We start from the raw sequence: 115,343 nt of genomic DNA on the forward strand, positions 1-115,343 counted from the left end.
GAAAGAGTTTTACAAGCCCTGCTTAATAAGCCTCGGCGCGTGTTCGCCATCACAGGTCTGCTGTTGATATTAGGGATCGCTTCGGTACCATTTTTAGGAGAAGAGTTTTTGCCCCATTTCAAAGAATACGATTTCCTGATGCACTGGGTCGAAAAGCCGGGCACCTCTTTAGAAGCATCAAAGCGTATTACAGTGCAGGTAAGTAAAGAATTGAGAGCGATTCCGGGCGTACGCAATTTTGGCGCTCACATCGGAAGAGCCGAAGTGGCCGATGAAGTAGTAGGCCCCAACTTTACGGAGAATTGGATTAGCATAAGCCAGGATGTACCGTACGATTCTACGATTGCACGCATCCAGCAAGTGGTTGATGGTTATCCGGGATTATACCGGGATGTGCTTACCTACCTGCGCGAAAGAGTAAAAGAAGTTTTGACGGGCACAAGCGCCAGCATCGTAGTGCGCATCTATGGATCAGACCTGGCAGTACTGGAAGCAAAAGCAAAAGAGGTCAATGCAGCGCTGGCTTCAGTGCCGGGCATTGCTGATTTGAAAGTACAGCCACAAACATTGGTGCCCCAACTCGCCGTAAAATACAATCCTCAAAAAGCTGCTCGGTTTGGCATCAATGCCACAGATATGCGCAGAACGATCAACGCACTGATCAACGGCTTGAAAGTAGGAGAGATTTATGAAGACCAAAAGATATTTGATGTGGTAGTGTGGGGAACAGCCCGCCAGCGAAATGATATAGAAGCAGTACCGCACCTGCTTGTTGACATTCCGACCGGCGGCAGAGCGCCATTGAAAGATCTGGCAGATGTATTCATATCACCAACTCCCAATGAGATCACACGCGAGTCGGCTTCCAGGAGAATAGATGTTACCTGCAATACCAAAGACGTTGCATTGGGCACTGTGGCAAAGGATATCGAAAACAGGCTAAAAAATATTTCATTCGCACCAGGTTACCACCCCGAGATATTGGGAGAATACGCCGAACGACAAGCTTCCCAGCGCGCCCTCAACACACTGGCCATTATTTCTGTGCTGGGCATATTCCTGTTGCTGTATGCAGATTTTAAATCCTACCGCACGGCTTTCCTCATCCTGCTGAGCCTGCCGGTTGCACTGTTGGGATGCATAGTGGCGGCCTGGATGTCAGGCGGCATCCTGTCGCTGGGATCGTTGGTAGGGTTCGTCACAGTACTGGGTATCGCAGCCCGCAATGCGATCATGCTTATCAGCCATTACCGTCACTTGGAAACAGAAGAAAATGAACCATACAGTTTGAAAATGGTAATGCAGGGAGCTGTCGAGCGCATGAGCCCTATCCTCATGACTGCGTTGGCCGCTGCACTGGCACTGGTGCCAATAGCAGTCACCGGTAATAAGCCCGGACAGGAGATCGAATATCCTATGGCCATTGTTATCCTCGGAGGGTTGACGACCTCGACAATGTTGAACCTGTTCGTGCTACCGGTCATTTACTGGCGCTTTGGGAAATCTAAAAAAGTTCATTGAATTACACACTAATAACATCTTATCGAAACCTCGCAGGAGTAACACCAAACTCTTTCTTGAAGGCATGTGTAAAATGAGAAACATAAGAATAGCCAAATTTGGAAGCCACTTCAGCGATGGACTGACCATCCTGTAGTGCTTCCAGAGCGGCCTGCATGTTTTTTTCCTGGAAGTACCGGAACATCGTCTTGCCATAGGTTGCTTTGAAAGCTTGCTTTAGCGTTGTTTCATTGGTGCCCAGTTGTTGCGCCAGCCCGATTACAGTAAACTCCTTCTTACCCTTATTACTGTCAATATATTTTTTTGCCAGAATAGCCAGCTTATTATGTTTCGCAGGCAAAGCAGGGGCAAGAACAGGCGCCTGTAATTGCGCTAAAAAGAGCGCCACCAGTTCCAGCGCCCTTGCTTCAAAAATAAGCTGCTGAAAAACAACAGGCTTTCGCGAAAAAAGAACAATACTGTTAAGCACCTGCACAAGTCCTGTTGACAGGCGCAAAGGTTTAGCAGCCGCCAGCAGGCCCTTACGTATACTGGTAAGATTGAAAAGGTCACCCCATTCCTTTGCCTCGGTGCCAGTCAGAGAAGTCAGATATTCTTTCCTGAGCCTGATTTCGATAAACTCCACCTCTGAAGCATCGTCCCAGGTAAGATGAGTGGGATTATTGGTGCGGTATAAAATATTGCCCCTGTTCCTGGTTAAAAAAGGATCGGAAAGAACACTGCCACCCATCGTAAGTGTGGCCCGGGAACCCATCGTGCAAAAAAATAAAGAAACGGGGAAGTCACCGTTCACGGTCCAGCTTGATGCTGAAGTCGCCTTAAAACGTACATAATACAACTCGAAATTAGGGTGGGAGGCCAGAGGGACGGCCGTAATTTTCATCGTGCGAATAAAAACAGCAATTCTAAATTCTTTCTGAAGAAATAGATGTAGGTAGCCTGACATACTTGTGTCAGCGTTGTTACTTGACCATTATCCACGCCGGCGAATGGTCACTGGCCTTCGGCCATTCGCGTACATGCTTGTCTACACCGCCACGCTGCAGGCGCCCGGCCACTTCGTACAGCAACAGTACGCTGTTAACCTATCAACTTTTGAACATATCAACAAAACGAAAAAGCCCCGCATAAAAATGCAGGGCGACACTAATCAAATTCGTTAACCATTAAACCTTATCCTTTCTATTATAACAGATAAAACGTCCTGCTGTACTATACAATTCGAAAATTTATTTTTAATGATCAACATAGATAAGCAAAGATGCCTGTCACAGTCCACAAATAACCTTCCGCCCAATCCTTATAATCCAATAATCCCGGTTCAGACGGCATAAAAAAGCCCGGATGCCAACCGGGCTAAATCACTGTTTGATCTGAATCTATATGGAAAACGCAATGTTGAAGCACATACTTATAGAGAATTGTTCATGCAAAGCACAACATTGTACCAACTGGCACAAATACAATTTTGCAACCAATAATGCTACTAAAATAAAACACGAAAAAATCAAATCAGAGCAGAATAAAAGAAGCTACTAACGCTGTATAACATTTGAAGTCATAGCTAAGATATAGTAAAAGAAATAACAAACAAAATTAATTTAACGCACCCCGGAAAGAAACGAAAAAGCCCGGATAGAAATCCGGGCTCGGTTTAACTTAAGAAACCTATGGCTAAAATAACGGAGCGACAAAAGAAGGTATTGACCTTTTCAACTTATTAACCTCTCAACTTATCAACTCTCCCAAAATCCTCCCGCACATGGCTACACATGCAGGAGGCGGTCTTTACAGGACATTGGTTACAGCATCCACTACACTTCCTGATTCGGTTCAGTCACGGCCTGGCTCACAGCTCCCGCCACACCAGCGGCAACTGCTAAATAACCTGCAACTTTTACAACGATCGCCGGCAAAGCGATCGGGGTGGTAAGCACTGCGCCGCTCACAGCTGCCAGTATCAGACTCCAGTTACGCAACTTCGCAAAGAAGGGTGGAGTAGGACTGCTCATTCTTTCCTGTATACTCATAAAAGATCAAAATTTTAAAGTTAGAAAATGGATTATACGCCAGGTCATCGGAAAAGCAGTAGGACAAACCCGGGTTTTATCCATCCCGCCTTTCCGCCTTCCCGGCAATCGTCCCGATGACTATCGGGGCCGAACTCTTACTTCTTACCGCTGATTACTAAACAACCGGCAACGGAGTTCCTGCTGAAACGAGGCCCCGGCAAAGCCTTCCACTAAGACAGCAGGAAGCGTCCTGAGTGGCTGGTGGCTGGCGTTCACCAAAACCCCTTGAGGTCAGGGAAGAACGTTTGCCGGGGTGAGAGCGAGGTAGCAGTGTACTGCCGTTGCCGGAGCTGCTGGTCATCGCGAAGAGAAGAGGGCCAGTTTTTTTTAACTGGCGCAAGTATGCAGCCTGGCCCTTAGTCTGGCGTACTTGTGCCCATATTGCCTAACTGCCTGCGGCCGCTACCGGCAATTGGCTCGTATGCACCACGCGCAGTGCAAGAGGGCCGCCGCCATACAGGAGAAGATATTGATCATTTACCTTCTTGTAAAACTCAACCCCCATCAATAAGATAATAGGCAAGTGCTGGTTCGGAGGAAGCTGCATGCGCAGCACCAGAGTTGCAGGCTTGCCCTGCATAAAGTATTCACTGGTTTGTATATCAGCATAATAACGTTCCACTTCAAAATCGAAGGCGCCACCGGCCACCACAAGCCGGCATTGACAGTCAGCCTGCGGCAGTCGTACAACGGTCTCCGGTAAAAAAGAAGGTAGCTTCAGGGTACATACACCGGTCACCCGGTTGATGTCCACTTCAAACGGAGCAAAGAACGTCTTGCCAAACTCTTTCTTTTTGTTGAACTCAAAGCCTTGTAGTATAGATAAACTGCCGGTATTGGCCGACTTCATGCCATACGGATGATGATCATCAGTTTGTATCACTTTCAGCATGGCAGAAGTGAGTCGGCCGGTTGCTTGTACATCGCCAATATTGAAAAGCAATCGGGCAAACGCAGTACGAATAAGTTTACCCGCTTTCGTGGCTTTGGAAAAATGAGCACGTGTACCATCAGCAATACTCATCTTTTTCTTTCCAGGTATTTTAGAAGAAGGCATAAAATAAAAGTTTAAGTGAATAAAAAATTAAGAGAGAGTTGGTCATGACTAACAGTGCAAAGCAAACGTACAACACACAAATAGGCGTTTCCAAATTTATTTAGCCGCGTTTGGGAATATTTGGAATTTTAGGAATTTTAGTTACTAAAATTCCTAAAATTCCCAAAAATCCAAATCTCAGAAAGAAAAATTTGGAAACCCCTTCCTCATTATACTACGTTTGATGCGTGCTGTTAAAAAAGTGACCGAATAGAAGAAGACAAGCAATTAGAACGAGGAAAAAGAAAAAGATGGTACGGGGATAGTCCATGGATGGTCCATAGATAGTCCATAGATCGACCATAGATAGTCCATACTAATAGCACAAAAGCCAAAAACAAGGTCTTTTGCAAAAAACGGCAGGGAAGCTGGCGCGCCTGCCACAAAGCAAAACGCCATGTATATATGTTGCACCGCGGGCAACACAGTTAACCACAATTCACAAACAAAAAAACAAAGTATGCCTAAACAGATAAGTCCCATAGTAAAATTAAAAGGTAAGATAGACGACCTGAGCTTTTACAAAAGTCAGGACGGCTTCATGGCCCGTGCAAAAGGAGGCGTCTCTGGCGATCGTATATTAACCGATCCTAAATTCGATCAAACGCGTCGTGCCATGAGCGAGTTCGCCATTGGTGGCAAAGCAGGCAAGCTGTACCGTCAGGCCTGGAACAATGAACTGGCCAAAGCATCCGACAACAGGGTGGCCAGCCGTGTAACCCAAAGGATGGTCAGTGTCCTCAAGACCGATACAGTCAGCGATTTTGGTTTCCGGCGCGTGGAGAATGGTAACCTTAAACTACTCGAAGGGTTCGAGTTCAACAACAAAGTGCCATTCTCAGCTACGGTCAAAGTCCCATTCGTAGCTACGATCACCAGGGCCACCGGCGCGGTTTCAATTGACCTGGTGTCGCACATTCCAAAGCGCGACATTGCTGCGCCTGAAAATGCAACACACTATGTATTCTTTGCAGCTGCAGCCGTTGTCAACTTTGCTACCGGCGAATCAACCGTAGTACGGCAGGTTGCACCCGAGATTCTTTGGGATACTACGGCCTCCGATCCCGCTGCTATAGCATTGTCGTTGCCGGCCAATAGTCCGCTGCCCATATTCGTATTGCTCGGAGTCGAGTTCGTCACCCTCATCAATGGTAAGCAATATCCTGTCAGTAAAGGACTCAGCAGCCTTTCCGTACTGAGAGTAGACCAGCCACCAGTTGAGGAAATTTAGCAAAAACCAGGAAACCGGGCCTTGCCCGGTTTCTTTTCTCATTTTAAAAGAAACCCAACCTTTTTTGTCATTTCGAACGGAGCCATTCGCAACTACAAAATGTAAGTTGTAACGGCGAAGTGAGAAATCTGCTATCGAAGCAAAAGGCTTACAGGTCAAAATTCATAACCAAAAAATAAAGTATCATGCTACACAAAACCAAAAAATCACGCTCCACCATTCCAGGTTACACACTCATTCCAGATGGCGATCATTATAAGATTCGGAAAATCGGCAACTCCGGCGAAAGGGTTAAAAGCGATCCGGCTTATCACCTCACGCGCTTGAACAACGAAGCGTTTAAAAAAGCAGCAGGTCTTGGCAAACTCATACGAGCTTCTTTGTTATTCGGCACGAAAATTAAAAGCAAGCCCGCAACTTTAACGGCAGCCTTGCTGAAAGTATTGGCGACCAGTAACACAGCTTTACACGCACGCACCTTTGGCACAGCCAATTTTGAGTCGATGAATAACTTCAACCTCAATGACGAAGCCAACTGGAAGGATTGCATGAACCTGAATCCTGAAATAATTTACGTTCCGTACTACAGAAGAGTAACGGTTTTCTTGCCCGGCTTTATACCCTCCGAAATAAGTAAGGTGCCGGAAGGGGTTACCCATGTCCGGATTACGACCAATGTAATTTTTGTGAATTCCGCCGGCTGTACAATGGAATCACACAATGAACAAACAACTATTTTACCGTTAAAAGGAATGGCTGTCAGACCGTCAACATTAATTGCTAAATGCGAATCATTGGAAAAAGATGTTTGGCTGGTAGCGATGAGCGTAACCTGGTATCAGCCACAAAAAAATGCAACACAACTAACCGTTAGTAAAACACATGGGCCCTTGATCTTAGTCAAAATGGGAAGCGTTTAAGAGAATTTTATGAATGAAAAGTTGTTTTAATGTAAATTCTTTATTAATTTAGGTTTCGTGTGATTCCCCTAAGCCTCCATCCTTTTTAGTTGCACTGTAAAATACGCTTGCGAATTCCTGCTTTTCCCTGCACATGAAATTTTCATAAGTGATTCTAAGCTATGCGAAGCCGTCTTTGCATTGCATTGTTATATACTTATACGAAACCATCAATAAAAGAAAAAATATGCAAAATCCTTCTTGTATGATAGGAGGGTGGCCGCATGCCCCACCTTTCCATAATTGATTTGCTGGCACTGTAAGGTTTGTATTCCCTGGAAAATATCTAAGAACTACAAATACAAATCATTTACCTATGCCATCAAAATACCATTTTTATAAAATCTCCAACAACCATGTGCAGAAAATTTTGGGGCTTAATGTTAAACAATCCTCCTATAAGCTCAACAAAATTCGTGCTGCATATGGCAAAACGCCGGAAGATGATGTCAGGCTTTTTGAATTTTGCGATTATGAAAAGCTCGACATGCAGGTTGTATGCCAAATGTTAGGTTGGAAGGAGGATTAGAGTACTTAGCAATTACACCCTCATTCAACAGCTACGATCATGAAAGGTCAAAACTTATTTATATAGGAAGTCAAAAACGCAATGATATTTCCTTTTATAAAGAAGTTACTGTTGAATGTGACAAAATTAAAAGGCCCGGGTGATCCCGGGCCTTTTGTTTATTAATACGTTTCAGATAATCTCACTACAGATTTCTGCAACACCTCACAACTTCGAAAAACTTACATACTGAACAAACCGCGGCAACTCAGAATGATTGGCACTCGCCGCATGCGGCAAAGTCTGCAACCAGCAAACGACATCACCTTTCTTTCCAGGCACAGGTGTACCGGTATAAGTATGTTGCACCATTTGCAGCGCATCGTGCGGATCAGGGTACGCTTGTAGCCATTCTTCGAATTGATGATGAAAACCCGGCACCACCGTCAAAGGCCCTCTGTTCTCGGGAACATCATCGAGGTAAACCAGCCCCTGGATATAGTAGCGGTCAGTTTTATTAAAGTCAATATCCCAGTGAAGGATATTATGCCTGAACTTCCAGGAGTCGGTTTCCGGCGGATTAAAACTCACCTTTTCTGTATTGGCAATAAGATGAGAAGTACCATATAACGCAGCAAACAGCTGTTGAATGCCAGGAAGCGATTTGATAGCATGGATACTTTCATGTTGATACAGCTGCAGCATGAGCCCATGCCAATCAGGATGACTGTTGTACCAGGTGGCCGGCACCTGTAGGTCGGCGCCTAATTGAGTACAGATAAGCCGGCAAACAGCATCACACAATCCTTCATCCACAAGACCACTCACCCGGACATACCCTTCCTGCTGCCAGAACAACCATTGCTCCTCACTGAGCATATTATCTTTTACGCTGACAGTTGTAACAACACCTGCCTTTTGTTTCGTCCACTCCTCAAAAGCGGAGGCCGCTGCCCGCACATGCTGCGTTCCTTTAAGCTCGATTATCCAATCCTTCAAATGAGAAATACTGGAGCATTGGCCATATAAGAATTGATACGTTTCAAACTTACCCAAACCATAAAACCCCATCCAGATGTCTTCCACAGCCACGAAATCGGTAAACGCCGCAGGAGCTTCACCAGCCTTAATACGCTGGTGATGTTCATAAAACACCGGCAGGAAGGAACAATGGATCATGGCAAGACAGTTTATTCAACCCAAATCCGCTTAAACACCTTCACCACCTTCTCCGCAATGATTTCACTCCCCTTATCCGATGGATGCAGCCCATCATAAGTAACATTGATCGCCGCAGGCGGATAAGGATATTCATCATTCTTCGGATCGAAGGGGATGTCGATGAATTTGGGATACTTGTAATTTACATATTCCCCAGTACTGGGATTCTTTAACCGCTTGAAGTTCACCATATGCTTCAGGCCAAGCCGCTTGTCGTGATAAAGATCGATGACCGGTATGTTTTCAAGCTTTCCGATAGCAACTACAGCCTCGGCAAATGCCTCCAGCGACTGCCCGTTTTTATCTTTATATGAACCGTATGCATTATTACTCGCATTCTGCAAATACACAAAATCACCACGCTGCATAGGCGCTATAAGTACAATCTTCGCTTCAGGATTTAGCCCACGGATCTTATTGACGATGATCCGGAAAGAACCAAATACAGAATTGGCACCCGTATTATTCTTGTAATCATCGATACTCCCGACAGGCCGGCCGCCCCACCAGTCGTTCGTGCCTAAAAACACGGAATACACATCCGCTTTTACCAGCCCGATACTTTCGATCTTGTTGGCAATATCGCTCGACTTCCACCCGTTATGCCCTTGGTTGATGTAACGTACATTAGGCAGCTCAGCCACCACGCGGCTCAAATAACCTTTGGCAACACGATTCCCCGTTTCATTCGGATGATCATTCAGATAAGTGATCGAATCACCAATAGCTACCCAAACCGTTTCCTTTTCCCTGAAAGAAGAAAACAGCAATATACCAATGACAACAAACAGGTACTTTTTCATATGATTCTTGTGCGTTACAAACGTTTTACTTCTTTACACCAAGATGCTGATCAAACCATTTCACAAACGCCTCCTCATCTTTCTCCATACCCTCCCAGCCATGACCCGCGCCGGACTTCACCGACAGCTCAACAGGCACCTTAGCAGCTTTCAGCTTTTCCTGTATCCATTGCGATTGCTGCAGAGGCACCTGCGGGTCCTTATCACCATGCATAATATAAGTAGGCGCATCATCAGCCGTCACCAACTGAGCAGGCGAAACAGCCTTCACGATTTCCAGTAGTTTAGTTTTGTCGGTAATGAGCGTGTACACCCTTTTATCTTTATCCCATTCCTTGAACTGAAAAGCACCCAATACCCGGGCCTGCTGCAACAAGGCAGCCTGGCCCGACAAATCGAACCCAACCTGCCCATAATTCAGGAAATCGGTGGGCGGACAAAACACGGCCACAGCCTGCACTTTGGAAGATACCCTTTCCATCGGGTCCTTTGCCTGCGGATCGCGGATATCATCAGCCATGCCCACCATCAATGCCAGATGACCACCCGAAGAGGTGCCGGTGACACCGATACGAAGCGAATCGATACCATACACAGAGGCTTTATGCCGCACAAACTGAACAGCCCTCTTGATATCGAGCACGGCATCATCGATGGCGTACTTGGGCGCTGCACCATGCATAACAATGAACACGGTATAGCCCTTATTAATAAATGGTAGCGCTCTGTCCACAAAGCTGGGCAGCCAGTTGGGCGAAGAACCCCAGGCCCCACTGTTAAGGCTGATGATCCCTTTGCCGTTGGCCTTGGCAGGCGTCAGCACGGTCATCATCAGCGCCATACCATCTTTACGGTCATAAACGATTTCCTGTTGAGAGTAGGTCTTGTCCTGGGCTATGGCCACAATGGACAGGAAGAAGGAAAAAAGTAAGGTTGTGCAGATTAACTTCATAATTACAATAAAGTAACTACAAAATATCGTCTTTACTACGGTACCTTGAAAAAAACACTAACTTGAGAGAAATCAACGGAAAACGATTCTATGAGAAAATTGATCTACGCCATCAACGTCACCATCGACGGTTGCTGCGACCACACCAAAGGAATAGCCAATGAAGAAATACACGATTTCTTTACAGACCTCATGCGGCAGTCTGGCACGCTCCTGTACGGGCGTAAAACCTACGACCTGATGGTGCCCTTTTGGCCCGATATGGCAAAGAACAAGTCCGGCACCACAAAAGCAATGAACGATTTTGCCCAGGCATTCGATGCCGTCGACAAGATCGTGGTCGTCTCGAGAACATTAGAAAAAGCCGAAGGAAAGAACACGGAGATCATTCGCACCAACCTCAAAGAAGAAGTACTCAAACTCAAACAACAGCCCGGCAAAGACATTTCAACCGGCGGCGTAGACCTGGCTGGCCAATTGATAGAACTTGATCTCGTAGATGAATTCATTATCGTTGTTCAGCCCGTCTTGGTAGGAGAGGGAAGGCGCCTGTTCGATCACACGATCCTGCCAGAAAAATTACACCTGAAATTGATTGACACAAAAATATTCAAGACAGGAGGCGTGGCCCTTCGTTACGCTAAGCAATAACGGAAAAGCTACCCGCTCATCTAACGCAGCTTCGAATTAAGCAACTCGAGCGTTAGCATACCCTGCTCATCCAGCGTGAAGCACGTAATAGAAGAGTTTTGCTGCACCAGCTGGCGGTAATTCTTCAAAGGCATGCCCAGCTTATGCGCCATATACAAACGGTTGATGCCATTATGTGCCACCACCATGATATTCCCGGAAGAATAAGCTTGTTGCAAAGAAGTAAAGAAGTCATCCACCCGTGCTACAATTTCAGCCCCCGTTTCTCCGGTGCCACCGGCACGGTGCGTAGCCGGATCATGCATCCAGTCATTCCACAGCGACGCATTCTCCGAAATAAACTCCTCCTTCGTTTTGGCTTCCCAGCCACCGAAGTCCACCTCGATCAATCGCTCATCTTTCACAGCCTCTTTTCCCGAAGCGAGGCACGCCGTGATAAACGCACGTTGCAACGGAGAAGAATACACCCCCGCAAACTCGATACCTTCCAGTTGACGCTTCACTTCCTCCGCCTGACTAACCCCTTTGTCGGTGAGCGGAATATCGGTACGCCCGCAATAGCGGTTATTATCAGCATTCCAAGGCGTTTGCCCATGTCGGAGTAAAAAAATAGTCAGCATGTTCAGTCTAATATTTTTCTTGCTTTCAATTCCTTAATAAAAAGCTGGTATTTCAGTTCATAAGCATTGACCAAAGGAGCAAATGGCTCCAGTACAAGCTCTGGCGTCGTCATGTCAGCCACAGCTTCAGACAAAGATGCATAAAAACAACGGGAGGCAGCCAGTATAGCCGCACCGGCTGCGCCTGACACATTTTGCAATCGGCATATAGGCACATTAAGCACACAACTCCTGATGCGCAGCCACGTATCACTATTACTGCCGCCACCGGCAGAAAACACCTGCGCTATCTTCTCACCACTCAATAAAGATATTCTTTCGTAAGCATAGCGCTCTATAAAAGCAACCCCTTCCATGCAAGCAGTAAATTGCTCTACAGCATCTCCGGTAGGCCAAAACCCAACAGCCTGCGGTGCCACAAAAGGAAAACGCTCCCCCTGTTGCAGCAACGGCCAGGCGAGAGCAATAGCGGGCAACCGGCCCGCAGCTTGTTCACTCAATGCTTGCAGGTCTTCGCCAGCAAACAGTTTGCTCACCCAATCGGCGCCGGTATTGCTGGCGCCGCCCGGCATCCAGTAACCAGCCGGATGACGGTGATTATAAACAGCACCCGAAGGATCAGTGATAGCCTGCGTGGTCACACCCTTGATCACCAGCGTAGTGCCAATAGTGGTATTCCACTGGCCCGGACTTACCGCACCCGATGCCACCTGTGAGGCACAGCCATCAGTCATGCCCGTTGTTACAATGATCCCCGCAGGCAGGCCCCATTGTGCAGCAAGGGCAGGTTGCAGCATACCCAAAGGCTCGCCCGATGGTTTCACTTCCTGCAACCACTCACGACGGATGCCGATCTGCTCAGTAATATAAGCAGGCCATTGATAATGATGAATATCATAACCCGACTTCATGGCGTTGGTGTAATCAGTCACACCATACTCACCACTCAACCGGCCCGTTATAAAATCGGAAGCATGAATAAATTTATACAGTTGCGCAGCCTTATCCGGATACTGATCGAGAAACCAGCGCATCTTCGGCAGGCCACTGGAAGCATTGAAAGCAGTATAACCTTCTTTGATACACTGCCCGGCCATTTGCTTGCAAAAGGCCGCCTGCTTGGCCGACCGTGGATCACTGTACATGATAGCAGGATGCATCGGATGAAAGTCTCGCCCCAGCGGAATGATGGTGCCGGAAGTAGAGGTAACAGCCACCGACTTGATAGCATCCAATGAGATCTTGCCCTTTACTTCCTGTACCAATGCCGGGATCAATCGGCTACAAGCTTCCCACCACAGCTCCGGCGACTGCTCTTCGCGTAACGTATCACTTAAAGGAAATACTTCTTCTTGTACGCCCACCTGCAAGCCAAAATTCGACAATAGCACCACCCTCGCACCCTGCGTACCAATATCGATCCCAATAAAAAATGCTTCACTCATTACTTAATATACTGATAGTAGGACAACCCCGTTCAGCTAACAGCCCTGAACTGCTCCCTGGTTGCCTTCCATTGTTCATAAAATGTTTTATACGTATTGGCGCCCTCGCTGGTGGCAACGGCACTTTCCAACACACCCGCTTCTCTTTCAACAGCAATCCCAAGCGCTTCATTACAAAGCATGGCGGCGCCAACAACGGAAGCCTGCTCAAACCCATGCCTAACCCGCACTTCATTACCCGTAACGGCAGCAATAAGTTGTCGCAACGTCTTGCTCTGCAAGCCGCCGCCACAAGCCCAGATATACCCGGCATCATGGCCCGACACCTCGGCCAGCACTTTATAATTCTCCGCAATAGAAAAAGCAATATCCATCAGCGTGGCCCAAACAAAACTGCTACGCCTGAGCTCATGAGAAACAGGCACAGGAAAAATAAAACCACCACGTATCACAGGTTTGGTTTCCCCGGCAACCAGAGATCCCAGAGAAGCCACACAATGATGATGCGCATTCTCCGCCAGCTCCCGCTCGATCACATCATAACCCTCATTGGGATAAAACACTTCTTTAAGCCGCTGATAGTTCAACCCGGTCACACCGGCATTCGCTTCAAATACAAACCGGCCCTCCGCAATATCCCGGCTTGTCCAGGTCCTTTCCTGTACATCAGTAATATAGTCGCCCTCCAGCTTCACCACAGGCGTGGTAGTGCCGGAAACGATCACCACATCACCAACCGAAGGACGGGTACTTTTAATAGCCATCTGCGTATCACCACCACCGGTAATAACCACGGCATCGGCGCTAATCCCCAATGACGCCGCAACAGCAGGCTGCACGGTTCCGGCTACGCTGCCCGACTGTGAAAGCGCCGGCAACAGCTTCGGCGAAATATCGAACAAAGCACAAAGCTCCGCACTCCAGTCACCCGCAGCCACATCATACAACAACGTTTCAGATGCCTGCGAATGTTCATACAGCGCAACACCACTCAGTTCCCACGCAGCCCAGTCACTGATGCTAAGAAAGAACGAAAGCCCATTCCACACATCATGTCGGCGTTCCCGTATACCCACCAGCTTATAAGCAGAAAACAAAGAAGTAGGGTAGCGGCCCGTCAGTTGATAGATCCTGCTTTTATCAGCATACTTGCCTTCCCACTCGCGGCCACGGTGATCGATATTCGGCAAACCAATAACAGCTTTACCCGATTCATCGATCAATACAATACCTTCCCGCTGGCTGGTAGTGGTGGCAGCTTTTATGTTTACAGCACCAGCCTGCTTCAACGCCTCGCCAGTCAGCTCCCGGAGCTGCGACCAAAGCTCATCCGGCTTGAAATAAATAGAATCGGGGTAAAGTTCATCACGATAATACCGGATATCAGCCCTTGCCACACCGAGTATAGTACCCGATGCATCTACAATAGCCGAACGAACATTTCCGGTACCAATATCGAGCACGAGATAAGCATCCTGTTGTTTCATGGGCAGCAATTTATCGTTGAATATTCGAAGACAATATTTCCTTATTCGCCAGCCGGTCTGCACTGTGATTACCATACACAAACCACTCCGTCAGCACCTCATTGAGAATACGCACATGATGATCCTCCACTTCATGCGTAGCCCCCGCAATATGCGGAGTAGGCAACACATTCGGCAGATCGATGATCTTATAATCCAGCTCATCCGGAGGCTCGTTGTCAAATACGTCGAGGATTGCCCCCTTAATGCTGTTCTGCGATAATACACTGTACAGATCATTTCTATTAACCACAACCGCCCTTGCCGTATTCACAAACAGCGCATCAGGTTTCATCAACCCAAACAAACGGCCATCGATCATCCCCTTCGTATCCGCCGTTACAGGCAAATGTACCGACACGATATCGCAGGTAGAAAAAAGTTCCTCCAGGCTCAATTGCTGATAAGCAGGGAAAGCAGCCGCCTCAACATACGGATCATAATAAGCAATATGGCAAGGGTAATTTTCCACCAGCCTGGCGATCAGCTGCCCAATAGCGCCAAAGCCTACCATACCGATTTTCTTTCCGGCCAGTTCATTCCCCTTAAACTCAAGGTATGAAGTATGTGCACCCACGTTCCAGTTGCGTCCCCGCAGCCAATCGATCGCAGGCAGCGTCTTACGCAGGAAAGTGATCACATTCGCAATGAACATCTCAGCCACCGCCTGCGCATTGCGAGCGGGCGTATAAAAAACAGGGATACCATGCTTGGAAGCAGTGGCCAGAGCCACGTTGGAAGGTGTGCCCCGGCAAACACCGATGAACTGCAGGTGAGCGTTGGCTTCGATCACTTTCTCTGTCACATGGTCGTGCTCTGTGATGAGCGCCTCCGCTTCCGTTTCATACAATAGAGCCATCAATTCATCTTCATTATAAGCACGCCCGTTTTCTTTCCACGGACGGTAAATGACTTCTCCGAGGTCTTGCTTCACATCAAACAAACCTTTTTCATGATAAGGAGCAGTTACTAATATGCGCATTTTTCTCATTGTAATAATTAACAGTTTTCTAAGCTAATCGAACTTAATGTTGTACTCGTTCCTGGCATCTTTTTTCCAGGCAAAAGGACGGGTAGTAGGAGATATGCCGAACAAAGGAGAGAAAGTTTTCACCTTCACCAATTTTCCATCCGCTGAAAACTCAAGGATACGCAGCCAGCCGTCACCACCATTACCATCACGGTGCCCGCCACCCATCGATTGCGAATCGAACAAGATCTGGTGAACAGTTTTACCCGCAACATTCTTATCCTTTCTGTAACCCTCACCAGAAATATGACCACACAGTACCATTTCGATATTGGAAGAAGGCTGTACCACCTTTTCCCATATCTGTTGACCATTATTAGCCTGCGGCAATTTGATCTTCGGCGATTTCTGGATCATATTATCCACATTGTAAGGCTCCCACAGCAGCCAGTCCACTTCACCGGTAATACGCGCATCTTTGGCATTCAGATAAGAGTGCGTAGACAGGATCACACGGTGGTTCTTGTACTGCGGCAACGCAGCCACGTTTTTAGCCCAGGCCAGCACGGTGTCCCTTGGGCCATACTCTACAGTGATAAACAGGTAATCCTTTCCATTCAACCCCTTCAGTTCATAAGCAGAATTCTCCAGCGTAGGTTGCCCTTGCTCATTCCGCGTATTTTGAACAAGGTATTTCTGGTTCAGGTGATTCCTTTCAGTAGTGAAGAACTGACTGTACTGAGAAGTACGGTTACCTTGCCGGTCGATACTGTAATCATGATTACCCGTGGCAGCCATATAAGGCACCTTGCCATCGAGTTTGCTGAAGGCCTTCGATACATAGTCCCACTGACTTTTCGAAGTTTGATCACCATCATAATCATTCGTGATCTTGCCATCATTTTCTACAAGATCACCAACACCCATCACCATCTTGATATTGAGCGTATCGATATTGTCCACGATCCACGCCATCATCAGGTCAACCAGCGGTTGGTTCCTTTGCCACTTCACGTAATTCTGAAGATCGGGCACCATGATCAGCGTCCAGCCACCCTTTTGCTCCAGAGCAGGCTTTTGATAATCCTTGTCCTGGGAAAAAACAACACCCGTTCCCAGCAACAACAATAAACAACCAAAAAATATCTTTTTCATTGATAATACATTTAGTCGATAACAAAATCAGTTTGTAGAAAGAAATGATCACTGGGATATTTCCCTTTGATAGCATCCTTGATAATAGAAGCATCAGTTGGTTTCGCTTTACCCCTGTACCAGATAAAATCGATCCTGCCTTTGGAACCCGCTTTATCATAATTGATCCCCTGGAATTCATGACCCGTATGCCCGGCTTCCTTTTCACCATGGATCGTTTCATAGCCATCTTTCCAGCCTCCTTTCCGCACAGACTCAAACACATTACTGTCATACCGGCTATTGAAATCTCCCGTAAGGATTTGTGTATAATCCGGTAGGTATTGCGCGCTTTCATCAATCACCATTTTTGCCTGTTGTACTTTTGCTTCGGCAGAAATATGGTCCAGGTGCAGGTTTACGATGCGTAATTCTTTACCGGTGCTTTTCTCTTTAAGGCGCACCCAGTTCGCATGCCTGGCCCGCGCCGTGTCCCACGATTTACTGCCCGCTACCAGCGGCGTTTCTGAAAGCCAGTACGTACCACCCGTCAGCAACTCATACCGGTCTTTCGAAAACAGTATCGGGTTCTTGGCAATACCATAATAACCCGTAGTATGCGGGTCCATCTCAGGACCATCAAAACCAAACAATTGATAAGAAGAGAAATATTTACGCAGATCATCAGCCTGCACTTTCAACACCTCCTGAAAACCAACGATATCAGGCTTCTTATCCTTAATGATCTTCAGACAAGTATCTTTCCGCGCACTCCAGCCCACCCCCTTAGCCTCATCCTCATCAAGTGCTACACGTATATTACAGCTGAGCACGCGATGCGAACCACTTTTATTAAATGTCGCATCTGTGTCCCTGCCAAAAGCTGGCAACACAGGCAGCAAAGCAGCCGCACCAATACTCTTTAAAAAATGTCTCCTGTTGGCACACATATGATCAGGTAGTTTAAAAATGATTTTATGATACGAGCGCTTCCCTGGCGATACGCAGGTAAGCACCCTTTTCAAGCAGCTCCCGTTGCAGCTCCTTCACATTGATATCCGCTGGTTGCACGCCTTGCCTTACAGCCATCTTCGCTGCACGTCCGGCCGCTTCACCCATGGCCATGCACGGAGCCATCACACGGATAGCAGACATAGCCTCGTGCGTAGTAGAGATACAACGACCTGCCACAATCAGATTCTTGATCTTTTGCGGGATCAACGACCGGTAGGGGATATCATAACAGTCACCACACCATTCCAGCGTACAACCGCCACCTTGAGGATGATGAATATCCAGCGGATAACTGGCCACGGCAATCGCATCATCAAAATGCTGGCAGGCCATGATGTCTTCGCGCGTCATGGTATAATGCCCTTGAATACGCCTCGTCTCCCTGATCCCAAGGAAAGGAGCAGTCTTTAAGAAATAAGCCTGCTCAAAACCCGGCACATAGTCGATGAGGTATTTTTGAATATCATGGATCTGGTGCCTGCCTTCAATCTCACCATGCGTAAGGCTGCCGGGATCGGTTCCGTTAACGCCATTGATCCGCGTCATGTTTACCCACACTTCACCCTTGCGCAAACCGGTAATAAGAATAGTACGTTCTGTGGTCAGCGTCAACCCGGCATCCTGTGCTTTCTTGATCAGGTTACGCATCCCCACCAATACGAACTGATTATTTTGACCAAAGTATTCGGCAGGAATAAAGTCAGTAAGATAAGTTCTCGGCTCTTCCGCCACGCTCGTACGCAACTTCTCTGTATCTACGCCGCCAAGGCAAAACATAAGCGTAGGAGGTTGAACACCGCCATCTTCATTACCATATTCACAAGGCACACCGGCACGCGCAGCCACATCGGCATCACCACTGCAGTCGATAACCGTTTTAGCCAGTATCACTTCACGCCCGGCTTTACTCTCGATGATCACACCCTTCAACGCATCATCCTCCACCACCACACCGGCACAAAAAGCGTAGAACAATACATTTACTTTACTTTCCACCAGCATTTCCAATGCTACTGTCTTCACGGCCTCCGGCTCCACCAACGTCAGGCTCATGTGCAAAGGACAGGGCCGGTGTTCACTCGAAGCCTGCACCGCTTTCAACCTGTCTATCAGCTTTTGCGGTAGCCCCTTGATGATCTGGTTTCCCTTTTGTCCCAGGAAACCAAGAATAGGAAGACCGATGGTCATATTGCCGCCTACAAAACTGCGGCTCTCTACCAGTGTCACCTTCAATCCATCTTCAGCTGCGGCCAGTGCAGCCATGATCCCCGAAGGACCTCCACCAATCACCAATACATCAGTTTCTTGTCTAACCGGGATCTCCCGGGCTGGCTCTGTGATCGTTTTCAGCATATTATTTTTCATTTACAGTTTACTATTCGATTCGATGGATGGCCTTTCCGGCTTCACCATCGTCCATAAGATCAACACCGCGAGCGGATGCAAGAACGCCATCGCGATGAATATTTTTTCCGCACCCAAAGTGCCGATAAACTGCCCAACAAAATAGTTGAACAGCACAGCACCCAATGCGCCAAAACCTCCGGCAATCCCCAGCACACTCGCCACATTCTTTACAGGAAAAGCCTCTGCCACTACCACACTGATCGTAAACAACCAGCTGAGACAGGCAATAGCCACAATGCTGAACACTGCCAGGGTGGCCCACGCGCCACCGAGATAAGGCGTCAGTGCACACAATGGCGCTAACAGCGCCACGCGCGTCAGCATCGTCTTTCTGGCTTTCAAAGGCGAATAACCTTGTCGCACCAGTTTGTCCGACCAGGCCGAAGTACCAATAGCGCCAAGGTCGGCAAACAAAAAAGGTATCCATCCAAACATGCCCACCTGCGCAAGCGTAAGCCCTGACTGTTCCTGCAAATAACCCGGCAGCCAGAACAGACAGAAGTACCACACAGGATCACTCACGAAGCGTATCAGCAATATGCCCCATAAGCTCCGCGTGCCCCACAATTGCCTCCACTCAAACGCAGTTGATTCACCAGTTGTTGAAGCAGTCGCCTCCTGCAGCACAGCCGCCGGAGGGTCTTTGTAAACGAGCTTCCACAACACAGCGATCAACAACCCGATGGCCCCCATGGTAATGAAAGCAGCCTGCCAGTTGTAGGTCAGCGTCAGCCATGCAATCACAGGAGGTGCAATGATGGCCCCGATAGAGCTGCCCGCCACACAAAGACTGTTTGCAGTAGCGCGCAGCTTACCGGGAAACCATACAGCTATAACTTTCAACTGAGCCGGGAAATTGGTAGGCTCCGCCGCACCCAGCAAGCCACGGAAGAAACCAAACTGACCGATGGTCCTGGATAAACCACCACCAATACAAGCCAGCGACCAGGTTATAATTCCGTAGAACATCACTTTGCGCGCACCAAACCTGTCCACCATCCATCCCGTCACAGGATACATCACGGCATAACAAACAGTAAAGATGTTCAGGATAGTTGCATAACCACCATCGTCCAGGCTGAACGATGCTTTGAGCACAGGCTTCAGTATCGACACGATCTGTCTGTCCACATAATTGAACACGATGGCCAGAAAAATAATGGCAACGATCCACCAGCGTCTGTTTGAAGGGCTAAGCAATACTTTCATTCCGTGAACTTAATGATCTTTACTACAACACAATTCCATTTTAATAACCAGGATTTTGCTCCAGCTTTTTGTTGGCATCCATCTCTGATTTCGGTACAGGCCAGTATTCATCCTTATTCACCTTATAAACCACCTCTTGCGTAGTGAAATACTTGATAGCCTCCGTACGATTATAGATCGGTGTATAACTCTCGTCAAATCCCGTCAGCACGTCCTTTGTCCACGCCTTCGCATCCCTGTTCAGGTAGATATAACCATTCATTACCTTGTTGGCAATGCCCCAGCGGCGCAGGTCATACCACCGTAAACCATCATTAGCCAGCTCCACTTTACGCTCATAGCGCAAAGCAGTCCTCAGTTGATCCTGCGTTAAGCCGGTAGGCAGGTTAGGCATCTGAGCACGCGTACGCACGCGGTTGATGGCATTATATACGGTATTGTCCAATTCATTCGCTTCTATCTTGGCCTCTGCATACAACAACAACAATTCAGCATAGCGGAAGATGCCTACATCGAGATCACTCACGCCACTTACAGAAGTAGAGTTGAAATCAACCAGGTCGATCGGTTTGCGCCAGAGATAACCACTGAAAGAACGGAAAGCATTCGTAGCATCGGCATTAGCGACAGAGGGAGCCGTAGTAGCCTGACCAGTGATCACAGGCCAGTAGTTTTTCACAGTCGTGAAACTGGTGGCTGGCTCAAACTGGTATCCTACGTACCGTGCATGTGGACGCGCGCAATACATATCGAGCCTTGGATCACGATTCTCAAAAGGCTTGGAAGCATCATATAGGGGAGAAGTAGTAATAGGCAAACCATCCTTGCACTGGAAAGTATTGATCAGGTCTTGCGTCGGTCCCCAGTAACAAACACCTTTACCCAAACGCGAAGCAGAATAATACTGCTGGTTGTGCGTATTGCCCGGCACCTGCATATTGTATTCAGCGATCCAGATCCATTCCTTACTCGTTTTAAAACCGGCATGGCCAAATATATTGCCCAGCTCAGGTTCTCCGGCAGTATGGTCCTTACCTACAAAACTGATGGTGCTGTTGAAAGGCGTAAGATCATGTTGACTGCCAGCCAGCGTAATAGCAGTATTGGCGGCAGTGGCAGCATCCTTATACTTTTTGGCATAAAGAGCAACCCTTGCTTTCAACATATAGGCAGCGATCCGTGATCCCCGCACATTCCCGAATTGCGCCTGCGACAGCGGCAGGTTGTCGGCAATAGCGGTCAGTTCATCGAGCAGGAATTGCTCGATCTCTGCCTTGGGCGTTCTGGGCACACTGGCATTGGCGAGGTCCACAGCATGCTTCAGCAAAGGAACAGCACCGTACAACTCGATCAGTTGAGAATAACAATAAGCACGGATGAAACGAAGCTCGGCATCCAGTTGCTTATAAGCAGCATCAGACATAGTGGGCTTCAGCTTTTCAAGATTGTCCAGCACGGTGTGACACTTGGCGATAGTCTGGTAATGTATCTGCCAGGGTTTATTCGTCAACGCATTATCAGTAGTGATAGCACTGGTGATCGGCGAGGTATAATTCGTACCCGGCCGGGCAAAACCAATGTCAGTGATATTATCCATTACATGCCAGATAGGAGTACTGGCAGCATCGACTTTGCTGATGTTCTGATAGGCGCCAAACAATCCCATTTCAGCCTCTTTGGCATTGGCAGGGAAAGCGCCTGTAGAAGGACCGTTCAGCGAAACAAGGTCTGGTTTGCACGAAGTCAAAGCCAGTATTGACCCAACTGCTATTGCAGCGATTGTATTGATAGAATGAATACGTTTCATGATTGTTAGAATTTAATATCGATACCAAAAGTGAATACCTTAACCTGAGGATAGTAATTACCGCCGCCCAATGACACACCATCAGCAGCACCGGCATCAAAGTTGATCTCAGGATCATACCCATCATAAAATTTGGTACGCGTGAAAAGATTCTGACCGTTCACATAGATAAATGCCTTTTGCAGGCCCACCTTCTTCAGGAAGATGGCAGGCACTTCATAACCCAATTGAATATTCTTCAACCGGAGATAAGAAGCACTTCTCATCCACAAAGTGGAGTTCTGTGTATTATTCGTAGAAGTAACAGATACCCGTGGCAACGCAGCATCCCTGTTATCAGGCGTCCAGTAATCCAGCTGCCAGGGCTTCACAGCGCTGGAGTTCGCAGCCGGGATCACATAATGCGCATTCAGGTAACCATCTACTTTACCTACTCCCTGCACAAAACCACTCAGGCGAAAACCCTTCCATCCCAGGTCCAGGTTACCTCCATAAGTATAGCGGGGAATAGTGCTGCCGATGATCACTTTGTCGGCATCGGTAATCTTTCCATCAGGAACTTGCTTACCATTTTCCTCCTTACCGGCAATGTCCTTGTAGCGAACGTCACCAGGCTTCAGCGTACCGATCTGCACCGGACCGGCATTGATCTCCTCCTGTGTTTGGTAAAGACCATCAGCGATGTAACCGTAAATAGAGTTGATAGAATAACCCTCCTGTTGACGCAACAGGTCACCGGAAGTCTGCCCCTTCATATCAACGATCCTGTTCTTCACATCAGACACATTGAAACCTACACCCAGCAGGAAATCACCCCACTTGTTATCATACCGCGCAGTCACTTCCCAACCCTTGTTGGTTACCACCGCAGCATTTTGATAAGGAGATGCCAAACCCGTAAGCTGTGAGGTATTCAACTTAAGCAGGATGCCATCCGTTCTCTTATCATAATAATCGAACGTTACAGAAAACTTGTTGAACAAATTCGCATCGAAGCCAATACCCTTCATCTCTGTTTCTTCCCAACGCAGGTTAGGATTGGAAAGCGTACTCTGCGTGATCGATTGGTAAACATTGCCACCCATCGAAACACTTCCCAGCGACAAAGCCTCAGCAAAAGGATAATAAGAAGAACCGATATTCTGGTTACCCAGCTTACCCCAGGAAGCACGCACCTTCAGCATATTCACCACAGGACTAAACTTGTCCCAGAAATCTTCTTTCGAAACAACCCAGCCGGCAGAGAAGGAGGGGAACGCCGCCCAGCGATTGTCGGCTATGAAACGGGAAGTACCATCATACCGCAGGTTGGCTTCAAACAGATACTTGCCTCGGAAATCATAATTGAACCTGCCGAAAGTAGACAACAATATCCACTGATTCTGCGTACCATTATTATCTTTAGTAGCATTGTCGGCACCGGCAGTCAGCTGCTCATAATTGGTATATACAAAATCCCTTCTGTAGCCAGACAACAACTTCTCATCATATGTTTCCCTGGAAGCGCCACCCATCAGACTGAAGTTGTGATCACCAAAGCTCTTTTGAGCAGTAGCCTGGAACTGATAAGTACCATAGAAATACCGCATCGCCGACTCGCTCAACTCAGTGAAGGTATTGGCCGCACCGGCTTCCGATCCATCCTTATAATAAGTCATCACGCTTTTCCGGAAAGTGTGCACATTGGCGGTCAGGTAGCGCGGAGCAAACATACCGGTCAGCGACAACCAGTCAACCGGCTTATAAGTCAGGTTAAGGTTGCCGTAAAACTCGAGGTTATTGACTTTACGGTTACCGCCATCCTGGATATAACCTACGGGGTTGATCTTTACCCAGCCGTCAGACCACTTATCGCCATAGCGGATAGGAATATTGGTAGGCATCCGTCCGAGGTAATTCCAGATAGTACCCTCATCAGCGATCTGCCGCCTGTCCCGGTTGGTCACAGCAACGTCGAACCGGATATTGATCTTTTTGCTGGGCGTGATGTCCAGGTTATTACGGAAGATATAACGCTTGAAGTTGGTATTCTTGATGATCCCTTCCTGGTCAGTAAAGCTCAAAGAAGGCGCTACACGAACGATACCGGTATTGGCAGCCAAAGAAATGAAATGATTTTGCTGCAGTCCGCTGCCAGTCAATATCGCATCCTGCCAATCGTAATTCTTCGGATTCGCTTCAAAGTCCTTCCTGAAATTCTCGATATCCTGGTCACTATAGATCTTGATACCATTATCATTCATGCTCGCATCGTTAAACACACGCATGTATGTTAACCCGTCTGTTACCTTAGGTATGGCAGTAGCTGATTGCTTGCCCACGAAACCTTTATAGTTCACAGACAATTTATCCTTTCCTCTTTTGGTAGTAACCAGTATCACACCGTTGGCCGCTCTTGAACCATAGATCGCAGAAGAAGCAGCGTCTTTCAATACAGAGATGGATTCTATGAGGTTTACATCCACGTCATCGATCGATCCGGCAACCCCATCGATGATCACCAGCGGGTTACTGCTGGACCCGCCGAACGAGTTGATACCCCTGATACGGATCAAACCGCCATCGCCACCGGGAGAACCCGTCTGCGAAGTAACCGTTACGCCCGCAGCAAGCCCTTGCAAAGCATTCGAAGTAGAAGTGTTGGGCCGTCTTTCAATTTGAGTGCTGTTGATCACGGAAACGGAACCCGTCAGGTTGCCCTTCTTTTGCGTACCATAACCTACCACCACCACTTCATTTAAACCAGCGGCATCCTTTTGAAGCGTTACATTGATAACAGTGTTGTCACCGATGGTCATTTCTTTTTCACCATAACCCACGATCGAAAAGATCAGCACATCGGTGGAGTTGGGCACAGTAAGCGCATAATCACCATCCGCATTACTGGTAGTACCCGATCCGGTTTTCCGCAAGCTCACACTCACCCCTTCAAGAGGCTTGTTGTTCTCGTCAGTTATTTTGCCGGTGATGCGCTTCGACTGCGCTGTGGCAGACACGGAGAAGAGAAATAGACATAACAGGCTGAGTAGCCAGCTACCGGTTAGTTGCCGGAAGTTCCTTTGCTGCCCGATGATGGCAAAGCAGGGAGTTTTTTTCATAACAGCTTAGTGTTTTTTGAATACATACTAATTTTTCCAAAGCCATTAACCCCTTTAATTTTGTTTCATTTTGTTAAAAAGAATTAATGTTTTGCAAAAGAATGATCTCTGGTTAAACAAAACATTACCCGTTTGTAAACAAATTATTATGAATTAAAAGCTTTGGAAAGAGCAATCGTAACCAAAATTGACCCAAAAAGCCGATCTTTACTTTCATTTGGGGCAAAATTGTAAACCAAATGTAACCAACTTAAACCAAATTAAAGTAAATTAAACAAAAAATAAGTCTTTGAAAGTTTTACTGAGGCGGGGAATACCCACAAATTTTACCAAATCGTAAACTCTTTGCAAGTCTTTGAAAATATTAGGAAATTAACGGCAACTTTGCGAAACCTAACTTTATTGTATGAATACGATCACCGACAGACACCAGTTTATCCTTAAAAAACTATCCGAAAAAGGCCAGGTTACCATCCCCCAGCTGATGGAAGAAATGAAAGTAAGCGGGGTAACCATCCGGAAAGACCTGAAACTCCTCGAAGAAAAGAAACTCCTGTTCCGCACCCGCGGAGGGGGCTCCATCAATAACCCATACGCCATTGAAAGACCAATAGATGAAAAGGAATTCATCAAGTCCGACGAGAAGAAAAGAATAGCAAAGGCCGCCCTCAGCCTCATTGGCCAGAATGATTCCATCATCATTGCATCCGGCACCACGGTATTTGAATTATCCCGCCAGCTGTACCCGGAGAAAAGAATAATAGTTATCACCCCCGCATTGAAAGTAGCCCTGGAGTTGATCAACCGCCCCAATGTAGAAATACTCCAGTTGGGCGGACTCGTCCATCAAAGCTCCTCATCCACTGCAGGCTCCTTTGCCGAGAAAATACTGGACGAATTGTCCTGCGGCGTGTTGTTCCTCGGTGTAGACGGCATCGACCTCGAACATGGCCTCACCATCACCAACATTGTAGAAGCCAGCCTCAACCAAAAGATGATCGGGCTTGCCCAAACAGTAGTAGTCCTGGCCGACAGCTCCAAATTCGATCGCCGCGGCTTAGGCAAGATCGCCAACCTTGATCAGATAGATTATATAATAACAGATGGTGAAGTAAGCAGAGAGACAGTAAATAAAATTGAAAAGTCCGGTGTCAAAGTAATAATAGCCGAATAAGATCACTCCAAAGTATTTCCACCCACAACATAAGCGTGATTCTACTCAATGCTTTGCATAGTTGCTGGTGACTGACAACTATTTGAAGTTTATTCCTATATTTATCCCCGTCAGGATTAAACCGATCCTCCATTGGTATTCCGCCCCCACTGAATGCGCTACGCCGTCCACCATTCTGTAAACACCGCTATTCATTTTTCAAAATACCAAAAACAGCTTATGAGTACGAGCCGGAAAGTTGGAATCCTTTTCCTCACCATGATCGCTATTTTCTACACGCCGTATTTCGGTCTTTTAATCAAAAAAAAAGGGAAAATACCACCAGATTTTTTCCACTTTCCTTCGATAGAAGCAGTCGATAAGCCCGGCTTACACTGGCTGGCCATCACGATTGCTTCGGCGCTGTTTCTCTTATTATTGTTGGTATTGGCTTTCCCCCGCTTGTTTGGATTTAAGAAAGACACCACGGCTGTTCCTCCCGTAAAAAAGGCAAAACTGCCACTTTGGTTCTGGATCGGATTGGTACTTTGGGTAGCCATCCTGATAGTCTTTGCGGCAAAATTAACCGGCCCTAAATGGGTCGTCGATTGGGCCCTGATCCCGCTGTGGTGGGGATTTATCCTCATGCTGGATGGAATCGTGTACGCCAGGAGCGGAGGAAAGTCGATGATGAAAAACGCAACAGCCGAACTGATTGCTATGGGTATATTATCGATTTCAGGTTGGCTGATCTTTGAATATTTTAACTTCTTCATAGAAACCAATTGGTACTATCCCGCCGCCAAAAAGATGAGCACCCCCGGCAACTTCCTGCTATATGCAGTAATAGGATCGTCGGCATTCATTCCAATGGCGTTTGAATGGTATCAGCTGCTGCGAACCTTCCCCGCCTTGAACAAACGCTTTACACTGGGCAAGAAGGTCAGTTACTCCAAAACAACAAGAATCATTCTGCTCATTATCGGATTTGTAATAATGTTCTTTCTCGGCTACCTGCCCAATGGTCTTTTCTACGGTATATGGCTTGGTCCTTTAACGATCATGATCACCGTCTTGACCTTTCTCGATATCTGGACGCCGTTTAAGTCTATCAGAGATAAGGGCGACTGGACACCATTTATGCTTATGACCATTGTATGGATACTACAGGGATTTTGCGTTGAATGGTGGAACCACTTGAGCTATAGACAACCACAGTTTATCGATACAGCCAATCCGGGGTACTGGGAGTATTGCATTCCTTATGTAGACTTTTGGTGTATTTTCAATATGCCCTTCCTCGGTTACCTGGGTTATGCACCCTTCAGCATGTATTGCTTTATCTATGTGATCATCATGTCAAATGTAATGAACATCAAAATGCCTTTCAGCCTTGGCAAAGAATCCCAATAATTCTCTTTAGCGATGCGGCTATTGTTTTGTTTACTTTCGTTATTCGTATGCATTGGTGCAGCAGGCCAGGGTGACAATAAACATCCATACAAAGCGTATTCCTTTGAGGACGTTACCGGCCAGTTAAGCATAGAGGAGGTATTATCCCCCAAAGTGCAGGCAGGTTTTGTTGCCACCCGGCGATCTGTGTTGAACTTCGGCTTCACCGAGAAGATCATCTGGCTGAAATTCGAGATCGATAAGCCGGTGAGCCGGCAACTCGTGTTGAACTTTGAGCAGGCATTCCTTCCCGATGTCCAATTGTACTACCAGGATTCCAGCCAGCGATGGCAGCAAATGCGCAGCGGATACAAAGTACCGATAAGTCAGAAACCCCTTTCCGACCATTTTCAGGCCTTTCCACTGCCAGCCAATACCGCCGTTTTTTATGTGCGGCTTACACCACTAATGCATGCCATACCGGTCAGACTGATGTCAGTGGAAGAATGGGAGACCACCGCAGCCCGGCAAAAAATGGGATATGGCATCTATGCCGGTATTCTGCTCTTTGCAGTTATTATCAATATCTTTTTGTTCCTGGCCTTGCGGAAACTGTATTTTCTTAATTACTCCATCCTTGTATTCTTTTACCTGCTCACATCTGCACTGGTGATGGAAGGCTACGCGATATACTTCTTTCCGGAAATAGACCTGATGTACTGGTATAAGGTAGTTCCGGTATTGGATATGCCCGCCTTTTTATTCTATTGCATTTCATTCTTCGGATTAAGAAAACAACATCCCAGGCTCTTCAGGTTCACACTGAGCTGTGCACTATTCTTCTGCTGTTACCTGTTTACATTGCCCTACATACCCCTGATGACAGTACTATTGATCAACCAGGCATTTGCCATGTATGTATTTTTACTGGGCACATTTATTGGAATTACAGTTGGCAGAAGCGGCAACAAACTGGGCTACCTGTTCGCGCTGTCATACCTGGTATGGTTTATATTGATCCTCGTTGAGGCCATTTATATTCAAACTGGCAAGCCAGAACATCTTTTCCCCATCAGCTATGTATCGACAGCCATCTTCATCGAAGCCTTCCTGCTGGCGTTTTTACAAGCCATGCGCTTCGGATCAGAAAGAAAAGCCGACACGCTCCGCCATTTTGAAATGAAAACACAGCTCAGCAAAATGCAACAAATCTTTCAACAGGAAATACTCAACGCAAAACTGGAAATACAAGAACAAACACTCAACTCTGTGAGTCAGGAAATCCACGACAATGTGGGTCAGGTACTTAGCCTTGCCAAAATACAGGTGAACCTCATGAGTGAGAAGCCCCATAAAGACAATGAAACACTCGCTTCAGTAAAAGAACACATTGGAAATGCCCTGACAGATCTCAGGAATATAGCCAAACACCTGAACAGCCAGTTTATTAGCCATAGCACGCTGGAAGAAACAATCTCGAATCAGGTAGAAAAAATAAATCAGCTGGAATTCATACAGGCCAGTTTCACTGTTACTGGCGAAGAACTAACCATCGACAATCAGAAAAAACTGATCATTTTCCGCATAATACAGGAAAGCATACAAAATATCATCAAGCATGCCAAAGCATCAAAAGTAGACATACACCTTGAATATGCTCAGCCACATTTCCACCTTACGATCACAGATGATGGCATCGGATTCGACAAAGAACAGCTTCCCCCCAAAAGCAGCGGGCTGGGACTCCAAAATATCATGAGCCGGGCCGAATTGATCGGAGGCAAAGCATCCATCGAAAGTAAAATAGACAAAGGAACCATTATCACAGTCAGCGCACCTTATGTGTAAGCGTCATCCACAAATGCGTCATGAACTTTTAACCCAACAACCTATTGATGTACGTCTTGTACATCTTGCCGATAGGTACAATGTGATCCCCCATTGAAATTTGATTACCCTTGATACTCTTGATGTGCTTGGGGGCTATTGCAAATGATCTGTGCACCTGCAAGAAATCCTCAGGAGGCAGAGAGTTTAAAACAACGACAAACGTATCCCTGACGAGGACGGATGCTGACGTTGTAACCACTTTCACAAAGTTGCCGGCCGCTTCCAGGAAAAGAATATCAGCAACACTCACCTGTATATGCTTATTATCCGATCGAAGGAAGATGGTAGCAGATGGATGAACTGGCTGAACATTTTTAGGGCCTGCGGCGGGTAGGGAAGTCCCCATCGCTTTATTCACAGCCTTTACAAACCGCTGGAAGCTGAATGGCTTCAACAAATAATCCACTACATTGAGCTCATATCCCTCCAGCGCAAACTCCTGGTAAGCCGTAGTAACGATCACTTTAGGGGGAGAAGGCAAAGTCTTAAGAAATTCAAATCCCTTCAGCTTGGGCATATTGAGGTCCAGGAAAATAAGATCAGCACTACGTTCTTGCAGGTATTCCAACGCCTCGATGGCATCATAACAACTCTGCTGGAATACCAGGTTGGGCAACATATCACAGTACCCCTTGATGATACTATGAGCAATATGCTCATCGTCTATTATCAGATACTTGATCATAAATTTTTCAGCTTTAGCGTTGCCAGGTATTCCCCATCATGTTGAGCCAGCTTCAGTTGATGATTGTTTTCGTAAGCCAACGCCAGCCTCCGCTTCAGATTCTGTAAGCCAATACCGGCCTCCTCCGGCGCCATCGAATCGTCAAAATTATTCTTTATTTCAAAATAGATTTCATTAGCTGCAGTCGTAAGCGTCACGTGAACAAAAGCTTTGTCACGAAGATTCTCCACACCATGCTTAAAAGCATTCTCCACCAATATGATAAACAGCAGTGGCATTACCCGGTAACCTTCCTGTATATCCACTTTAATATCTACAGCAATCTCTTTATGATAACGCATGCGATGCAACCCGATATAGTTATGCAGGTATTCAACCTCTTTCTCGAGCGCCACCACCTCCTGCTGTGTTTCATAAATACTATACCGCATCATATCCGATAATTTAAGCACCAGCGCCGACGCCTGCTCAGGGTCCGTTTTGATCAGACCATACAAGTTATTAAGCGTATTGAAAAAGAAATGCGGGTTTACCTGGCTTTTCAGGTGCAGCAGTTCCGTCTTCTTGCGCTCATGCCGCAACCTGACCACCAATATAATCTGCCATACCAACCAGGGCACAAATACGAACCCCGTAAAGAACAGCGCAGCAATCGTAAGGTGAAGCTCATACTCCTCCATAAGAGCAGCCATGACCAGGAAGGATAAATAAACAAAGGCGATTATTGGCAGACTGTACTTCTTGAGCAACGATAGCATAAACCAAAAATAGGCAGTTGAAGCCAATAATCAGATGAACCGCCCCATACCTGACCCATAAATAGGGCAAACGACCGCTGAGCCAGGTCCAACAGCCAGCAGACCGTGATGGAATTACTTCAACACGATCCAAACGCTGTATACCCCTCTGCCGGATGCTTTGGGCACACTCATTTGCAAAGCCTCTTACCCGGCTGTAGGTTTGAAATAAATCACAAGAACGACAATGGACATACTCACCATAACAGGATTATCAAAAACATACGGGAACGGCGTGCAGGCACTCAGCGAGGTTTCGTTAACCATCCCGGTAGGCATGTTTGGGCTTTTAGGCCCCAATGGCGCTGGCAAATCCACCCTGATGCGCACCATTGCCACCCTGCAGGACCCGGACAAAGGCACGATCATGCTGGGAGAAACGGACCTCCTGAAAAACAAATACCAGGTAAGAAGTAAGCTGGGGTACCTGCCACAGGAGTTTGGCCTATACCCCAGGGTATCAGCCGAAGTACTGCTGAACCACCTCGCAGTACTCAAAGGCATCACCAATAGAAAAGAACGAACAGATATAGTGAAAGCCCTGCTTCACAAAACAAACCTCTATGAGAAAAGAAAGAAGAACCTCGGCACCTTCTCAGGTGGCATGAAACAACGTTTTGGCATAGCACAGGCACTACTCTCTAATCCCAAACTACTCATCGTCGACGAACCAACAGCAGGCCTCGACCCCACAGAGAGAAACCGGTTCCATAACCTGCTCTGTGAAGTAGGCAATGAAACAATTGTGATCCTGTCCACCCACATTGTGGAAGACGTGAAAGAACTCTGTCCCCATATGGCCATCATCAGCAATGGGAAAGTACTGTTGACCGGAAACCCTCTACAAGCCATTGAAGACATAAGAGGCAAAGTCTTCAGCAAGACTATTCCCAAAGGCCAGCTCGACACATACAAAAAGAGCCATACAATAATCGCAGAACGGCTTTTCCAGGGCAATACCGTCATTCACATCTTCAGCAACAGTGATCCGGGCGATGGCTTCAGGCCCGTCGAAGCAGACCTGAGCGATGTATACTTCTCACAGATATTCGGTCAACCTGCACCCACTCAAAAGCAATAACAAATCAACTCCTAACACCATCACTATGCTGTTTGAAATAAGCAGGTTCGAGATCAATTACCGTCTCCGGCAATACAACACGTACATCTACTTCCTCATCCTGTTCCTGTTTTCCATCGTCGCAGTGGACTTCGTGTACGAAGGCCAACCCGGCCCCCTCAAGCGCAATGCGCCCATGATCATAGCAAGAACAATGGGCATTATGACAGCCCTGCTCCTGATGATTCCCTCCATGATCACAGGAGTGGCAGTATTGAGAGATGTTGATCACAGGATGGAATCACTGCTATTCGTCAATCCCATGAAGAAAAGAGACTACCTGCTTGGCAGATTCCTGGGCTCATGGGTGATCCTTGTATTTATCTTCACCGCTATACCATTGGGCATGATGGTGGGCGACCTGATGCCCTGGCACAATCCGGACAAATTGATACCAGTTGATGCCTGGCATTATTGGCAGCCCTTCCTGTTGTTGGTGATCCCCACCTTATTCTTCAGTGGCGCGCTCTTTTTTGTTACCGGGGCATTGAGCCGCAAACTACTCATCGTCTATATCCAGGGATTTTTCTTCCTGCTCGTTTATCTGCTGGCGATCAATCTGACAAATGGCCCGGACACATCTTTGCTCACAGGCCTGCTCGATCCCTTCACCTTTCAAACAGTCAACATAGCCACCTCATCCTGGAACACCGTTGAACGCACTACTTCAATGGTACCCCTAACAGGAATACTGCTGTACAACCGGCTGCTCTGGGTAGCATTTGGAATAGTCACCCTTGCAGTGGGACACCATTTCTTCAGCTTCACGGTAGTAAGAGATAAAGCAACCCAAAAGAAACGGCAAACTGCCAAAACAGAAAACAAAGAACAGGATGAACCGGTATCGGCGCCTGTACCGTGGCCTTCGCCACAGGAAGACACACAAACCGGTATCGTTCAGCTTTTCCATATCACACTATACAGTTGCAGATCGATCATCAGCACCATTTCCTTCAAGGCTATCGTAGCCTGCGGAATAGGCATCTTGCTCATCAACTCATTCAACCTCGGCACCACCTATGGTGTCGACAATGTACCAGCCACCTATATTATTACCAGCGAATTGGTGGAAATGACAGCGATCTTCTTTGCAGCCATTATTCTTTTCTATTCAGGCGAGCTCGTCTGGAAAGAGAGAGACAACAGGATCAACCAGCTTGTCGATACACTGCCCGTTTCGAACTTGATAATCCTGAGCGGTAAATTCCTCGGGCTAATGCTGGTACTGGTACTGCTCGTTTTTGCCATGATTGGTACAGGTATACTTTTCCAGTCACTCCACGGATATTACAACTACGAACTACCGCTTTACTTCGCCGCCTTTTTCATTGAGATCTTTCCTTTCCTGTTTTTACTAAGCATAGTATGCTTTACGTCGCAGGTGCTCGTAAACAACAAGTACCTCGCGCATCTCGCAGCAGGTATATTTATCGCAATAAGCACCCTCGGATGCAGGATGCTGGGGCTGGATCACGGCCTTATTACTTTTGGCGGCTCTTTGCTACCCCCTTACTCCGCCATGAATGGATATGGTCACTTGCTGAAGCCTTACGGGTGGATCAAACTATATTGGATATCCTTTGCCCTGCTGCTTTTTATGATAGCTGTTATTTTTTCCGTAAGAGGAATGGATACCGCGTGGAGGAAGCGCTGGCGGCAAAGCCGGCTGCAGTTTACGCCCCCGGTGAAGCGGATCATGGCAACAGCAATGATTGTCTTTATGATTGCTGGAAGCTATATCTTTTACAATACCAATATCGCCAACACCTGGGCATCCCGGGCCACCCAACAAGCGTATAGGGCAGAATACGAGCAGTTGCTAAAACCGTTCACGTCACTTGCTCAGCCCAGAATAGCTGCAGTATACCTGAACCTCGACCTGTACCCCCACAAAAGAGAATATACAGTAGAAGGCCAATACACCCTGTTCAATCCAGGAGAAAAAGCAATCCATGAGATCCACATCCAAAAGCTACCCGACGACGAGGTGGAGCTGGAATACCTTGCAGTAGAGGGAAGAACTACGCCGGATAGCACGCATAAACGATTTGGTTATTATATCTTAAAGCTGACACAACCACTCCAACCGGGAGATACTTTAAAACTGAAATTCAAACAACGCTTTACCCCCACAGGGTTTACAGAAAGTTCCCATACAGCTGTAGTATATAACGGCACCTTCCTCGACAACAATCATTTCCCAACCATTGGCTACAACCCGGATATTGAACTGGAAGAGGCAGCAATGCGTGCTGAATTCGGATTGCCTCCCCGGCCGGGAAGAGCTGCCATCAACGATGCCGTTGCCCTGCAGGAAGGCAAATCGAATGGCGATGGGGAAGAGGTCCGTTTCGAACTCATAGCCGGCACAGACGCCGACCAGACAGTCGTAGCTCCCGGCAATCTAAAAGCAACCTGGACCAAACAAGACCGGCGTTACTTTCATTTTTCGACAAACAAACCGATCTCCAATTTCTATGCAATACATTCAGCACGCTACGAGGCCATAAGAGAACGCTGGCATCCACAGAAAGAAGCCGTTGACCTTGAGATATATTATCACCCAGAGCATACGTTCAATCTGCTGAGAATGGTGAAGAGCATGAAACGTTCCCTCGACTATTACAGCCAGCACTTCAGCCCTTATCAGTATCAGCAGATACGGATAGCAGAAACACCGGTGTATAGCGGACGAGGCCAATCTTTCCCCGGGCTAATATCGATTGCGGAGAACGTGGGATTCATCATGAACATCGATGACACAACAGACATGGATATGCCTTTTTACATTGTTGCCCACGAAATGGCCCATCAATGGTGGGGTGATCAGATCAATCCTGCACATGTACAGGGCAAGACGATGCTTTCCGAATCCTTAGCCCAATACTCCGCCCTGATGGTATTCAAAAAAGAATACCCTGCCGAAAAGGTAAACCAATTGCTGAAATGGAACAGGAGTCAGTATTTAAAAGCCAGGACAGGGGGCGCCACATATGAACCACCATTGGCATTAGTAGGGTCCGGACAGGAATACATCCACTACAGAAAAGGAATGATCAACCTGCATGCATTTCAACACTACATCTCTGAAGACAGTGTAAATAAAGCACTACAGCGTTTTATCAGGGACTGGAACAGCTATACCGGTTTGAAGAAACAACACACTACCCGGTATCCCACCACAAACGACCTGTTGGGTTATTTCAGAGAAGTCACCCCCGACAGCCTGCAATACCTTATCCGGGACTTATTTACATCCGTTATCCTATACGACAACAAACTACTGCATGCAGACTATAAAAAAGTTACAGGAAACCAGTATGCAGTAACAGTGACACTGGACATGAAAAAAATACAAGTAGATAGCCTGGGTAATGAAAGAAATGCAACAATCAACGATTGGCTTGAATTAGGCATATATACAAAAGACGAACACGGGAATGACCACCTTACCCTGACAAAGAAGATCAGGGTCAATGCAGCACAAACAACACTGAAACTACTCATCCCACAAAAGCCATCAAAGATCATCCTGGACCCCAACTTACTCCTTATTGACAAAAACCTGACCGACAATGAAAAGCCTTTTGATGAGCGTTAGCGACGTCCTTTGCTTCTGAAATTCTTAAAAGAACCTTCAGCGCCCGATCGCTTTTCCTTTTTAGGATGGTCGTTTTTCTTTGCCGTATTCTTTTGGGGAGGAGAGCCCTTTCCCGGCCGGGCCTTGGCAGACTTCTGCGCAGCATTTTCACGCTTCCAGGGCTTCTCTGCCGTTTTACCTGTTTGGAATTTGCCTTCCTTGGTTGCGGGCTTTGTTGCTACATCTTTACGAACTGGCGTTTTGTCCTTGGAAGTATTGCCGGATTTTGGATGGGCCGGAGTTTGTGTGCGCCCTGCCCCCTTCTTCCTATGTGACGCTGGCTTGCTTTCGGTATTTTCCTTGTTTGAATCAGCTACAGTTTCCATCAGCAATGATATCTCTGCTTCACTGAGATAACGCCATTTGCCCAAAGGCAGTTTATCAAGCCGGACGTTCATGATGCGAACCCGTTGCAATCCCACTACAACATAACCGAGGTATTCGCACATCCGCCTGATCTGGCGGTTAAGACCTTGCGTAAGCGTGATACGGAAAGTTTGACGCCCCATCATTTGCACCTTACAAGGCAATGTGCGCGTGTCGAGAATGGGTACTCCCTGCGACATCTGTTGTACGAATGCATGATCGATGGGTTTGTTAACCCGTACGATGTATTCCTTTTCGTGGTTATTCGCGGCTCTCAGTATCTTATTGATGATATCACCATCATTGGTGAGGAAGATCAGCCCTTCAGAGTCTTTGTCGAGCCGGCCAATGGGAAATATCCTTTTAGGATAGTTCACAAAACTGATAATATTATCCTTGATGTGTAACTCAGTAGTCGTAGTGATGCCTGTCGGCTTGTTGAGCGCCAGGTATACACGTTTATCTTTTTTGGCGGCGGTCATAAGGCTGCCATCCACTTCAACTGTGTCTCCGGGTTTATACCGGTTGCCCGGAACAGCCGGCCGGTTGTTCAATAATACCCGTCCTGCAAGGATCAGGTTGTCTGCCTCCCGGCGTGAACAATAACCCGTATCACTGATAAACTTATTTAAGCTGATCGATTCGTCCAAGATGTATCTTTTTAGAGTAGTCGGCAAGTGCCTTCCGGATGCAAAAGTCGCTATTTCCGGCAACATACAAAATCAATCATCTGACGACAGCCTGGGCTTTACTGCTTATTAAAAGCCGGCAGTACGTATTTGGCAATCAGCTCATCGGAAGACGACTGGCTGTTATAACTGCCGGCAGTGATGATCGTCACCATATTTTGTTCGGGCCAAACGCTGATCCTTTGACCACCATTACCCTGTGCAGTCCTGTAATAATACCTCGTTCCGTTCACATTCAGGTATTTGATCCACCATAAGTACCCATAGCCATTGTTCTGCACAGTAGCGTGTTTGGCCAGCGACTGATCCACCCAACCCGCAGGCACTGTTTGCCTGCCATTCCATTTGCCGCCATCGAGGTACAACAACCCAAACTTGGCCATATCCCGCGGACGCAGGTACAACTGGCAGAAAGTTTCCGAACTGCTTTGATCTGGTTTAAAATGCCATTGGAAACGCGTAATACCCAGCGGTGCAAAGAGCGTCTGCACAGCAAAGTCGGGTAGGGGCATCTTAGTCGTTTTTTCAATGATGCGTCCCAACGTCACAGGATTGCCGGAACAATACATACCCTTACCACCGGGAGAGTCGATCATGGGCAGGTCCAGTGTAAACTTCACCCAATCCGGAGAATAACCCATCTTCGTTTCATTCCCTTCCGATTGACTATTGCTGATATCACAGTCCAGACCACTCTGGTTGGACAGCAGGTTTTCGACAGTGATCTTTTGCTTGCTTTCACTGAAGTTATTCAGCTTGTATTCCGGGAAATAGGAAAGTACTTTTTCATCTTTCGATTTGATATACCCCTTATCGATAGCTATCCCCGTAAGTGCAGAGATAAAACTTTTGGTAACGGAGCGGAGTTCGTGCAGGCTGTCTTTGTTATACTGGTAAAAATATTCTTCGAACACCAGCTTCCCGTCCTTAATGATCAATATGCTGTGCACATCCTTATAAGTGCCGTCGATGATCTTTTGCATCATCCCATTCAGTGCAGCCGCATCCAGCCCTGAAGTGGCAACATCCCCTGTTCGCAGGCCATCATGCAGATCAGTAGGTTGTCGATACTGGTAACCGTTTTTGCGTTCTTCTTCCGGCCTTGCGTACCAGATAGCATCCGGGAAAGAAACATTTTTGTCCAGCAGCCGGAAGGTATCATTGCGCACCGAATAACTTGTCACCATATTCTCTTTATTCCTGAAGAATTGAACTTTGTTCCTCGTTCCATCCAGGAACAGGTCTTGCGCTGCCGGTTTTAGTGGGTACATACTCTCGCCTATAACGGCATAAAGCAAAGTATCTTTCGGAGACGCTGCTATTTTAAGCGTGGTATGGTTGGTATATTCATATACACCCTGAAATTCTTTGATTTGCTGATACGTAACTGCATAAGGCTGTTGTGCACAGATTGCAAAGCTGGTTAAAAAGAACAATATGAACAGATGGAGCTTTTTCATTTGCTGTTATTATACTATCCATTAGTCCACGTCTGTGCCAATTCAATAACTCATTAATAATCAATACCAAGTGCAATAATCTAAAAATGGCCACTGTACGCTTTTGGTACGAAAAACGTTCGTTTTCAGCCTGCCTGCTAATTTTTAGCAAACGCTTTCAATAACAAGTACGGTAAAACGTTTTTAACATAGCTTACTATTTTAAAAGATTATTTTCCGGACAGGTTTATTGATTCATAAGAACTTCTTAACCCCAATTGCCCCATTATGCAAGCCTGTAAAACAATCCTGATTGTATTAATCCTTTTTATACTACATACCTCCACGTATGCACAGCCTTATTTTCGGGTAAGAGTAAACAAATTATGGGGAGTAATTGATTCCAACGGTAAAGTAGTGCTCAAGCCTGTTTACGACAACCTTTATGTATACGGGGGAAATAACAATTTCATTACAGCTGAATTGGGTGACTCTACTTTTCTTATAAACTCAAGATTGCAAATAGTGGCAAGAACAGGATATGCAGCAATCATAGAACACGGAGAAGGAATGTTTATGACAAAGCTACGTTCAAAGAACTACTACCCGGGTTTCTATGGATTAATGGACTCAACAGGAAAAATAATTACAGAACCTAAGTTCAGTCTGATGGAGCCCTTCAGTGATGGCGTCGCAAAGGTGAATATGTACGTTGACACAACGGGGGGCTACAAAGATAAAAACGAGAAAAGCGGCATCATTGATAAAAAGGGGAATTGGATCGTAAAGCCCATTTATGAAACGCGTTATATTAAATCATCCAGTGACGGTTTAATTAATTTTTACATAAAGGAGAAAGGGTGGGGAGCAATGGATGCAACAACAAAGATTATCATCGAACCAAAGTACAATTGGCTTGGTCCATATAAATATGGATACATGGAATATGGGATCAATGAACACGGGAAAGGTCTGATGAAAAAAGACGGAACAGCTACCATTCCCGATGATGGAATGCATACAATTTCCTATTGGCCACTTTCACCAGGTGATACACTTGTGATCGTTCATAAGTTGAAATTTGTGACCAACGATATTTTGCCCTATCGGTATGTTGATGGTAAAATTTATACTGTAACTGGAAGATTCCTATATGAAGCGCAATACGGAGAACAATGCACACAGCAATGCAATGGTTTTTTCCAGGTGAGCAATAATAAATTGAAGCGGGGACTGATGAATGCCTCGGGAGAAATAGTTGCACAACCCGTATATGATGTTTTACAGTGGTCGCAACCTGTATTGAAACAGGTATCAAGAAACAGAAAATGGGGCTTTATAGATGATCAGGGCAGAGAAATAATACCATGCATGTATGAATATTCCGAACCATTTGACAACGGCCTGTCTGCAATACTCGTAGGAGGAAGTTCATCAGACTATATATTCCCCGACAAATATCCCAATGTAAAAATGGGATACATCAATCAGCAGGGTAAGACCATATGGACCCCATCATGGTAGTAAATGGCCCACCTACGGCTTTGTACGCTGGATATCCTGAGCATAGGCACGATATGTTTTCACCCGGTCATCTTCCCGGCCTAGTGCTTCGAAGATGTCATTGGCGCGCTGCATAAATTTATCATACCCGCCATTCCCCGCACCGGCGCTCAGCCGGTTGGCTTGTTTATACTTTTCCACTGCTTCGGTATATTTTTCCATGCCAAATAAGAGATTAGCTTCATTGGCGAGCTGGCGGGCAGCCTTTTTGTTCGCTGCTGCCTTTTGAGCTGCTTCGGCAGCAGGATCATTGGGCTGTGTACCAGCAGTAGATGGTTTAGTAACGATGCTATCGGTATCGCATACCAGCCGGAAACCGTACATTTTATAGGTATCCCACCGGGTGGCCACGGTATGGCAATAGCCATGAAAGTGCGTTTCCAAACCATTATAAGCGCCTGTTGAATCATCGATGTAACTACCTCCTGCAATACAATAATGACCCTGATGTTCTGTGCCGGTGATCTCTGATACATTGCCAGACAGATCATAGATCCCTAATTCATTCGGCATTTTGGTTTTGACTGCATGTGTTGCATCCTGGCTGTTGCGCTTCCACCAGGCCACTTTATTCAGGCTATCATCACCAGGATAATAATAACCTTTGCCGGCAACGCCACCAGAAGCAGCAAATCCAAATTCTTCCACGGCAGGCAGGCGATAATGCCGGCCGCTGAGTTGATTGAGCTTTTGAATGAATACCTGAATATTATTCCAGCTGACTCTGTCTACCGGACAATCGTCACAACCCAGGTGCTGTGACGGATTGCTGCCCATCACTTTTTTCCACTGGGCCTGGGTGATCTCCGTTTCTCCTATATAAAAATCCTGTTGACTGGTATCTTTTTTATTGGCTCCCGCCTGTACATAAACCATGGTGTATCCTAATACAGGTTCCACAAAATTGGCTTTGCCCGATTGCTGCGGTACGTCTGCAGGCAGGCTGTCTGCTGCTGCAGACTGACCGGTTGTGGTAGTAGCTATTGCTTTGGGTTGCAGCAGCCAAACAATAAGGGGAACAGCAATGATCAGCAAGGCGGCTGTGCCTATGATCAGTCGCAGGGGAGGACGTTTTTTAGTAGCTGCCTGTGGGAACTGGCTACCAACCTGTACTTCCGTTTCTTCTTCGATGGCCAGCCGGGCTTGCTGGTAAGCTGCTATCCACTGAGCGGCTTCCGTGAAGAGATGTTCCAGCCGGACATGCGGCAATTGAAGCTGCTCCACCTGTGCCGCTTTGCTTTTAAAGGCCGTGAGAAGCATTGCGGTTGGCCCGTCAGGATTGCTGATGACGTCTTCAGGCGACCGCTTCTTCACCTCCTCAAAAGGCAGAATGAATTGTTGCAAGGCATCATACTGGTCTGCCTGCTGCGCCATACGTGACAATATAACCTGGTGTTCCTCCCTAAGCTTTGCGGCCGGGAGAGTACTTAGGATATCCTTTGCCTGCCTGAAGTTTTCCGATTCATATTGCCGCACTGCTTCCCGCAGCTTGCTGGCTATTTCCTCTTCAGCCTGTTGTTCAACAGACCTGATCTGCTCCAGCATAAGCAGCACCTCGCGCTGGTCGGCAGGGCCCAATTGCAGCAGCATATTGATGGTCGCTTTGGCAATGGCATAATGCTGGTTGCTGATAGCTTCCCTGGCTTCTTTCAACAGACTGCTGAATTTTTCCTGGGCAGATAGCTCCTCTACTTTGGACCTGCACAGGGCTATTTTAGCAATGAGCTCTGCATTATCAGGATTCAGGTGCAGCGCGCTTTCAAGATCTTCCAATGCCTTTTTATAATTGCCGCTCGCCATCCGCTCTGTGGCGTGCTCCACCAATCGTTGATAAACGGCTCTATCCTGCTGTTCCCGGATGCGGCGTTGCAAAGCTGTTTTTATTTTTTCCAGCGATGCCGTAGGAAGAAAGGCGGCTTCCGTTTCCTCTACCGCTTTCAATAACTCGCCCGGAAGCCCATTGTCAGGCAGGTTTTCCAGCCGCAGCAGCTGCTCCTGGTAGGCATGTTCTTTTTCCAGCTTGGCTTCCAGCTCGATCACTTCTTTGAAACGCTGCCTATAATAAATACTCATACCTTTTTCGATGATGGCATCGATATAATCACTGATGGTGTTGTCCGTGCGCAACACAGAAGGGGGGATCAGCTTCTCCCGCCCTGATATCAGAAGCGAACCGGGCGGTGGCGCTGTTCGCGTAAGCAAATAATAAAAGGTGGAACAAATAGCATAGGTGTCAAAGCTGGCATCAAAATGTTTCAGGTTGTCGATATCCTGCTGTTCATTAGGCGCATAATTTCGCTTGAGGCCGGTGACAAGCTGGGAGGTCTGCGACTGTCTTTCCCCATCACTGCCATAGGTGAGCGAGGCGCCAAAATCGATGAGCAGCAGCTCGTCGGTCGTTTGGTAATCCTGCGGATCGTCCGTATTCCTGATCACCCTCATCAGGAGGTTGCTGGGCGATATGTCGAGGTGCAATATGCTGCGTTCATGAATGTATTTGACAGCGGAGATAACCTGCCGGATGAACAGGAGGCCTCTTTTCCGGTCGAGATAGCCACGATCGCGGATATACTGGTCCAGGTCGATGCTTTCAATATAGTCCATGACCATATAGGCCGTGCCATTCTCCTCGAAAATATCACGGGTATTGATGATATTGGTGTGCTTGAGGCTACGGATGATCTTGCCCTCTTCCAGCTGTTTCTGCACCATTTTCTGGAAATCTTTTTTCCGGGCTGCGTTGCTGATGGTAATATAATTGTCCGGTTGGCGGTAGCAATAATCATCCACATACAGCTCTTTGATCACTACGGCTTTGGGCTTATCATAGGTGTCATACTCTTTGCCAAAGCCCGTTTCTTTATAGTAGCCGATCTCATTGGCCAGGTAAGTGATACCGAATCCGCCGGGTTTGATGACACGGATAATGCGGTAACAGTTATTTTTTAATATAGTATCAGGTGATAAATACACGGTACACTGTTGTTAAGGGTTCAGAAAATTTACTTTTTTTGCTCTATACCTTTTTTATCAATCCAGAAAGTACGCCCATCTTTTGTAACCATGGCTTGCCCGAACTCATGAAACGAGTTAGCCCAATCATATTTCGCTTTGATTACCATTTCCTGCGCCTTATTAATATAACCCCATTTACCACGTACTTTTACGGGACATAATCCCTGAGAGAATGTTCCGGCAGATTCGTAACTGAAAGGTATGATCACCTCATTTTGATTATCAATGAAGCCCCATAAACTTCCATTACTAACCCCGGCAAGTCCTTCACCAAATGGGGATACACCTGCATATGCGAACGATGTAATCGGCTTTCCTGTGGTGTCGATAAATCCCCACTTATTGTAATTTTCGCTCACTCCTAAATAACCTTCTGAATATCGATTGTGACTTTCGACATATTGAAGAGGTACGATCGGTTTTCCGAAACGATCTATCACGCCTTGTTTGTACAACTTAGTAACAACAAGCCTTTCATTGTAAAAATTGAAACGGGATATGTAATCGTATTGTAAATCTGTCAATAACCTGCCTTTCCCATCAACTATGCCAAATTTCCATTTTATGCTAACGATGGCGGTTCTTGGAATGAGAGCGCTGAAATCTTTTTCAAAAAAATCTACACTATTATACGTAGTAGTTTCCTTCGTGGCTAAATCAATAAAAATATATGTGCTACTGTCGGGGCATACCAGTACTGACCCATTTTCCAGGTTCCATGTCCATTGATAAATAGCTGGCACTATTATTTTCCCCTGTTGATTAATAAAGCCATATTTACGATCTACCCGCAAATTACTGATCCCTGCTGTGAAAGAACGTTGCTCCGGCTTCACGATCTCTTTTCCTGCTTTATCAATAACGCCTATTTTGCCATCCTTCTGTACACCGGCATAACCATTTTCATCGAAATTCCAGATACTGTCGTAGGAAGTGCTGGTAACGAACCGGCCGCTTTTGTGGAATAGCCAGTAGCCTCCAAGCGTATCCTGTATCCGGTACAGGTCGTCGGCAATACGATCAAATTCAAGAATATTTTTTAGCTGACCCGTGATGGCAAATTCCTGATTGATGCTGACGAGGTAGCCGTTTTGTTTGGTTGACATAGTTGCCCAGCCGGTATTGCCGGTCATGGTAACCCGATAGAGCCGGGCGAGGTTTTCTTTTTTTCGATTGATAAGGGCTGCATCATGTGGGCAACGCAGTGCCTGTATAACGCGCAACAAGGCAACAAGGCTATCCGCTGCGATCAGATCTTTGTTCTTCAGCAGCTGCTCATACTGGTTGGTATAATGAGCACAGTCGTCCTGGGCCTGAAGTACATCGATAGCGCCTGTGAGTAAGCAGGTCAGCAACAAACGAAATATCCATTGTTTTCTCATAAATCGAAAGATAGTGGGTGGGCTAAAGAATAACCTGTACAATAATAGCGGAATAATTATCGGCGGAATGAACCGAACAGATCTCGTCGATCTTTTGCAGGATCACCGCAGGTGTATGTCCTTCCGCAATCGCTTCAGGATCGAAATACTCCTGTATGAACTGCCTGTCGAGGCATTGCCACACACCATCGCTGCATAGCAGAAAATGATCGCCGGGCACCACCTGTTGTACGATCTGCACATCTGCCGTTACGGGTTCACTGGCGCCGGTAATAGCCCGGGTGATCACATTACGCTTCGGATGATGGGCAGCTTCTTCTTCCGTAAGGTAACCCGAAGTCACGAACTCATTGACCAGGGTATGGTCGTGGGTGCAAAAGATCACATGTCCGTTCCGGATATGATACACGCGGCTGTCACCGATATGTGCGATGGTGATGCCACCGGCATGACTGTGCAAAAGCGCGAGGGTAGTGGCCATATCATGGCTGTCAGGATGTTGTTGCTTATAAGCTTCGAGCATGGTTTCGGCTTGCTGCACGGCCGCATTTACTTCCTGCCCACCACTTTCCTTGTCTTTTACCTGTTGCTCAAAATAAGCGGCTATTGCTGTGCAGGTAAGTTGACTCGCTACTTCTCCGCTGGCGCCACCGCCAACACCGTCACACACCATAAACAGGTTAACATCCTGGGCAGGCACCTGACCGGGGGCCGGATAAATGCTGTCCTCATTCTGTTCGCGCAGCCCCTGCCGGGAAATTGCTGTATATATCATCTTCATGGTCTGGGTTCAATACAGTTAAGTAATCTGTATGATTAATTTTGAGACAATGTGTCGAGTATCTCATACACTTTCACAGCGATCTTCAGATCCCTCATATCACGGCGATATGTTTCGGCCCTTTCATTACAATCGACCACCTCTGCTGAAAGCGTAGTGTAGTTTTTAATAGCCAGGGTGCAGGCATAGGAATTGGTATTGATAATATCGCCGTTGAAAGTGATCCTAATTTCCATTTCAACCAGTTTGTTATCGGTGTCATAGATACATTTCAGGATCGTGTACCGCCGGTTGATGCCGCCATCAAACTCATTGTTGATAATATAGTTGGTACATTTTTTTGCCACAGCATCTGCATTGTCCTCATACTTAAACGCGTCGTTGGTATAGTATCCCTGACGATAAATACTTCCATCACTGTTGTAACTGGTGCCATAGCCTTCGCGCACATCATTTTGCCAATAGCCTGCGTATGACCTGTTACCGTTGGCGTTGTAGTAAGTGCCGTACCCTTCATTTTTTCCGTTTTTAACTCCTCCAATATACTTAAAAGAAGGATTCCCATTGTCGTACCATTGGATGGTTCCGTAGCCATGGCAATATCCATTCAGTGTGCTGCCGCTCCAGGTAAATACGGAGCCGGAGCCCGTTTGGTAATAGCCATTGTTATTCCAGGATCTTACCAAAGTAGGCTGCGCATTAGCCGCTGTTAATGAAAGGATTAAGCAAAAACTGAGGAGGAGGATGCGTGTGCGTGAAGTTGACTGTTTCATAATTTGTGTTTTTTGATAAGTCAAAGTTCACGACTGCAAAGGCGGCAAAGTGGTAAATAGCAATAACCGGTAGGTTTTGAACCATAACCTGCACCGGAACCCGGGTAGCGGTACTTACTTTTCTTCTTCAAGGGAAGCGAGCGCCACAAAAACGATGTCCGTTTCGCCTGCCCGGATCACTGATCTGTTGGTGAGGGGATATTCCTGGCCAGGCTCCAGGGGAAGCTGGTTGAGCAAGGTTTTTACCGGCTCCTTAATAAAGATAAAAGATTCGTAATCACCATATTCATTCTCCCGGCTGTCGATGTAAAAGTGATTACGGCTCATGACCTTATCTTCCGTCTCGATCATTACATCACAGGGCTTCAACTGGCTTTTACGGCCTACCAGTTGCAGTCCTTTTTTTAACGGCAGGATCTGGTGCTGTGCCTGGCCGCCCTGCACGATGAGGGAGCCCACTTTATCGCGCATATCCGTAGTCTTTTCCTCCTCTTCGAGCGAGGACTTGAGGAATTTCAGGACCTTCTTTCCTTTTTCCCGGGAAATGCTCACGCGTTTGGAAGAGCAAAGAATGAGCAGGTCTTGCTGCCGGGAATATTCTTTGATCTTACAAAGGTTTACCAGGGTTTGGTTGTGAACGCGTTCAAAAGGATGACCTTTCAACTCGTCTTCAAAATAGCGAAGCATCATTATGCTGGTGATTACTTCTTTATCCTCGAGGTAAACGTGGGTAAGGTGTTTGTCTGATTCCAAACACTCTATTTTATCAATTTCCCGTACCTCAAACCCTTTGGCAGTGGGTATCGACAGCCGGCCTATCTGTTGGGGACGCATCGTATTGGTATTAGCTTTTGATCATGCTAATATAGTAGTTTTAGCAGGCTGAAACGCACTTATGCATCAAAAGGTTTATCGATCGACAAGCTTGGCTGCGTAAACCACTTAGGGCCGGCCTCCGTCATGTATACACAATCTTCGAGGCGAATGCCGAACTCTCCGGGCAACACGATCATGGGTTCGATGCTAAAGCACATACCCGGTTCAAGTGTTTTCTTATTACCCAGCACCATATTGCCCCATTCGTGGCCATCCATGCCAATGCCATGCCCCGTACGATGGGGGAGGCCAGGCAATTTATAACCCGGTCCGTAACCTGCATCCGTCAATACTTTACGGGAAGCGATATCGACGTTCTCACAAGGAGCGCCCAGTTTGGCAGCCGCAAAGCCTGCAGCCTGCGCCTTTTTCTCCAGATCCCAGATCTCGCGCTGACGTTTGGTTGGAGCAGCGCCAAATACCACGGTACGGGTTATATCCGACGTATATCCATATACGGAACAGCCACAATCCATCAACACGATATCCCCCTTTTTAATTTGCACAGGCTTGATGCTCCCATGCGGCAACGCAGAGGATTGTGCAATATTCACCAAAGCACCGCCAGGCGTACCGCCCAGCTTACGGTGTGCTTCGCTGATAAACGACGACAACTCAGCATTGGTCATGCCTTCCTTTAAATTGTCTGTAGCAGTTTTTATAGCAGCCAACGTGATATCATTTGCTTTTTGCATCAGGGCAAGTTCTGCGGCAGACTTGATCATTCTGCACGGGATCGTTATCGGGTCGCCGCTGATAAAGTTGATGCCCGGTGCTTCTTTACGGACACCATCATAAACAAAAAACCTTACGCGCTCTTCTATGCCTACATTGCCGTCGGTAATACCATAGCCCTTCAGCACATCCACAATTAGTTTATAGGGGCTTTCATGTTCTTCCCAGGTTTTTACTTCACTGCCAATAGTCAGCAGTTCCCGGAACCTTTCTGCTTCAAACGCAGGACACACATATTTCACGTCACCTTTTGCCGGAATAATGGCCACCATGGTCCGCTCGCTCGCACCCCAACGAATGTTGGTAAAGTACATCAGGGATGTTCCAGAGTCCAATATAAGTGCCTGGATCTTGTTTTCAGCCATCAGCCGCTGCGCCTTGGCAATACGTTGTTTTCTTTCCTCCACCGTAATAGGCGCGGCATCGGCAGTCATGGACTGCAGGCCGTCGAAGATGGAAGAGTCAGTGCGTGAACTTGCTTTAATGATATTGATGCCAGAGAACAACGCGGCCGTACTGGCGGAAAGCTTAAGGAAATTTCTTCTTTGTAAACTCATATACCGGAATTAAAAAAGGAATTAGATCAGGGTAATGAGAATTAAGGTAAGGATATATTTCTAAAGGCAGCTTTCCCCGGGCCGATTGGTCAATATAGGTAAAGATGTGTAACCACCTACAAACAAAAGCCGCCTCCAAATGAATGGCGGCGGCTTGTTCGTTTCTATTCCGGTCTAACCATTGATCAACTTATACAATTCGTCCAGCTTGGGCGATAAAATAATTTCAGTTCTCCTGTTCTTCGCCCTTCCTTCCGGCGTGGCGTTTGCATCCACCGGATCATACAGACTATGACCAGAAGCAACTACACGCACCGGATCTACCTGGTAGTCCTTGGTGAGAATACGCACAATGCTGGTAGCCCGGGCGGTACTAAGCGCCCAGTTGTCTTCAAACCGGGTGCGGATAGGAATAGAGTCCGTATGCCCCTCGATGTTTACAGTAATGTCCTGATTGGCATTCAGCACTTCGGCAAGCTTACCCAGCGCTTCCTTTCCCTTCGTATTGACGGTCGCACTGCCGGAAGGGAATAAAAGATTTTCCTGCAGACTCACGTACACCTTACCGTTCTTTACAGACACACTCAGCTCATTGGAGTTGAACTTGACAAGCGCATCAGCCATTTTCTGGCGCAGCGCATCGGCATTCTTTTTTTGTTGTTCCAGTAATGATTGCAGAGATTCCAGTTTACGTTGACGGTCTGCCAGTTCCTGCTCACTCTTTTGCAAAGCATTCTTCTGACTGGCGATGGTGCCTGCGGCTGCACGATTGCTGGCATCCATTTTTTGGTTAAGATCAGCCAGGTTTTGTTTAAGACCGGAAACTTCCGTTTGCAGACCGGCTATTTTCTGCTCGAGCCGCGTACTATCCGCCTGCAGGCTGCTGATCGTGCCCTGGGCGGCTACCAGCTTTCTTTTAGCCACACAGCTTGTCATCAATAGAGGTACACTTGCAACAAACAACAAGGTGATTAACTGCTTCTTCATAAATGAGGATTTTATTTAATTACAGGCAGCACATTCAATAAGCATACCAGCCTGAGCAGAAAAGGAGTGTTGTTATATTAAAAAACCTGTAAGCCATTGACTTACAGGTTTCATGCCCAAAACAGGGCAATCATCGGATCAGGTTTATTTTCCTATCCGGAAGGCGCCTATCCGCGTTGAATAATTCTTGGCATTCACTTTCAGGTAATCCCCCACATACCAGATCGTTCTGTCATCGCTGGGATCGATGGCCGTTTGCGTATAATCCTCCCAGCGAAGCGTAGACGTTTGCGCAGCTTCACCCACCACTAAGATCGTTTCATTCAAAGTCAGTACACCCTTTTTATCACCCGCCAGACGCGCTGCAAAACGTTGGCCCGGGAAATGCGACGCACCACCAAAAGAATAGCCGATCCCAATATTTCCCTTTCCATCGATGGCCACACTGCCCATCCATCGGTAGTTGTTGTCGGGAGCATAAGTGCCTTGTTGGAAAAGATTCACATTCCGGTCCTTGTCTACCCGGAACTCATACCAGCGCACCCCGCCACCACCGGAAGCAGTATTCACAGAATGCAGACCAACAATGGATTCCTGTTTACCAATCCGGCGATACACCAGGCGCGCCATCAGTTTATCACCTTGCGCATCGAGCCGCACATCCGTACCCGGCTGCGGTACGCATTTGGTCAGCTGGCCATTACACAAATAAGTATAAGGCGCTACAGGTATCTTCACCGGACCATCCAGCTTCGTTTTGGCAGGGTCCTTCCAATCCACATGAAACTTCCACACATAAATGCCATCATCGGTAAAATTATTATTCAATTGCGATCCTCCTGCGGCCATCATAATATTGGGCGCACCAGGTGGAGGAAGTTGTTTACCATCCAGGTCTGCATTGATCAAAAAGTTGACATCCTTAATAATAAAAGATTGCTCAGTGGCTTCTTCACCCTTCAGCATTTTCTCCCGGTCCACCACATAAGCATGCCGCTCGATTACGCCATCGCCTGTGCTGGTAGAAGTATAATAACCATCTGGCCATACCGCCGGGCGCGGGTAATCAGGAAACAATTGCCTTTTAAACTCGTAACGATAGTAAGGGCCAAAAGGATCGGGACCGGTACTGATGGCATAGCACATACAATAAGTACTTCCCTCCGTTGCCGGGGGCCGGGGACTAACTCTCCGGATTTGGGCTGTATCGCCTACCGATGGCGGTGGCTGATACAGCAACTCAGCCTTGCCGGGCTGCGGCAGTTTTACAGAGCTATCGTGCCGCGAAAGCGCGCGCGTAAAAGTAGGCATCACGATCAGCCAGCGATCGGCAAGCTGATCATAGCGCACCACCGCATCACCATTGTTTATCTTTTCACAAGGACCACCAAAGCCCTTGAAAACATTCCTCGTTTCACCAGGGCCATACAATACCTTTCCCGTTTCCTCAAAGCGGGTGCCCTTCTTCGTAAAAATGGCCATCCTGGTATTTACGATTTGCACGATATGGTCCGGGCCAACAGCAAGGGTGTTATCAGAAGGATTACGCATGGTAGCCGTGCCTTGTGGCCCCTGAAAACCTTCGCCAAGCCCCTCAAAACTCGTCAGCAGTTCAGGCGCGGCACGCTTACCGAAATAGTTTTGCTCAACATTGGCATTCGCGAATCTTGTCTTTTGCACCGGCGCTTTGTCGATGGCGCGGTTTGTTATAGCAGCTATGGGAGATGGGGGTGTGAGGCTATCTTCAGCAGAAGGCAACACTAAAGCCAGCCGTGGCGAAACATCATATTTCACGGGCCTGGCAGCCTCCGGATTTGTATTTGTCGAAAGACCGTTTTGACAATACACCGTTGCCGAAAATAACAGACTGCACGTAAGCGGAATAATAACTTTCATGTCACTTGCTTTAAGTTCAGGAAATGCCGGGCCAGAACAAGCTTCTGGCCCGGCAATAGTGATCTTTTAAAAGTAGTTTTTATTGATGTATTGACAGCGAAATGATATTGGCCAGTTATAATCACCAATTAACAAGTTGATAACAATGCCGCTTTCGAAGCGGAAGAAACTGCGGAGATAGGTTTATATTGACTGAAATGAAAAAGACAATACTTTCCATCGCAGGTTTTTGTAGCTACACGTTTTCGTTTGCACAGGTTGACACGACTTCCACACACAAGCAACTGGAAGAAGTAATTGTTTCAGTCAACAAGTGGGAGGTGAAGATGAGTGAAATACCCAATAAGATATATAAGATAGGCCGGTCTCAGATCATCAGCAATAATCCGCAAACTTCAGCCGACCTGCTGGGACAGACAGGAACGGTGTTTATTCAAAAAAGCCAGCTTGGCGGAGGCAGCCCTATGATCAGAGGTTTTGCCACCAACCGCGTGTTGCTGGTAGTAGACGGCGTTCGAATGAACAACGCCATATACAGAAGCGGTAACCTGCAGAATGTGATCAGCATTGACCCGCTAAGCATAGAAACCGCTGAAGTGGTCTTTGGTCCCGGTTCGCTCACCTACGGCAGCGACGCTATTGGAGGCGTAATGGATTTTCATTCCCTGGAGCCGCGCCTCGCTACTGATAAAAAGACATTGATAAAAGGAAGCGCACTGGCAAGATACTCCACTGCTAACAGGGAGAACACCCTGCACGCCGATGTAAATATCGGATGGCAAAAGTGGGCACTGTTATCATCTGTTTCTTACAGTAAATTCGATGATCTTAAAATGGGTAAACATGGACCTGCGCCAACTTATCTTCGCCCGGAATACGTAGTAAGAGAAAACAATGCAGACGCAATCGTACCCAACAGTAATCCGCTTATTCAACGCTTCAGTGGCTACGAACAATGGAACTTCTTGCAAAAGGTACGCTTTAAACCCAACGAGCACCTGAACTTCCAATACAGCTTTACCTATGCCGGCACCGGTGATGCACCACGATACGACCGGCTTACTCTATACAGAAATGGGAACCTGCGGTTTGCTGAATGGTACTACGGTCCTATGCTGTGGCGCATGCATAGTCTGCAGGTACTTTACAATAAGAAAAGCCCGGTATACGATGAAGTAAGACTTGTAATTGGCTACCAGGATTATAAAGAAAGCCGGACTGACCGGCAACGGAACAACCTGAACAGGAATACACAAACCGAAACAGTTGACGCCATCAGCATAAATGTCGATGCTAATAAAATGCTGGGCAAAGGCCAGCTCTTCTATGGACTTGAATATGTGCACAACAATGTCGGTTCAACCGGCGTAACAACCAATATCAACACCGGAATATCGAATCCTTACGTAAGCAGGTATCCCGATGGAAGCAAATGGAGCACAGCAGGTATTTATGGCAGCTATAAGATCAACATTGCACCTAAGCTCACAATAACCACTGGCCTGCGGTATAGTTACAATACACTGAGCGCATCATTCGATACCGGTTTTATTAAATTTCCCTACCGGAAGACAGACTTGAAAGATGGAGCATTTACCGGTAGTGCGGGATTGGTATACCGCCCGTCGGCCACCTGGCAATTGAAAGGAAATATTTCAAGCGGCTACCGCATGCCGAATGTGGATGATATAGGCAAACTGTTTGAAAGCACTCCAGGCAATATCACGATCCCCAATCCCGGGTTGACGCCTGAATATGCCTGGAATTTCGAAGCAGGGATCATCAAAAAGATAGACAAGAAGTTTAACCTGGAATTAAATGCCTTCTACACGATCCTCGACAATGCGATCGTTCGCCGCCCGTTTACTTTGAATGGGCAGGACAGCATTGATTTTGGTGGCACACCAAGCCGCGTGGAAGCACTGCAAAATATAGCAAGGGCATCTGTTTGGGGTCTACAGGCAGGCCTTGAAGTTTTCTTTACAGAGCACTTATCATTACAAACACATGCCAATTGGATCAAAGGGAAAGAAACCGACGATGTAAAAGATGAGCAGGTGCCGCTACGTCATGCGCCACCCTTTTACGGCAGCAGTTCTCTGCGTTACAAACAAAATAAGCTCACCCTTGAAGCTACTGCAATATACAATAGCGAAATAAGCTACGAAGACCTCGCGCCGACTGAACGGGAAAAAACCAACATCTACGCAATAGACGGGAATGGCAAACCTTATTCGCCGGAATGGTATACACTAAACCTGAAAGCATCTTATCAGGTTATACAAAATCTGTTGGTAACGACAGGTTGGGAAAACATGACCAATCAGCGTTACAGGCCCTATTCATCGGGCATAGTGGCAGCGGGAAGTAATTTCATCATAGCCCTGCGGGCAGCATTTTAAATCACAGTTACCGGATCGATCATGGCTCGAAAGCAGGAATAATAAACCTTGCCATGAGATCAAACGCTTTCTTGGCTTTCCAGGAGTTGTAGTTCCCTTGCGTGAAAACGACAGTGAGACCCAGCCGTTCGATCACCATCAGGTATTGGCCGCCGTTGCCCGATGCAAAGAGTACATTTTCCCGGAAGGCATTCGTCCTGATCTCTTCTTTGTACCAATAGTAGCCATAATAAGAAGGCTGCGGAATGGCAACAGCAGACTTACTAAACTTGGTAAACGAGAAATCCTTGATAGGAATAGGCGCGTGGGTGGATTGCGCGAGCCAGGCCGCAGATACGATCCTTTGTCCCTTCCACATTCCTTTCTGAAGTATCATTTGACCTATTTTCACAAAATCGGAAGACAGGATATAAAACGAACCGGCCGTCATGCCATGCCCGCTGGGATCAACTGTCCATCTGTAATGTTTGATGCCCAGTGGATCGAACAGATACTTCTTAGCAAAGTCCATAATAGACATTTTGGACACCCGGCTAATGATCCCGCTGATGATCATAGGATCGCTCGACATGTAGGCCCAAACCGTACCCGGCTTGTACTTCATAGGAAGATCGAGGGAAAACTTAACCCAGTCTTTGGACCCCATCATATCGGTTTCGCAATCTTTATCGCCATCAAACTCCTCGCAGTCAAACCCTGACTCCATGCGTAGCAGGTGCGCAATCGTCATGTCCTTTTTCCAGGTATTATTGCCGGAGAAGTTCTTGTACTCAGGAAAGAAGGAGTATACCTTCTGGTTCACATTGATAAGCCCTTTATCGACAGCAATACCGGCCAGTAGACTGGTAATAGATTTAAAAGCCGAACGGGAATCGTGCACAGAATCTTTGTTCCATCCGTTGAAATACTTTTCATATAGCAGCTTCCCATCCTTTGCAATTATAATGCTATGAATATCGGTATAGTAATTCCCGGTAGCTACTTGCGTCAGGCTGTCAAGCAGCTTACCTTGTTTTGCATTGATCGATTGGCTATGTACGTGATGAGTTACTAATAACAAGAAAAGAATAAGGAGGTATTTATGCATCCTTCAAATATGATCTAAATACGGCAATCAGCAAATAATTTCCATGGGCTTTTTAACCATAATGGTTTATATTTATTTTACCGGTAATTGCATTTAGTAATAATAAAACCTATATGAGCAAATCAGCTAAGATTGCCAGTAAAAAGTATTCTATCACTATTTCTCCTCCTGACTTTTTCACATATGAACCTGCTGAGGACTTCGAGCAACATCTGTTAGATTGTTGGGTGCAGGCAAGTAAAATATTTTCTGTCTTTGAATTCTATTATGGGCAGGACAAAATTGTGATTACTACAGATTGGAGCAAATTTGAGTCACAATTTGAGTTTTCCATCGACGAAGCAGATGAGCTGATCATTCATATACAAGGTAACCCCACATTGATGAAGTCATTCTCTGAATACTTTATTATCCGGTTTATTGAAATGATGTACATCACCATGAATATCGCAGCTCCGGGAACTTTTAATATTTTCCAGGCAGAACTCAAATGCATAGAAAGTAATACCTACGAAATGGGTCCATCCAATGTTTCATTGAGTTCCAACCCATTCGAGACATTTTGGGAAACAACCGGAGAATTAAACCACTGGCCCAAAGTGGCCTTTATGCCCCTGATAGAGGTAGTAGACTGGTATAAGAGCCTTGATATTATCTTAAAAGCCAAAGCCTCTACCAATATTCAACGATGCATTTTTGCCCTCATAAACTTTGGCAAAGGGGATGGCCCGTTTTCTCCTGCGAATTTATTATGGATAACACACTCGTTGGAGGCCTTATATGATACGCCCAAAGATGCGGTATTGAACACATTGCGCAACAGGATCTTCCTCTTTTTGGGAGAGCCTGCCACCCACAAAAATGAACTCAGGAAGAAGATCAATACCTTGTATGATTTGAGAAGCCAGTTTGTACATGGCTCCATGGAAGTGGCGCGTGAGCCATTTTTCGAGAATATAGACAGAGACCTGCATGAATACATGAAGCACCTGAATGATATGTGCGACTTCGGCATCATGCTTTTACTGGCAACGCTCCAGAAAATCGTTTCCCAAAAAGGAAAAGCACTAACCTTTAAGGAGCAATATGAAGTTCAATAGCGAATGACCTTGCTTTATAGTTAGCGCACAAGGGTAACAAGACCTCTTTTTGTTTGAACCGGTTGGTCGCTGTCCTCAAACTGGAACGTACATACCCACACATAACTGCCCGTGCCCATGAGCTGGCCCTTCCAATCCCCCCGCCAGCCAATAGTAGCATTGGTGGTTTCGAATATCTTTTCTCCCCAGCGACTGAAAATAGTGAGCCTGAATTGCGCCAGTTGACCATCAATCACAGGCCTGAACACATCGTTACGATGATCATTATTAGGTGTAAAGGCATCGGGGATATAGAATTTATTGGCACATCCACGCCCCCGGCTCACCACCAGCGTATCCCGTGCATAGCAACCATTGGAGTACAGGGCAGCAACTGTATAGCTGCCTGTTGCCGCCACGGTAATCTGTTGTGTAGTGGCCTGTGTATTCCAAGTATAACTGCTAAACCCAGTGCCTGCGTCCAGTGTAAAAGAACCTCCCTTGCAAAAGCTGGTATCATTGCCAAGATCGATCACCGGTACCTTCTTCACGGCTATACGAATGGTGTCTGTAACAATACAACCAGGCGCTTTCTCTGCTGTAACACTATACAGCGTATCGGTGTCTGTAAATACCTTTATCGTTTGACCATAGATGCTGTTCACTCTATAATTGGCACTCCAGCGGTAGTTTGTAAAACCAGCCGGAGCAGTAACTGCAACTGTATCCTTGTCGCAAATGAGCAGGTCGGGACCAAGATCAAAAGCAACCGCGGGCGCCTGACTGATCACGATGGTATCCCTGTATACATTACCACAATAGTCGTATGCTTCAACATGGTAAGTGCCAGCATTATAAGCTGTAAATATTGAATCGGCAGAACCATCCTGCCAGCGGTAAGACCGGAACCCGCCACCTGCCCGTAGCACGGAGGTGCTTACCTGACACAACTGCCTGTCTGGCCCCAGATCGATCGATGTGGGAGAAGCAAACAGGTAGATCTTCATGCTGTCCTTTATGATCCGGCAGTCATTCACGATCTCAGCATACAGCATTACGCTATCAGCTTTCTTGAATCGCAATTCAATGGTGGTAGCAGTGGTGGCTACAATGTCTGCATAAACCGGATCAACCGTCCAGGTAATAGTACCTGTACAGTTGGCGTTACGGTGCGCGGTATACACTTGTGTATTGCCAGGCAGCACGCAAGTGGTATCCCTTCCCGTAATAAAGACGGTATCGCAGGTATAGGTATCACAGGTATCGGGCACTTCACACGGAGCATAATTACAAAGGGCAGTGGTTACCACCGGAACCGTCCACTGATCGGCCCTTGTCTCAGAAAAGGGGAAATTGCCTATGTTGGCAACACTGTTCCAAGTGAAGGATTGTACTGTCATGGGAGAGGAAGATAGCAGGGCATCACTGCTGTCGGTGCCGCAGCCTGCCGTATTACCGGCTACATCCGTTTTAATGACAAACATCTCGGTGGGAGCGGTACCAACCATCAGGTAACTGCCGTCGTCGTGTTGTACCACGTGGTGCATCTGCTCCATACCAGGCTGGGTAAATTGCTTGCCCATTTGCCGGTTGCCATTCGCGTCAAACTTATACAGGTAAGCATCGCTATTGGCATTGTTGGTGGCTTCCACCACCGCAAAGCCGCCATCGATGGTGGGAGTCAGCGAATGGGGTCCGTTGTGCACAGTGGCTGTCGTATTCATCCAGGCATTGGTGATATTGCCGTTGAAATCCATTTGCACAATACCATGCTTGAAGCCGTTGTTGTTAAAGTCTGTGCCGTAGGTATTATTGACCAGGAATCCGGCGCCTGTTTTATAAATGCGGTCAAATACATCATTCCCTTGCAATCGGTCGAACTTTTTGGACCAAACAACCGTCCGGTAGTCCGTATTAAATTTAACGACAAAGGCATCATTGAAATACTGCGAACGCATATAACCTGTGATCATCACGGAGTCGTTAATAGCAGAAATACCGGTACCCACTTCTTCGCCGCCATTGTCGAAGGCATACATATAGGAACCATTGCCACCGTAAGCAGTAAGGTCTGCAATAAACATATCGGAAGCGGGACCTGTATTATGTGTGCCGGCAATATATAAAACACCATCTCTGCCTTCCGTGATATCGTTAGCTATATCGCCATTTGCTGAATTACCGCCGAGGGTATTGTACCAAAGAAAGTTGCCATTGTTGTCGACCTTTACCACATAGGCGGCACGCTGTGGAGCGCCAAAGGAATTTGTATAACCAACCGCATAGATGCTGTTTCCATCGCTGGATTGCCGCACGCGCAGAAATCCGTCATTGCCTTGCCCGCCAAACCGTTTTGTCCAGAGCGTATCGCCATAAATATTGATCTTGACGAGCACCGCATCCAGATCCAATCTGCCTGGCGCGGTCATTTCACCGGCCATGATGTAATTGCCATCCAACAGGCCAACGATGTCTTTCGCTACCTCGTTACCTGAAGTAGCATACGTTTTCCGGAAGCTGCTGTGTTGGGAGCAGGAATCCGGCACCGAACAGGGCGTGCTGTAAGCACAAATACTTCGCATAGCTATGGTGACCTGTCCTGTAACTACTGCCGCAGGTGTCAGGGGAAAACTCGCATTACGGTTCGTTGTCCAGTTGAGTGTGGTCGTAGAAAAATAATTGACCGGGTGGCCGTCCGCGCCCGGTATTACCGTACAACTGGGGATATTGGCGCTTGCATCCGTTTTTACCACATAAATATCTGTATTCCCTCCGGTGTTAATATGCCCTACGGAGATGAACCCTCCATCTGCCGTTTGCCGCAGGGCCTTTGTTTCCTGCCGGGCAGGGTCTACATGCCTTTTGCCCCACTCGAAATTGTGGGAAGCATCGGCTTTCATGAAATAAAGGCTGCTGTTGACTGTGCCCGGTTCACCCTGTATGGTCATCATGCCGCCATCCGGCAAAGGGATGGCCAGTTCATTGCTGTTATTGGGGGTATTACCCGAACCGGCAACAACAACACTTTGCAGGTTGCCCTGTAGGTCGATCTTACAGGCGTACAGCCGGCGGCCGTTGGTCAGCGTGAGGTCGTTGTAGGTAGGCATCGTTACCAGGTAATGATTGCCTTGCCGGTAGATCTGCGTGCTCATATAACTGTTCTGGAAGCCGATATCATACATCTTTGTCCATTGCAACGTGCCGGTAGCGCTCAGCTTCATAAGCACCCCATCCTGGAAAACCGTTCCGCTGGCAGTATAACCGGCAACGATCAGGTCACCGTTGTCCTCGATGATGTCGGTAGCATGGTCAGTATCGGCAGTGCCATATACTTTCGACCATTGCAGGCCACCTGTTGCATTGATCTTGAACACCAACATATTCGCAGTGATACCGGTAGTGCCTGCGTTTTGAGACCCTGCAATGGCATAGCCTCCATCCCTGGTAGCAGTGACACCATTACCGATCTCACCGTTGGCGGAGTTCTCCCCATAATACTGATGCCATTCTTCCATGCCGGTGGCATCGGTCTTCACCACCATCACAGCCCCGGTCGTATAACCATAGGATTTGGTTTGCCCCACGGCCAGGTAACCACCATCGCTGGTGACGATCACTTTTTTAAACAAATCAGCGCCTGTGCCACCAAAGAAATGGAACCATACCTGATTGCCCTGGTTGTCCAGTTTAAGCAGGAAGGCTTCTGAAGAACCGGTATAGCTGGTGGTGCTGCCGGCAAGGATATAACCACCATCGGTGGTTGGTTGCACATCATGTGCCATATCGATGCCGGTGCCGCCATACGATTTACGGAAAGTATATTCATTGCAGGCATCCTTGATGCGGATAAGTTTGGTGATAGAATCGCGACAGGCGCCAGCAGCAGCTATGAGCTTGATCTTGTAAAACCCGCCACTGATAAAAGTATAAGTTAGGTCGGTGGTGGTGGCTTGCTGCACATCGTTGATGTACCAGGTGTAGTTGGTGGCGCCGCTACTGCCATTCGTGAAACTGATGCTGGTATTGGGTGGGGCAGTAACGACCGAAGGTGTAAAGGCGGCATTGGCAGGGCAGGTAACAGTAATAGTAACTGTTTTCTCTCCCGGACTGCACAAGGAACTGTTGGAAAGAGCCCGCAACTTCACAGTATACGTACCAGCAGCATTGAATGTATACGAGAATTGAGTAGTGGTGGCCTGTCGCACATTGTTGACATACCACTCATAACCGGCAGCATTGGTGGAGCTGTTGGTGAAGTTAATGTTCGTACCTGCAGTAACACTGGTAGCCGAAGAATTGAAGTTGGCCGTAATGGGGGTGGGGCAGGGGCTCATACAAGATTTGCAGTTGAGCAGACTGCTGCGCACGTTTTGGATATGCCAGTTCATCCGGTCGGCCTGTCCCTGGGTAAACACCTTCATACAATTGAGGTTGCCATAGTCCATATAATCTTCCACCAGGTCGCTCACATCGGTACCAAAGCCTGATAAGTTATCGGTGGAGCAGCTGTTCATGCCGGTAGCACAATTGGCAACAGCAGTGGACTGATCGGGCGGCGTATCACAAACCCTGTCGCCGTCTACCGCACAATCATCATTCTTACAGGCACCTTCAAAAGTATGGTAGAGGCCGAGGTAGTGTCCCATCTCGTGGATGGTGACCGTACTGCTGGCGTATGAGTCGCCGAAAAAAGTGGCTTCCATCACAATACCATCCATGCTCATGCCGTGCGCCGAAGGCAGGTAGGCATAGCCGGCTACAGAGCCGGGGATAGTTCGTACCAGCCAGATATTGATATAACAATTAGGGTTCCAGCGGTTGAGGTTCTTCACGTTCTGGTCATCGGAATAATAATCCGCGCCTCCCATCTCTGTATAAGTGGATACATTGCGGGTAATACCATTGGTCGCGTTACCGTTGGGATCGCGCTGGGCTAGGCAAAATTGTATTTGGGTATTCACGCCATCTGCCGGATCATAGTAGCCGGTATTGGCAAACGCTTCGTTGAGGTGTTGTATGCCGGTAAGTACCTGGGCGTCACTGATGTTCTCGATACCGTTGTTGTGAATGATGTGCACTACTACTGGCAGGGAAACGACGGCGGCCGTGCGTTGCATCCTGGACTTGCCATTGCGGACGGCGATATTGAAGTCTTGCAGTTGTTGCTCTGCGCGATCGTGGTTTTGCTTCAGCAGGGGATTGTCGCGGAACAGCTTTTGGGTAATGGTTTGCTGACCACAAAGGATAGCGGGTTCCTTTTGGGCATAGGACAGGATAGGCATTGCAAAAAGCAATAGTAAGGGTACAACAAAGCGATACATAGGTTGTGATGCTGGTTCGGGTGCCGTAGTCTTTCGGCGCCGCAATTTACAACCCAATCGCAGATTAAAGAAGGATTAACGCCTTCTGGATACGCATACTTTTTATTGTAATAACAGGATTAAGATATTAAAGGCCGCCTCAGGTAATTTTAGAGACGGCCTTTGCTCATCATAACACCCCTTTCTGAACTATTGACCCTGTTTTACCGGCGTCACGGACACCGGTATCAATCCATGTGCATTTTTGTGTGTCTTCACTACATCATCTGCTTCCATAGCTTGTGAAAGACATACCACGATACCACGTTGCTCGTCCACCCAATAATTTATGAAGTTGACGCCAAACTGCTGCTGCACCAGCAGATCTTTTTCGTGGGCCGCTGCCACGTCGGCTGCTTTCACGTTACCGGCCCCCAGTTCATGGATATCGAGGAAATAGGTCTTTCCCGCTGTTTCCTTGCCAGCTTTGCCGTCTTTCACGGACATGATCTCTGAAGGCAGCAGGCCATGCGCTTCCCGATGAGTTTGCCGGATACCCGCAGAGTCCTGTGCGCTGGATAAACAATATACCAGGCCTTGCTTTTCATCTACCCAGTATTTGATAAAACGTACGTTGTATTTGTTTTGCACCGCCAGGTCTTTCTGATGAGCAGCAGCCACATCAGCAGCTTTTACTTGTCCGGGCACGAGCCGGTGAATGTCGAGGTAAAGATGGCTGGCTATCGTATTGGACTGCGCCTGTGCATGCAGTGCGCAGATACCGGCTAATAAGACTGCAATAAATAACTGTTTCATATTACTAATTTAAAAGTTAAGCATCAATGAAGGTGTACATTAGGGTTAGTAGGTGTAAAAACGCCCAGCGGGTTGTACTCAAACACCCAGGCGTGCAGCAGCCATAAGTTGAATGTAGTGCTGTAGGTCCAGGTGTCGGCGCCACCGGCAAAACCTTCAGGCGCCTGGTTAGGCATCAATGGAATGGGCACCGCATATTCGATGGCCACCAGGGCAGTGTCGCCGTTATGCTGTTTGTTGTACACCAGTATCTCTGGCTTTTTAGGATCGAACACCGTGTCGGCCAGTGCCGCTTTCATGTAGTGAAAGCCCATGTTCTGCGTCACCACGTTGATATCTGCATAGCCGTCGGCAATGGCAGCCTTGAGGGAGCGGTAACGCATCGTGGCTTCTTTGGCATCCTTCAGTTGCTGTACGGCTGCAGCCGGCAGGTTCGGCACATACTTTTCAATAACATCGTCGCCGGAGGGGGAATTATCAATGTGATCTTTTTTGCAGGCTGTCATAATCAACAGCAGGCTGGCGGCGGATGAGACAATAAATAACTTCTTCATCCTGTTTGATGAAACTTTCATGGTTATACTTTATGGTTAAAAAATGAATGGACAGTTGTCAGCAATCATCGAGGCCAAAGGAAGGCCAGGGGATATGACCTTCCGCGGTGACAGGGTCTACCCGCGCCATTACTTCATAAATAGCGTCTGCCGGGAATCCAACCAGCGTAGCATGTTCGCGGATGGTATCCTCATCTGGCGCAATGTACAGGCAAAACCACTTATCGGCAGTTACCCAGGACTCTACCCATTGAATACGATGACTCATTTGTGTGATGGCGTCAAAAGAGGAGCGGGCTATCTTTTGCAACGACCGTGTTGTAAGTGCTCCTGAACCTGGCACCACTCTTTCGATAATATATTTTGGCATGTGTTATTCGTTTTTCGTACTGCAAACCTACTATCGTTTGCAGGCGTTGTGGGACCCGCTTTTCCCAGCGGCGGCATATTTCTTCCGAAAGGAGTGAGGCTGCCATGAATATTTGGATGGTGGGGAACAACCAACGGCGGAACCCGGGCCATGAACGGCGGTCCTGATGCTCCCTGCGACGGCCCCACCATGGGAAGACCTGTGGTCATGTTATCCGCTGCGGGGTAATTAGTAACTTAGTGGTCATCCGCTGTGTCCATGAATAAAGTATTATTGTTACTATCAACCATCTTATTGCTATGGGCCGGTACCGGCCTGTCTCAACCATTACAAAACCGTGATTTTGCACAATACACTACAGAACAGGGATTGTCGCACAATTCGGTGATGGGCATAGCAGAGGACTCCATCGGTTTTTTATGGATCGCTACCCGGTCGGGATTAAATCGCTTCAACGGTCATCGTTTTTTACAATACCATAGCACAGACGATGCCGGCTCATTGCCTTCGGAGGAACTGATGGGCATTTGCAGACTCGACGACCACCAGCTCGCCATGATAGGATCGGGGGTGCACATTATAAACACGAAAACCGGCCAGCGCCGAAACCTGTTTATCCCTTATAAGGACCCGAGGTCGTCGTTCAAATTCAATATGACTTTGCAGGCCATTGGCGATACAGCAGGAAACATCTTCGTTTTATCCAGGTCAGGGTTTTACCACTTTAGGCAGGACAGCCTGGTGTACCGGTTCGATTATTATCCCGATTCCCTTGTGGCGGTCAACCATCTCGTATTCGGCGGAAAGATGCTGGAACTGGACGATCATCGGCTGTTGGTCACCGCTATTGATGGGCTTTACCTGTATGATAAAACCATCAAAAGTTTTCATAAGCTGCGCGATAAAGAAATTCCCGCGCTGGCGCATTTTCTTTCTTACCCGCAGGTACCCTTCGGTTTTATACAAATAGAACCCGGGCGAATGTTTGTGTACGATCCTATGAGCCGGTTGCTGCACTATCTGGACATGCGCCATAACAAAAATGTAGTAGTGAGCGCGCCATGGCCAAAAGGGCTGGACGATGCCGGCTGGCGGTCCAGACTGATCGCGCAGGATGATCATACGTTTCTGGTGACCCTGCAACAGGCAGGACTGGTGCAGATCCATTTTGACAGCAGTCATACTGCTCCACCAGTTATATCGCTGGTTCCTGCGCTGAAAGAATATGTTTGCAACGATCTGTTGCTGGACCATGAACAACGCTTGCTGATTGCCACCAACAAAGGATTGCTGCGTCAGCGCCTGTCTGCCTCCACGGTGCGAACCGGCCGGATGCCCGGATATAATCAATTGGCGCAAGCCGCTTTTGATGATGTGATTGCCACAGGCGATAAAGTATATGCCGCCACCCGCGGATCGGGCCTGGCAGTGTTCAATAAGGCCAGTCTGCAGTTTGAAAAGCTCATTCATTTTGCAACGGCTGGTAGTCTGGGACTGGACAATATCACCGCCCTGCTACCCATGCAGGATAAAACGATCTTGGTCGGGACAGCTACCATACCGTTCATCTTCCATCCACAAACAGGCCGACATTCCACCCTCACACCACCGGGCTGGGTACCATCTCAATATTGGGTGCAAAATATCAACCGCGATAACCATGATGATATCTGGATCAGCGCACACCGTATTTACCGGTACCGGGCGTCCACCCGCACCTTTGATATCCTGCCGGGTTTGCCCAGGCTGCTGGATGCCCCTGTCGCCATTGAAGAAGACGAAGAGGGGAATATCTGGATGGCACGTCACGGTCTGGCACGGTACAACAGACGCCTGCAGCAATATGACCGCTACATCGATACCTTCCCTTTTATCAAAATACCGGACAAACAGGTAGCCGCCTTTACATTCGATAACCATCATACGATTTGGATCAGTGTGCAGAACAACGGCCTCGTGGCCTACTCACCACAAACAGGTTCCTTCCGGCATTTTACCAAAAAGAATGGCCTTCCCCATGATCAGCTCTCGGCATTGTATTACCTGAATGGTAAAGTATGGATGGCCGGTTATTCCGGCATCTCTTCCATAGATATCAACAACTACGAGATACGTAATTACGGACCAGAAGATGGATTTCCGGCCTCTCCCGTCAACAGAGGTTCCCGATTTTATTATGACAGTGCGCAGCACATGCTTTATATCGGATTTGCCGATGCCATTGCGCGCTTCGATCCCTCCGCAATTTCAAGGAGCGCCATGGCACCCAGGATTTTTATTGAACAGGTAATTGTAGGCAGCGATACTCCTACGTATTTGCCTGCTAAGACCGTTTCGACTTCCTGGAACAAGCGGCAGTTGAACATAGCCGTGGGTGCTATCAATTTTTTTGATGGCGCCTCCCAGCGATATGCTTACCGGCTGGCTGATGTGGAAGATAGTACCTGGGTGGAACTTGGCACAGAATCGTCCTTTTCCATATCCGGCCTGTCGCCTGGCCGGCACCGCCTGGAGGTACGCGTAAGCCCGGACAGCCATCGTTGGCCCGCCCAAGTAGCCAGGCTGGACATCAACGTGGCAGGACCGTTCTGGCTCAGCACCTGGTTTATCATCGTCAGTGGCCTGGTGCTGCTGTGGCTTGTCTATAGGCTGGTGCGCTGGCGCACATCGGTAGCGCGCAAAAAGGAAATGGTCAACACGCAAATGGAGAAACTACGGGCAGATGATTACAAAGCGCAGTTTGAATTGGAGCAGATCACCCATTACTTCTCCACTTCACTGGCTGGCAAAAGAACGGAAGACGAAATATTGTCGGATGTGGCGGAAAGACTGATCGGCAGTCTGCATTATGAAGATTGCATCATCTATTTGTGGAATCATGATAAGACTCAACTGATACAGCGCGCAGCGTATGGTCCGAAAAGTGTGAACGGCGTGGTAAAGACAACCGGCTTTACCGTAAGTCCGGGTCAGGGCATTGTAGGCCATGTCGTCACTACGGGCAAGCCCCTTGTTGTCAATGATACCCGGAAAGATCCGCGCTACCGGATAGATGATTGTTTCCGGTTGAGTGAACTAACGGTCCCCATCATTCACAATGGCGAACTGCTGGGAGTGATCGATAGTGAGCACAGCCAGGCACACTATTTCAATGATAGGCATGTTAAAATGATGACAACGATTGCCACCCTCCTGGGCAACACCCTTAAACAGTTGGAAGCTAATCAATCCCTGAAGGCCAAACAACAGGAACTGGCGGGTATTAATGAACAACTGGCAGAAGCCCGGCTGTCGGCCCTGCAAGCGCAGATGAACCCACATTTTGTGTTCAATGCGCTGAACAGCATCAAGCGGATGATCCTTGAAGGCGACAACGATACCGCGTCGCGCTACCTCAGCAAGTTTGCGCTGATGATCCGCATGACATTGGAACATTCCAAGGAAACCTTTGTTACGCTGCACGACAATATCCAATACCTCAAAGCATACCTGGACATGGAGCGGCTTCGCTTTGACCACACTTTTAGTTATGGGATCGATATGGAAGAGTCTGTAGATGCAGCGGAATTATTGTTCCCTTCCATGATGATACAGCCGTTGGTAGAAAATGCTATCTGGCATGGATTAATGCCTGCAGAGCGGGAAAAAAGGTTAAAAGTATGCTTCCAGGTATCGGACCACCGGCTGCGGTGCATTATCCTTGACAATGGTATCGGCATTCGTCAGGCAGAACAAATGCGCAGGGAGAGCCGGACTGTACACCGGTCCGTTGGCCTGGAAAACCTACGCAAAAGAATTCATATCCTCAATGAAAAATACCATACGGCCTGTACCTTGTCCATCGTTGACCTGAAGGAAGTGGGCGGACACCAGACTGGTACAAAGGCCATTCTGGAATTGAATATCATAACAGCTTAAACTCTCTATATGAAAGCTATTCTTGTAGACGATGAAATGGATGGACTGCGTACTTTGCAACGCATGCTGGAAAAGCATTGCCCCGGGGTACAGGTAGCAGGCACGGCTACCAGCGCAGCCGTGGCCAAAGAGCGCATCAATACATTGCAACCAGACCTTGTTTTTCTCGATATACAGATGCCCGGCAAGTCGGGCCTCGATCTGCTGTCGGACCTGGACACGAACTCCTTTGAAGTGATCTTCGTTACCGCATTCAATGATTATGTGCTGCAGGCCCTGCAGTTCAGCGCAGTTGATTACCTGCTGAAGCCGGTAGACGAAGACCGGTTGATAGAGGCAGTACAGCGGGCTGAAAAACGCATACGGGAAGAAAAGAAAGGCGCGCAGTCGGACACACTGCTGCACAACCTGGAAAAAGCAGGCACGCCCGCCGATATGCGGCTATGCCTGCCTACCTTAAAAGGATTCATCATTGTTAAGTTGTCAGAGATCATTTACGGCGAGGCGGACCGAAGCTATACCTTGTTTCACATAGAAGGAGGCAAAACGGTGCTCGTCTCCAAAGCGTTGATCGAATACGAGGAACTGTTGCGGAGTACCACTTTTTTGCGGGTCCATAAGTCTTTTCTCATCAACCTGCTCCACGTACGCGAGTATCAGCGGGGAGAAGGCGGCAGTGTCATCATGAGCAATAAGGCAGAGATAGAGATCAGCCGCCGGAAGAAGGAAGCCTTCCTCGATGAGATCAGGCGCGTATTTAAATATTGAGTTACTCCTACTGCTGGCGAAACCTCAAAGCCATCGACACCGGTATCTTATCTTCTATCAACTCGTCTTTCAGGGCTCCCAATATACTACCTGACTGGTAGGTGATCCCCCATTTCGTACGGTCTATGGTGACGGATGCAGTGGCAACAATATCTTCCCCATTCTTAACGATCGTGGCCGGAAAATGGATCTCCTGTGTAATGGCTCGCAAGGTCAGTTGCCCGGTGATATAATAAGAAGCATCGCTGGAAGTTTTAATTGCTTTGGTTAATTGAAACGTACCCTTAGGGTATTTCTTCACATCAAAGAAGTCAGGGTCTTTCAGGTGCGATACTATTCCGTTGTCGCTGCTTGTGTCATTCTTGTCAGTAAGCGTAATGGTATTCATATCCAATTCAAAATAGCCTCCTACGATAGCGCCACTGGTATCGAAAGCCAAGGTGCCCGTCAGGGGTTTAATATAGCCTTGATGCCCATTTTTCCCCATAGCATGTGCGCCCTTCCAATTGACAAAACTTTGTGGTATAACAAGGGCAAAACCCACTGCACCTCCAACCGGGGGAGCAGGCGCCGGCGCTGTAACAGCAACTGTAGGGACAGCGATAGCTGCCGCTGAACTATCCCGGCAGGCGACGGCACCGGCCAGGCACAAGGATACGCAGACGAAAAATAAGATAGATCGCATAAGATGTTGATTTGTGTGATGATGAAAGTGGAAACAAGCAAGCCCGGGTTGTTGAAACAAACCTACAGTGTCCGCTCGCGGGAGTGGTAAAAGCGTGGTAAAACCTTTGTAAACGAATGTAAAATCTGTCCGACGCCAGTCATCATACTTTTTTTTGCGCTCCGCGGTGATCTTCCTACCTTTTTAGACACTTATTAATAAACAGCACTTGAAATGATCACACCAATAGAAGACCCGATCATACAGCTGTACCGGGACAGTTTCCCGGACGTCGCCCGGATGATCCGGCGAAAAGGTGGGACCCTTGAAGAAGCAAAAGACGCCTTTCATGACGCACTGCTGATCTATATGGAAAAAGAAAAAGCAGGACGGCTACAGCTGCATTCATCGCCGAAAGCATACCTGTTTGGGACAGCCAGGATATGTTGGCTGCGTACACGGGGAGCAACGGTGGCACTGCCTGAAACGTTCGATGCTGCGGAACCAGAGGATGAGGACATAGAGAAAAGAGAGCAAAACCTCCGGGCATCGCTTGTCAGAAGCGGGAAGAAATGCCTGGAGTTATTGAAGGCTTTCTATTATGACCATTGCTCTATGCAGGACATTGCGGCCCGCTTTGGTTTCAATGGCACAAGGTCTGCCACTGTACAGAAGTACAAATGCCTGGAGAAGGTCCGGAAAGAAATAAAAACAAACAAAGCTTATGCGCCCTGAACTGAATGAGATCTGTTTGATCGACCAGTGGCTGCTGCAGAAGCTCCCTGAAGCCGAAGCAAAAGAGGTGGAAGTAAGAATGCTGTTGGACGAGGCGTTCGCCGAAAAGGTCGAGGCGCAGCGCACCTGTCACCGGCTGGTACATCAATATGCCCGGAGGCAGGAGCGCTTCCGGCTGGAAGCGATCTACAGGCTACTCATGGAGGAAACCGGTTTTGCACATCAATTAAACACAATCTTTACCTGATATGATCATCCCAACCGTCATTGACAGCGCCACCAGGGGTGCCTACGACATTTATAGTCTGCTGCTGAAGGAGCGCATCGTATATTTAGGAACGGCCATCGAAGAGAATGTCGCCAACCTGGTCGTAGCGCAGCTGCTCTACCTGGATAGCGAAAATCACAGCCCCATCATGCTTTACCTCAACAGCCCGGGCGGCATTGTCTATGGTGGCTTTGCCATCTATGACACCATGCGGAAGCTGAAATCACCGGTGTCCACCGTAGCGATGGGATTCTGCGGCAGCATGAGTACTTTTCTGTTGACGGCAGGTGCGAAAGGACAGCGCTACGCCCTGCCACATGCCACCATCCATATGCACCCGACAGGCGGAGGCGCGAAAGGATATACAGAAGATGTCCGCATCGCGTACAAGGAGCAGGAGCGGTTGCAAAACCAGATATTCTACCTGATGGGAAAATTTTCCGGCCACAGCCGGGAAGAAATTGAAGCACTTTTTCTCAGGGACAGGTATATGAATAGCCTCGAGGCCTTGCAGTTTGGCTTTATTGATGAGGTGCTGGGCGACACCGATGATCTCATCGCGATTGACGAAGTGCAGCAAACGAAGATCCATTTTCACCCGCCAGGGAAAAACAGGGAAAGTATCGGATTCAAACAGTACCCGACGGTCCCTACTGATTAAAAGCCCTGCAGGTTAATATCGTCACTTTCCAGTATTTCTACTTTTTTCCCCATCTTTTTCTGGATGATGCCAAAATGATGCTGGTCAACAGGGCATATGAGTGAAATAGCCCTGCCCGGAATCCCGGCTCTGCCGGTACGGCCGATGCGGTGAATATAATCTTTGGGGGAACGTGGCAGTTCGTAGTTAATGACTATAGGCAATTGTGGAATATCAATACCCCGCGAAGCAAGATCAGAGGCTACCAGTACCCGCAGCTTGCCTGCTTTAAAGCGTTGCAGTGTTTCAAGACGGCCAGTCTGGCTCAGGTGCCCGTGCAAAGAAGCTGCCTGTATCTTATTTTTGATAAGTTTGCCGGTAAGGTTATCTGCCGTTCTTACGGCAGAGGTAAATACCAGCACCTGCTTCATATTTTCCTGTTTGATCAGGTAGCGTAAAAGCGGCCCCTTTCGTTCTTCGGTTACATGATAGGCAAGTTGCTCAATCAGTTCAATACTTTGCTCTTCTTCTATTACTTCAATAGTTACCGGCTGGTGCAGCAGGTGACGCTGCATATCTTTAATATCATCACTGGCAGTCGCAGAGAACAGCAGGTTCTGGCGTTTGGCCGGCAGTAGCTGAAACACCTTGTCCATCTCTTCTTTAAAACCAAGGTTCAGCATTTGATCGGCTTCATCCAGCACGAGTATATCTACCTGTGACAAGTGCACTGCTTTATGGTCTATCAGATCAAGCAACCGGCCTGGTGTAGCTATCAATATTTCGATGCCATGCAAAGCCATCATCTGCGGGTTGATGGAAACACCACCATACACCGCCATTGTTTTTATTTTATTCGACAGATGAGCGCAGAAAGTTTTACAAACATCATTTACCTGTATAGCCAGCTCACGGGTTGGCACCATTACCAGCACCCGCACATGCCTGTCTTTCTTTTCTACCCGGCGTTGGCACAATTCCAGTATAGGCAATACATAACCGGCAGTTTTGCCAGAGCCGGTTTTAGAGATGCCGAGTATATCTTTTCCCTGTAAGATAGCAGGAATAGCCTGCTGCTGCACTGGTGTAGGCTGTGTAAATGACTGCTCGTCTATAGCCCTTATTAACTGTGCCGATAAACCCAAACCGGAAAATGCCATCTTCTTTTTGCGCAAAGCTATATATTTACCATTATAGGAATATCTTTGCTGAGTAAGTAATTCACTAACTATAAATTAAAATTGTATGTCGAAAAAGACAGCCGAACCCAGGAAGAATAAGCCTACTAAAAAGAAAAGCTCAGCACAGAAGAAACCAAGTTCGAAGAAAAAATCACGCTAAGATCAAAACACAGAGAGCCGGTTAACAGCCGGGTTTCTTATAAGGTAAAAAGCTCCCGAAGCAACTTCAGGGGCTTTTTTGTTTGTGTCGACCACCTGCTCATTCATTGCCGGCAAGTTCCTTCAATAAGTAATTCCGACCACTGGCACGTTTGTTACTGGCGCCGGCTCATTGCTACGTTACAGGCTTTGGCGGGACATTATTTTCGCCGCCAGTAAATACCTTAATATGAAAAGATGGAATGTTCGTTCGCTGATCGCTGCCATAGCGCTTGTGGTGCTTGTATTGAGCACGGGTTGTAGTAAGAAGGATAAAGATGATCCTAACAATGGAGGTGGGAAATACCCCTTCTACAACACCGAATATACCGGTACCGCCAAGGTGGGCAATCACTATTTTCCGCGGCCGCTCTCGCTCCGGTTTGGGGATGACAACTCAGTGTCTGCGTTTTCGCACCTGGTCCTCAATAAATATCATCGCGAGTTTACGGGGAAAATAACGAATGTGGAAAAGGATGGCCAGGGGCAGTACACGGTAACCATCCTGTTCGACTTGCCCGGCGAAGAACAATTCAATAAGCCGCAGGTCTACACGTTCAATGCAGACCTGTCATCGCTTACCGGTGGTTCCAACCCGATCGTCGAGATCCCCAATGGGACGATGAAATTTTTTCCCAAAACTGCTCCCAGCATGGTAGGCACCTGGGCGCAGCCGACCCAACCCGGTTGGTACCCGGATGTAAACGCCATGATATTCTACACACAAGGCACTACCAATTATTTTCAAGGCGGTAAACCAGTCTATTATTCGTACGATGACGGCGTGTTGTTTGCAGAGCGTTACAAGCAGGATGGCTCGAGGATCACTTTTGCCGGGGTTAACACGGTAACTGAACCATCAAAGATCTGGATCATTCCCTATTACGGGGTGCTCACAGCGGATGGAAAGACCCTGTACCTCGACTCCTACGAATCTATAGCACGACTGCCCAGTTCCTTTAGTACTTTCGATTGGAATGGACCTAAAGGAGTGACGCCTTCATTGCTGCGTCAATAAGCGCATTCGGTGCCAAGAGGTGATAATCGAACAGAGATTGGGAATAAGCGGGAAAATGTGACACTCTTTGACACCTTTAAAATAAAAAAGGTTGTAAACAAGTGCTTACAACCTTCATTCGTGCCCGAAACGGGACAATTATCTAACCAAATCCTACTTGATTTAATTGCTATTTGCGAATTGATGGAAATTACAGGCTGACAGGGATTTTCCGTAAATTCACATATAAACTGCTGATAATGATGTATGAAAGAAGGATTGCCGACCCTGACAGCAATGGCGCCTTTAATATAATCCATGGGGATGATTTTGAGTTCGTCAATCCGGAGCAAAAGCTACTGGAACAGTTCCTTTTTGTCAATATGGGGCAGTTGAGACAGCAGGCTTACATGCATATTCCTCCTGCCATGGCTGATCGAATGACTCCTGATGACGAAAAGCGGCTTATGATCCAAGTGTTGAAGCAGGCAAATGAAGAGGCCGCAGCAGAGATAAACAGATTAAAACTTATTAAAATACCTGATGAACTGACCGCTATTTTTACCGGCTTGCGAAAGAAGGATGAAGAAAAGCTTTTCCGGAAAGTAACCCTGACACCCGAGGTATTTATGAGCTTGATCCTTCATGCCGGCACTCTTGGCTATACGTACAGCTTGTACACCTATGCTCAAAACCCAACCGGGACAGATGGCGATGCCATCCCCCGGTTTGCGTATAAGGATGAAACCGACAATTCTGTGTTCACTACTGACGATACATCTATATCCAAAGGGCAAGTAAAGGCACTCATAGAACAAAGATCAACAACAGTAGTGAAAATGCTGGATAAACGAGCAACCTGGCACTGTTTTTTCCTCACCTTCAAAGGCATTGCAGGAAAGGAAAAAGACCATGCACCGCACATGCATTACCTGTCCAGCTCATGGGGGCTGACCCGCGAGCAAGCCTTGTCACAGCTACAAAGCAAAAACTACAGCATTCCCAGTGCACACGTTTGGTATGACAACCATTAAAAACTTTCGGACGAATTGATGCTATTGTACAGTATTACGACATCAAAACCTTGAAAGCTTCTTCAAAGCATTGACCATACCTTTTGCCGGTTTCACTCTTAATCTGACAAGCCTTCTCATGAAGCATCTTTTCTGCTAAGGTTGGGCGTATATTTCGATGCGCAGCCAATTTTAAAGCCGCACTTACAATCATTTTGTCTGCCTCGTTATCATAAAACTTTTTACGCTTTTCTTGCCAATCAACTGGAGGGATCAAGGCTATTCTCGCTTTATCATTCTGATTGAGGTAAAGAGTCTTTTCACTTGTCTTTATCTTTAGCCCTGTCGCTTTCCTAAATCCTGATGTATTCTCTTCATTTGTAAAAATTAGACAATCATAGTTTCCCATGAAAATCAGCTCTGGATTTGATACACGCCCATTGGGATTCACAGCATCGCTTGATTCTTCTCCATGAATAGTTGTAATGCACATTATATTTGGAAGTCCAGCAAACACCGCCGAAGCTGCAATCTGTACTTCAGACATCTCAATTAACTTAGCAACAGCTACCCTTAAAGTCTCATACATTTGATCGGAAAATATATGATCTTGCCCATCATATATTTGTTGAAATGCTTGTCTCCAAACTACAGAGTATAAGTATGTACTAACAATGTTTGCATGTATAGGTAATTCAAAATACTTTTGAAATCCCGCCGTCCTTTTAAAGGCTACTTTGCCTTCCTTCAGATCTTTTGTTGCCTTATTCAATAATGGAACAACTTTACCCTCTATTTTGGATAAGTTTTCTTCACATTCTTTACAGAAAACATAGGGTTCAGTATTTAAATCCTTCTTAACTGTAGTATCTGTATTTTTGAGATTGTCTCGGCCAAAATAAGTGTCCACTTTCCCCTCATGGGGAGAAATTGCGTAAATTTCTTCCTTGCCTCTCACTCCAAAAACATCCGCCGTAGCTGTTGCTGGTGTGAAGTGCGATTTTCTCTGCGAAGCAGGTCTTTTCCTACATAAATAACAGTCTGGAATCTTAGCCGACATAATTCAATTTCAAATTAATCAAAAATGGCCGTTGCTATTGCAACGGCCTTAATTCAACCTGGTTTATCTATTTCTTTGGCGTGAAAGTAAAAGTTTGCTTTTTCTTCGGAGGCTGGTTACCTGTTGTTTTTTTAACTACAGTAGCAACCTTTAGAAGTTCAGCGCTTTCAGTGTTTGCATCATTCCAAATGGCAGCATCAGAACCCCAATAGAAATAATGCACGACACCGGTACCGTCGGAGAACGTTCCTATACGATTTTTTCCTTTCCCCGTGTAAAGAACAACGTATTCATCTTTCTTAACTACTTGCGAGGGAAAACGATAAAAGTGCCTGAAAATGTCAGAGACTTTGCCTTCTTCATCAAATGTCCTATCGACAATAGCAAAATTGAAAAGATTTACGTTTTCTTTTGCCTGTAATAGAATATATTCTTCTGTGGATGTACCACTATTTTTGAGATTAACTATTTCCAAACTCATGAGTATAAATTTTCTATAATACTTAATTTAATTATCCTGGCACTGGCTCATCGCCTCTCGTTACAGCTTGGTTCTTTCCGGGGTATAACAGAAAATGAGTTGGAAAAGATTTGTTTCGTATTATTTGATGACTATCTTCGTCCTACCTATTTAAACACTTCCTATCCATAAGGGTGAACAGTCCTCGAAGAATGTACAACCCGGTACATTAATTTCTTCTTATAATATTAAGTTCATAATAGTATTTAGGTTTTTGAATCATATCTAACTAATTACAACGAATGAATTAATAGTATAACCATCCTTAAATAATCCTTTCTCTTAAAATTTGTAATAGACTACGAAACGAGTATGGCCTTCGGGAGAACTAATGCTACTTTATTCTGGCATAGACAGAGGAACTTGGTGCCTTAGAGTACTTGCGTTCAATAATATAACAAAAAGCCCCCGAAGCAACTTCGGGGGCTTTTTCTTGTGCCCAGAACAGGAATCGAACCTGCACTACCTTTCGATAACAAGATTTTGAGTCTAGCGCGTCTACCAGTTCCGCCATCTGGGCCAATAATCTTGGGGGTGCAATATTACAACTTTGCACCTTTCCCTCCAAAAATGTAGCCTATCTATTTTCTAAAAGGCCTGAAAATCAGGGAAATCCTGCTGGATATAAGCACGCTGACACAAGGGCCAGATCCTTCCTCGTTGCCTCAATGCCTTGCTGCCTCGTTGACTTTTCCTCCTCACCGGTCAAACCACTTCTTGAAAACAGGGGCTTTCTCCCGGCTGATGTCGATTTCCATCTTGAGGGGGGCTTTGAGGTGGAGCGTCAGCTTCTGGTTCTCGTGGGGCTTTACGCTCTGGATGGCGTCGATGTGCACAATACACTGCCGGTTGGCCCGGTAAAACAGCCGTGGGTCCACCAGCTCTTCGATCTCCTCCAGGGTAGAGTAGTCGAGGATGTATTTGTCGCCGGTGAAGGTAAAGAGGTAGTTGAGGTTGTCGCGCATAAAACAGGCAATATCTTTGGCGGGTACGGGTATCCAGTTGTTGCGCACGCTCACGATGAACTTCTCCTTATACAGCGGGCTCTGGTTGTTGCCGCGCAGCGCCTTCAGCAGCTCATCCATACTGCCGGGCTGACCGCCCTGCGTTTTCAGCATGTTGCGGCATTTATCGATGGCGGCTTTCAGTTCCTCTTCATCCACCGGCTTCAGCAGGTAGCCCACACCATTTACCCGGAATGCCCGGATCGCATATTCGTCATAAGCCGTGGTAAAGATCACCGGACAGTTGAGGTTGAACTGTTCAAACAGCTCAAAGCTCACCCCGTCACTGAGCTGGATGTCCATAAACAGCAGGTCGGGCTCCGCGTTCTGCATAAACCATTTGCGGGCAGTCTTCAGGCTGGGGATGATCGATAGCACCTTCACGTCTTCGGCCACTGTAGCTATCTTCTGTTCCAGTTCTGTGGCTATTATACTTTCGTCTTCTATGATTACGGCTGTCATGTTGCCTTGTTTTTATGGGTTTAAGTATGCCGCTTACAACAGCGGGATGGTCACCTGGAAGAAAGCATTCTCCGAATTCACGTCCACCGGCCGGTCACTGAGGTAGCGGTACAGCGACTGCAGGTTGGCCAGCCCTTTCTTGTTGCTGGTCTCCACGTAGTTCTTCTTCTGCAGGTTGTTGCGCACGATCAGCATGTCCTGCACAGTATAGATGTCGATCACCAGCGGACTCTCTTCATCGATGATATTGTGCTTGATGGCATTCTCGATCATGTTCTGCAACGTCACCGGCACGATCTTGCGTTGCAACGTATCCGGCGCCACGTTGATGTTTATCTCCAACCCTTTGGTAAAGCGCGTTTGCTGCAGGCGGATATACGAGTGGGCAAACTTGATCTCTTCTTCCAGCGTCACGGTTTCATGGTCACTGCTTTTGAGGATGTACCGGTATGTTTTACTGAGGCTGTCCAGGAAGCTACCGGCTACTGCACTGTTGGTACGGATGAGGCCACCGAGTGAAGTGAGTGAATTGAATAAAAAGTGCGGGTTCAGCTGCTGCTTCAAGTTTTCGTACAGCACCTGTGCTTTCTCCTTCTCCAGCCGCTGCGCTTTGTTTTCCAGCCGCATCCATTTCTCGCGCTGCGCTGTCTTATAGCGGTACAGCAACCACAACACAACAATCAACAGCAAGGCCACCGTTACCAGGAAGCTGCGGGTTTTATAAAAAACAGTGGCCACATGGATCGACAATGTCTTTTCTTCCTTGTTCCAGTCGCCGGGATCGGAAGAAGCTTTGTACCGGAACACATAATCACCACCGGGTACGTTGGTATAATTAGCGATCCGGTTGCGCGTGTAGGTCCAGTCTTTATCGAAACCATCCAGCTTATAGGCATACCAGGTTTCTGCCGGGTTGGAATAATTGAAGGAGGTTAGTTCTATATTAAAGAAATTCTGCGATGGCGTCAGCTGCATGGTATCGCCACAGTTGAGCCCCGAAAGGGTAGTGCCGGCATCATCCCTGATCACAAACGAAGAGATGATGATATCGCCCGAATGATCTTTCTCTTCATATTTCAAAGGATCGAAAGCCACACACCCATCATAAGTAGGATACACAAAACGGCCATCTTTCAGCCGGAAAGAAACCTGATCACTGAACTGCATATCGGGCAGGCCATCCTGTGTGCCAAACTTCTTGAACACCTTCCTGTTCTTATCCAGCATCAGCAATCCTTTCACGGAGGAGAACCACAACCTGTCCGCATCATCCACCTGCAAGCCCGATATCTGTAAGGAGCCCATCGTCTGCAGGTCTTTATAAGAAGTAAATGCATTGGTGCGGTGATCATAAGACGCCATGCCATGATAGCTGCTCACCCAAATAACTCCCTTTCTATCTTCTGCTATGGAGGTAATGATATTACCGATGGGATCATCTTTTTGACCGGCCTGTTCCCACCAGGTTACTTGCTGCGTGGATTCATTGTACCGCAGTAATCCACGTCCATTGAATCCTATCCATAAATTGCCCTGGCTGTCTTTTAGCAACACGCGCGTATTGTAGCGCGCATAGGGATGCAACACCGGGTGCTGGCGCAAAGTAGAAAACCGTTTGTCGCCTTTCTTTTTATAACACAATCCCCAGCTGCTGCCTGCCCAGATGGTTTCGTCGGTATCCTGCAGTAAGGTCCAGCCAAAACCACGCGGGAGTGAATCTTTTTCATCGAGGAATTCTATACGCCCCGATTTGGAATTATACAGGTTGAACCCGGCAGCCGTTCCTATCCAGATATTATTATCCTTGTCGCACAGCAACGAACGGATGGAGTTGGAATGCAAAATATTGATACCAGCCAGTTCATTGCGGGCAAAGCGCACCGAGGCGCCATTGTTGGCAGCTTGCTTCACCAGACCAATACCGGTGCCCATCCACAGATTACCTGCTTTATCTTCTGCAATGGCCCTGGCCCATGCATGTGGGCGTAAATATTTAACAGGGTCGGGAAGCAGGATACTGAAGAGATTATAATCAGGCTGGAAATAAGCAGCACCCGCGCCTTCGGTACCCAGCCACATGAAGCCCTGCTTATCCATGTAGATCCGGTTGATATGATCTTCCTGCAGGCTGTTGGGCAAACGGAAATCGTTCGACAAAGTAAAAAAAGAATTGTCCTGCGTATTGATGGATATGATCCCTTTTCCATTGGTAGCCGCCCAAAGCCGGTTGCGCGGGTCCACATACAGGTCCAGGAAAAAATCATACGTGGTGCCCAGTTTGCTGAACCGGTGCGTAGTGATCTCTTCAAAAGAAGTATTGCTATTCCTGCCTTTGAACAAAATAGCGCCCTTATCATAAGCAGAGGCCCAAAGCGTGCCGCTGCTATCGATGACGACGCGCGTTACGGGTATTTTAGCGCCCGGTCTCACGGGCAATATCCGCGATTGTTTGGTATGAAGATCGTAAACGCCGATACCTTCAGCAGTGGCGATGTACGCCACTGATCGATGAACCCATCCTTCAAATACCGGGTTGCCTGGCCAGGCTTCTGTAGCTGTGGGTCCGGCATAGCTTACCTGCAACCCGCGTGTATCGAAGAGGGCAATACCTTTCGTGGTAAACAGGCAAATAGTGTCTTTACCGGCTTGCCTGATCTCGTTCACCGACACATTACTCACAGCTGGTATCAGCTCAAACCGGCAGTTGGCATAATCATACCGGTACAATCCTTTGGCATAGCCAAACCACAGGTTGCCATCATCATCGCAAAACATGGTCCGTACAAAATCAGGAGGAACCGAAAAGCTGTCTTTGGGATTATGGATGTAGCTGGTCACCCGGTGGCCATCGTAGCGGTTGAGGCCGCTTTGCGTGCCCAGCCAGATATAGCCAACCTTATCTCGTGTAATAGAATTTACTACTGCATCGCTGAGGCCGTCTTTCAGCGTCACCCTGCGGAAGTTGTAGGAAGCAGGTTGCGCCAAACACATCACACTTTGCACAACAAGAAGGATTACCAATAAGACCAGTCTCATGATGGCTTCAAATTAAACATTACGGCGGGCGCGCCCAATTATTTTAAAGGAAGCGGGGCAAAATACCCATGAACCGTTTAAAAGAACCATTAAGGCGTTTGAGCTGCCTCCTGCATAATAGTGGCTATTTTGGCGTAGCAGGTTTGCCAGGCCAGCTTCGTCTGGCTGTTCCAGTCGGCGCCAAGCCCTTGCTGCAACGTCCACAGTAAGGCAATACCTACCGGGCCATACAGTTCGCGTCGCACACCATAAGTCGCATGTCTTTTGCCCATGGCTTGTAGCTCGGCCGTCATGCTATCCAACTGATCGAGCCGCCCCACGATCCTGTTGAGCATGTTGATCAGCTTGGCATATTGTTCATCCATTTCGGCGGGAAACAGTTTACGCAGTGGTGGATTATCGTAAAACAATTTGCCATAGAACACATCACACACCAGCCTGGGCTCCATATCACGGAAAATGGCCCAGGTCTTTTTAATCACCATCACCTGTTCACGGGTTAGCTCCATAAGCGTACTGAAGATTGCTATGGCGCTAAAGATGCGGTAAAGCAAGTAACCAAAAAGGAAGAAAGTAACCGAAGCGGGGTAAAAATCAATTGAACCGTTCAGGGCGGTAAGAGCAACTACTTACAGCAGCTCTTTTTAGGCAGTAAGATCTTGCGCACGATATTCCATACTTTTTGCCACATAGCATTACATTTGTAGATCACGGCAAAGATACGAATATGATCAGAATAGGATTGATCCGGGAAGGAAAAACACCTTCAGACAACCGCGTAGCGCTTACACCGGCCCAATGTAAATGGATCCATAAGAACTCGCAGGAGGTGCAGATCGTAGTGCAGTCGTCGCCAACCCGCTGTTTTTCTGATAAGGAATACCAGCTGGCCGGCGTCACGGTACAGGAGGAAGTGAATGATTGCGACATCCTCTTTGGCATCAAAGAAGTGCCGGTCGACAAACTCATTGCCGGCAAAACCTACCTGTTCTTTTCCCACACCCGCAAAAAGCAGCCTTATAACCAAAAGCTATTCCACACGATGATCGGGCGGCAGATCACGCTCATCGACTATGAGTGTCTGGAACACGAAGATGGCCAGCGCATCATCGGCTTTGGTTTCTTTGCCGGTGTAGTGGGCGCCCACAATGGCATGATGGCCTGGGGCAAACGCTCCGGCGCTTATGACCTGGTACGGGTATTTGAACAAAAAAGTTTTCATGAGCTTATCCATACTTATTTTGGGTTACGCATTCCGGCTATCAAGATCGCCGTTACCGGGAGTGGGAGAGTGGCACATGGTATCCTCGAGATCATGAACCTGATGGGTGTGCATGAAGTAGAGCCGGACGAGTACCTGCAAAAGCAATTCACCTATCCGGTATATACGCAGCTCAAAGGCGCCGACCTGTATCAGCATCGCTCCAGCGGTGCTTACAACCGCAATCACTTTCATGAGCAACCAGAAGAATATATTGGGAAGTTCCTGCCATACGCCCATCAAACCGATGTGTTGATGAATGGTATTTATTGGGACAAGACCATTCCCCGTCTGTTTGAAACAGCCGATATACAGGATGCCGCCTTTCGCATCAAGACCATTGCCGATATTACGGATGATGCGTATGGCTCTGTACCCATCAACCTCGGCGACCAAACCATCGACAATCCTGTTTATGGTGTAGACCGCATCACAGTACAAAAGACCGCTCCCTATATTCCCGGCAGCATCGATGTAATGGCCGTAGGCAACCTGCCCAATGAACTGCCGCGTGATGCCAGCCGTTATTTTGGCGAGCAATTGATCAAGTACATTCTTGAAGACTTATTAAAGGATCAATCATCTGATGTGATACGACGTGCCACCATGCTCGATAAAGGAAAGCTCACGAAACACTTTGACTACCTGGCTGAGTATGCAGGGGTATGAAGCAGTGAGTAAATATCAGCAATACAAAACAGCCTTGCAGGTCATTGCCGACTGCAAGGCTGTTTTGCATCACAGATATATTGTATTTTCACTGTTAAAACAGGGATGGGCGTTTTTTATGTGTCGTAATTTTCCTTCCTGAACTTGCAGCTCTTGTCGTTGAAGCAGCAGTAGCAAAAGTATTGGTCAGGGCCAGGTCTTTACGGAAGCCCACAGTAATAATGTCTTTATTGGTAAATCCCGGATAAGATTTCGAAGACAATAACCCTCTCCATTCAACAAAGAGGTAGCTGTTTCTTGTATTTTCATTTTTGGACTTAACAAAGAATTGCCCCGAAATAGTCAGATATTTTATATCTGTACTGCTTTTTGAAAATACCTGCTGGTAAAACTCTTTCGATTGTGAAGTAGTATTATGAAAACCGTATGTAAACTGTGTGCCTATAATAAAATCTTCTTTATACTTTAAGGATACACCTGTACGGAAATTATGTTGCCAGATATTAACAGCCGAATCTTTGAGGTCCGGTATGATCTTTAACCCGAATCCGAACGGCATCCAGGTAAATTCAACATTCTCGTTACCCCATGACAGATAATTGTTCAATGAGAGGCCCGCACGCCCGCCCAGCATCAATGCAGGAATAAAGGAAACAGAATCTTTTGTATCTATCTGGGCACCAAGGTAAGGATTGATGTCCAGGCGCCAGGCAAAAAGCCCGCGTTTCTGTTCATCTCCAGCTTCATCTTTTACCAGTTTACCAAATCGTTTTGTTGCCAGATCAATGATGCTTCCCAGGTTAACCGACGGAGTAAAATTGGAAAGGAATTTATTATTGCCAACAAAATTAGCCGTTGTCAAAGCAGATAAATAGCTGGTAAGATCGTCTTCTTCTTTCGGTGGAGTATCTCCTCCTCCGTCGGGTTGTACAGCTCCTGCTGCAGTTAATTGATTATCGAATTGAATAAAACCGTTCAGGCTATCTTTATACAGCAAATTAAATTCATTTTTCGCTGGTCCGATTTCCCTGCCTAAACTGTATACAAGTGTGCTATCTGTAGCATTGAATTTAGGGGCAATCGCAGCACCTGTTTCCTTGTATACTATTTTTATGTCTACGATATCACTTTCCTTAACACCATGAATCGTAAACAAGGCTTTGTCGACAGTAGCATCAGTCACTGGTTTATCATTGAATACACGACCCGAGAACTCATTAGATCCTTTTAGTTGAGATATGTGTATAGAGTATCCATTATCCTGACAATACATGAATACAGGGAAAAATAGGCAACAGAGTAGCATGATTTTTTTTTGCATATAATTATGGTTTTAACTTTACCTGAAACTTGGTTAATATGGGAGCGATAGGAATGATGTAAGTGTCGGAAGGCGATCTGGCTACTACAATACCTACTACATTGGAATCTTCATCAAAAACAACCGCTCCGGAATCGCCCCCCTCCGCCAATGGAGACGTAGCAATTAAACCACTCAACGTGATTTTTCCGATACTATATTCTATATCGGTACTCGTATAGGGCGATTTTATATGAGCTCTCGTAAGCTTTGAAGTTCTTCCGGACATAAAGACCCGGACTCGGGCGTCAACATGTTGCATACCTATTTCCAGGGTGCCGGCGGGACCCTGGTCTGTGCGGCAAATCCGTCGATGAACATCAAGATCATTATTGATCTCAGCGATCGCGCAATCCATAAACTCATTCAAACTTCCTTCTACTACTACACCTATTTTATCATTGGCTGTTCCGTTGTCTTTGAGTCCTGGCGAAATAATGGTACTGTCGCCTCCTGCAGGAGTTGCAGGATCAAATACAAACTTGCGCTTTAATAATTCAGAAGAACACAATACATGATAACAGCTAAGCACGTAAGATTTACCGTTTTTGAACACCTTTAGCCCAATAGTGCCAGTGTCGTTATTCTTAAGGCGCGATACGGAACAGCCAGGTCTCTTGGGATTATTGATGTCGCAGGCTTCATTGGGGTTAGCAGTGAAAGCGGATTCAATACGACCACCGGTACGCTGTACATCGGTAGGCAGCTTATGAGGCCGGCCCTTTGAATCTGTAAAAGGAATAAAAGCAGGAACCGGTATAAAAGCAGCTTCGCCATGCTCCAGCTTTTCTACCGGTTTAAATACAAGCGCATTGATATTTGTTTCCACGCCATTCACCTTTTTCTTGCCCACACAAATGTCCAGTACATGGAATTTGGCTTTCCATTCGCTGGCGTGTGCTTTTATCGCTTCAATCAAGACTTCTCCACTGACAATCTCATCCTGTTGTGACTTATCAGCATCCTTTTGATTCAGGTTACTGTTTATCCCGTCGGCCGTTTGTTGAAGCTGATCTCCGGACTGTTGCAGGGCCTTTGCAGCTTCCTGCAGCTTCTGTTGTGCTGCTTCCTGCTGAGCTGTCGTTGCCGCTTTGGCAGCCGCCAACGCCTGTTTGGCTTCTTCAAGTTCTTTTTCTTTGCCGAGGTGGTATATCCGGAAACTGAGCAGCTGGGCAGGCAAAGAGAAGATAGCCTTGAGAATATTGATAGGGATGGATACAAAACCATTTGCTTCGCTGGGCTTATCGATAAAATTTTCTACTACCAACCCATTTACAAAACGGGGTGCATGCACCTTTTTTACAAAAGCGGTACGTGTAACAGGTACATTGATGAGCGTATCCACATCCGGCAACAATAGCTCATACATCTGTGGAAACAGGTTATTGAACTGTTTGTCATTTACCTGTACCTGTAATTTTACTTTACGAAGTGGACGGGTGAGAATGCCCTTTGTTTCTCCACTATGGTGTTTTGTTTCTCTTTTGGGGAGACTTATTGTGAAAGAAGCATTGACCGTAACAGGCTTGCGCTGAGTACCATCAATACTAATGATCCAGGGTCTGGTGATCGTTGTATTAGTTGTATTGGTCCCGTTTTTTGAAACTAATTCATCAGCAGTAATGATGAAGGTGTTGGTAAACTCTACTGTTTGTACCTTAACCGGCCCTACTGGTTGCGGTCCCGAATCCTGCAACATCATCTTCTTCGCACCTGGCGCCAATATATTTGCCGGTGCGCTGCTAAGTGATGCAATAATATCAGGCAGTGTATCTGTTGTAGTAGATGTCACAGTTTCCAATAACCCCGTTGCATTGGTGTTGATACGCAATTCGTCGTTGGCAAACAGCGATGGCCTGTACTGGAGGCGGTATAGTTTTGTAGTATCGGGCCCTATCACCACTTTATTCTCCAGCTGCAATGACAGTAAGGTACCTGATTGTATTTCTCCCGACGAATCGGTAGCCACCGACACTTTAGCAGTAGCGATGATCTGAATATCGGCCGTGGGCAAATAATATATCTGATCTGCTTCAACCGGGGACGTATTGTCATCAACAGCCGATGAGACCAGCACATCTCCCGATAAGCTTATAGATGCAATAATATAAATGACCAGTACGACAATAAAAACGATAATAATAACCGTAAGCCAGACTCGCAGATCGGTAATAGCAGAAATAAAATCCAATAAATTGACCATAGCAGGATTTTTCACAAACCTAACCTGCTAATAAAAAGTAATGATGGGTGTTTTAACGGTTTATAATACAGTTGTAACCTCGCGAAAACACCTAAGCAAGCAATAAGAGATAGGAAGTTACAAATAGAGATAGTATCCTTTCAGCAGTTCTACAAAATCATCCGTGTAGCCACCTTCCTCTTTTTGAATGGTCAGTTCATTGGCAGATACAAAGTTTTCTTTGTGACGGCTGTATTGTAAGATGGAGCGGAAGAAGTCGTGACGCGGTGTTTGTTTTACGTGCAGGCTCTCTACGAGGTGAAAGCCCTGGCGGGTAGCCAGTTCATGAAAGTAGTTCCAGCGATGATAGGGGAGCAGTACACCAAAGCTGCCCTGACCATCGAGGTTATCATCGATGGCTTGTACCAACTCTTCTAATTTTAGCATCTTGCTGTGCTTCGCCACCTGTTCTGCATCTGCATCGGAGGGTAGGTCATTCTCAAAGAAAGGCGGATTGCTGATGATGAAGTTATACTTCCGCGGGAAGGAATAAGTGCGAGCATCACCGGGAAATACGCGCAGCCGTTCTTTCCAGCCGTTTTGCCCAACGTTTTCTTTGAGTTGCTTAAAAGCGGCCAGGTCTATCTCGATGCCGTGGATCTCTGCTTCAGATTGCTGAGCCAGCATCATCATCAATAAGCCTGTTCCACTACCGATGTCGAGGATGTTGTAATAGTCGGGAATCTTGGCGGCAAACCAGGCGCCCAGAATGCAGGCATCTGTGCACACTTTCATGGCACATTGATCCTGGTGAATGGTAAATTGTTTAAACTGGAAGTAGCTATTGGCCATAGTCAGCAGGGCATTATGGGTCGCAATCGAGGCATAAAGATAAATTCCCATGTAATGTCAGCCATAAGTAATTATACCTGAATGCGACCATGGGTTGGGCAGTGAAACCCGCAATTACTTCCATTCGGCCCGGGCTGTGGGCTCCACACGCAGGTCGCTGAAGTCACCCGCCTGGTACTTAAAATAAGCCGTCATGGCAATCATGGCAGCATTGTCGGTACAGTATTGGAAGGCAGGAATGAAGGTATTCCACTTGAACTGCTGGCCCCATTCTACCAGCGTGGTGCGCAGGCCACTGTTGGCTGATACGCCACCGGCAATGCAGATATCTTTTACCCCCGTTTGTATAGCTGCCTTTTTGAGTTTGTTCATCAGGATGGTGATGATGCGGTACTGGATGGAAGCGCAGATGTCCGGCAGGTTCTTTTCTACAAACTGCGGGTCGGCAGCCGTGTTCTCCTGCAGGAAGTAGAGGATGGCCGTCTTAAGTCCGCTGAAGCTGAAGTTGAGCTCTGGTATTTTTGGTTCGGGAAAAGCAAAGCGTTTGGGATTACCTTCCCGGGCATATTTGTCGATGAGTGGACCGCCGGGATAGGGGAGGCCGAGTATCTTGGCTGATTTATCAAAAGCCTCGCCGGCGGCATCGTCCATCGTTTCCCCAATGACCGTCATTTTCAGGGGCGACTCGCACAGTACGATCTGTGTGTGCCCGCCGCTTACGGTGAGGCAAAGAAAAGGGAAGGAAGGCTTGGGATCAGGCTGGCCATTGGTAACGGAAGGAATGAGGTTGGCCAGTACGTGAGCCTGCATATGGTGCACCGCAATGAGCGGGATGTCGAGGGCGAGAGAAAGGGACTTGGCAAACTGAGCGCCTACCAGCAACGCACCGATCAGACCGGGCGCCTGGGTAAAGGCGATGGCGCTGAGTTCCTCTTTGCTGCAACCCGCATCGCGCAGGGCTTTGTCTACCACCGGCACAATGTTCTGCATATGGGCCCGGGAGGCCAGCTCCGGCACCACACCGCCGTATTGTTCATGTACCTTCTGGCCGGCAATTACATTGGATAAAATAACACCGTCCCGGCAAACGGACGCCGATGTTTCATCGCAGGAGGACTCTATAGCAAGGATTGTTGTCAAGTTGATAAGTTAATAAGTTGACAGGTTGATAAGGGGCGCAAAGATACGCCACCCTTTTCAACTTCTTAACCTGTAAACTTTTCAACTTATTTACTCCTGATCGCTTCTACCGGGTTCATTTTGGCGGCAATAGAGGCGGGGATGATACCGGCCAATACTCCTACAACAATACAGATGGTAACGGCCAGCAACAGAATGCTGGGTGCTATGAAGATCGTAAAGCCCAAAGCGGAAGAGATGAGCGTGAGGATGAATACAGCTGATAAACCCAATAATCCCCCCATGATACACAGGAAAGCGCTTTCGAGCAGGAATTCGGTGAGTATGGTAGAGCTTTTAGCGCCGATGGCTTTTTTCAGACCTATTTGCGGAGTACGTTCACGAACGGTCACGAACATGATGTTGGCCACGCCAAACATGCCCACTATCAGCGAAAGAGCAGCAATGGCCCATCCGCCAACGTTGACACTTCCAAAAACATCACTCACGGCACTGCTGAACGCGTCGATATCATTTAATGAAAAGTCATTTTCCTGGGTAGGTCTTAATTTGCGGATGGAGCGCATGGCGCCAGCCAGCTCATCCTTCAACTGTGCCATAGGTACTGTTTCTTTTCCCTGCACCATGATGACAGGGTTACTGTACTTCTCGCGTACCATCTGCCGCATATAGGCTACAGAAAGGATAATACAGTTGTCATAGTCCCATGCATCGATGATGCTTTTTCCCTTCTTTTTGATCAGGCCCACCACCAATGCTCTCTTTCCTTCCTTCAGCTTTACCAGTTGACCTACTGCTTTTTCGGCATTGCCAAAAAGGTTCAGGGCAATTTCATAGCCCATAACGATAGCGTTCGAAGCATTATCGAAATCAGCCTGCTGCAGGTAACGTCCAACACCAACCTCTATCGGCTGTATATTGGAAAACTCTTCCGATACTCCATAATATTGAACTCCGGAAAGGCTATTGTCACCGAACTCTACCGAATTGGAAGTATTAATGTTGAAAGCTACATTGGAAGCAGCCGGCACCTTTTTCTTCAGCGCCATCATCTCGTCATAAGCCGGGTCGGGGCGTTTTACATATTTCCACCAGGGGTAATCATTGCCGCCATCGGCATACTCCCATTTGTCTATATATACAGTATTGGAACCAAGTGATTTGATGTCTTTTTGTATGGCATACTCCAGGCTGTTTACTGCCGCCAGCACGCTGATAATACAAAAAATGCCGAATGCCACGCCACTCAGGGAGAGCAATGTGCGGACCTTGTGAGATCTGAACTCCTGCCAGGTAAGGTTGAGGCTACTGCCCAGTATTTCAAAAATGCGACGCATGTATCAAATTTAAGCTTTCCTGTTCAACAGTAATGGTTTATTATTTAATTGGTTGCAGCAGTGATTAAAATGTTACAGGTTTCAGGTTGCAAGTTGCAGGGCAGGCATGTAAACGCGCTTATTCGTATCTTGCGTTTGCAACATCAGAATCAAATATCACATGTTTACAATTGAAAGTGCCCTCGTAAAAGCGACCATCAATCCCAAAGGAGCCGAACTCACCAGCCTCGTACATAAAGAATATGGATTGGATTATATGTGGAGCGGCGACCCGGCTTTTTGGGGCAAACATTCGCCCGTGCTATTTCCTATTGTGGGCACTTTGAAGAGCAACGCATTTATCTATAAAGACCAGTCCTACGCACTGCCACGCCACGGCTTTGCCCGCGACCAGCAATTTGCTGTAGAGAGCCAGTCTGCCGATACCATTACTTTCCTCGCCAGGAGCAATGAAGCGTCATTGAAAGTGTTTCCCTTTGCCTTCGAGTTCCGCATCCGCTATACCGTGCTCGATAATAATTTGGCGGTGACCTACGAGGTGACGAACACCAGTAAAGAAGACCTGTATTTTTCAGTAGGCGGCCATCCGGCTTTTAAAGTACCACTCGCAGCAGGTACCAGCTATGAAGATTATTACCTGCAATTTGATAAGGTAGAAGATGCTCCACGCTGGATGATCTCGCCCGACGGGCTGATTGAAACAACTTCCCAGCCATTGTTGCAGCATACCGATCGCCTGCCGCTCACCAAAGCGTTGTTCCAGAAAGATGCGCTCGTATTCAAATCGCTCAAATCTTCCCGCATCTCCATAAAGTCTGATAAAACCGAACGGGGGCTGACGATGGACTTCCCTGGCTTTCCTTTCTTTGGGATATGGGCTGCTAAAAATGCCGACTTTGTATGCCTCGAACCCTGGTGCGGTATTGCCGATGGGGTAGGCAGCAATCAGCAGCTTGCCGATAAGGAAGGCATCAACAAACTCGTCGCCAAAGAGGTCTTCACCCGCACGTGGACAATTAATTTGTTGTAGGCTACGAAAGCTTATTTGCCGGCTTTTTCGTATCTTTTGGTAGACTGATCAGCCTGCCAGGGTATTGAATGGACGAGGCAATCAGCAGCTATTATTCCATGTTTGGGAATTTACATCATATTATCTCCATTTTCAGCAAAACCGCCATGGGAGCGGATTTGCCAGCTCGCACAAACATATTTCCGCGTCCAGTCTGCATTTGAGCCCTGTTGTCTTACTATTCTCTTACTATTGCCTTACTATTGGCTTACTATTGCCTTGCTTTTACTATGGAGTATCTATGGGAGAGCTATGGGGGAGCTCCGGGAGAGCTATAGGAAGACTATGAGCGGGATATGGTGATGATGTGGAAAGACTGTGAGACAGGCCGGGGCGAAGTTGCTTATATCTCCTTCCGATTCAGTACCTTTGCAACGCTTTTTCTGGCTACAAGGTACAGAAAACAAGCAATTAAACAAGAAAATAAATAATTGATTATTAATGAATAATCAATTCAATCTAAAATATTGAATGAAATACACCAACGAGATCCAGAAGCGCAGAACGTTTGCCATTATCTCTCACCCCGATGCCGGTAAAACCACCCTTACCGAAAAGTTCCTCTTATTCGGTGGTGCCATCCAAACGGCCGGTGCGGTAAAGAGTAACAAGATCAAGAAGCACGCAACGAGCGACTTTATGGAGATCGAGCGCCAAAGGGGTATCTCGGTGGCCACCTCGGTAATGAGTTTTGAATATAAGGGCATCCTGATCAACCTGTTGGATACCCCCGGCCACAAGGACTTTGCGGAAGATACCTACCGCACCCTTACCGCGGTGGATAGCGTTATCCTGGTAGTGGACAGCGTGAACGGGGTAGAGGAGCAGACCCGCCGCCTGATGGAAGTGTGCCGTATGCGCGATACCCCGGTGATTGTATTCATCAACAAAATGGACCGGGACGGTAAGAACCGCTTCGACCTGCTGGAAGAGATTGAGAAAGAGCTGAAAATACACCTGCACCCCATGACCTGGCCTATCAACAGTGGTAAGGACTTCAAGGGGGTGTACAACCTACACGATAAGAGCCTGCTGTTGTTTACCGCCAATACCAAGGCTACGGACGACGATTCCATCCGTATTTCGGACCTGGCCGACCCCGTACTGGACGAGCGCCTGGGCGAAAAAGACGCCGCCCTGCTGCGCGAAGATGTGGAGTTGGTGGATGGCGTGCATGGCGAACTCGACGTGCCAGATTACATGGCGGGCCAGGTAGCTCCCGTGTTCTTTGGCAGCGCCATCAACAACTTCGGTGTAAAGGAAATGCTGGACACCTTCATCCGCGTGGCGCCCATCCCGCGCTGCCGCGCTACCTCTATCCGGGAGGTATGCCCTGATGAGGACAAATTCTCTGGCTTCATCTTTAAGATCCACGCCAACCTCGACCCCAAGCACCGCGACCGGATCGCCTTCCTGCGGGTGTGTTCGGGCAAATTTGAGCGTAATAAATACTTCCACCACGTACGGCTCGACAAGGATGTGCGCTTCAGCAATCCTTACACTTTCATGGCCCGCGATAAGGACGTGATCGAGGCGGCTTACCCCGGCGATGTGGTGGGCTTGTTCGATACCGGCAACTTCAAGATCGGGGATACGCTCACCGAAGGCGAGAACTTCTATTATACCGGCATACCCTCCTTTTCACCTGAAATATTTAAAGAGGTAGTCAATAAAGACCCCATGAAAACCAAGCAATTGGAAAAAGGTCTTTTGCAGCTTACCGATGAAGGTGTGGCACAGCTCTTTACCCAGTTTGGTGGTAATAAGAAGATCATTGGTTGTGTGGGAGAACTGCAATTTGAGGTAATTCAATACCGCCTGTTGCAGGAATATGGCGCTTCCTGTGAATTCAGGGCACAGCCTTATTACAAGGCTTGCTGGATCACGAGCACCGACCCCAAGAAGCTGGACGATTTCACCCGCTTCAAGAGCAACAACATCGCTACCGACAAGGATGGCCACCTGGTGTACCTGGCGCAAAGCGAATGGTTCCTGAACACGGAAAGGCAGAACAACCCCGATATCGAATTTCACTTTACAAGCGAGATACATAAAGAAGCGGTGTAGTATCTTCACCGCATGGTAGAGACTTCGCGTCTTTTGATATCTCCGCTTACCAGGGAACAACTACAGCTGTACCTCCAGGCCGACGACCTGTTTGAAAAGTCGGTAGGGCTTGCCTGTAATGGCCGCACGGTGGTGCCGGCTGTACAGAACATGGTCAGCAACTTTACCATTCCGCAAATGGCGAATGCGGCTGAAGACAATTACCTCTTCTATACTTTTTGGATTGTGGTGGAAAGATCGAGCCGGCTCATAGTAGCCGAACTGGGTTTTAAAGGGGAGCCTACGGACAACCGGGAAATAGAAATAGGTTATGGCACCATGCCGGCGCACCAGGGCAAAGGCTTCATGACCGAAGCCGTCAATGGGATGTTGCTGTGGGCAAAGCACCGGCCTGACGTCGCCTGTATATTAGCAGAGACCGACGAAACCAATGCCGCCTCCATCCGCGTGCTGCGCAAAAACAACTTTGAACAATACAACCGGAAGGGTCATATGCTGTGGTGGAAGTACAAGTTTAATAATAAGGCTGTTTGATAATAGCCTGTGCCCTGCTTCGATAGCAGATTTCTCACTGCGCCGCAACTACCTGTACTTTACAGTCCCGAATGGCTCCGTTCGAAATGACAACACACGGACGTAATTATTCCGGATTTACGCCTACATAGTTGTGGGGCGTGATCTTCTTCAACTCCTTTTTCAGTGTGGCGGATATCTTCAGGCCGTCGATGAACTGGTGCATCGTTTGTTTATTGATGCCATTTTTACCACGGGTTAACTCTTTCAGCGCCTCATAAGGCTGCGGATAGTTTTCCCGGCGTAAAACGGTTTGGATAGCTTCTGCTACTACAGCCCAGTTATTATCGAGGTCATTGTAGATGCGTTCATCATTCAGCACCAGCTTGCCCAATCCTTTTTCAATGGATTTGATGGCGAGTATGATGTGGGCGAAAGGAACGCCGATGTTGCGCAATACGGTAGAATCGGTGAGGTCGCGCTGCAGACGGCTCACGGGCAGCTTGGCTGCGAGGTGCTCCAGCAGGGCATTGGCGATACCGAGGTTGCCTTCTGCATTTTCAAAGTCGATGGGATTTACTTTATGCGGCATGGCCGATGAGCCGATCTCTCCCTTCTTGGTCTGTTGTTTGAAGTAGTCGAGGGAAATATAGGTCCAGATATCGCGGCAGAAGTCGAGCAGGATGGTATTGATGCGCTTCATGCCGTCGAAATGGGCGGCGAGGAAATCGTAATGTTCTATCTGGGTAGTGAACTGCTGACGTTGCAGGCCCAATACGCCTTCCACGAAATCATTGCCCAGCTTCACCCAGTCTTTATTAGGGTAAGCCACCTGGTGGGCATTGAAGTTGCCCGTGGCGCCACCAAACTTAGCAGTGAAGGGTACATAGATCAATTGCTCTACCTGGTTTTCGAGGCGCTCTACAAATACCCTGATCTCCTTGCCGAGGCGGGTAGGGCTGGCTGGTTGTCCGTGGGTACGCGCCAGCATCGGTATATCTTTCCAATCTTCAGAAAGTATTTCCAACTGACGGTTCAGGTTCAGCAGGGAAGGGAGGTATTCAAACTCCACCGCATGCTTCCAGGAAAGCGGGATGGCGGTATTGTTGATATCCTGGGAAGTAAGGCCAAAATGTACCCACTCGGTCACTTTCTCCGCATTGGCGGCTTTCAGCCTTTCTTTTATGAAATATTCCACGGCTTTTACGTCGTGGTTGGTAATTTTTTCCGTTTCCTTGATCTTTTGCGCGTCTTCGATGTTAAAGTTATCGACAATCTCACGCAGTACTTTGCGTACGGGCGCAGTGAGGGAGAAGAACTTTTTGTCGGCCAGGAACTGGAAATATTCTACTTCTACCAGTACCCGGTATTTCATGAGGGCGAATTCAGAAAAATATTCATCCAGGTGCTGCACCTGGTTACGGTAACGTCCGTCGATAGGAGAGATAGCTGTCAATGCGTGTAAGTCCATGAACAATTGTTATATCAATATTCTATTATCTTTGCGCCGTAAAATTAAATGAATTGGAGAAGATTAAGGTTGGAATCGTGAATTATCTGAATACCAGGCCCTTGATTTATGGTATTGAGCAGTCGCCCGTGGTGAATGACATCGAGTTGACAGGCGACTATCCCGCCAATGTAGCGCGCATGCTGCTGGAAGGAAAGATCGACATGGGCCTGGTGCCGGTAGCCGTGATCCCCCGCCTTAAGGAATACCATATCAATACGGATTATTGCATCGGTTGCGATGGCCCCGTGGCTTCGGTATGCCTGTTCAGTGAAGTGCCGGTAGAAGCTATTGAAACCGTGCTGCTCGATTACCAAAGCCGCACTTCCGTAGCCCTGGCTAAAATACTGCTGCGCGATCACTGGAAGATACAACCCCGCCTCGTAGATACCCGGTCCGATTTCCGGGGTGATATCAAAGGCACTACAGCGGGCGTGGTCATTGGCGACCGGGCACTGGAGCAAAGGAAAAAGTCTACTTATATATATGACCTCGGCGAAGCGTGGAAACAAATGACCGGACTTCCTTTTGTGTTTGCCGCCTGGGTAAGCAATAAACAACTGCCGGCAGATTTTATCACCGCCTTCAACGAAGCCAACCAGGCAGGCGTCAACCACATTCCAAGTGTGGTGGCCACTACGCCGTATCCCACCTTCGACCTGCATGCTTACTATACCCGCTACATAGACTATCAGTTGGACCAACCTAAGCGCAAAGCACTCGAACTCTTCCTGTCAAAGCTGACCGAACCCAGCCTGGAAATGGTAACGCCCGGGCATAAATAAGCATCTCCTTTTATAAATAAACACTTACTTTTCAGTAAAATTAGTGGGTGATTATGCGCTACGCGCTGTTCCGGCTTACCTGGCTATTACTACTTCCCTTATTCTATACTGCTGTTCATGGGCAGGAATATAGTTATGCCCACTATGATGTGAAAGATGGACTGGCTGGCTCGGTGGTTTACTGTGGCGCAGAAGATAAAGATGGCTTTTTATGGTTTGGCACGGAATCGGGCTTGAGTCGCTTTGACGGGACACGCTTTCGCAACTTTACTACGGCTGATGGGCTGCCGGATAATGAGATATTGCGCCTTTTTGTAGACTCCAAAGGGAGAGTATGGATCATGCCTTTTCGAAACTCCATTTGTTATTACTGGAAAGGAAAGATCTACAACCAGCAGAATGATTCAGTACTACGTAAAATACAAACTACAACCCAGATCATTGACATTGTAGAAGACAGCTTGGGCAATATCCTAGTGTCAGGGGCTTATAACTGCCAACTGATTACTACAGATCAACAAGTAAAGACCATTATACGCAGCACTACAACTAACTTGTCAATTGCAAAAGCAGGCGTTCGTCACGATGGCCGTTTGGGATTGATGGTAAATGTAAAGCCTGACATGGCCTCTATATGGACGCTGCAATCTGACACGTATAAAGTGGAAGAACAACATACTTCCTTCCAGCCACATGCTTTTCACATTGCCCGGATATCTCCTGTAGTTGAAACGTTCGCAAAAAGTGACAGCATTTATTTCATCCGGCCTGGAGCAAAAGAGCCAGGGACCTATCCCTTACCCGGTGTCACCAACCTGTCGTTGCTGAATGACAGCCTTTGTGCAATGGGATCGATTAAGGGAGCCACCATTTTTGACTTTAAGCACAACAAGGTGATCAGAACCTGCCTGCCCGATAAACAAGTCAACAGTGTATTTCTGGACAGTGAAGGGAATTATTGGTTCACAACGGCAGAGTCGGGCATTTATCGTATAGGCTCATTTGAATTTCAGGGCTTTACTTTCAGCCTGAATAACAAGGATCCATTAGGCGTATTCAGCATCCTGAAATGGCAAAATCAACTGTATGTAGGTACTGCAAAAGGTATTCTTTGGCGCATGGATACCAGCTTGCAGCAGGTAAAAGCTCAATACATAGCAGGTAAAGCAAATTATGCAAGGATACTTTCCCTATTGCCTGTAACCAACAAAAGATTAGCTATTGGCAGCGATAATGGATTATCTACGCTATCTGGCGGATATATACGATTTGGCACACTCGATAATACAGTCAAATCAATCGTACACTTCTATGATCAGCGGCTGCTGGTAGCCGCAGGTAACGGGGTATACCTGGTAAACGATTCACTGAATTTTAATAATCCATTATATCATGGCCGCTCAACCAGCTGTCTGCTATGGAATGGAAAAATTTACGTAGGTACATTATCTGGCCTGCATGTGGTAGACAATTATGGTCGGGATAGCTATCTGGGAGAGCAAATACCATTGTTGCAAAGTCGAATTGTGGCAATTGCGGCCTCCTCAAACAATATTTTGTGGATAGCTACCAACGGAAATGGACTGTTGGGGCTCAGGAATGACACGATCGCCTATACGATCAGCCAGGCGGATGGATTGACCAGTGACATTTGCCGCTCGCTGTATATTACCGGCAATACATTGTGGTTAGGTACCGACAAAGGGCTCAACCGGGTGGAGCTTACACCTGAAGGGCGCAAGATTACCACCTATACCGAGGAAAACGGGTTGATGAGCAACACCGTGAATAGCATTTTTGTCGACGGCTCACAAGTCTATGCAGGTACCCCTATAGGGCTGACCAGTTTTCATACTGATAAAATATCGCTTAATTCTTATTGCAAGCTACGTATGACTGGAATTCAGGTAGCCGGAAGGACATTGACTACCGACACGACAGGATTTTTACTGCCGCCTGCAGCCAACAGCATCCGTTTTGATTATGTAGCCATCTCGTATCGTTCCGCGGGTGATATTAGCTACCGCTACCGCCTGATTGGTCTTAATAACAACTGGCAAACTACCCGTGAAACGTTTCTCAGTTATCCGTCTCTTCCTTCCGGTGATTATGAGCTGCAATTGATCGCTACCAATAAGTTTGGGGTAGAAAGCGACATGATCCGCATTCCTTTCACGGTGGGAAAACGCTTGTGGGAAAAGACCTGGTTCCGTCTGCTGGCACTGTTGATCATCGGAGCTTTGATATGGATTTTTGTAAGCGTCCGCATCAGGAAAATACGCAGGCAAAACAATGAAAAGATGCAGATCAATGACCGCATGGCCGAACTGGAGCAGATGGCACTTAAAGCGCAAATGAACCCGCATTTTATCTTCAACAGTCTCAACTCCGTTCAGCAATACGTAATTGATAAAGACCTGCGCGGGGCCAACAAGTTCATTACCGAGTTCTCGCGGCTTATCCGGTTAACCCTCGACATATCATCGAGAACAAAGATCAGTATCTATGAGGAGGTCAGCTATCTCAGCACTTATCTGGAACTGGAAAAAACAAAGTTCGAAGACAAGTTCTCTTATAATGTAGTAGTGGAAGGAGAGATGGATTCATCTGAATGGTTTATACCACCCATGATCCTGCAACCTTACGTGGAAAACAGTATACGCCACGGTGTCCGGTATCGCCATGACAAGCTGGGGCATATCCGGGTATCGTTCTCGCTGAACGAACAGTACCTGATTTGCCAGGTAGAGGACAATGGCGTAGGACGTAAAAAAGCAGCGGAGTATAAGAGTGAAATTGCTATCGAATATCAGTCGAAGGGCATGACACTGACTGCCAAACGGATCGAGATGTTGAATAAAAACCAATCGGATCCTGTAGTGATCGATATTGAAGACATGGAAAATAATCATGCCGCTACCGGAACGAGGGTAGTGGTACGGTTTCCGGTACAGGATGCCAGTACCGAAAGTTAAAACTTTATTGTAAACGATCGTTGTTGATGAAATTAAGAAAGTTACTGACTGTATTTTTCCTGCTGGCGTGCCTGATCAATACCTCCGGTCAGGAGTACAGTTATGCCCGCTACGATGTGAAAGATGGACTGGCTGGCTCAGTAGTGTATCATGGAGTAGAGGACAAAGATGGCTTCCTATGGTTTGCAACGGAGACAGGCGTCAGCCGGTTTGACGGCACTCACTTTAAAAACTTCACCAAACAAGATGGGCTCCCGGATAATGAGATCCTAAAGCTTTTCGTGGATTCAAAGGGTCGTGTATGGATGATGCCCTTCCGTAATACTATTTGTTATTATTGGAAGGGTAAGATATACAACCAGGAAAATGATTCCCTTCTTAAAAAGATGGCCATTGTTGATCGCATTATTGATATTATGGAAGACAGACAGGGCAATCTTATATTTGCGAGCCCGGCTTCTTTCTTCCTGCTCAATACCTTTCAGGAAATAAAAACGACTTCCGCTATTAATGGTTTACCGTATGTTTTCGGGGCTACAGGCTTAACCAATGCCGGGCATATTATGGCTTATTTGGTCCTCTATACTGAAGGTATTTTTTTTATGGTGTTCGACAAGCAGGGTAAAGTATTAAGTAAAGAATCGCTTCCAGGATCAACTTTGAACGCAATGTCACGGCAAAGCAGTTACCTCTCCGATCGCGTACGAATACACAAGGCATTTGATAGTTTGGTATTTGAAACCAATGCCGGACAAACAAAGCGTTCACTTAAAATACCACCTGCTTTTAATAATCTTTCGGTATCGGGAGATACACTTTGTAGTATCAATACGGGTAACGGATCGATATTTTATGACATCAGGTCCGGCAAGATCATCCGGCAGGCACTGTCGGGTACTATTGTAAACTCAACCTTCCAGGATAGCGAAGGAAATTGGTGGTTCCTTACTGCAGGCGCTGGCATTTACCGCATTGGATCGTTCGAATTCAGCAATTATACCTTTTCTGAGAATAATAAAAATCCCCGGTCGGTATTTAGTATTTATAAATCAGATTCCCTGCTGTATGTAGGAAGCGAGAAAACCCTGTTGTTTACTATTGATCTCAGTCAGCAGGCGGTACGTCACCGATACCTGTTTACAATACCCATGAATGCACGGGTCTTATCTTTTGTTCCAGCTCAGCATGGCCGCCTTTTTATGGGTACAGACCTTGGTATTGCAGAACTGAACAGTTCTATAGTACGAACAGAAACGACTATATCTATCAAATCCCTGAAAAAGGATGGAGATAGCCTGCTTGTCGCTGCAGAACACGGCCTTATACTATTTGCCAAAGACGGCTCTTATACATCCCTGTATAATAAAGGAGGCGTCCGTACTACCTGTGCCTATGTGCAAAATAAGCTGTATTACATTGGAACGCTTAATGGAGTATATGTCATGGATAGCCGTCGGCAGGTTTCGTGGCTTGGCGACAAGCATACAATACTACAGGGTAGGATCACCGATATTGAAGAAGGACCGGATAGCACACTATGGATAACCACTCACGGTGAAGGGATCGTAGGATACAAAAATGGCAAGGTCACCCATTCCATTCGCCAACAGGATGGCCTCACCAGTGACATATGCCGTAATGTATTCATTGCCGGCAACGATGTATGGGTAGGGACCGACCGGGGACTGAACAGAGTCAGGCTCAGGGAAAAGGAAAAACAATACCAGATCATTACTTTTACCAGTACCGATGGTCTATTGGCAGACATTATCAACGCTATTTATATAGAAAACTCACAAGTATATGTTGGCACTCCGGCAGGGCTCACCAGCTTCGACGCCAATAAAATATCACTTAATTCCTCATGCAAGCTACGCCTTACAGGTATACAGGCAGCAAACACAAGCTGGGCTCATGATACTACCGGCTTCATCCTACCGCCTGCCGACAACGCGATTCGCTTTGACTATGTGGGCATTTCTTATCGCTCAGCTGGCGATATTACCTACCGGTACCGGCTGGTGGGCCTCAACGACAACTGGCAAATTACCCGGGAAACTTTCCTCAGCTATCCGGCTCTACCTTCCGGCGATTATGAACTACAATTGATAGCTACCAATAAGTTTGGAATGGAAAGCGAAATGATCCGTATCCCTTTCCTGGTAAAAAAACAATTATGGGAAAAGACGTGGTTCAGGATATTAATACTACTGATAGCCGGATCACTGATATGGATTTTTGTGAATACCCGCATCAGGAAAATACGTAGACAGAACGATGAGAAAATACAGATCAATGACCGTATGGCCGAATTGGAGCAGATGGCACTTAAAGCGCAAATGAACCCGCACTTCATTTTTAACAGCCTCAACTCCGTTCAGCAATACGTAATTGATAAAGACCTGCGCGGAGCCAACAAATTTATCACCGAGTTCTCCCGGCTTATCAGGTTGACGCTCGACATATCATCGAGGGCAAAGATCAGTATTTATGAAGAGATCAGTTATCTGTCCACCTATCTCGAATTGGAAAAAACAAAGTTCGAGGATAAGTTTTCCTACAGTGTAGTAGTGGAGGGAGACATGGATCCTTCGGAATGGTTTATACCACCGATGATCCTGCAACCTTATGTAGAAAACAGCATCAGGCATGGAGTACGGTACCGCCACGACAAATTGGGGCATATCCGTGTATCGTTCTCGCTGAATGAACAGTATCTCATTTGCCAGGTGGAGGACAATGGCGTTGGACGGAAAAAGGCTGCGCAGTACAAGAGTGAGATCGCGATCGAATATCAGTCGAAGGGCATGACACTGACCGCTAAAAGGATCGAGATGTTGAATAAAAACCAATCGGCACCTGTCTTGATCGATATTGAAGACCTTGAAAATAATCATGGCGCTGCCGGAACGAGGGTAGTGGTACGGTTTCCGGTACAGGATGCTGCCAATGAAATCTGACAACCATACATACAACTGTCATAACTGATGAAGGTAAGAGAGCTATCGATCGTATTGTTTTTGGTAATGTATTTAACAAATGTCTCCGGACAGGAATACAGCTATGCTCGCTATGATGTTCTAGACGGACTGGCTGGTTCGGTAGTATATCATGGTGTGGAAGATAAAGATGGCTTCCTGTGGTTTGCAACTGAAACAGGGCTTAGCCGTTTCGATGGAACTCATTTCCGCAACTTTACTACGGCCGATGGCCTGCCTGATAATGAAGCATTCAAACTGTTTGTGGATTCAAAGAACCGCATATGGATCATTTCTTTTAACCGGACAGCCTGCTATTACTATAAAGGGAAATTTCATACCCGTAAAAATGATTCCCTCTTAAAAAAAATATCAATCAGCGGGCAGGAATTATACATTGCAGAGGATTCGCAAGGAAACTTACTGCTTAGTGATTCTAAAAACATTTATATACTCTATAGCGATCAGCAACTCAGAGTATTCAACAGCGATAATGATCATTCTTTGCCGATAACCACCATTGGAGTAACTACGGAGGGAAAATTCAAGACACTACTGCATCAAACAGGCAGAACTACAACAACTGTTTTTTCCGCTAGCGACACATCTACCGGTCCCCCAATAGTTCTTCCTATACATTTAGAGGTCCGTGGCAACTTTCTATCTCCTGGTCTGGAAATTTTCAGGACCCGGGATAGCTTATATTTTGGCAGACCCGGTGAAATAAAACGTCCTTATGCTACACCTCCCGGATTTAAAGGGATATCTGCATTGAATGACACCTTATGCTCCATCAATACGGATTATGGAGCTATTTTTTTTGATATCAAAAAGAATAAACCTGTTAATCATGTTTTAAAAAATAAAATCATCAATGCAGTCTTGCGTGACCGGGAAGATAATTACTGGTTCCTGACTACCGGCGCGGGCATCTTTCGAGTAGGATCTTTCGACTTCCGCAACGTCGTTCTTACCGAAAACAACATTGACAATTATGCCATTTTCAGCATAAAAAAGATTGATTCGCTGATCTATATAGGTTCTGAAAAATCTCTCTTATACACGCTCCCTGCCAATAGCTCTCTGTCGGGCCTCAAAAAACACCCGTACGTCAACAACTATCACAACAGAATAATTTCAATTATCAGTGGTCCTGATAAAAATATATTACTGGGAACAGACAATGGGATCCTGGCTATCAACGAATACAGAAATATTACAACATTCTATCCACATTTTTCTGTTAAATCGTTTTTTTTATACAAGGGTCAATTGGTAGTAAGCAGCCACTTAGGAGTTAATCTCTTTCCATTGGATTCCCTATATGCTGGCTCCGCATCACAAGATCTTTTTAGAAGCAGAGCAATCTGCTGCTATCCATATCACGATACTTTTTACATAGGCACTATGTCAGGCCTGTATCAGGTTGGGACATCCGGAAAACCTGTCTTCATGGGTGACCGATACGATGATCTGCAATACCGTATTGCAGATATCAAAGTGTCGGGAGATGATATTTTATGGATTGGCACCAGTGGTCGCGGCCTGATAGGATACAGGAACGGGAAGATCGAATACCATATTGGAAAGGAAGATGGCCTTACCAGCAATATCTGCAAAACGCTTTTGGCAGACGGACAAAACATTTGGGTGGGAACGGATAAAGGGCTTAACCGGGTTAGTATTGTCGGCAGTAAAATTAATATCACCAGATTCACCAAGGATGATGGACTGATATCAGATATCGTAAACGCCATAGAAATCGACAACGATCTGGTCTATGTAGGCACGCCGGCTGGCTTAACGTGCTTTAATGTAAATCAAATATCCCAGCGATCTTATTGCAAATTGCAAATAACAGGTTTGCAAACAGCCGATAATACATTGGCGTATGATACAACCGGCTTTACACTGCCTCCCGCAGATAACGCCATCCGCTTTGACTATGTAGGTATTTCATATCGTTCAGCCGGCGATATCACCTATCGCTACCGGCTGGTTGGCCTCAACAACAACTGGCAGACCACCCGGGAAACTTTTCTAAGCTACCCGTCGCTTCCTTCCGGTGATTATGAGCTGCAGCTGATCGCTACCAATAAGTTTGGTGTGGAAAGTGAAATGGCACGCATCTCTTTCCTGGTGGAAAAACGCCTGTGGGAAAAGACCTGGTTCCGGCTGTTGGTTTTATTGATCATTATATTCTGTGTATGGTATTTCGTGGCATCCCGCATCAGGAAAATACGCAGGCAGAACGATGAGAAAATACAGATCAATGACCGGATGGCAGAGCTTGAACAAATGGCCCTCAAAGCCCAGATGAACCCGCACTTTATCTTCAATAGTCTCAACTCTGTTCAACAATATGTGATCGACAAAGATCTGCGGGGTGCTAATAAATTCATTACTGAATTCTCGCGCCTCATACGCTTAACGCTCGATATTTCCTCTAAAGCCAAGATCAGCATTTATGAAGAGATCAGCTACCTGTCTACTTATCTCGAATTGGAAAAAACAAAGTTCGAGGATAAGTTTTCGTATAGCGTAGTGATAGAAGGGAACATGGACCCTTCGGAATGGTTCATACCGCCGATGATCCTGCAACCGTATGTGGAGAACAGTATCCGGCACGGTGTCCGGTACCGCCACGACAAGCTGGGGCATATCCGGGTATCGTTCTCGCTGGATGAACAATACCTTATTTGCCAGGTGGAGGACAATGGCGTAGGACGGAAAAAGGCTGCGCAGTATAAGAGTGAGATCGCGATCGAATACCAGTCGAAGGGCATGACACTGACGGCCAAAAGGATCGAAATGCTGAATAAAAATCACGAAGAGCCAGTATTAATCGACATTGAAGATCTCGAAAACAATCATATTGCCACTGGAACAAGGGTAGTGGTGCGCTTTCCTGTACAAGACGCCGGCCATGAAAGTTAAAAGCCTTTAAAAGATCATCACCGATGGGATTAAAAAAGTTATTGAGTGTTTTATTGTTGCTTGTGCATCTTACATATGCCTCCGCGCAGGAATATAGCTATACCCGCTATGATGTTAAAGAAGGCCTCGCCGGTTCTGTAGTTTACCACGGGGTTGAAGATAAAGATGGCTTTTTGTGGTTTGCCACGGAAACAGGCGTCAGCCGGTTTGATGGCACTCATTTCAGGAACTTCACCATGGCAGATGGCCTGCCGGACAATGAGATCATAAAGCTATTTGTAGACTCAAAAAACCGCGTATGGATGATGCCTTTTCGCAGTTCTATATGTTACTATTGGAAAGGAAAGATCTACAACCAGGAAAATGATTCACTGTTAAAACGCTTATCCATTACAGGCTCGGTAGTGGATATATTGGAAGACCGGGAGGGTAATATTGTAATAACAGATATACTATCCATCTTTTTCATCATGGCAGAACAACAGGTGAAGAAGGTTAAAGATTTCGCCGGCACACATATGGCGCCAATCGCCATGGGATTAAACAAAGCAGGTCATATCAGTATCCTTACGCAGCTTCCCAATAACGATATAAGTATCCTGGATTATGATGCGCGGGGAACGTTGATCAGGAAGCAGGCATTCCCTTACAGACCTATTATGCTGCATGCGGCTTATTTATCGGGCCGGCTGCAGATATTTAGAGAAAGGAACAAGTTGATATTCCTGACAGACTCTCAACCAACCAGCAAGACAACTGATTTACCTGCTTCTTTTAATAGTATATCCGTGATTGCTGATAGTCTTTGCTCCATCAATACAGGTAATGGAGCTATTTTTTACGATATACAGGCAGGTAAGATAAGCAGGCATGTGCTGCAAGGCAGAAATATAAACGCTACTTTCCGGGATAGTGAAGGCAATAGCTGGTTTCTCACAAGCGGTACCGGCATTTTCAGGGTAGGGTCTTTTGAGCTCAACAACATCACTTTTTTAGACGGCCCCAAAATGGATCTACCAGTATTTTGCCTCACCAGGATCGACTCTCTTATATACGCAGGCTCAGAAAGATCGCTGGTGTTTACCATCACACCGAAGCATTTGGCAGTACACGCACATCGCATCGAAAAAACAAGCTTCAATATCAAAATAACATCCATTGTTGAATTTCCCCGCGGACGTATCAAATTAGGTACAAACAACGAGATACTTGATATGAAACAACCCGATCTCAGGTTGCGTAGAAATCTTTCTATAAAATCGCTGTTTGTCTACAGAGATTCACTGCTGGCAAGCATCCACACCGGAGTGCTATTGCTGTCGGAAAATCTGGCTGATAAAGAACTAATATGGTGGATCAGGTCAACCTGCTCTTATGTACTGAACGATGTCATTTACAATGGTACGCTGAATGGTTTATACCGGCTGGATAGTATTGGTAAGATGACCTGGCTGGGAGATCGACACGTATTGCTGCGAAGCCGGGTAGCGGATATGAAGGGATCGAAGGATGGCATTTTATGGATAGCTACACAGGGAACGGGCCTTGTAGGGTATAAAGATGGAAAAGTGCTTTATAGTATCCGTAAAAAAGATGGATTGTCCAGTGATAATTGCCGAAAGGTATTTATTTCCGGTAATGATGTATGGGTTGGTACGGACAAAGGTATAAACAGGATACAATGGCTGCATGGTCAATATAAAATAACCCCCTTTACCAGCGCCGACGGCCTCATCTCCGATGTCATCAATGCCATATACGTTGATAGCAGCCAGGTGTATGCAGGCACTCCTGCAGGGCTCACCACCTTCGATGTTGATAAAATAGCACTCAATTCATCCTGCCGTCTGCGCATGACCGGTCTGCAGGCCAACAACAATATATGGGCATATGATACGACGGGGTTTTCTTTACCTCCCAACAACAATGCCATCAGGTTCGATTATATCGGCATCTCTTATCGTTCAGCCGGTGATATCAGTTACCGCTACCGCCTGGTGGGCCTCAACGATAACTGGCAAACCACCCGGGAAACATACCTCAGCTACCCATCACTCCCTTCCGGCGATTATGAACTGCAATTGATCGCCACCAATAAATTTGGTGTGGAAAGCGAAATGGTACGCATCCCTTTCCTGGTAGAAAAACGGCTGTGGGAAAAGACCTGGTTCAGGCTGCTGGTATTGTTGATCGTTGCAGTCCTTGTATGGATTTTTGTGGCATCCCGCATCAGGAAGATACGCCGGCAGAACGATGAGAAAATACAGATCAACAACCGTATGACAGAACTTGAGCAGATGGCCCTTAAAGCGCAAATGAACCCTCATTTCATTTTCAACAGCCTCAATTCTGTCCAGCAATATGTAATAGACAAGGATCTTCGTGGAGCAAATAAGTTCATTACCGAGTTTTCCCGACTTATCCGGTTAACCCTCGATATATCTTCAAAGACCAAGATCAGTATTTATGAAGAAATTAGCTATCTCACCACTTATCTTGAACTGGAAAAAACGAAATTTGAAGATCATTTTTCCTACAGTGTAGTATTGAGCCCGGGCCTCGACCCGTCTGAGTGGTTTATTCCTCCCATGATCCTGCAGCCGTACGTAGAAAACTGTATTCGCCATGGCGTTCGGTATCGTAAGGATAAGCTGGGACATATAAAATTATTATTTAGCTTAAATGGACAATACTTAATTTGCCAGATTGAAGACAATGGAGTAGGGCGTCAAAAAGCTGGTTTGTACAAGAGTGAGATGGCGATTGAATACCAGTCGAAAGGTATGACGCTCACCGCCAAACGGATCGAGATGTTGAACAAAAATCAACCATTTCCTGTTCTGATCAATATTGAAGACTTAGAAACGAATCATATACCTGCCGGCACAAGGGTAACTTTGCAGTTTCCTTTATCCGAAGCCGGCAACACTTAAAAACCTTGCCATGATACGTGCTATACTGATTGACGACGAACCTAAGAACAACCGCATCCTGAAACTGATGTTGGAAGAGTTTTGTCCGGATGTATTGATAGAAGGACAGGCTGACAATGCGGCAGATGGGGCAACCCTCATTAAAGAGGTAGAGCCCGACCTGGTATTCCTGGACATAGAAATGCCCTATGGTAGTGGTTTCGACCTGCTCGACCAGCTGAAGCCGGTACGTTTTGAAATCATCTTTATTACGGCTTTTAATAACTATTCGCTGAAAGCCATCAAGTACAGTGCCCTCGACTATCTGCTGAAACCAGTGAATATCGACGAACTGGTGGCAGCCGTGGCCAAGGCTTCTCAAAAGGTAAATACAAGGAATGTAAATGCCCGCATTGAAAACCTGTTATACAACCTGAAAAAACCACAGGCAGGCGTTCAGAAAATTGCATTGCCTTCCAAGGAAGGATATGTATTTGTGTTGTTGTCTGACATTATGCGGTGTGAATCCAAAAGCGGCTACACCACTTTTTACGTGAAAGACATGGAAAAAGTCATATCATCCAAGAACATCAAAGAATATGAGCCTTTGCTCACCAACGATATATTCTTCAGGATCCATAATTCCCATATTGTAAACCTGAACTTCATCAAAAAATACCACCGCGGCAGGGGAGGCTACATTGAAATGGAAGATGGTACCATGATAGAAGTGGCTACCCGCCGTAAGGACGAGTTGATGGCCCGCTTCGGCCTCACACGTCCCTAAACATCATCCCGTCACATGAGGCTTATCTACTTCCTGCTTATATTTTACCTGTTCATTTGTACAAGCATTGCCGTAGGGCAGGAGTATAGCCATGCACGCTACGATGTCAAAGATGGCCTGGCCGGTTCGGTGGTGTATTGCGGGGCCGAGGATAAAGAAGGGTTTCTGTGGTTTGGGACCGAAACAGGACTTAGCCGGTTCGATGGTACCCATTTCCGTAATTTTACTACCGCAGATGGCTTGCCCGATAATGAGATACTACGGTTATTCATCGATTCGAAAAACCGCGTATGGATGAGGCCTTTCAGGAACGCGATCTGTTATTATTGGAAAGGCAAGGTCTACAACCAGGATAATGATCCGGTACTGAGCAAGCTGTCGATCACTTCCGAGATCGTAGACATTGCAGAAGATAGCCAGGGCAATATCCTTATTGCCGAAACACGTGCTTATCATATCATTACCCCTGCAAAAAAGATCGTAACGGTAAGGGAAAGCAAAGAACAACCGTTGGTGATCATAAAAGCAGGTATTCGCTACGATGGCCAATTTGGCCTGCTATCGAATGGCAGTGGCAAATCAACTGTTGTACTATCCCTGCATCCCGAAACCTTCAGCATACACGAAGACCCAACTATTTTCGATCAGGCGTTTTTACATTTCGCCTGGTTGTCGCCACAACTTGAAACCTATACTAAAGGAGACAGTCTTTACTTTCAATGGTCGGCCGGCAAGCGGCATAGTACCTTTCCTATAGCAGGCGTAACAGGTCTTTCGCCTTTAAACGACAGCCTCTGTGCCATCAACACGGTGAACGGCGCCAGCATCTTCAACTTCCGCACAGGTAAGGTAATGAGGTATTGCATGCAGGGACAGATCATCAATGGTACCATGATAGACAGTGAAGGCAATTTTTGGTTCATGACGGCAGGCGCCGGCATTTACCGGATAGGGTCTTTTGAATTTGTCAACTTTACTTTTACTGCACCCAATAAAGATGCTTTATCAGTCTTTAGCATTCAAAAAGCCGATTCAGTTCTTTATATAGGAACAGAGCGATCGATCCTGTGGACCATCCATACGCAAACGCACCGGACAGAAAATATATACCTGTTTGAAAAAGCCACCCATGCCCGTATACTCGATATGGTTCCTTATTCCGGCAACAAGCTGATACTGGGTACTGATTATGGAATGATCGCTATCGACAAAGCAGGCATCAAACTGAGTAAGGACCGGTTCACATCTATTAAAGCTCTGTCAACATATGATAAGAAGCATATACTGGTCAGCGCCAATAGCGGGGTTTTCCTGGTATCTGACGATCTGATCTTTCCTAATCCTGTATGGTATGGCCGTTCTACAGCCAGCTTTGCCTTGCATGATACGATCTATGCAGGTGCATTGAATGGATTATACAGAGTCGACCATACGCCCTATGGCGAGTTCCTGGGAAATCGATTTCCATCGCTAAGCAGCAGGATAGCCGCCGTCAATGCTTCGGCCGACGGCACCTTGTGGGTAGCCACAAACGGCAATGGGCTCATTGGCTTTAAGCATAACCAGGTAACCTACATAGTAAAGCAAAAGGATGGTCTTACCAGCGATATTTGCCGGACGCTCTTTATCTCAGGTAATGATATCTGGGTGGGAACAGATAAAGGATTAAACCGCGTGAAGATCTCATCCGGCCAGGTCCATATCACCAATTATACGAATGAAGATGGACTGATCGGCAACCTGATCAATACTGTTTTCGTGGAAGGCACCCGCGTATATGCAGGCACTGCAGCCGGATTGACCAGCTTTGATGCTGACAAAATATCGCTTAACTCCTGGTGCAAATTACGCATCACCAATATACAGGCGGCAGGCAGCAAGCTCGTAGCAGATTCGGGCAGTTTAACATTATCGCCCGCCAATAACGCCATCCGCTTTGAATATGTGGGCATTTCTTACCGGTCGGCCGGAGACATTACCTACCGTTATCGCCTTGCCGGCCTCGATGATCATTGGCAATCTACCCGCGAAACTTTTCTCAGCTATCCATCACTGCCTGCCGGCAACTACGAACTGCAGTTGGTGGCCACTAATAAATTTGGCGTTGAAAGTGAGATGATACGTATTCCTTTCCAGGTAGATAAACATGTATGGGAAAAAGCCTGGTTCAGGATATTGGGGCTGCTCATTGCCTGGGCCTTGATCTGGCTTTTCCTCAACGCCCGCATAAAACGGGTACGCCGGTTGAATGACGCTCAAATGCAGATCAACAACCGCATGGCCGAGCTGGAGCAAATGGCGCTCAAGGCACAGATGAACCCGCATTTCATTTTTAACAGCCTCAATTCGGTACAGCAGTATGTGATCGACAAAGACCTGATAGGGGCTAATAAATTCATCACGGAGTTTTCCCGGCTCATTCGGTTAACGCTGGACCTATCTTCCAAAGCGAGGATCAGTATACAGGAAGAGATCAATTACCTGACCACCTATCTCGAATTGGAGAAGACGAAGTTTGAGGATAAATTCTCCTACAGCGTTACGATAGCCCCGGGCCTGGATGCGGCTGCCTGGTTCATTCCGCCCATGCTCTTGCAACCGTACGTTGAGAACAGCATCAGGCACGGGTTGAAATACCGCAACGATAAGGAGGGCTGTGTAAAAATAGGGATCACGCTGAATGGCCAATACCTCGTATGTGAAATAGAAGACAATGGAGTAGGGCGCCAGAAAGCCGGTGAATATAAAAGCGAAATACCGATCGAATACCAGTCGAAAGGAATGTCGCTGACCGCCAGGCGGATCGAAATGCTGAATAAAACCCAAACAACCCGCATATTGATAGATATCGAAGACCTCGAATTCAATAATAAGCCAGCTGGCACACGGGTTACCTTGCGATTTCCATTACAAAATACAAGAAGCAGTATTTAGTTGTTATCGTACCAGCATTACGATCCCTCTTGTGGTTACCTCACCACACAGTGTTTTTGCCCGTATCACGTAGACATATCCACCTGAGTCCTGCGGCTTACCGTTGAAGGTGCCGTCCCAGCATTGGTTGGGATTATTGGATTGAAACACCTTTTGTCCCCACCGGTTGTAAACCGTAAACTCCTGTACAATAGCATTGCCCCAGCGTTGAATGCCGAAGCAATCGTTTTTCCTGTCGCCATTAGGTGTAAAGGCATTAGGCACTACAAAACGAGGGATACCGTCTTTAGTAGCTTTTACCTGTATATAGGCGTTGGACGAACAACCAAACTGGTTTATACCGGTCACTCTATATTCAGTGGTGGTATCGATGGCTGCTACAGGATTGGCTTTGGAGGGATTATCCAAACCCGTTGCCGGACTCCAAGTGTAACGCATGGCGCCCGTAACGTTTAGTTGAGCGGTAGGCGTATTACAATTCACGTCATTGGCTTTATCTACCGTCAACACAGGAATCGGGTTCACCGTAAGCAGCATATTGATCGTTGTATCGAAACCACAGGTATTTTCCCGTATATAAACACTGAAAAGGGTGGTTGCCTCCGGCGTTACTACCGGAGAAGGAGCAGCTGGATTATCGAACCAGCGGGCTGGCGACCATTCATATGTATCTCCGCCACTTGCCTGCATCACCTGGCTGGAGCCCGCACAGATGGCCAGGTTGCCGGTAGCCCGGAAAACAGGATATGGCCGCACTGCTACTTCTACAGAATCAAGGCTTACGCAAGAATGGCTATCGGTGATTTCCACTTGATAGGTTACCGGTGACATACCCACACTGACGATGGGGCGATCGCTGTTGGCGCCACTTAGTTGACCGGCTGAGGACCACGCATAGGACACTCCGCCTGCAATAAAGAGTGGGAAGCTACTATTACGGCACACGAGCGTGTCGGATGTTTTGGTAATAGTTGGTTTCGCAAATGCACCCACCACCACAGTGTCTTTGGCAACACATCCATTAGTGGTAGTACCAGTTACAATATATTGTGTGGGAGTTGCTGCAGGTATAGCTACCGGATTGCCAATAGCGGGATTGGATAACCCGGCAGCCGGCGACCAGGTATAGGTAGCAGCTCCTGTGGCAAACAATGGAACTTGTTTGTCACTGCACACAGTGGTATCGTTATTAGTTCTCACTATAGGCCGGTCTACCTTGATCACTACACTATCGCGTTTAACAATGACAGGCGCAAAAGAGATATCATCAAGTGCAAAGTCATTGCCGAGTGGATTCGTATTTTGATTTACAATAGCGATTTCAGCAGTGGTTGCATTGCCGGAATTCCATACTTCATAAAATTGCTGCCATTGGCAGGTGGTAGCACTGGCTGAAAAAATATTCCCTAATAATTTGCCATTGATAAAGAACTGCAATTTTGCCGGGTTGGTAGAATGGATGGATTGTATCCAGCTGGAAAATGCAAAATTGGTATTGGGAGTAATCGATACTGTCGTGTGCCAAACTTTTTGTCCCGGAATATTAGCGCCATCAAACATGATCATATTGCCATTGCCACTGGTATGATCGGCACATGGGGCAGCCCAGCTATTCCAGGCTGAAGGATTGCTGTTGATGGCATATACGCCAACCACTGTGCTATTGGCTGTTGTAAAGGTATAATCAGAACCAAAGCCCGTATTACCGGCAGAAAAATCACCGTTGGCGATCAGGTTATTACCTGTTACTTCTGTGTTGAGGTAATAGGTGATGTCTTGGGGTGTATTGGTAATAGGATTTTGAGCAGCAGGGTTATCCAGGTAAGTAGTGGGGAACCAGCAATAGCTCAAGGCCTTTACAGCACGCAATTGCTTGGTGGTTCCGGCACAGATAACCGTATCAGGGGTAAGGACAATATTATCTTTCAATGTGCTGATTGCAATAAGCTTTGTGAGGGTGTCTGTACATGTTCCGTCTGTTACACTGTATCGTACGCTGTACGTATTTTCGGAAGCGTACACATGGGAGATCTGGGTAACTCCCGTTGCCGTAGTATTATCGCCTAAATCCCAATAAGGGTTGGATGTAGTGCTACCCAGTCCGGTAAACTGTACAGCAAGCGGCGAACAAACATCGATTTTGTACCCAAAGTCGAAATCAAGTTTCGGAAAGACGTTTACCAGCACAGTGTCTTTGGCAGCACAACCGTTGACCGTTGTACCGGTAACAATATAGGTAGTAACGCCACTGGCAACTGGTGTTGCGATCGGATTGCTAATGGCAGGATTGGACAATCCCACTGTTGGCGACCAGGCATAAGTGGCAGCACCGGTAGCGATCAATGGTACAGGTTTATTGAAACACACAGTGGTATCATTATTTGCTCGCACCACCGGGCTGTCCACCTTGATCACTACGCTGTCGCGCTTAACAATGACCTGTGCAAAAGAGATATCATCAAGGGCAAAGTCATTACCCATGATAATAGTATTTTTATTAACGATCGATATAAGGGCAGTTGTACTATTGCCCGAATTCCAGGTAGTGTAAAATTGCTGCCAGTTGCAGGAAGGAACGGAAGCAGTAATCGCACTTCCCAGATCTTTTCCGTTGATCGAGAATTGCAATTGTGCAGGGTTTACATTATAAATCGACTGTATCCAGGTAGAAAATGCATAATTGGTGTTAGGAACCACATTGATCGTTTGTGTCCATACCGTTTGATCAGCAATGGGATTTCCGTTTACCAACATCATATTGCCATTACCAGTGTGGTCTGCACAACTGTTGGTCGAAGCGTTCCATAGTTGTGGATTAGGCCCCACAAAATATTCTCCTTCCGTAGTGTTGTTGGCTGCAAACACATATTGTGAAGTGAATCCCGTGTTGCCGGCAGAAAAATCTCCATTTACGATCAGGTTATTACCGGTAGACTCGGAATGCAGGTAGTACGTAATATCCTGTGGCGTGCTGGTAACAGGGTTTTGGGCAGCAGGATTATCCAGGTAGGTAGTGGGGAACCAGCAATAGCTCAAGGCTTGTACAGCACGCAATTGTTTGGTAGTTCCTGCACAGATAGTAGTATCAGCTGTAAGAACAATATTTTCTCTCAATATGTTGATCGGAATAAACTTGGTAATGGTATCTGTACAGGTTCCGTCTGTTACACTGTACCGCACTTTGTAAGTACCTTCAGCAGCATAGGTATGCGACACCTGCGTTGCCCCTGTAGCCGTGGTATTGTCACCAAACTCCCAATAAGCATTTGTGGTAGTAGAACCCAGCCCGGTAAACTGTACGTCGAGCGGAGAACATACATCGATTTGGTAGGCAAAGTCGAAATCGAGCACTCCATCAAACCGGAAAGGCATGCTGATACTATCCTGACAGCCATTCGCATCGGTAACGACCAGTTTGACGGTGTAATTACCAGGGGCCTGATAGATATGTGTAGCGTTTTGCGTGGTAGCTGTTGCGCCATCACCGAAAGACCATAACCAGCTACTGATAGGACGTGTGTTTGTCCAGGCCAGTCCTTCAAAGGAAGGTGGCGTACATGCTACAATATTCGCTCTTATCTTAACAGAATCGATATTCGCTTTAAAAGGTGCGGAAGCAACAGGTAGCTGAAGGGAAAAAGCCGTTTGTCCCAACCCGCCATTCTGTGCACCGCCGTCATTTCCTGTTGCTATAAAAACACCCCTGACACCTCCTGCAGTAGTATGTGTAATACCAGCAGGCAGTGATGCCGTTTTTGTCCACAGCATACCACCACCACCGCCACCGCCGGTGCCATTATAGCCGACTGCGGTATTAGGGTTGGTAAAGCTGGCCCCATTGCCGCCTGAAGTATTGATAGTGGTGTTGCCGACAACATTATCTACCGACAACAATACGGTACCACCTGCACCACCACCGCTTTGTCCTTCCCAGCAATCGCCACCAGAACAATTTGCAGGCGTTTGCCCCGTGCTGAGGATAGCGTTGCTATTGGTATAAAGAACAGGAGCCACCACAATGACAATCCCTCCGCCGTTGCCACCAGGTGCAGCAACGCCTGTTACGCCATTTACATCACCAGCGCCACCGCCGCCACCCATGAATATTTTGTTTTGTGCGTTGGTATAAGGCAATGGAGCACCTCCCACGCCTCCATTATTGAGTTGTGCACAACCAGCCACGAATGTCTCTCTGCCTCCCACACCGCCCGCACCGGCATTACTACCACCGCCGCCGCCAGCGTTGTGGTTATTACCGCCACCACCGCCATTGACGGCCTTTCCTCTGCCCCTGATCATATTGCTGTTCACCAGCACTATGCCTTCACCCTTCAGGGCAGCTTTATTGGACGTTTGATCGTAGAAGTAGTTTGTTTCTGCACAATCGGAAGGTTTTATTTCCGCTGCACCTCCGCGGAAACCTTTTTGGCTTACATCTATATTGGCATTCAGGTTGATGGTGTTCCGGGCGTTCAATACCACTATACCTCCCTTGCCGCCATCCCAGGGCAGGCAGGTTAGGGTAGACGTAATGACGGCATCTTCATAATAAGGCACCCGTACCAGTTGTACTTTGCCATTGGGGACATCGAACGATTTCGTGATCGTATTCAGCAGCTCGATCGTATTGCCGGTCTTACTTTTTACATAATTGAATTCATAATTACCGGCAGATTGGTAATTCAGCACATTACCAAAGGCAGCCGTATTGGTCACATCCATTACAGCACCTTTCATTTGGATCAACAATACGGTATCACCCACATTATACGCAGTGGCGTCGCCCACTACCAGGGAGTTTTTACAGGGATCGAGCGCCAGTACTTCTGTATAATCGTTAATGATGTTACTGATATTACTACATGCAGCAGCCCGGATGACAAAAGTGTCGGTGGCTTTACAACCAAAACGATCAATGTCTACCCAATAGGTCCCGGGCGCACTTACGTCGATCGAATCGGTAGTGGCGCCGGTATTCCATAAATAAGTAGCAGAGCGGGTGGCGGTACCGATTCTTTGCGTAACGCCTGAACACATAGCAATCCGTTGCGTTGGCGCCGATACAGGAGCTGCCAACACCACTACCTGTCTGCAGTAAGCAGTTTGTGTAGGCAGACCATCGTCTATCGTAAGATTAATATTGTAGGTCCCGGGCGTATTATAAGTAATGGGGGGCGGGGTTTCTGCAGATGAATTAGCGATACTGGCGTTTGTACAGCCGGGAAAGCGGAACCGGGTAAGCGTATTATTACCGGCATTGGTAACAAAACCAAAAATATCTTCATTCACCCGGAACAAACGGGAAATAGAATGAGCAAAATCAAGACTACCTACATTGCCCAACGAAGCAGGTGTAGGTATGGAAGTAGGATTATCATTGAAGTTAAGCCGCACGATTTCTCCAAAACCAGGCCTTCCGTTGACAACAAAAGCAACGAACTGTCCACAGGAACGCATAACAGTAATATCTCTCGGCGTTGATAAGATATTACCAGGATTGCCAAGGTTAACCCCTGTCGGTGTATTCAGTAGAGAAGAGCCAAAGTCAAGCCTTGTTAAAGAGACTGTAGAGCCTGAATTAACAATGAAAACCCTGAAATTGCCATTATCATTGACCGTGTAGATACCCGTTGGATAGGATAAACCACCGATGTTACCAAGGTTTACAGCGGTGGGCGTATTATCGAAGCTGTTGGTAAAATTGAAACGCGTGAATGTATTGTTCAGGGCATTTACAGCAAAGCCATACCAGTTGCCCCCTTCCTGGAAAAGGTCAAAATCGATAGGCTGCTCCATATTACCTAAGTTTCCCCAGTTGGTGACAGCAGGCGTTGGGTTGGTAATATTAGTGCCGAAATCGAATTTCAGGATCCTTGGCGTATACCCCGCCGAGGTAGCGCCTCCTACAACGATGGCATACCATTTTCCATTATTCTGTACTACACGAATACCTTCAGCTCCCCATTGCACAGGAATGTTACCGCCAAAATTGCCCAGGTTCACAGAGGTGGGTGTGTTCAACA

General features: G+C 47.0%; 78 protein-coding genes and 1 tRNA gene (2 of these 79 running past the window's edge). 31 read left to right on the forward strand and 48 right to left on the reverse strand.

The window, feature by feature from the left end; translation table 11 throughout:
- Nucleotides 1-1,521, forward strand: the final stretch of a protein-coding gene (locus AC5JBY_RS16560; protein ID WP_495905734.1) for an efflux RND transporter permease subunit. It extends 1,575 nt beyond the left edge of the window; only the last 1,521 of its 3,096 coding nucleotides appear in the window; the start codon falls outside the window, past its left edge; the stop codon is at nucleotides 1,519-1,521.
- 19 nt (nucleotides 1,522-1,540) lie between these two features.
- Here AC5JBY_RS16560 and AC5JBY_RS16565 read toward each other — a convergent pair whose 3' ends face one another.
- The 3 genes from AC5JBY_RS16565 to AC5JBY_RS16575 form a co-directional block, all read right to left on the reverse strand.
- Nucleotides 1,541-2,404: a helix-turn-helix domain-containing protein gene (locus AC5JBY_RS16565; RefSeq protein WP_495905735.1), complete on the reverse strand. Its 864-nt coding sequence runs from the start codon at nucleotides 2,402-2,404 to the stop codon at nucleotides 1,541-1,543.
- 931 nt (nucleotides 2,405-3,335) lie between these two features.
- Nucleotides 3,336-3,551 (reverse strand): hypothetical protein, encoded by a 216-nt coding sequence (locus AC5JBY_RS16570; protein WP_495905736.1) that lies wholly within the window; start codon nucleotides 3,549-3,551, stop codon nucleotides 3,336-3,338.
- Nucleotides 3,552-3,978: 427 nt separating this feature from the next.
- Nucleotides 3,979-4,650, reverse strand: a complete 672-nt coding sequence (locus AC5JBY_RS16575) for a hypothetical protein (protein WP_495905737.1) — start codon at nucleotides 4,648-4,650, stop codon at nucleotides 3,979-3,981.
- A 499-nt stretch (nucleotides 4,651-5,149) separates the two neighbouring features.
- On the opposite strand from AC5JBY_RS16575, the gene AC5JBY_RS16580 reads away from it, so the two are divergent.
- The 3 genes from AC5JBY_RS16580 (at nucleotide 5,150) to AC5JBY_RS16590 (ending at nucleotide 7,408) form a co-directional block, all read left to right on the forward strand.
- Nucleotides 5,150-5,920 carry a hypothetical protein gene (locus tag AC5JBY_RS16580; RefSeq protein WP_495905738.1) on the forward strand — a complete coding sequence of 257 codons (771 nt, stop codon included), beginning with the start codon at nucleotides 5,150-5,152 and terminating at the stop codon, nucleotides 5,918-5,920.
- Nucleotides 5,921-6,105: 185 nt separating this feature from the next.
- Nucleotides 6,106-6,840 carry a hypothetical protein gene (locus tag AC5JBY_RS16585; RefSeq protein WP_495905739.1) on the forward strand — a complete coding sequence of 245 codons (735 nt, stop codon included), beginning with the start codon at nucleotides 6,106-6,108 and terminating at the stop codon, nucleotides 6,838-6,840.
- A gap of 355 nt (nucleotides 6,841-7,195) precedes the next feature.
- Nucleotides 7,196-7,408 (forward strand): hypothetical protein, encoded by a 213-nt coding sequence (locus AC5JBY_RS16590; protein ID WP_495905740.1) that lies wholly within the window; start codon nucleotides 7,196-7,198, stop codon nucleotides 7,406-7,408.
- 204 nt (nucleotides 7,409-7,612) lie between these two features.
- Here the strand turns inward: AC5JBY_RS16590 and AC5JBY_RS16595 are convergent, their stop codons facing one another.
- The 3 genes from AC5JBY_RS16595 to AC5JBY_RS16605 are packed head-to-tail and all read right to left on the reverse strand — an operon-like array spanning nucleotide 7,613 to nucleotide 10,363.
- Nucleotides 7,613-8,566 carry a phytanoyl-CoA dioxygenase family protein gene (locus tag AC5JBY_RS16595; RefSeq protein WP_495905741.1) on the reverse strand — a complete coding sequence of 318 codons (954 nt, stop codon included), beginning with the start codon at nucleotides 8,564-8,566 and terminating at the stop codon, nucleotides 7,613-7,615.
- Between the two features lie 11 nt (nucleotides 8,567-8,577).
- Nucleotides 8,578-9,411: an SGNH/GDSL hydrolase family protein gene (locus AC5JBY_RS16600; protein ID WP_495905742.1), complete on the reverse strand. Its 834-nt coding sequence runs from the start codon at nucleotides 9,409-9,411 to the stop codon at nucleotides 8,578-8,580.
- Between the two features lie 25 nt (nucleotides 9,412-9,436).
- The gene (locus AC5JBY_RS16605; RefSeq protein ID WP_495905743.1) at nucleotides 9,437-10,363 is read right to left on the reverse strand and encodes an alpha/beta hydrolase fold domain-containing protein; all 927 of its coding nucleotides are present in this window, start codon (nucleotides 10,361-10,363) and stop codon (nucleotides 9,437-9,439) included.
- Nucleotides 10,364-10,453: 90 nt separating this feature from the next.
- On the opposite strand from AC5JBY_RS16605, the gene AC5JBY_RS16610 reads away from it, so the two are divergent.
- Nucleotides 10,454-11,014, forward strand: coding sequence for a dihydrofolate reductase family protein (locus AC5JBY_RS16610; protein WP_495905744.1), 561 nt, complete (start codon nucleotides 10,454-10,456; stop codon nucleotides 11,012-11,014).
- 20 nt (nucleotides 11,015-11,034) lie between these two features.
- On the opposite strand, the gene AC5JBY_RS16615 is transcribed toward AC5JBY_RS16610, so the two are convergent.
- From AC5JBY_RS16615 to AC5JBY_RS16660, 10 genes are read right to left on the reverse strand one after another with little or no spacing between them, the layout of a single operon-like run.
- A complete protein-coding gene (locus AC5JBY_RS16615) occupies nucleotides 11,035-11,634 on the reverse strand; it encodes a histidine phosphatase family protein (RefSeq protein WP_495905745.1) in 600 nt (199 codons plus the stop codon).
- 2 nt (nucleotides 11,635-11,636) lie between these two features.
- Entirely contained in the window at nucleotides 11,637-13,079 is a 1,443-nt protein-coding gene (locus tag AC5JBY_RS16620; protein WP_495905746.1) for an FGGY-family carbohydrate kinase, read from the reverse strand.
- 32 nt (nucleotides 13,080-13,111) lie between these two features.
- Entirely contained in the window at nucleotides 13,112-14,566 is a 1,455-nt protein-coding gene (locus AC5JBY_RS16625) for an FGGY-family carbohydrate kinase (RefSeq protein ID WP_495905747.1), read from the reverse strand.
- Between the two features lie 10 nt (nucleotides 14,567-14,576).
- Nucleotides 14,577-15,587, reverse strand: a complete 1,011-nt coding sequence (locus AC5JBY_RS16630) for a 2-hydroxyacid dehydrogenase (protein WP_495905748.1) — start codon at nucleotides 15,585-15,587, stop codon at nucleotides 14,577-14,579.
- 33 nt (nucleotides 15,588-15,620) lie between these two features.
- Entirely contained in the window at nucleotides 15,621-16,730 is a 1,110-nt protein-coding gene (locus AC5JBY_RS16635) for a metallophosphoesterase family protein (protein ID WP_495905749.1), read from the reverse strand.
- Between the two features lie 11 nt (nucleotides 16,731-16,741).
- Nucleotides 16,742-17,659, reverse strand: a complete 918-nt coding sequence (locus tag AC5JBY_RS16640) for an endonuclease/exonuclease/phosphatase family protein (protein WP_495905750.1) — start codon at nucleotides 17,657-17,659, stop codon at nucleotides 16,742-16,744.
- 25 nt (nucleotides 17,660-17,684) lie between these two features.
- Nucleotides 17,685-19,076, reverse strand: a complete 1,392-nt coding sequence (locus tag AC5JBY_RS16645; protein WP_495905751.1) for an FAD-dependent oxidoreductase — start codon at nucleotides 19,074-19,076, stop codon at nucleotides 17,685-17,687.
- A gap of 12 nt (nucleotides 19,077-19,088) precedes the next feature.
- A complete protein-coding gene (locus tag AC5JBY_RS16650) occupies nucleotides 19,089-20,339 on the reverse strand; it encodes an MFS transporter (protein ID WP_495905752.1) in 1,251 nt (416 codons plus the stop codon).
- Nucleotides 20,340-20,379: 40 nt separating this feature from the next.
- Complete coding sequence (locus AC5JBY_RS16655; RefSeq protein WP_495905753.1) at nucleotides 20,380-22,146, reverse strand: RagB/SusD family nutrient uptake outer membrane protein; 1,767 nt, start codon at nucleotides 22,144-22,146, stop codon at nucleotides 20,380-20,382.
- A 5-nt stretch (nucleotides 22,147-22,151) separates the two neighbouring features.
- A complete protein-coding gene (locus AC5JBY_RS16660; RefSeq protein ID WP_495905754.1) occupies nucleotides 22,152-25,244 on the reverse strand; it encodes a SusC/RagA family TonB-linked outer membrane protein in 3,093 nt (1,030 codons plus the stop codon).
- Nucleotides 25,245-25,650: 406 nt separating this feature from the next.
- Here AC5JBY_RS16660 and AC5JBY_RS16665 point away from each other — a divergent pair, with 406 nt between their 5' ends.
- From AC5JBY_RS16665 to AC5JBY_RS16675, 3 genes are all read left to right on the forward strand, one after another.
- Nucleotides 25,651-26,418: a DeoR/GlpR family DNA-binding transcription regulator gene (locus tag AC5JBY_RS16665; protein WP_495905755.1), complete on the forward strand. Its 768-nt coding sequence runs from the start codon at nucleotides 25,651-25,653 to the stop codon at nucleotides 26,416-26,418.
- 219 nt (nucleotides 26,419-26,637) lie between these two features.
- On the forward strand, nucleotides 26,638-27,810 hold the full coding sequence (locus AC5JBY_RS16670) for a hypothetical protein (RefSeq protein ID WP_495905756.1): 1,173 nt from the start codon (nucleotides 26,638-26,640) through the stop codon (nucleotides 27,808-27,810).
- Nucleotides 27,811-27,822: 12 nt separating this feature from the next.
- Nucleotides 27,823-29,637 (forward strand): sensor histidine kinase, encoded by a 1,815-nt coding sequence (locus tag AC5JBY_RS16675; RefSeq protein WP_495905757.1) that lies wholly within the window; start codon nucleotides 27,823-27,825, stop codon nucleotides 29,635-29,637.
- A 28-nt stretch (nucleotides 29,638-29,665) separates the two neighbouring features.
- Here the strand turns inward: AC5JBY_RS16675 and AC5JBY_RS16680 are convergent, their stop codons facing one another.
- Together AC5JBY_RS16680 and AC5JBY_RS16685 are read right to left on the reverse strand one after the other, a co-directional pair.
- Complete coding sequence (locus AC5JBY_RS16680) at nucleotides 29,666-30,364, reverse strand: LytR/AlgR family response regulator transcription factor (RefSeq protein WP_495905758.1); 699 nt, start codon at nucleotides 30,362-30,364, stop codon at nucleotides 29,666-29,668.
- Complete coding sequence (locus AC5JBY_RS16685; RefSeq protein ID WP_495905759.1) at nucleotides 30,361-31,122, reverse strand: sensor histidine kinase; 762 nt, start codon at nucleotides 31,120-31,122, stop codon at nucleotides 30,361-30,363. Before AC5JBY_RS16685 ends, AC5JBY_RS16680 begins: the two co-directional genes overlap by 4 nt.
- A gap of 226 nt (nucleotides 31,123-31,348) precedes the next feature.
- On the opposite strand from AC5JBY_RS16685, the gene AC5JBY_RS16690 reads away from it, so the two are divergent.
- Together AC5JBY_RS16690 and AC5JBY_RS16695 are read left to right on the forward strand one after the other, a co-directional pair.
- Nucleotides 31,349-32,242 (forward strand): ABC transporter ATP-binding protein, encoded by an 894-nt coding sequence (locus AC5JBY_RS16690; protein ID WP_495905760.1) that lies wholly within the window; start codon nucleotides 31,349-31,351, stop codon nucleotides 32,240-32,242.
- A 25-nt stretch (nucleotides 32,243-32,267) separates the two neighbouring features.
- On the forward strand, nucleotides 32,268-35,882 hold the full coding sequence (locus AC5JBY_RS16695; RefSeq protein ID WP_495905761.1) for an ABC transporter permease/M1 family aminopeptidase: 3,615 nt from the start codon (nucleotides 32,268-32,270) through the stop codon (nucleotides 35,880-35,882).
- Here AC5JBY_RS16695 and rluF read toward each other — a convergent pair.
- Complete coding sequence (gene rluF, locus AC5JBY_RS16700; RefSeq protein WP_495905762.1) at nucleotides 35,879-36,937, reverse strand: 23S rRNA pseudouridine(2604) synthase RluF; 1,059 nt, start codon at nucleotides 36,935-36,937, stop codon at nucleotides 35,879-35,881. The genes AC5JBY_RS16695 and rluF overlap by 4 nt on opposite strands.
- Nucleotides 36,938-37,035: 98 nt before the next feature.
- A complete protein-coding gene (locus AC5JBY_RS16705) occupies nucleotides 37,036-38,436 on the reverse strand; it encodes a serine hydrolase domain-containing protein (protein ID WP_495905763.1) in 1,401 nt (466 codons plus the stop codon).
- Nucleotides 38,437-38,703: 267 nt separating this feature from the next.
- On the opposite strand from AC5JBY_RS16705, the gene AC5JBY_RS16710 reads away from it, so the two are divergent.
- Nucleotides 38,704-39,939 carry a WG repeat-containing protein gene (locus AC5JBY_RS16710; protein WP_495905764.1) on the forward strand — a complete coding sequence of 412 codons (1,236 nt, stop codon included), beginning with the start codon at nucleotides 38,704-38,706 and terminating at the stop codon, nucleotides 39,937-39,939.
- A gap of 12 nt (nucleotides 39,940-39,951) precedes the next feature.
- On the opposite strand, the gene AC5JBY_RS16715 is transcribed toward AC5JBY_RS16710, so the two are convergent.
- The 8 genes from AC5JBY_RS16715 to AC5JBY_RS16750 form a co-directional block, all read right to left on the reverse strand.
- Complete coding sequence (locus tag AC5JBY_RS16715; RefSeq protein WP_495905765.1) at nucleotides 39,952-42,951, reverse strand: protein kinase domain-containing protein; 3,000 nt, start codon at nucleotides 42,949-42,951, stop codon at nucleotides 39,952-39,954.
- A 29-nt stretch (nucleotides 42,952-42,980) separates the two neighbouring features.
- The gene (locus AC5JBY_RS16720) at nucleotides 42,981-44,375 is read right to left on the reverse strand and encodes a WG repeat-containing protein (protein WP_495905766.1); all 1,395 of its coding nucleotides are present in this window, start codon (nucleotides 44,373-44,375) and stop codon (nucleotides 42,981-42,983) included.
- Nucleotides 44,376-44,397: 22 nt separating this feature from the next.
- Complete coding sequence (locus tag AC5JBY_RS16725) at nucleotides 44,398-45,156, reverse strand: PP2C family protein-serine/threonine phosphatase (protein WP_495905767.1); 759 nt, start codon at nucleotides 45,154-45,156, stop codon at nucleotides 44,398-44,400.
- A gap of 35 nt (nucleotides 45,157-45,191) precedes the next feature.
- On the reverse strand, nucleotides 45,192-45,929 hold the full coding sequence (locus AC5JBY_RS16730; RefSeq protein WP_495905768.1) for a hypothetical protein: 738 nt from the start codon (nucleotides 45,927-45,929) through the stop codon (nucleotides 45,192-45,194).
- A 114-nt stretch (nucleotides 45,930-46,043) separates the two neighbouring features.
- A complete protein-coding gene (locus AC5JBY_RS16735) occupies nucleotides 46,044-46,763 on the reverse strand; it encodes a LytTR family transcriptional regulator DNA-binding domain-containing protein (RefSeq protein ID WP_495905769.1) in 720 nt (239 codons plus the stop codon).
- Nucleotides 46,764-46,822: 59 nt separating this feature from the next.
- Nucleotides 46,823-48,097, reverse strand: a complete 1,275-nt coding sequence (locus tag AC5JBY_RS16740) for a M24 family metallopeptidase (protein WP_495905770.1) — start codon at nucleotides 48,095-48,097, stop codon at nucleotides 46,823-46,825.
- A 174-nt stretch (nucleotides 48,098-48,271) separates the two neighbouring features.
- On the reverse strand, nucleotides 48,272-49,084 hold the full coding sequence (locus AC5JBY_RS16745) for an OmpA/MotB family protein (protein WP_495905771.1): 813 nt from the start codon (nucleotides 49,082-49,084) through the stop codon (nucleotides 48,272-48,274).
- Between the two features lie 144 nt (nucleotides 49,085-49,228).
- The gene (locus AC5JBY_RS16750) at nucleotides 49,229-50,980 is read right to left on the reverse strand and encodes a hypothetical protein (protein WP_495905772.1); all 1,752 of its coding nucleotides are present in this window, start codon (nucleotides 50,978-50,980) and stop codon (nucleotides 49,229-49,231) included.
- A 197-nt stretch (nucleotides 50,981-51,177) separates the two neighbouring features.
- Between AC5JBY_RS16750 and AC5JBY_RS16755 the strand changes: the two genes are divergently transcribed.
- Nucleotides 51,178-53,382, forward strand: coding sequence for a TonB-dependent receptor (locus tag AC5JBY_RS16755; protein WP_495905773.1), 2,205 nt, complete (start codon nucleotides 51,178-51,180; stop codon nucleotides 53,380-53,382).
- A 19-nt stretch (nucleotides 53,383-53,401) separates the two neighbouring features.
- Here AC5JBY_RS16755 and AC5JBY_RS16760 read toward each other — a convergent pair whose 3' ends face one another.
- Nucleotides 53,402-54,469 carry a serine hydrolase domain-containing protein gene (locus AC5JBY_RS16760; RefSeq protein WP_495905774.1) on the reverse strand — a complete coding sequence of 356 codons (1,068 nt, stop codon included), beginning with the start codon at nucleotides 54,467-54,469 and terminating at the stop codon, nucleotides 53,402-53,404.
- A gap of 113 nt (nucleotides 54,470-54,582) precedes the next feature.
- Here AC5JBY_RS16760 and AC5JBY_RS16765 point away from each other — a divergent pair, with 113 nt between their 5' ends.
- Complete coding sequence (locus AC5JBY_RS16765) at nucleotides 54,583-55,569, forward strand: hypothetical protein (protein ID WP_495905775.1); 987 nt, start codon at nucleotides 54,583-54,585, stop codon at nucleotides 55,567-55,569.
- A gap of 20 nt (nucleotides 55,570-55,589) precedes the next feature.
- Here AC5JBY_RS16765 and AC5JBY_RS16770 read toward each other — a convergent pair whose 3' ends face one another.
- The 4 genes from AC5JBY_RS16770 to AC5JBY_RS16785 all read right to left on the reverse strand — a co-directional run bounded on the left by AC5JBY_RS16770 (nucleotide 55,590) and on the right by AC5JBY_RS16785 (nucleotide 62,588).
- A complete protein-coding gene (locus AC5JBY_RS16770) occupies nucleotides 55,590-60,830 on the reverse strand; it encodes a M43 family zinc metalloprotease (protein ID WP_495905776.1) in 5,241 nt (1,746 codons plus the stop codon).
- Nucleotides 60,831-61,058: 228 nt separating this feature from the next.
- A complete protein-coding gene (locus AC5JBY_RS16775) occupies nucleotides 61,059-61,664 on the reverse strand; it encodes a nickel-binding protein (protein WP_495905777.1) in 606 nt (201 codons plus the stop codon).
- A 23-nt stretch (nucleotides 61,665-61,687) separates the two neighbouring features.
- Nucleotides 61,688-62,239, reverse strand: coding sequence for a hypothetical protein (locus AC5JBY_RS16780; RefSeq protein ID WP_495905778.1), 552 nt, complete (start codon nucleotides 62,237-62,239; stop codon nucleotides 61,688-61,690).
- Between the two features lie 37 nt (nucleotides 62,240-62,276).
- The gene (locus AC5JBY_RS16785) at nucleotides 62,277-62,588 is read right to left on the reverse strand and encodes a DUF4242 domain-containing protein (protein WP_495905779.1); all 312 of its coding nucleotides are present in this window, start codon (nucleotides 62,586-62,588) and stop codon (nucleotides 62,277-62,279) included.
- Between the two features lie 258 nt (nucleotides 62,589-62,846).
- Here AC5JBY_RS16785 and AC5JBY_RS16790 point away from each other — a divergent pair, with 258 nt between their 5' ends.
- On the forward strand, nucleotides 62,847-66,506 hold the full coding sequence (locus tag AC5JBY_RS16790) for a sensor histidine kinase (protein ID WP_495905780.1): 3,660 nt from the start codon (nucleotides 62,847-62,849) through the stop codon (nucleotides 66,504-66,506).
- A 9-nt stretch (nucleotides 66,507-66,515) separates the two neighbouring features.
- Nucleotides 66,516-67,274, forward strand: a complete 759-nt coding sequence (locus AC5JBY_RS16795; protein WP_495905781.1) for a LytR/AlgR family response regulator transcription factor — start codon at nucleotides 66,516-66,518, stop codon at nucleotides 67,272-67,274.
- Between the two features lie 7 nt (nucleotides 67,275-67,281).
- On the opposite strand, the gene AC5JBY_RS16800 is transcribed toward AC5JBY_RS16795, so the two are convergent.
- Entirely contained in the window at nucleotides 67,282-67,959 is a 678-nt protein-coding gene (locus AC5JBY_RS16800; protein WP_495905782.1) for a YceI family protein, read from the reverse strand.
- Nucleotides 67,960-68,172: 213 nt separating this feature from the next.
- Between AC5JBY_RS16800 and AC5JBY_RS16805 the strand changes: the two genes are divergently transcribed.
- The 3 genes from AC5JBY_RS16805 to AC5JBY_RS16815 are packed head-to-tail and all read left to right on the forward strand — an operon-like array spanning nucleotide 68,173 to nucleotide 69,602.
- A complete protein-coding gene (locus AC5JBY_RS16805) occupies nucleotides 68,173-68,673 on the forward strand; it encodes an RNA polymerase sigma factor (protein WP_495905783.1) in 501 nt (166 codons plus the stop codon).
- Nucleotides 68,663-68,920: a hypothetical protein gene (locus tag AC5JBY_RS16810; RefSeq protein WP_495905784.1), complete on the forward strand. Its 258-nt coding sequence runs from the start codon at nucleotides 68,663-68,665 to the stop codon at nucleotides 68,918-68,920. Before AC5JBY_RS16805 ends, AC5JBY_RS16810 begins: the two co-directional genes overlap by 11 nt.
- Nucleotide 68,921: 1 nt before the next feature.
- Entirely contained in the window at nucleotides 68,922-69,602 is a 681-nt protein-coding gene (locus tag AC5JBY_RS16815; protein WP_495905785.1) for a ClpP family protease, read from the forward strand.
- On the opposite strand, the gene AC5JBY_RS16820 is transcribed toward AC5JBY_RS16815, so the two are convergent.
- Nucleotides 69,599-70,756: a DEAD/DEAH box helicase gene (locus AC5JBY_RS16820; protein ID WP_495905786.1), complete on the reverse strand. Its 1,158-nt coding sequence runs from the start codon at nucleotides 70,754-70,756 to the stop codon at nucleotides 69,599-69,601. The genes AC5JBY_RS16815 and AC5JBY_RS16820 overlap by 4 nt on opposite strands.
- Before the next feature lie 394 nt (nucleotides 70,757-71,150).
- On the opposite strand from AC5JBY_RS16820, the gene AC5JBY_RS16825 reads away from it, so the two are divergent.
- A complete protein-coding gene (locus AC5JBY_RS16825; protein WP_495905787.1) occupies nucleotides 71,151-71,978 on the forward strand; it encodes a hypothetical protein in 828 nt (275 codons plus the stop codon).
- A gap of 239 nt (nucleotides 71,979-72,217) precedes the next feature.
- Complete coding sequence (locus tag AC5JBY_RS16830; RefSeq protein ID WP_495905788.1) at nucleotides 72,218-72,991, forward strand: hypothetical protein; 774 nt, start codon at nucleotides 72,218-72,220, stop codon at nucleotides 72,989-72,991.
- Nucleotides 72,992-73,025: 34 nt separating this feature from the next.
- Here AC5JBY_RS16830 and AC5JBY_RS16835 read toward each other — a convergent pair whose 3' ends face one another.
- The 6 genes from AC5JBY_RS16835 to AC5JBY_RS16860 form a co-directional block, all read right to left on the reverse strand.
- A complete protein-coding gene (locus AC5JBY_RS16835) occupies nucleotides 73,026-74,030 on the reverse strand; it encodes a hypothetical protein (RefSeq protein ID WP_495905789.1) in 1,005 nt (334 codons plus the stop codon).
- 67 nt (nucleotides 74,031-74,097) lie between these two features.
- Nucleotides 74,098-74,511 (reverse strand): lamin tail domain-containing protein, encoded by a 414-nt coding sequence (locus AC5JBY_RS16840; protein ID WP_495905790.1) that lies wholly within the window; start codon nucleotides 74,509-74,511, stop codon nucleotides 74,098-74,100.
- A gap of 475 nt (nucleotides 74,512-74,986) precedes the next feature.
- Nucleotides 74,987-75,070 (reverse strand) — tRNA-Leu (locus AC5JBY_RS16845).
- 178 nt (nucleotides 75,071-75,248) lie between these two features.
- Entirely contained in the window at nucleotides 75,249-76,016 is a 768-nt protein-coding gene (locus tag AC5JBY_RS16850) for a LytR/AlgR family response regulator transcription factor (RefSeq protein ID WP_495905791.1), read from the reverse strand.
- Between the two features lie 33 nt (nucleotides 76,017-76,049).
- Complete coding sequence (locus AC5JBY_RS16855; RefSeq protein ID WP_495905792.1) at nucleotides 76,050-79,052, reverse strand: two-component regulator propeller domain-containing protein; 3,003 nt, start codon at nucleotides 79,050-79,052, stop codon at nucleotides 76,050-76,052.
- Between the two features lie 89 nt (nucleotides 79,053-79,141).
- Complete coding sequence (locus tag AC5JBY_RS16860) at nucleotides 79,142-79,561, reverse strand: globin domain-containing protein (RefSeq protein ID WP_495905793.1); 420 nt, start codon at nucleotides 79,559-79,561, stop codon at nucleotides 79,142-79,144.
- A 218-nt stretch (nucleotides 79,562-79,779) separates the two neighbouring features.
- Here AC5JBY_RS16860 and AC5JBY_RS16865 point away from each other — a divergent pair, with 218 nt between their 5' ends.
- The gene (locus AC5JBY_RS16865) at nucleotides 79,780-80,982 is read left to right on the forward strand and encodes an NAD(P)-dependent oxidoreductase (protein ID WP_495905794.1); all 1,203 of its coding nucleotides are present in this window, start codon (nucleotides 79,780-79,782) and stop codon (nucleotides 80,980-80,982) included.
- A gap of 94 nt (nucleotides 80,983-81,076) precedes the next feature.
- Here the strand turns inward: AC5JBY_RS16865 and AC5JBY_RS16870 are convergent, their stop codons facing one another.
- From AC5JBY_RS16870 to AC5JBY_RS16890, 5 genes are all read right to left on the reverse strand, one after another.
- Nucleotides 81,077-82,303 (reverse strand): hypothetical protein, encoded by a 1,227-nt coding sequence (locus tag AC5JBY_RS16870; protein ID WP_495905795.1) that lies wholly within the window; start codon nucleotides 82,301-82,303, stop codon nucleotides 81,077-81,079.
- A gap of 4 nt (nucleotides 82,304-82,307) precedes the next feature.
- Nucleotides 82,308-84,545 carry a chymotrypsin family serine protease gene (locus tag AC5JBY_RS16875; RefSeq protein WP_495905796.1) on the reverse strand — a complete coding sequence of 746 codons (2,238 nt, stop codon included), beginning with the start codon at nucleotides 84,543-84,545 and terminating at the stop codon, nucleotides 82,308-82,310.
- Between the two features lie 117 nt (nucleotides 84,546-84,662).
- Entirely contained in the window at nucleotides 84,663-85,427 is a 765-nt protein-coding gene (locus tag AC5JBY_RS16880) for a tRNA1(Val) (adenine(37)-N6)-methyltransferase (RefSeq protein WP_495905797.1), read from the reverse strand.
- A 63-nt stretch (nucleotides 85,428-85,490) separates the two neighbouring features.
- On the reverse strand, nucleotides 85,491-86,516 hold the full coding sequence (gene tsaD / locus AC5JBY_RS16885) for a tRNA (adenosine(37)-N6)-threonylcarbamoyltransferase complex transferase subunit TsaD (protein WP_495905798.1): 1,026 nt from the start codon (nucleotides 86,514-86,516) through the stop codon (nucleotides 85,491-85,493).
- An 86-nt stretch (nucleotides 86,517-86,602) separates the two neighbouring features.
- On the reverse strand, nucleotides 86,603-87,853 hold the full coding sequence (locus tag AC5JBY_RS16890) for an ABC transporter permease (protein ID WP_495905799.1): 1,251 nt from the start codon (nucleotides 87,851-87,853) through the stop codon (nucleotides 86,603-86,605).
- 160 nt (nucleotides 87,854-88,013) lie between these two features.
- On the opposite strand from AC5JBY_RS16890, the gene AC5JBY_RS16895 reads away from it, so the two are divergent.
- The 3 genes from AC5JBY_RS16895 to AC5JBY_RS16905 all read left to right on the forward strand — a co-directional run bounded on the left by AC5JBY_RS16895 (nucleotide 88,014) and on the right by AC5JBY_RS16905 (nucleotide 91,523).
- Nucleotides 88,014-88,883 carry an aldose 1-epimerase family protein gene (locus AC5JBY_RS16895; protein WP_495905800.1) on the forward strand — a complete coding sequence of 290 codons (870 nt, stop codon included), beginning with the start codon at nucleotides 88,014-88,016 and terminating at the stop codon, nucleotides 88,881-88,883.
- A gap of 510 nt (nucleotides 88,884-89,393) precedes the next feature.
- Entirely contained in the window at nucleotides 89,394-90,989 is a 1,596-nt protein-coding gene (locus AC5JBY_RS16900; RefSeq protein ID WP_495905801.1) for a peptide chain release factor 3, read from the forward strand.
- A 12-nt stretch (nucleotides 90,990-91,001) separates the two neighbouring features.
- On the forward strand, nucleotides 91,002-91,523 hold the full coding sequence (locus AC5JBY_RS16905; protein WP_495905802.1) for a GNAT family N-acetyltransferase: 522 nt from the start codon (nucleotides 91,002-91,004) through the stop codon (nucleotides 91,521-91,523).
- Between the two features lie 106 nt (nucleotides 91,524-91,629).
- Here AC5JBY_RS16905 and purB read toward each other — a convergent pair whose 3' ends face one another.
- Nucleotides 91,630-92,973, reverse strand: a complete 1,344-nt coding sequence (gene purB / locus AC5JBY_RS16910) for an adenylosuccinate lyase (protein WP_495905803.1) — start codon at nucleotides 92,971-92,973, stop codon at nucleotides 91,630-91,632.
- Nucleotides 92,974-93,026: 53 nt separating this feature from the next.
- On the opposite strand from purB, the gene AC5JBY_RS16915 reads away from it, so the two are divergent.
- From AC5JBY_RS16915 to AC5JBY_RS16945, 7 genes are read left to right on the forward strand one after another with little or no spacing between them, the layout of a single operon-like run.
- Nucleotides 93,027-93,797, forward strand: a complete 771-nt coding sequence (locus AC5JBY_RS16915; protein ID WP_495905804.1) for a menaquinone biosynthetic enzyme MqnA/MqnD family protein — start codon at nucleotides 93,027-93,029, stop codon at nucleotides 93,795-93,797.
- A 53-nt stretch (nucleotides 93,798-93,850) separates the two neighbouring features.
- The gene (locus tag AC5JBY_RS16920; protein ID WP_495905805.1) at nucleotides 93,851-96,772 is read left to right on the forward strand and encodes a sensor histidine kinase; all 2,922 of its coding nucleotides are present in this window, start codon (nucleotides 93,851-93,853) and stop codon (nucleotides 96,770-96,772) included.
- A gap of 26 nt (nucleotides 96,773-96,798) precedes the next feature.
- Nucleotides 96,799-99,732 (forward strand): sensor histidine kinase, encoded by a 2,934-nt coding sequence (locus AC5JBY_RS16925; RefSeq protein WP_495905806.1) that lies wholly within the window; start codon nucleotides 96,799-96,801, stop codon nucleotides 99,730-99,732.
- Between the two features lie 27 nt (nucleotides 99,733-99,759).
- Nucleotides 99,760-102,687, forward strand: a complete 2,928-nt coding sequence (locus tag AC5JBY_RS16930; protein ID WP_495905807.1) for a sensor histidine kinase — start codon at nucleotides 99,760-99,762, stop codon at nucleotides 102,685-102,687.
- 23 nt (nucleotides 102,688-102,710) lie between these two features.
- A complete protein-coding gene (locus AC5JBY_RS16935; RefSeq protein ID WP_495905808.1) occupies nucleotides 102,711-105,620 on the forward strand; it encodes a sensor histidine kinase in 2,910 nt (969 codons plus the stop codon).
- Nucleotides 105,621-105,630: 10 nt separating this feature from the next.
- Nucleotides 105,631-106,386, forward strand: a complete 756-nt coding sequence (locus AC5JBY_RS16940; RefSeq protein ID WP_495905809.1) for a LytR/AlgR family response regulator transcription factor — start codon at nucleotides 105,631-105,633, stop codon at nucleotides 106,384-106,386.
- A 15-nt stretch (nucleotides 106,387-106,401) separates the two neighbouring features.
- Nucleotides 106,402-109,320, forward strand: coding sequence for a sensor histidine kinase (locus tag AC5JBY_RS16945; RefSeq protein WP_495905810.1), 2,919 nt, complete (start codon nucleotides 106,402-106,404; stop codon nucleotides 109,318-109,320).
- Between the two features lie 3 nt (nucleotides 109,321-109,323).
- Here the strand turns inward: AC5JBY_RS16945 and AC5JBY_RS16950 are convergent, their stop codons facing one another.
- Nucleotides 109,324-115,343 carry the 3' portion of a PKD domain-containing protein gene (locus AC5JBY_RS16950; RefSeq protein ID WP_495905811.1) on the reverse strand. The gene runs 2,599 nt beyond the window's last position, so 6,020 of the gene's 8,619 nt are visible here — the last part of the coding sequence; the start codon falls outside the window, past its right edge; the stop codon is at nucleotides 109,324-109,326.

It is taken from the genome of Paraflavitalea sp. (genome assembly GCF_059502485.1).

Coding starts and splice junctions, on each gene's coding strand:
- AC5JBY_RS16565 (WP_495905735.1), bottom strand. CDS start 2,404: ATGAAAATTACGGCCGTCCCTCTGGCCTCCCACCCTAATTTCGAGTTG.
- AC5JBY_RS16570 (WP_495905736.1), bottom strand. CDS start 3,551: ATGAGTATACAGGAAAGAATGAGCAGTCCTACTCCACCCTTCTTTGCG.
- AC5JBY_RS16575 (WP_495905737.1), bottom strand. CDS start 4,650: ATGCCTTCTTCTAAAATACCTGGAAAGAAAAAGATGAGTATTGCTGAT.
- AC5JBY_RS16580 (WP_495905738.1), top strand. CDS start 5,150: ATGCCTAAACAGATAAGTCCCATAGTAAAATTAAAAGGTAAGATAGAC.
- AC5JBY_RS16585 (WP_495905739.1), top strand. CDS start 6,106: ATGCTACACAAAACCAAAAAATCACGCTCCACCATTCCAGGTTACACA.
- AC5JBY_RS16590 (WP_495905740.1), top strand. CDS start 7,196: ATGCCATCAAAATACCATTTTTATAAAATCTCCAACAACCATGTGCAG.
- AC5JBY_RS16595 (WP_495905741.1), bottom strand. CDS start 8,566: ATGATCCATTGTTCCTTCCTGCCGGTGTTTTATGAACATCACCAGCGT.
- AC5JBY_RS16600 (WP_495905742.1), bottom strand. CDS start 9,411: ATGAAAAAGTACCTGTTTGTTGTCATTGGTATATTGCTGTTTTCTTCT.
- AC5JBY_RS16605 (WP_495905743.1), bottom strand. CDS start 10,363: ATGAAGTTAATCTGCACAACCTTACTTTTTTCCTTCTTCCTGTCCATT.
- AC5JBY_RS16610 (WP_495905744.1), top strand. CDS start 10,454: ATGAGAAAATTGATCTACGCCATCAACGTCACCATCGACGGTTGCTGC.
- AC5JBY_RS16615 (WP_495905745.1), bottom strand. CDS start 11,634: ATGCTGACTATTTTTTTACTCCGACATGGGCAAACGCCTTGGAATGCT.
- AC5JBY_RS16620 (WP_495905746.1), bottom strand. CDS start 13,079: ATGAGTGAAGCATTTTTTATTGGGATCGATATTGGTACGCAGGGTGCG.
- AC5JBY_RS16625 (WP_495905747.1), bottom strand. CDS start 14,566: ATGAAACAACAGGATGCTTATCTCGTGCTCGATATTGGTACCGGAAAT.
- AC5JBY_RS16630 (WP_495905748.1), bottom strand. CDS start 15,587: ATGCGCATATTAGTAACTGCTCCTTATCATGAAAAAGGTTTGTTTGAT.
- AC5JBY_RS16635 (WP_495905749.1), bottom strand. CDS start 16,730: ATGAAAAAGATATTTTTTGGTTGTTTATTGTTGTTGCTGGGAACGGGT.
- AC5JBY_RS16640 (WP_495905750.1), bottom strand. CDS start 17,659: ATGTGTGCCAACAGGAGACATTTTTTAAAGAGTATTGGTGCGGCTGCT.
- AC5JBY_RS16645 (WP_495905751.1), bottom strand. CDS start 19,076: ATGCTGAAAACGATCACAGAGCCAGCCCGGGAGATCCCGGTTAGACAA.
- AC5JBY_RS16650 (WP_495905752.1), bottom strand. CDS start 20,339: ATGAAAGTATTGCTTAGCCCTTCAAACAGACGCTGGTGGATCGTTGCC.
- AC5JBY_RS16655 (WP_495905753.1), bottom strand. CDS start 22,146: ATGAAACGTATTCATTCTATCAATACAATCGCTGCAATAGCAGTTGGG.
- AC5JBY_RS16660 (WP_495905754.1), bottom strand. CDS start 25,244: ATGAAAAAAACTCCCTGCTTTGCCATCATCGGGCAGCAAAGGAACTTC.
- AC5JBY_RS16665 (WP_495905755.1), top strand. CDS start 25,651: ATGAATACGATCACCGACAGACACCAGTTTATCCTTAAAAAACTATCC.
- AC5JBY_RS16670 (WP_495905756.1), top strand. CDS start 26,638: ATGAGTACGAGCCGGAAAGTTGGAATCCTTTTCCTCACCATGATCGCT.
- AC5JBY_RS16675 (WP_495905757.1), top strand. CDS start 27,823: ATGCGGCTATTGTTTTGTTTACTTTCGTTATTCGTATGCATTGGTGCA.
- AC5JBY_RS16680 (WP_495905758.1), bottom strand. CDS start 30,364: ATGATCAAGTATCTGATAATAGACGATGAGCATATTGCTCATAGTATC.
- AC5JBY_RS16685 (WP_495905759.1), bottom strand. CDS start 31,122: ATGCTATCGTTGCTCAAGAAGTACAGTCTGCCAATAATCGCCTTTGTT.
- AC5JBY_RS16690 (WP_495905760.1), top strand. CDS start 31,349: ATGGACATACTCACCATAACAGGATTATCAAAAACATACGGGAACGGC.
- AC5JBY_RS16695 (WP_495905761.1), top strand. CDS start 32,268: ATGCTGTTTGAAATAAGCAGGTTCGAGATCAATTACCGTCTCCGGCAA.
- AC5JBY_RS16705 (WP_495905763.1), bottom strand. CDS start 38,436: ATGAAAAAGCTCCATCTGTTCATATTGTTCTTTTTAACCAGCTTTGCA.
- AC5JBY_RS16710 (WP_495905764.1), top strand. CDS start 38,704: ATGCAAGCCTGTAAAACAATCCTGATTGTATTAATCCTTTTTATACTA.
- AC5JBY_RS16720 (WP_495905766.1), bottom strand. CDS start 44,375: ATGAGAAAACAATGGATATTTCGTTTGTTGCTGACCTGCTTACTCACA.
- AC5JBY_RS16725 (WP_495905767.1), bottom strand. CDS start 45,156: ATGAAGATGATATATACAGCAATTTCCCGGCAGGGGCTGCGCGAACAG.
- AC5JBY_RS16730 (WP_495905768.1), bottom strand. CDS start 45,929: ATGAAACAGTCAACTTCACGCACACGCATCCTCCTCCTCAGTTTTTGC.
- AC5JBY_RS16735 (WP_495905769.1), bottom strand. CDS start 46,763: ATGCGTCCCCAACAGATAGGCCGGCTGTCGATACCCACTGCCAAAGGG.
- AC5JBY_RS16740 (WP_495905770.1), bottom strand. CDS start 48,097: ATGAGTTTACAAAGAAGAAATTTCCTTAAGCTTTCCGCCAGTACGGCC.
- AC5JBY_RS16745 (WP_495905771.1), bottom strand. CDS start 49,084: ATGAAGAAGCAGTTAATCACCTTGTTGTTTGTTGCAAGTGTACCTCTA.
- AC5JBY_RS16750 (WP_495905772.1), bottom strand. CDS start 50,980: ATGAAAGTTATTATTCCGCTTACGTGCAGTCTGTTATTTTCGGCAACG.
- AC5JBY_RS16755 (WP_495905773.1), top strand. CDS start 51,178: ATGAAAAAGACAATACTTTCCATCGCAGGTTTTTGTAGCTACACGTTT.
- AC5JBY_RS16760 (WP_495905774.1), bottom strand. CDS start 54,469: ATGCATAAATACCTCCTTATTCTTTTCTTGTTATTAGTAACTCATCAC.
- AC5JBY_RS16765 (WP_495905775.1), top strand. CDS start 54,583: ATGAGCAAATCAGCTAAGATTGCCAGTAAAAAGTATTCTATCACTATT.
- AC5JBY_RS16770 (WP_495905776.1), bottom strand. CDS start 60,830: ATGCCTATCCTGTCCTATGCCCAAAAGGAACCCGCTATCCTTTGTGGT.
- AC5JBY_RS16775 (WP_495905777.1), bottom strand. CDS start 61,664: ATGAAACAGTTATTTATTGCAGTCTTATTAGCCGGTATCTGCGCACTG.
- AC5JBY_RS16780 (WP_495905778.1), bottom strand. CDS start 62,239: ATGAAAGTTTCATCAAACAGGATGAAGAAGTTATTTATTGTCTCATCC.
- AC5JBY_RS16785 (WP_495905779.1), bottom strand. CDS start 62,588: ATGCCAAAATATATTATCGAAAGAGTGGTGCCAGGTTCAGGAGCACTT.
- AC5JBY_RS16790 (WP_495905780.1), top strand. CDS start 62,847: ATGAATAAAGTATTATTGTTACTATCAACCATCTTATTGCTATGGGCC.
- AC5JBY_RS16795 (WP_495905781.1), top strand. CDS start 66,516: ATGAAAGCTATTCTTGTAGACGATGAAATGGATGGACTGCGTACTTTG.
- AC5JBY_RS16800 (WP_495905782.1), bottom strand. CDS start 67,959: ATGCGATCTATCTTATTTTTCGTCTGCGTATCCTTGTGCCTGGCCGGT.
- AC5JBY_RS16805 (WP_495905783.1), top strand. CDS start 68,173: ATGATCACACCAATAGAAGACCCGATCATACAGCTGTACCGGGACAGT.
- AC5JBY_RS16810 (WP_495905784.1), top strand. CDS start 68,663: ATGCGCCCTGAACTGAATGAGATCTGTTTGATCGACCAGTGGCTGCTG.
- AC5JBY_RS16815 (WP_495905785.1), top strand. CDS start 68,922: ATGATCATCCCAACCGTCATTGACAGCGCCACCAGGGGTGCCTACGAC.
- AC5JBY_RS16825 (WP_495905787.1), top strand. CDS start 71,151: ATGAAAAGATGGAATGTTCGTTCGCTGATCGCTGCCATAGCGCTTGTG.
- AC5JBY_RS16830 (WP_495905788.1), top strand. CDS start 72,218: ATGATGTATGAAAGAAGGATTGCCGACCCTGACAGCAATGGCGCCTTT.
- AC5JBY_RS16835 (WP_495905789.1), bottom strand. CDS start 74,030: ATGTCGGCTAAGATTCCAGACTGTTATTTATGTAGGAAAAGACCTGCT.
- AC5JBY_RS16840 (WP_495905790.1), bottom strand. CDS start 74,511: ATGAGTTTGGAAATAGTTAATCTCAAAAATAGTGGTACATCCACAGAA.
- AC5JBY_RS16850 (WP_495905791.1), bottom strand. CDS start 76,016: ATGACAGCCGTAATCATAGAAGACGAAAGTATAATAGCCACAGAACTG.
- AC5JBY_RS16855 (WP_495905792.1), bottom strand. CDS start 79,052: ATGAGACTGGTCTTATTGGTAATCCTTCTTGTTGTGCAAAGTGTGATG.
- AC5JBY_RS16860 (WP_495905793.1), bottom strand. CDS start 79,561: ATGGAGCTAACCCGTGAACAGGTGATGGTGATTAAAAAGACCTGGGCC.
- AC5JBY_RS16865 (WP_495905794.1), top strand. CDS start 79,780: ATGATCAGAATAGGATTGATCCGGGAAGGAAAAACACCTTCAGACAAC.
- AC5JBY_RS16870 (WP_495905795.1), bottom strand. CDS start 82,303: ATGCAAAAAAAAATCATGCTACTCTGTTGCCTATTTTTCCCTGTATTC.
- AC5JBY_RS16875 (WP_495905796.1), bottom strand. CDS start 84,545: ATGGTCAATTTATTGGATTTTATTTCTGCTATTACCGATCTGCGAGTC.
- AC5JBY_RS16880 (WP_495905797.1), bottom strand. CDS start 85,427: ATGGGAATTTATCTTTATGCCTCGATTGCGACCCATAATGCCCTGCTG.
- AC5JBY_RS16890 (WP_495905799.1), bottom strand. CDS start 87,853: ATGCGTCGCATTTTTGAAATACTGGGCAGTAGCCTCAACCTTACCTGG.
- AC5JBY_RS16895 (WP_495905800.1), top strand. CDS start 88,014: ATGTTTACAATTGAAAGTGCCCTCGTAAAAGCGACCATCAATCCCAAA.
- AC5JBY_RS16900 (WP_495905801.1), top strand. CDS start 89,394: ATGAAATACACCAACGAGATCCAGAAGCGCAGAACGTTTGCCATTATC.
- AC5JBY_RS16905 (WP_495905802.1), top strand. CDS start 91,002: ATGGTAGAGACTTCGCGTCTTTTGATATCTCCGCTTACCAGGGAACAA.
- purB (WP_495905803.1), bottom strand. CDS start 92,973: ATGGACTTACACGCATTGACAGCTATCTCTCCTATCGACGGACGTTAC.
- AC5JBY_RS16920 (WP_495905805.1), top strand. CDS start 93,851: ATGCGCTACGCGCTGTTCCGGCTTACCTGGCTATTACTACTTCCCTTA.
- AC5JBY_RS16925 (WP_495905806.1), top strand. CDS start 96,799: ATGAAATTAAGAAAGTTACTGACTGTATTTTTCCTGCTGGCGTGCCTG.
- AC5JBY_RS16930 (WP_495905807.1), top strand. CDS start 99,760: ATGAAGGTAAGAGAGCTATCGATCGTATTGTTTTTGGTAATGTATTTA.
- AC5JBY_RS16935 (WP_495905808.1), top strand. CDS start 102,711: ATGGGATTAAAAAAGTTATTGAGTGTTTTATTGTTGCTTGTGCATCTT.
- AC5JBY_RS16940 (WP_495905809.1), top strand. CDS start 105,631: ATGATACGTGCTATACTGATTGACGACGAACCTAAGAACAACCGCATC.
- AC5JBY_RS16945 (WP_495905810.1), top strand. CDS start 106,402: ATGAGGCTTATCTACTTCCTGCTTATATTTTACCTGTTCATTTGTACA.